Below are 115,343 nucleotides of genomic sequence, written 5' to 3'. Positions count from 1 at the left end.
CGCGCGTACCGTCGCTGTAATAACCAAATGTCACATAATAGAAAATTCCTCCTAAAATCAGGAAGAAAATCACAAGAAAGAGCCACTTACGCATAATCTTGTAAAAATTAGAGTGTTAAACAGATTAAAGGGCGAACTTCGTAAAAGTCGTTGGATTTTGCAAGAAGCACCTGTTTATGACCAAAAATTACTACTTTTGACCCCATCATAAGACAGCAAAAAAATAAAATAAAGTGGCTCTAATAAAATCAATCTCGGGTATTCGTGGTACGATTGGAGGTAAGACGGGAGATTCGCTTACGCCTATTGATGTTGTAAAGTTTGCAGCAGCTTTTGGAACTTGGCTCAAACGCTCTCAGCCCAGTAATTTACGCATTGTCATCGGTCGTGATGCACGCCTTTCGGGCGAAATGGTTTCTAAGCTTGTGGCCTCTACCCTTCAGGGTATTGGGTTTGAAGTAATCGACTTAGGACTTTCAACTACCCCGACGGTAGAAATTGCCGTACCGCTCGAAAGTGCCGCAGGGGGCATTATTCTCACGGCAAGCCACAATCCGATTCAATGGAATGCCCTCAAACTCCTCAACAGTGTGGGTGAATTTATTTCGGGTCAAGACGGGGCCGATGTACTCGCTTTGGCCGAAAGTGAAGATTTTGATTTTGTCGAAGTCCGTAAATTAGGAAGCTACCGAACAGATAACACTTATTTTCAGAAACACATTGCGTTGATTCTTGACTTGCCATTGGTCGATAAAGAGGCCATTGCCACGCAAGATTTCAAAATCGCAGTCGATGCCGTAAACTCAACGGGGGGGATTGCCGTACCAATGCTGTTAGAAGCTTTGGGCGTAAAAAAGGAAAACATCAAACTCATCAACTGCGAGCCTACGGGAAACTTTGCCCACAACCCTGAGCCTCTTCCCGAAAATTTAATCGAAATCAGCAGCGAGCTCAAACGCGGCCACTACGACCTCGGTATCGTTGTTGACCCCGACGTCGATCGTTTGGCTTTGATTTGTGAAGATGGTTCTCCCTTTGGTGAAGAATATACCCTCGTCGCCGTGGCCGACTATGTATTGAAGCATACCCTCGGAAATACGGTTTCTAACTTGTCATCTACGGGTGCGCTCCGTGACATTACGCTCAAGGCAGGAGCGCAGTATTTTGCCGCTGCGGTAGGGGAGGTGAATGTTGTAGAAATGATGAAAGCGCAAAATGCCGTCATCGGTGGCGAAGGCAACGGAGGAATTATTTATCCTGCTTTACACAGCGGCCGCGATGCCCTTGTTGGGATTGCGTTGTTCCTAACCCACTTGGCTAATTTCGGGAAATCAATTTCTATTCTTAGAAGTACATACCCCAATTATTTTATTTCTAAAAATAAAATCGAGCTCACACCTGACATCAACGTGGACAAGGTGCTTGAAAAAATTAGCCAGAAATACGCCAAAAATCCCGTTAATACCATCGATGGTGTAAAGATTGAATTTGACAAAGAGTGGGTTCACTTGCGCAAATCTAATACCGAGCCCATCATTCGGATTTATTCTGAATCCGAAACGGAATCTACGGCCAACCACCTTGCCAAAAAAATCATCAATGATATTAAGGAAGTCATTTCCAATCATTTATAAATCGACAATCTCATGAGTCGCGTTGCGTTCATTGCTCCTACTGCCTGTGTGATGGGCCAAGTAACCCTCGGCGAAGAGGCATCGGTTTGGTACGGCGCGGTGATTCGTGCCGATGTGGAAAAAATCAGCATCGGCGCCCGTAGCAACATCCAAGATACGGCCGTTCTTCACGCGGATTTTGGTTCTCCAACCATCATTGGTGAAGATGTCACGGTGGGGCACGGAGCGATTGTACACGGTGCCATTGTCGGCGATGGCTCGTTGATTGGGATGCGAGCAACGATTCTGAACAACGCCAAAATTGGAAAATTTTGCATCATCGGCGCCCATGCCCTTGTGACTGAGGGCATGGAAATACCTGATTTTTCGATGGTTGTAGGTACGCCAGGGAAAATCATCAAGCAACTTCCCGAAACCTATGCCAAAAAACTTCTTGAAAGTGCCGCTCACTACGTCGAAATGGCGTATAAACACGCAGAAGGCACGTTTCCACTAGTACACTAAACAACTGATACTTTATTTAATACCCTCTTTGCCAAACGTTTATTTCATTTGGCATTGTTTTTGATATACACTTTTTCGTTATACGCCTTACCTATCAAAGACGAATAAGTATGAAAAATAGTCTATTTTTTAAGTCGCTCAGAAGAAAATTACCCACAGCGGTTGCCGCTTTGGTTGCTCTGACGATATATAGTTGTCGCGACGCTTCTCAAGATCCCGTCGAACCTACTGCCAATTCAAAAGGAACCGAAACCTACAGTGCTGACGTAGCCACCAAGTGGGCCGAAATGGATTTGACACTTACGCAAAATAGCACTGGATTTACGCCACCTGTAGCCGCACGCGCCTTGGGGTATGCAGGAGTAGCCATGTACGAAGCTGTTGTGCCAGGTATCAAGGACAATCGTTCATTGGTCAAGCAATTAAATGGTTTAACAGACCTACCCGTCCCTGAAGCTAATCAAGAATACAACTGGGCAGCCAGCGCCAATGCAGCTCAAATTTATATGGCCAAAAACCTTTGGCCTACTGCCAACGAAGCTACCAAAAAGAAAATTGATTCGCTCGGCACAGTCATTCGTAATGAACTCATTACGGGTAGCAGTCAAGCCATTGTAGAGCGTTCGGAAGCATTTGGATACGCCATCGGAAAGGCCATTTTTGACTGGTCAAAAAGCGACGGTGGGCACGAAGGATTTACGCGCAATTTCCCCGCCACCTACAAAGTCCCTGTTTTTCCAGGGTCGTGGCAGCCAACCGAAAACGGACGCACCATCCCGATGCTACCGTATTGGGGACAAAACCGTACATTCATCGCGGCCAACGGACTATTAATACCCCCAGCGCCTCTGACAATTTCGACGCAGGTAAACTCGCCTTATTTCCAACAATACTACGACGTTTACAAGAAAAACATCAGCCTCACCCAAACCGAAAAAGAAATCTCAATCTGGTGGGCCGACGACCCAAGCGAGACATTTACGCCTCCCGGTCACTCATATAATATTGCAAAAATTGCGGTTAAAACGAGCAACGTTAAGTTAGACAAAGCCGCAGAAGCCTTTGCCCGCACGGGTATTGCTGTAGCCGACGCTTTTATCATTTGCTGGAAATGTAAATACGCGTTCAACAACGAACGTCCTTATACTTTTGTGCGCCGTGCTATCGACCCAAGTTGGGTGCCGTTCTGGCCAGCCCCACCGTTTCCTGGCTATGCCTCAGGCCATGCCACGCAGTCATCGGCTTCGGCTGTAGCATTAGAAGGTGTTTTCGGAACTTCCTTTGCCTTTGTGGATGACTCCCACGTGAAACGCGTAAAAGACACCAAACGAAACGTTGATTTTAAAGCCCGTAGTTTTAAATCGCTCCAAGAAGCCGCTTCTGAATCAGCCTATTCGCGCTTTCTTGGCGGTATTCATACCTTCCAAGACAACGACACTGGCCTGAAAGAAGGTAAAAAAGTAGGGCAATATATCAATGCCCTGGCTTGGAAAAAATAACGACCACTTACTATACAGTCTGTTCGCTCACCACGAAGGCAAATGTCCTTTTGGTGAGCGAAAGTTTTTTTAAGGGAATGGTTTTTTCTATTTTTGTCACCATTGGAACTATCTCCTTTCATTTTAAAGTAAATTTTTGGAAATCAACTCTTTACAAATTTAACTATGAAAGAGACTTGTTTACGATCAACTTTTAAAAACTTTAAAACAATTTTACAGTGAAAAACGGACTACTTATTTGGAATGCAGTTTTGACTTTGGCCGTCGTTTTTTTGGGATACCAACACTTCCAACATCACTCTTCGGGGGGAGATAGCAGCAGCACTCCTGATGCCGCAAAAGGCAAAAAAATCGTTTATGTGCAAGCTGATTCGCTTCTCAAAAACTATGATTATTACAAAGACTTTCAAAAAGAGTTTGAAAGTAAAGGCTTTCAGTTGGAAAACGACCTAGCTAACAAAGGACGCACGTTCCAAAATAAAGTGGCTTTCTTCCAACAACGTGCCCAACAAGGAGCTCTTTCGCAAGATCAAGCACAAGCAGCGCAAGCGCAGTTAGGTAAAGAAGAGCAAGACATTACCAAATACCGCGATGAGCAACTTCGTAAGTTGGAAGAAGAACGTTTGAAGAAAACAGAAGAGTTTTATACCAACATCTTCGATTACATCAAAAAATACAACAAAGAAAGTGGCTATGAGTTTGTATTGGGCTACAGCAAAGGTGGCGGTATTTTGTTTGCCGATGCCAGCCTTGACGTAACCAAGAAAATCGTAGAAGGACTTAACAAAGAATACAAAGAAAAAGACGCAGCTAAAGCTAAAAAATAAGCACGTCTTAGGCTTCAACAGCGGCAGCATTTCTTCATCGAAGTGCTGCCGCTTTTTGTTTATACAACAATTTTTGAGGGACAACTGCGTTAATTTTCAAACCATTTACCAATCTTCATTCACCTCTTCGTCGCTTCTTTATGACCCATTACGTTTACTTTTTTCTTAACCAACCCGTCTTAACACGAAATGAAAAAAGTAACCGTACTCCTGACTTTGGTAGGGCTTGCAAGCTGTCAGCGTGAAATTACATCAACGGCCCCCTCGGCTGATTGCCTCGTGACTGCTTCCGCCACCAGCGGCGATATTATTGATGGTGAATACATCATTACGCTCAAAGAGGTTTCCAGCACGTCCAGAACTACTGCCCGAATAGCCGCCGTTTCTGACCAACTGCGGCAGCAATACAACCTTTCCTCAAAAGCTATTCGTACCACCTTCAAAGGACACCGCGAAGGTTTTTTTGCCAGCCTCACCCCAACGGAACTTCATTCCCTCCAAACTGACCCTAGCATAGAGCTCGTTGAGCCCGACCGAAAAATCGGCTTATGTTCTTGTTTAGAAGTAGTAAGTTCGACCTCTGTTACTTGGAACGTCAGAAAAACAGGGTATGGCAATGGAGAGAACTTCCAAGACAAAACCGTCTGGGTCATTGATACGGGCGTTGACCTCGACCATCCTGACCTCAATATCGACACCCAACGCAGTCAATCGTTCATCAGCGGCATCACTACTGCCGAAGATAACAACGGCCATGGCACCCACGTAGCGGGTATTATTGGGGCAAAAAACAACACCTTAGGCGTAATGGGCGTTGCGTCGGGCGCCAAAATAGTGGCGCTCAAAGTACTAGACCAGTTAGGCGAAGGGCGACTGTCGAGCGTAATTTCGGCACTTTCTTACATCCGTCAAAATGGCAAGGCAGGCGACGTCGTCAATATGAGTTTGGGATTAGAGGGTATTTCAACCACCCTCGACCGTGAAGTGCAGGCTGCCGCAAATTTGGGAATTTTGTTTTCCATTGCCGCAGGAAACGACGCCAAGCTTGCCAGCGGTTTCTCGCCCGCGAGACTTAATCACAGCAATATTTTCACGGTATCAGCGGTAGATAGTACGGGACGTTTTGCGAGCTTTTCCAATTATGGCAACGACGCCGTGGATGTCGCCGCCTACGGGGTTCGTATTCTTTCCACCTATTCCAATGGCCGTTATGCCATTCTCTCGGGCACTTCCATGGCGGCACCGCACGTGGCGGGTTTACTTTTAATCAAAGGAGTAAATATCCCGACATCGGGTACGGCCACCAACGACCCCGACGGCACGGCTGACCCCATTGCCAGGGCGGGCAAAACGCAAGTGGCAGTAGCGGTGGTGGACAATTAATCTTCCAAGACGTTGGCGACGAAAGTGGCCTTGAGCAGCAGTAAGCCTAACAAAAAGGTAATCGCCCAGTTAAGGTAAATTCGGTAATAATCTTTGACTTCTTGGTAACGCCGATTTTTAACATTGACTCGTTCCAGTCGGTCAATTTGGCGAAACACTTGTGCAAGCGTGGTATTGTCGGTAGCTCGATAGAAATGGCCATTGGTGGTAGAAGAAATGGTTTTGAGCGTACCTTCGTCGGCTACCGAATGCACCAGCTTTGTTCCTACAGAATCGCGTACAGCTCTGCTAATAAATGGTTTACCAACGGCAATGGTATAAACCCGTATGCCAAAGGCTTTGGCAAGTTGCGCGGCGGTGGTCGGGTCAAGATTCCCTGCGGTGTTTTCGCCGTCGCTCAATAAAATAACAACTTTTGACTTCGCCAGACTTTCCCGCAATCGGTTGATACAAACCGCCAAAGCACTCCCCACGGCCGTTCCAGCCACCGTAATCATGCGGTGATCGACTTCCTCCAAAAAACCATAAATCAGTTCGTAGTCATTGGTAAGCGGACAAAGCGTAAATGCTTCTCCCGCAAACACCACCAACCCCACCCGGTCTTGTAAACGACCGCCAATAAACGATTTGGCAACGCTTTTGGCCGATGCCAAGCGGTTGGGGGGCAAGTCTTTTTCTAACATCGAATCCGAAATATCCAAAGCCAGCATGATGTCTATCACTTCGGCATCTCGTTCGGTCAAAGTGTTGATTAATTGTGGACGCGCAAGTGCTATCAGCAAACAACTTAGGGCAAGAAAACCCGTCAAAGGGAACAAATATCGCAGCGCCACCGACCAGCTTCTGGGCGCATCTTTATCGACAAATGTGATTCCCAGCCGCTGAACCGCCCCTGCATGAAACACATTTCGTAGCCAAAATGCCACGGGAATGGCCAAAATACCGTACAAATAGTACGGATGTGTCCACGAAAATGCGCGTAGTTTTGCCAACGTAAACCACTCCAAAGAAAGCCAGTCCCACATAATATATCCAAAGAAAGGGTTAGTCTTTCACTTCCTCGTAGTCCACATATTCACCGCCGTCGAAACGCGATGTGTCCGAATTTGAAGGTTTTTTCTCTACCCTAATCTCTCCCTCACGACGTTGTTGGGCCGTTGGGGTATTTTTACGTTGTTCTTTGACCAACTGACGCCCCACCAACAACCAAAACATAAAGCGGCGAAACGCGGGGACAAAAGCCACCAACATAATGAAGATGAGGATGATATTAAAAAGTATTTTCATTGCGCTATTTTTTTATTCATTCATGACAAAAACGCAGGAACAAGGATTAAATTGGCGATGTTCCTAGGAAACAAAACAACCAAAGCCAACAACCCCTTCCATTATGGCACTGTAAAATTAGCAAATCCTATCAAGACTATAATAAACTGGTAAAACACATTTCCTACTACAACATTTATGGCCGAAACACTTCATCTTCCGCAAACAACCGACCGCGCTCTTATTTATGAGCACCTTTATCCACAAATTGAAGCCCTTGTGGAAGGAGAAACTGACCTCATTGCCAACCTTGCCAATATTGCGGCAGCGCTCAAAGAAGCATTTCAATTTTTTTGGGTAGGGTTTTATATCTCTAAAAACGGGCAACTGGTACTTGGCCCTTTCCAAGGCCCGATTGCTTGCACCCGCATCCAGTATCATCGAGGCGTTTGTGGTGCTTGTTATACCCGCCGCGAAACCATCATTGTACCCAACGTAGAAGAATTCCCTGGGCACATTGCGTGCAGTTCGGCCTCAAAATCAGAAATTGTTTTACCCGTTTTTGATGTGAACGGCGAAGTAGCGATGGTGCTTGATGTTGACAGCGATCAACTCAATGATTTTTCAGAAGTGGACGCCAAAGGCTTGGAAAAAATCACCGCGCTGATTGGCCGCCTTATGGCCGCTGCTGTGGTTTAAGCTCTTTGATTTCAAACTGAAGCGAAAGCTCGTTCATGCACTTAAAATGTCCTTTGGGGCAACGTTTATTGCCAATTTTAGAGCACGGACGACAATCCAATTGGCGGTTTTCCAGAATCACAAAGTTGGTTTGGTAAGGATACATTCCAAACTCGGGTACGGTATTTCCCCAAATCGAATACACTTTTTTCTTGAAAGCCGCCGCCACGTGCATCAGACCTGTATCATGGCTAAAAACCAGTTTCGATTGCTGCACTAGCGACGCCGACTGGTTGAAATTGCATTTGCCGCACGCATTATAGACCCGTTCTTTTCCCAACGCCTGCTCAATCGCTTCTCCATTTTCGGCATCTTCTTTTCCCCCTAACAACACAATCGGATAATTAATTTTTTGACAGAGCTCAATCATCCGCACCAGCGGCAGTTTTTTGGTCTCGTGTTGCCCACCGATGGCGTAGGCGACATAGCCATTTTGGTGCGTGATAGGCAACCAATCGGGTTCAATGATGTCTTTGTAAGGAATAAAGTAATCAAGCCCTCGGTCATCGTTGACGACCCCCAACTTGCGAGTGGCATCAAGGTACCGATCGACAATGTGGACATTGGGCATGGCCTTCACCTTGAGGTTGACAAACAGCCATTTTTCCCAGTTTAACTTATTAAAACTATACGATTCGACTCCCAACGCCGTTTTTAATTGGAGGGTACGGAGGTTATTGTGCAAGTCGATGACCACATCAAACTTCTCTTGCCGCAGCTTCCCGATAAGCCCCCAAAGGCTTTCTTCTAGCACGTGAATTTTGTCAATGTAGGGATTATCGGCAATCAAAAACCGATACGAAGCCTTGGTTACGTAATGGAGTTCAATATCAGGACGTTGCGTTTTGAGGCATCGTACCACGGGCGTCGTCAGCACAATGTCACCAATGGAAGAAAACCGAATCACCAAGACTTTTAATGGCATGAACGTATAGGGTTCGTAGAAACTTGACTTTTACTACAAAACTAACTAATTTTACTAAAAAACAGCCTTCCGAATTATGTTAGATAAACTTTTTGACATCAAAAACGACCGCCGTTTGAGCGTCTATTTATACCGTACAGGTTTTGGTCTGTGGCTTCTTTACATTTTGTTGGGAGCAAGTTTTCTCCACGAATTTGTGGCGTACCGCATCCACTGCGCCGTCATGTGTGGATTTTTCATGATTTTTGGTCTCTCCGCGTCCATGTATTACGACTACTACCACCACCACCAAGAATTTGAACAAAAGAAGAAGTGGCTCATCATCAGCTATCTCATCTTGTTTGGACTGCTCTATTTCTTTGTTTTCAAAGACAAGGCTTTTTCGCTAAATCTGTTTTAAGCATTATTTCATCACGTTGGTGATTTCATTGAGTTTTTCGAGCTTATCCTGAAAATCGCCTTTGAGTTTATTTCTAATTTGTTGCAAGTTATCCAGCGTTGCTTGCAGCGAATCGGGCAAAATCTCTTCTAACACCTCTCGAAAGCGTTTGGCGAAGGTCGGCGATTTCCCATTGGTCGAAATCGCAATCTTTAAATCACCCTTTTTTACGACCGAACTCAAATAAAAATCACACAACTCGGGCGTATCGGCTACGTTGACCAAAGTTTTACGGGCTTTGCAATCCTGCTGTACTTGGTGATTGACTGTTTTGTCGTTGGTGCCGACAATCACAATATCGCGACCTTCCAAAAAATGCGGTTCGTAACGAGCATAAATCAATTCAACGCTGGGGTGCGAAGCCGCCAATTCTTTAATTTCTTCGCGGATTTCGGGGGCAATGAGCGTTACTTGCGTTTGGGGAGAATTGGCCAACACGGCCGTTAGTTTTTCCAACCCCACGTACCCACCACCTACGATGAGTACGTGAAGTTGTTCTAATTTCAAAAAAATAGGAAAAAGCGTATTCACGAGTTTGTTGTTTTAGGTTGCTCTTTTGAAACAACCTTTTCCTTTGATATTGTTCATTCGTTATTTAACTCTTGTCCAATTATCGGTGCGCCCGATGAGCGACACGCCAATAAACCCTCTTACGTCGAGCTGATTAGCACTTACCAATTTCATTTTACAACTGTACTCTTTTCCGTTTTCAGGGTCATATATCTTACCGCCTTCCCACACGTTGTTGCCATCATAAGCAAAGTTGTTCAAATTAATCATGCCCAAAATCGGGCGCGATTTCTTTGCGGCGTCTGGGTTATTTTTGTCCAACTTGGGTTTGCCCGTAGCTTCATCGTTGGGTTCTTTGAGCCAAATAATTTTACCAAAATACTTGTCACCTTGTTTATAGATTTGGACGTGCCCCTTTTTAGACCCCGTCAACCACGTTCCTAAACAAGCATCTGGATTTCCTTGTGCGAAGAGTTGAAGCGACAAAAATGTCATGAAAAGCACTACTTTTACTTTTTTCATTTCGAGTTTGGATTTTAGTTTGAATAACGAACGCAAGTTCTTCGGTTTTTATTACAGATACAACCACCGACTCAAAATATTGTTATACAAAGCTTTTGTAGTATTTTTTTATTTATGACTTCTGACATAAGCGCTATTTTTACCCAACTTGGGGGAGAATTTATTACGCCAGTTTCTGAATTGGCCGAAAAACTATCGTCGGTCAAAGCCTTTATTTTTGACTGGGACGGCGTCTTTAACGACGGCACCAAAAACGAACAAGGCAGCAGCAATTTTAGCGAAGTTGACTCCATGGGAACCAACCTCTTGCGTTTTGGCTGGTGGCTTTCGCAAACGTCTATGCCTTACACGGCGGTCATTTCGGGTGAGCGAAATTTGCTGTCGTTTCAGCTTGTGCAACGAGAACATTACCATGCTTGTTATTTTCGGATAAAACATAAAATCGAAGCACTCGAACATTTTATGAGCAGCCGAGGACTGAAAGCCAGCGAAGTAGCTTTCTTTTTTGACGATGCCCTCGACTTGTCCATCGCCGAGCAATGCGGCGTTCGGATTTTGATACGCCACAAAGGCAACCCACTTTTTCAGCAGTACGTCATCAAAAACAAGCTTGTTGATTATATTACAGCCCAAGACGGCGGAAATTTTGCTGTGCGCGAAGGTTGTGAGTTGATGCTTGGCTTACAGGGAGTTCACGACCAAACCATCGACGAACGGTTGCGGTTTTATCCTCATTACAACAATTACCTCACCGAGCGACAAGCCATTCAAAGTCAGTTTTTTACCCTTGTCAACGGCCAATTTGAACCCCAGTCCGTCTAACTTTCACAACGTTTTACCTAACTTTGTCAAAGTTTAGCACTCCGACAACGCGTAGCATGGATTTACAAAACAATAGACTCAAAACAGGAGATGGCGGGGTGATTGTCACCAGCGTCGAAGACTTGCTCAATTGGTCGCGACTTTCGTCGCTCTGGCCGATGGGATTTGGATTGGCCTGTTGTGCCATCGAAATGATGGCCTCGTACGCGTCCAACTACGACCTTGAGCGTTTCGGGATTTTTCCACGACCTTCGCCTCGCCAGTCGGACGTGATGATTGTGGCAGGAACCGTAACCTTCAAAATGGCCGACCGTATCCGACGCCTTTATGAGCAAATGCCAGAGCCTCGCTACGTGATTTCGATGGGAAGCTGCTCCAACTGCGGCGGGCCTTATTGGGAACACGGCTACCACGTTGTGAAAGGAGTAGATAGAATTATCCCCGTGGATGTCTATGTGCCAGGCTGCCCACCGCGCCCCGAGGCATTGATTGGTGGGTTTTTGAAATTACAGGAAAAAATTAGCAACGAACACCCGCTCGCACCTACGCTTTTGCTCGAAATAGAAAAAGAAAACGTGTAGCCTAATTGAGCCATCTCTCCATGATATTTTCAGAAATAACGCAGGTACTGACCGAACAATTTGGGATAGATTCGTTTTCGGTCGTCAACCAAAAAGCCAACCAACCCATTCTGCAAATTCAGGCAAACCAGTTGTTGGAGTTGTGTCAGTTTTTGGCCAACGACGAACGCCTGTTTTTTGATTACTTGGCTTGTATTACGGGCATCGACAATGGCCCTACGGCCAACACGATGGAAGTGATTTATCATTTGACGTCGATTCCGTACGAGCATAATTTAGCCATCAAAGTCATCGTTGAGCGCCCTGCTGATGGCACACCGCCCAAGGTCCCTTCGGTATCCTCCATTTGGCGAACGGCCGATTGGCACGAGCGGGAAACGTACGATTTGGTAGGAATTTTCTTTGAGAACCACCCCGACTTGCGGCGCATTCTACTTCCCAACGATTGGCATGGGCACCCGCTTCGGAAGGACTACCAAGCGCAAGAATTCTATCATGGCATAAAAGTAATTTATTGATTATCAAGGCTTAAAAAAAACTTCTTGACATATTCAAAAAAAATACTATCCTTCGCAACAATTTCCAGCCCAAAAACGTTGGATTTTCACGATTCGACTGGATAATTAACCTATTTTAGAACCAATAAAAGGAAGAGAGTATGTATTGGACATTGGAACTAGCCTCCTATTTAGAAGACGCGCCTTGGCCCGCTACAAAAGATGAACTAATTGACTTTGCTATTCGCACAGGAGCACCGTTAGAAGTAGTCGAAAACCTTCAAGAACTTGAAGACGATGGCCAACCCTACGAAAGTATCGAGGAGATTTGGCCAGATTACCCTACCAAAGACGACTTCTTCTTCAACGAAGACGAATACTGATCTATTTCTCTGTAGTCTTCAGTTAAAGAGCGACTTTGCTGACCCTCTCTTTTGCCTTGTTTTGATAAGGCCGAAGAGAGGGTTTCCCTTTTTTCTATACCATTTATCAAAAAAATATGAAACAATCAATCAATCCTCGTTTTACCACCCTCCTGTGCTTCATTCTTGTCCTTGCTTTGATTCGCATTATCAACGTAGCACAGCCTTCAGCCATCGCCAACTTCACGCCCATTGGAGCCATGGGGCTATTTGCGGGTGCTTATTTTTCGCAACGCGGGAAAGCCTTGTTTTTCCCTCTTCTGACGCTCTTTATCAGCGATATGGTCATCAATAACGTGATTTATGGCGGCCAATATGGTTTTATTTACGACGGCTGGTATTGGGTATATGGCATTTTTGCGTTGGTTGTCCTCCTTGGCAACGTACTTTTAAAAAAGGTAAGCCTCAAAAACATTGTCGTGGCCAGCATTGCGGCAGCCGTCACTCATTGGGTTTTATCTGATTTTACGGTCTGGTTAAGCGGCGGCACAGACATTCGCACGCAGCTCCCCCTCAGTCGCGACTGGGCTGGGCTACAACAAGCATTGGCACAAGGTTTTCCTTTCATGCGCAATTTCCTAGCAGGTACGCTTGCCTACAGTGCGCTTTTCTTTGGAAGCTTTGAATTACTCAAAGTTCGTTTTCCACAATTATCAGTGGTTAAATGAAGCACAAAACCCTCATGAACTGGTCGGGAGGCAAAGATTCTGCTTTGTCTCTTTATCACGTTTTGCAACAGCCCACCATGCAAGTAACGCAGCTATTGACGACCGTCAATGAGGCGTATGGGCGGGTGTCGATGCACGGTGTGCGAGCAGAACTTCTTGACCAACAAGCGCAGGCGATAGGGCTACCGCTCGTCAAGCTTCGGCTGCCCGAAACCGTTTCGATGGAAGAATACCACCACCTTATGGCTGAGACATTGACGCCTTTGGTAGCATCGGGCATCACGCATTCAGTCTTTGGTGATATTTTTTTGGAAGACCTTCGGCAACACCGCGAAGAACGATTGCGACCTCTGGGGTTAACGGGCGTTTTTCCCTTGTGGAAACGGGCTTCGCTCGAATTATTAGGTGAATTTTGGGCAAACGGTTTTCAAACTATCGTCGTGAGTATCAATGGCGATGTGCTCGACAAATCGTTTTGCGGACGGGTATTGGATGCCGATTTTGTCAAAGATTTACCTTCACACATCGACCCTTGCGGCGAAAATGGAGAGTTTCATACCTTTGTTTTTGACGCCCCTTATTTTTCAGAACCAATCCGTTTTCAAATCGAAGAAACGGTCGAAAAAACCTACCATTATACCACCGCCGAAGGCTCCGCCATCACGACTACTTATTTTTTTACCGACTTAGTTCCCCTAATGCCTATTCAGTAGCCAAGAAAAAACCTTATTTTTGTCTTCTGAAAAGTCTTATTTCACAAACAGACGAAGATTGTGCCAATAAAAAAGCCCACTACAGGAAAACTTTTGATTGCAGAACCCTTCTTAGGCGACTCCAATTTTGAGCGAAGTGTTGTGTTTATGTGCGAGCACAACGAGCAAGGTACGTTTGGGCTAGTTCTTAATCAAACCACCAATTTGAGCTTAAACGACGTTTTGCGCGAGCCCGTTGTCAACAACCTTCCGTTGTACTTAGGTGGCCCCGTCGAGCAAAACACCTTGCATTTTTTACACCAACTCCCGTTTATTGAAGACGCCATTCCTGTAGGCGGAAACTGTTTCTGGAGTGGTGATTTTGAACAAATTGTAAGCCTTCTCAACGTTGGCAAAATAACCGAGCAAGATATACGTTTTTTCATTGGGTATTCAGGCTGGTCGGGAGGACAACTGGAGGAAGAAATCAACCAAAATGCGTGGATTGTTGCCGATGCAGATCCATCATTTTTATTTGACACTCCTTCCGAACAGCTGTGGAGAGCAGTTTTGAGACGAATGGGAGGCGAGTATAGGGTCAAATCACATTATCCAACCGACCCTAGCTTGAATTAGAAGACTATTTAATAACTATCACAATGAATTTGAGACACAAATTATTACTTTTTTTCGCATTTTTAACCTTCGGTGCTTCAGCCCAAACGCTCTATCTTAAACCACATTTTGGGGTAAAGGCAGGCTTGAACATTGCGCGAAGTACCTATTCTCCAAACTTTATTTACAGCCTCAAACGCCAATCACACCCTAATTTGGGCGTATTTTTTCGTTATCGTACACCCGATAGAAAATGGGTTTTCCAGCCCGAAGTACAACTTTCTGTACGCGGTGGAACATTCAAGGGGGAGTTTCAGGTAGTTCGCAACAACTTTAACTACGGAAGTTTTGTGCCAACGGTAGGCTACACCATCACCGAAGGTCTTACGTTGGAAGTAGCCCCCGAAATCAGCTACTTGCTTCATAACCCAAACACGATTGTTCCCCTTCGTAAAAACGAATTTAGTTTAGGCTCTGGGCTTCGCTTTGATTTTATGGACATGGCCGAAGACTTTAGCCTCAACCTTCGCTATATACACGGTTTTACCAATATTTCGAGCACCAGCACGGAGTCACTCTACAATCGCACGTTGCAGGTATCGGTCATCTATAACTTCTACAAGAAAAAGTAAGGGTTCTCAATACCTCTCAAAATAAAAATTTGGTTTTTTAAAACACGATTGTACTTTTGTGACATGAATCCAAACGTAAAAAATACAAGCTGGTGGTGGCGTTCTTCTTTTCCGAGATGAACAGATAGCACTATGCTCACTTTTTTACCCAAAAAAGCCCGCTGTTCATCAAACAGCGGGCTTTTTATTTTTATGCACCTCAATCTCAAATGATACATGACAACCACCGACACTACCTTCAAAATCAGTACCCAAAGCAGAAAATTGCTAGGTGACATGCTTACGCCCGTGGGCGTTTATCTCAAACTTCGCGATAAGTTTCCTTACACTGTAATGCTCGAAAGTGCCGAGTATCACGGCATGGAACACGGCTTTAGCGTCATCGCTTGCGACCCCGTTGCTTCTTTTGTCATCGATGAAGACGTTGTTACTCAAGCTTTTCCTGATGGCAGCGAAGAAACGTTCCGCTTGCCTCGTCGCAAACAGGCCATGCAGACGTTGCATGATTTTATTCAACGCTTCGACGCTCCTAAAAACGAACACCCTTTCATCAACGGCGGCTTGTTTGGGCACATTACCTACGATTCGGTGGAGTATTTTGAAGACATTGAGATTCAAGACAAAACCCCTGACAATGCCATTCCGCAGATGGTGTATCGGGTGTATCGGTTTGTGATTGCCTTCAACCACTTCAAAGACGAAGTATATCTTTTTGAACACAATTATGGCGTAACGCGCGACGACGCGAATCATAGCAAGTCGATGGGTATGGACTTAGACTCGCTCGAAATGATTGTAAAAGCGCCTAAAATGGCTACTTTCCGCTTTAAAGCCCAAGAAAGTGAACAGAGCAACGTAACCGACCCCGAAATGGAGGGGATTATCCAACAGTGCATCAACCACTGCTTGCGCGGCGACGTTTTCCAGATTGTTCCTTCTCGCCGATTTAGCAAAAAATTTGAAGGTGACGAGTTCAACGTTTACCGTGCTTTGCGTTCGGTTAATCCCTCGCCTTACTTGTTTTTCTTTGACTTTGGCGGATACAAAGTATTTGGTTCATCACCCGAAAAACAAATCTTCATCAAAAATGGCCACGCCGAAATCCACCCCATTGCGGGTACTTTCCGCCGCACGGGCGACGACGAAAAAGACGCCGAACTGGCCCGTCAACTAGCCGCTGACCCCAAAGAAACGGCCGAGCACGTCATGCTCGTTGACCTTGCTCGCAACGACCTGAGCCGTAGCTGCGACGTGGTAAAAGTAGAAACCTACAAAGAAGCTCAGTTTTTCTCGCACGTCATTCACCTTGTTTCAAAAGTAACAGGCAAGATGAGTGAAGGGGTAAATCCGCTTCAGCTTGTGGCAGATACCTTCCCCGCAGGAACGCTTTCGGGCGCTCCCAAACACAACGCCATGACCATCATCAACCGCCTCGAACGTACCAATCGTAGCATTTATGGCGGCGCACTTGGGCATATTAGTTTCAACGGAGACTTCAATCACTGCATTACGATTCGTACATTTTTGAGTAAAAACAATACTTTGTTTTACCAAGCTGGCATGGGAGTTGTGGCCAAGTCAAATATTGCCTCTGAAATGCAAGAAGTGAATAACAAACTAGCCGCCTTGAGAAAGGCAATTGAGTTTGCTAATGAATTGTAAAAAAGCTTAATGTAACTTTTTTACAAAGTTTAACTATCTTTGTTTCATTTCTTACGTATATATTTTGTAGAATCAAAATAACAACGAGAATGTGTAACTGTTTACGATTTATGAGGGGTTTATTGGTTTTGTTGGCGGTACTTTGCACTCAACTTTCGTTTGGGCAGGGGTTTGTTGACCTAACGTCGGAATCAGAAACAACCAAATGGCTTCCCGACGGGTCATTGTCACAAACCTTTACGAACTTAGGTACACCTCCCGTAACCGTAACAGCCAACATTCAAGGATCAACCAACCGTTTTAATAACAACACCCCACGTAGTGACTCGCGGGGACTGTGGTTGAGTATGAATCTCGGAAGCCGTACGCAGGTCGTTACGATTTCTTTCACTTTTAGCGACCCCGTCACAAATTTATCGTTTGCATTATTGGGAATCGACCGCGAGTTGAGCTTTAGTAACTACCAAGATCGCGTGGCAATCGAAGCTTACGATGACAAAAACACGGGGGTTGTACCCACAATTACGTACAATCCCAGTACAGCTTATTTGTCCAACGGGACTGCCGCGCACATTAAAGTATTGTCTGGTTTCAATGCCGACCCCTTAGACACCACCCGCGCAACGGTCTCTTTTCGTAATAGCGGCGTAAAACGTTTTACACTCACTTATGGCAGTGGAAGTGACGCAAGAAATGGTGCACTTAGTACCCAAAGTATTTTCTTGTCAAGTCTATCGTGGTCAAATATTGTCCCTGTTCAATTGATGTATTTTCGGGGAAAAGCAGAAGCTGAACGCGTACGACTTTCGTGGGCAACGGCGCTCGAAATCAACAGTAGCCATTTTAACGTGGAGCGGAGTACCGATTTAAAAGAATTTGCTACGATTGGGAAACTTACCTCCGCAGGCGACTCTCGTCAATTGATTAATTACAGCTTTTTGGACGAAGCACCGCTCCCTGGCGTCAATTATTACCGACTCAAGCAGGTGGACAAAGACGGCACGTCGGACTATTCAAAAATTATCGCTGTTAGCCCTCAGGCCGAGGCAACGCAGTTTGTCATTTATCCCAACCCATCGGATGGCAGCAGTGTACGCCTACAGTTTGATAATCTTGAGCTTGACCGTTTGCGACTGATAACGATGTTGGGACAAGAAATTCCGTTTGATATTCAGGCAACTTCTAACAATAGCCTTACAATTAGGCCCCATAAAACCCTTGAGAATGGGCTTTATTTTATGACGTACCAAACGCCAGACCGAGGTCGTGTTTCTCAAAAATTATGGGTTACTCGCTAGCTAACATCTCGAAAGTTTTGAACTTTCGAGATGTTTTATTTCCCTCTTTTACATAAACTCCCGCTGAATTTCATCCTTGACAAACTTGAGCGCCAATGCCGTTGGGTTTCGGTTTTCTTGAACGATTTTTTCAAAGATTTTTTTCGACAAATCAATCGGCGCGGCGTCAGGTTTTACTTCTGCGGCGGCTTGGTTAATGAGCGTAATTACTTCTTGTTGTGCCGAACGCACATGCTCCCACGCATCGTGACTCATATAAACCTGTTGCGATAGGTTATGGTTAAATTCTTCTCGAACCTCGTGCAAAAGAATTTGTTGAAATTCAATGGCTTGCGTAGCTACTCCATTGGTACGAATGAGTAGATTGTTGGGCGTAATTCGCTCCAAAAACAAACACATTCGTTCGTATGCTTGCAAACGAATCGGCAACGCAATTTCTACGTTTTTACGCTGTAACTCTACTTCTTTTTCGGTCAATTGTTTTTTCAAAAATGCCGTTACAGTTAGGTACATAGCGTACAAAACAAGTGAGGAGGGAAGAATAATTTTCAATAAGTCGGTGACGATTTCCATTGATTTGTTGTTTGATTACCTACACAAGGTTTATTCCCGCAAAGAACGCAAAGTATCACCAAAATAGTGCGTCGGGTAGCGACAAACGTACAAAACAACATGACAAACGCTCAACCTATTCGGATTTCAGAGACGGCAAAACGCGAAATTATTGACACCCTTACGGCCAATAAAATACCTGACAGCTACGGTTTGCGCGTTGGAATGAAAGGTGGCGGGTGCGTTGGGCAGTTTTTGTTAGGATTTGATACGCCTACCGAACACGACCAAGTGTATGAAATTGACGCCATCAAAGTAATAATCGACAAACGTCACTTGATGTATGTCATAGGCACGGAAGTCGATTTTGAAGAAACTGACAATGGGGCAGGCTTTACGGTCGTAAAATAATTAGCTGACAGCGAGATAGTTATTAATACTTCTTGATAAAAGTAACTTTTGGCACGATTTTAGGGAGGGTTGTGGATAAACTCAAACCCTATCTTTAACGTTCGTGCAGCAAGTTAAACGACATATTTTTGCTTTTCTGGCCTTTGCTTCTTTTCTGTTGGCATTGCTATCGTTTTTTGTATTTGAAAGAGGCGCATTAGGAGCATCAGAGGAAAAATATTTTTCGACTGTAAAAGAACGCGTAAAACAAGAACTGGACCTCTCCCACAAAGAATTAGGAGAAATCATAACGATTGCCTCCCAAAACAGTTCTCGTCAATTCTCCGCCTTTCGTCGCCCAACCAAATACCCGTATTACGTATTCCAAAATGGGAAACTGGTGTTTTGGTCCGACTATCGTTTTATTCCCGAATACGAATCCATTCGTAAAATTGCCCAAACCCAGCTAGTTACCTTTGAACAAGGGAAGTTTCTGGTCAGTCGGCGGCAGTTAGTTCAGAATGACACCCGCCTTGATGTCGTTTCGGTGATTAATTTATACAGCCACTATAAAAACAAAAACAACTACTTTCAGTCGGGCTACAACACCGAGCTATTTTCGATTGACCCTCAGCAGATTTCGACGCGTTTGGGCCCTATTTACAGCAACGTCCTCGACAACAACACCCATTTCCTTTTCTCAATTACTCCTCCAAAGTTTGAGACCTATAACCAAACGACTCCCGTCAATACCATTATTTGGGGTGCATTGTGTATTTTCTTTTTGGGAATTTACGTCATCCGTTGGATACTTCGATGGAGCCGCGAGCGTCATTATGAGCGTGCTTTTGTTTTGCTTGCCCTGTATTTGATGCTCTTACGGCTTGGAATGCTGTATTTTGGGGTTCCGTTTGTATTTTACGAGAACGATATTTTTAACCCTAAATTTTACGCGTCATCACCCATTGCTCCGTCCTTGGGCGACTTGCTGCTGAACTCCATCGTCGTTTTTGTATTGGTGTTGTATTTGGCAGATTTTTATTTTCGTTCCAAAATTTACTCAAGTTTACTTCGTGTTTCGGGCGTTCCCAAAGTACTGCTTTCTGGGCTATTTGTCATTCTTAGCTTTGGGGTCTTTTACGGATGTTTTTCTGAACTACAGAACATCTACGAAAAATCGCAGTTTACCCTCGACATCACCTTGAGCATTTCATTCTCAATCCTCAAGATTGTCTGCATTGCCATATTTATCTGTATTTCAAGCATTTATTTCCTTGGAACACATTTATTTGTCAGCTTATTTATTCGCTTCAATCCGAAAAATCGCGTTCAAGGAACGCTCATTTTTTTGTTGAGTTGTGGCGTATTTGTACTGCTTTTGTGGCTTTTTGGCGGCCAGCTTATCTGGGTTTTATGGATTCACGCCGTTTATTTTATTGTACTTTATTTCTCGCGGTTTCCTCGTATTCTCTATTCGTTTCGGTATCGAACCACCATTTATTATTTTACGGGGGCATTCTTCTGGGCGTTGGTGACTACCTACGTCGTTTATACCGAAGAAGACCGCAAAGACATCACAAACAAGAAGGAATTTGGCCAAAAAATCATCGCAGAAAACGACCCTTTTGGCGAGTTTTTGCTCGACCGCGCCAAAGATGCCATCAGTAAAGATGTGGACATTCAGGAAACATTTATCAGTGATACTATTCTCTCCCGCGAACGCATTCAGCAAAAAGTAAAAAGTATTCACTTAGATAAATATTTCGACAAATACGACATTGAAGTGCTTTCGTTCAAAGCCGACGGACAGCCGCTTGATAATACGTTCGATGCCCTTAACTTCGATGATTACACCCACCCGTATCGACAAGTGAAGTACCAGACCAATTATCCTTCCTTGTTTTTTATCAATGACCTTGTCAATAACTTCAAAAAACAATACCTCAGCCTGATTGATATTCGGCAAGATTCGCTCTTGCTAGGATGGGTCGTGCTCAACCTAAATCCGCGCGAAGACCAACCTAAGAATGTGTATCCAGAGTTATTGATGGACAAAAAGTTTGTTCCAACTCCCGAAACACGACAATATAGTTACGCTATTTATGACGCCCAAAAAGAGCTTATGTACAGCTCGGGCAGCTACAATTATGACCGTAAAATGCCCCTTACGGTGCTAGATGATTCCACACTTTTTGATACGGGCCTCCTTTTGTACGATTACAAACACGTAGGAAGTAGAGACAAAAACAAGCGCTATGTGGTGGTGTCGTCAAAGTCGTATCCATTCAAAAGCCTGACTTCCAATTTTTCGTTTTTGTACTTGGTATTGGTGCTGTACGTCATCTGTATTATTGCCGTTTATGCACTCAAATATGGCTTCAGACGGCTGAAAATCAGTTATACGACCAAAATCCAAATCTTATTAAATGTAGCCTTTTTCTTGCCGCTTATTTTGATTGTTTTGATTACGTTGAGTGTCATTAGTACCAATTATTTCAACAACCAAGAAAGCTCGTACCTTTCCAGCACCAAAAACATTGCTACCAACTTTGTTCAATACTTGGAAGAGCACCAACGTGGCGGACGTAGCCAAGATGCTTTGAAGGAAGAATTGGAAAAAATTGCCCGTGATGCCAACGTGGACATCAATTTCTTTTCAAACGACGGTACGTTGTACATGACCACCAAACCGCTCATTTACGAAAGTAAGCTATTGTCCAAGTGGATTAACCCTGACGCCTACATTCACCTTATCCAAGACCGCGAAAACGAGGTTTTGCTGGACGAATCGTTGGGTAAAAAACAATACCGTACGGCCTACGTGACCGTACGAGCAAGTAGCAATAGTAAACCGTTGGGGGTACTTAGCATTCCTCATTTTGATTCAAAACCCGAGTTAGACCGCCAAATTATTGAGGTTATTTCGACGATTTTGAGCGTTTTTGCCATTATGTTTTTGGTGTTTTTGGTGCTATCCTACTGGGCATCTAACCTTTTGACGATACCGCTCCGAATCATGACGCAGAAGTTTCGTCGCATCAACCTACACCAACTCAACGAACCCGTGGATTGGAAATCAGACGACGAAATCGGGACGTTGGTGAAGTCGTACAACGATATGCTCAAAAAACTCAGCGAAAGCAAAGAAGAATTGGCCAAAAACGAAAAACAATCGGCTTGGCGTGAAATGGCCAAGCAAGTAGCGCACGAAATTAAGAACCCACTGACACCAATGAAGTTGACGATTCAGCAACTTCAGCGAACGATGTTGCGTGATTTGCCGCCCAATATGCCCCAAAGCGAGCGAATTCGGCGGACGTTTGAGTCTCTCATTGACCAAATCGACAACATCAGTGACATTGCGACGTCGTTCTCCGATTTTGCCAAAATGCCCCTGCCCAAAAACGAGTTATTCGAGATTTCGTCGGTGCTCAACAAAGCCGCCGATTTGTATTCTGACGACCCAAAAATTACCCTAAAAAGGGATATTCGAGTACAACGGGTCAATGTCATGGGCGATCGACAGCTCATTGGTCGTATCATTACGAACCTCATCATCAACGGCATTCAGTCCGTGCCCGAAGGGCGCCGTCCTGAGATTTCGCTACGACTCCGTACCGACGAAGGCAACGTCTATATTGAAGTTCAGGACAACGGGAACGGGATTCCCGAACCCATTCGTCCGAAGGTATTTTTACCCAACTTTAGCACCAAACAAGGCGGCTCTGGCCTCGGTTTGGCCATTGCCAAACGAGGCGTAGAACACGCTGGAGGGAATATTTGGTTTGAAACCGAAGATGGAGTCGGCACCTCCTTTTTCTTATCGCTTCCGCTCACGCACAGTCCGCTGCTGTCGGAAGTAAAATAATCATTTATTTTTTGCGAGTATCAAGGCCGTAGCCCTTCAAAATACCCCTTGCCAAGGCTGTTTTGTGTACTTCATCGGCACCGTCGTAGATACGTGCTGCTCGCTCGTGGGCGTACCAGTACGACAATAGCACATCGCTGGTCATGCCCAACCCGCCGTGGGTTTGAATGGCGCGATCAATCACGCGAAGCATCATGTTGGCCGTAAAAAACTTAATCATCGAAATTTCGTCCCGAACCGCCGCTGCTCCGCGCTCATCAATGTGCTTGGCCGTGCGCAATACGAGCAAACGCGCGGCGTCGATTTCGGCTCTGCTTTCGGCGATAAATCCTTGGATGAATTGTTTTTCACCCAAAAAAACGCCCTCTTCCATTTCCCGACTAGCAGCGTAACGACACATGAGGTCAAAACTCCGCTCGGCAATCCCGATAAAACGCATACAGTGGTGAATACGTCCTGGCCCAAGGCGTTCTTGCGCCAACAAAAAGCCAGCTCCTTCAGCGCCAATGAGGTTTGACTGGGGAACACGAACGTTTTCGTAGAGCATCTCCGCGTGGCTTGCCCAGCTATCGCCCGCGTGACCCATGATGGGGATGTTGCGAACCAGTTTTACCCCAAGGGTATCCATCGGAACGATGATTTGGCTGGCTCGTTTGTGCGGAGCCGCTTCTGGGTTGGTAACGGCCATCACCACGGCAAAGGCCGCACCATCGGCACTGCTGGTAAACCATTTGTGGCCATTAATCACGTAATCATCCCCGTCTTTGACGGCTGTCGTGCCCATACGCGTAGGATTTGACCCTGCAAATTCGGGCTCCGTCATGCTAAAACAGCTACGAATATCGCCGTCCATCAATGGCTTTAAATACTGATCTTTCAAGTGCGTGGGAGCGTATTTGTGCATCAGTTCGGTGTTGCCAATGTCAGGCGCTTGGGTATTGAACACAAAATGCCCAAAAGGCGAACTAGCCAGCACTTCGCTGATTTGCCCAAATTCGCAGAGTGTGAGGTTTAGCCCGCCGTCTTCTTCGGGCAAGTGCAGCCCCCACAAACCTGCTTTTTTGACCAACTGACGTTTTTGCTGAAGAATCGGCTCAACGTGCGAAAAGTCATGGGCAAGGTATTCGGGGGTTTCGAGTGGATATAACTCACTCTCAATGAAGGCTTTGATTTTCGGAAGGAGCTCCTTAATGCGCTCAGTAACAAAAAGTGATTCCATAAAGTATAGATTTAAGCAAATATAAAGTATTTAGACTACTAACTTTGTCAAAGTCCCAAACTTTGACAAAGTTCATGATTACACTCCAAAACGCTTTTGTTCGTCGCTACGACACCGTTGTTTTATCCGACCTTTCCGTCACCATTCAAACGGGTGAACAATGGGCCATCATCGGAGAAAATGGAAGTGGGAAATCCACATTATTAGAGGTTTTGGCGGGAAAATGGCCGATTTGGCGCGGAAAATTGACCCACGATTACGGCGATGTGCTGCTCTCAAAAGTGGCAGAACTGGTTCCGTCTGATTACTCATTCAATCGCATTATCAGATCCGCTGCACAGTATTACCAGCAGCGTTTTCATAGCCACGAAGCAGAAGTTGCGCCGACCGTTCGTGAAGTGCTGACCAACCAACTCAAGCCCGTAGGAACCGTTGACGACCATTCGGTGGTACTTCCTCCAAACTCGGTCAGCGAAGCCGATTTACTTGCCACTTGCCAGTTGCTTTCCATCGACCACCTGCTCGACCGCCATTTTGTAACTTTGTCCAACGGCGAAACTCGGCGGATGCTTTTGGCGCGGTCGTTGCTCAAAAAACCGCAATTATTATTGTTAGATAACCCATTTTCGGGCTTGGACGTCCATTCGCGCGAGGTACTAAGAAACGCCCTTGCGCACCTCAAAGAAGCAGGTGTGACCATTGTGTTGGTTACTTCCTCGGTCGAAATTCCCCAAAGCGTCACCCACGTGGTACGATTGAAAGAAGGGAGAATTATTTCGGAAGAAGAATCGCTTTCGGAGACCGACAAAGCTACGTTTCAGCCCCGCGAAGTAGTCCCGATTGCTCCGACGTATAATTTTTCATTGGCGGTCAACTTGCGTAATATTACCATTACCTACAGTGGAAAAAAAGTGCTCAATAACGTCAATTGGCAAATCAAAAAAGGGGAGAAGTGGGCGCTGGTTGGGCCTAATGGTTCAGGAAAATCGACGCTGTTGAGTATTCTAACCGCCGATAATCCTCAACGTTTTGCCAATGACTACGACCTGTTTGACTTAAAACGAGGCGGGCCGTCGATGTGGGACGTAAAAAACAAAATTGGACACGTTTCGCCCGAACTGCATTTGTATTTCCCCCAAGAAACAACCGTTTTTAAAACCATTGCTTCGGGCTTTTTTGACGCTACGGGGGTTTATTTCCGAAAATTAACAGAAGACCAAGTACAACAAACCCACGCCGTTGCCGAATGGCTCAACGTGGGTTCGCTGCTTGATAAATTATTTAAAAACCTCTCTAAAGGCCAGCAACGCCTCGTTTTATTGGCCAGAGCGTTGGTGAAACATCCACCGCTGCTGATTTTAGACGAACCCTGCCAAGGGCTAGATTTTGCCGCCGTAGAGCATTTTAAGGAGGTTGTCAACGCCGTTTGTGATTCGCAAGAGCAAACACTCATTTACGTTTCTCATTATCCTTACGAAATCCCGAGCTGCGTTACCCAAACCCTCCGCCTTTCCGAAGGCGTTGTCTGCTAAAGGCTAATTTCCGTCTTTGGGTTTTGCTTTTTTGGCGTCAATCACCTCGGTAAACGTACTAACTGCCGCCGCACCAAAAAAGCCCAATGCCTTGCGTCCCGTTGGATTGGTATTTTTTACGTTACTGTAAATATTGGACGGAGCCGTTGCAAAAAGTCCCTGATTGCTCGACTCAGTTCGTACTTGATTTAAGAAATAATATCCTTCCAACGGAATGCTGTAAAGCTCTACTTTGACCGTGTCTTTTTCTTTGTAAAACTCGGGGGAAATGGCTCGACGAATGGGCAAAATAAAGCGCAAACCGTCGCTGTTGGCTCCTGGACTAAACGCGGCATCGTAAGCAATTGTGATTTCCGTCGTTTTATTAAAATACTTGCCGTTTTTGTAGCTTTTTATCCAGTAGCAGTCACCTGATCCCGTTGGGTCACGGGCAAAAAACTCCGCCGTATAACCTTCTTGAGGTGCATCATCCGCTGGAGCAATGGGTAATTTGTCAAAGAAATAGGTCAGTGAGTCGATTTTAGGAACCCGATTAAGCTTACTTACTGCCGTATATTCTTCGGTTCCCATTTTGATGCGCAACGTGTAGGTTCGTCCTACCCGCCCAATGGTGTCGCTGGCCGCAACTGGCTTCCAAACGTAGTTTCCATCTTTTTTTAGGTCAACAAAAGAAAACACCCCTCCTTTATCGTCGGTAACGGTCACAGTCGCATTGAGGACTGGTTTTGCTAGGCTATTATCAAAATACCCCGCCGATTCGGTCAGGCGAATGGTTTGGCTGGTTTGTTGGTTTGTCACCCAACCATCTACTACCAATTGCGGAGGGCCTGATTTTACGTCTAAGTCAACCACGTCTTGGCAGCTAGTAAGAGTGGTTACGGCCAATAAAACACCCGCCGCGTAGGTCAAAAAAGTAGGAATGTTATTTATTTTCTTCATGGCGATTAAAATTTAAAGTTGTACGTAATGGCAGGAACCACCGAGCCAATCACCGCGTAGCGAACGGCTTCCGTCTTGAGGTTATTATCCTCATTTTGACGCACATACATTGAGAAAGGGTTACGACGGTTATAAACGTTATAGATACTCAACACCCACTCTCCTTGGCCCTTTCCAAACAGTTTTTTCTTCGATTTGAGCGTTGCTCCTAAGTCGAGGCGGTGGTACGAAGGAATCCGAGCCGCATTTCGGCTATTGTCCACATTTTGTGGCAACGTCCAACCTCCCCATTCAAAGCGGTTAGTAGGGAAAGTCGCAGGCGTACCCGTATTGAAGGCAAAATTGGCCGAGAAGCTCAAACGGTCGTTGAGTTGATACAACACCACCGTTGAGAGATTATGGGTCTTGTCAAAGCGTGCTGGAAACCAGTTGTCGTTGTTGATACCTTCGATTTTACGTTCGGTACGAGCCAGCGTATAACTCACCCAACCTGTCAGCTTTCCGCGATTTTTTTTGACGTACACTTCCGCTCCGTACGCTCGCCCATTGCCAAAAAGTAAGTCTCCTTCTAAATAACTGTTTAAGAGTAGTTCAGAGTTTGCAACGTAGTCAATTTGGTTTTGAAGCTTTTTGTAATACACCTCCAATGACGCCTCGTACATATTTTCTTGGAAGTTTTGAAACCAGCCTAACGCCACTTGGTCGGCTATTTGAGGCTTGATAATTTTTGAACTCAGCGTCCACACATCCAAAGGTGAACTAGCTGCTGTGTTTGACAATAAGTGCAAATACTGAGCCGTTCGGTTGTAACTCGCTTTGATAGAAGTGGAAGGATTTAACTCTATTTTGGTCGAAAAGCGCGGCTCCCAATTACCATACGTATTTATCACGCCCGATTCGTATTTTTTCTCCGAAACGGGGAGTTTTCGATCCCCTTTGACCACTTCCAAAAACTCATACGCCGTCCCTGGGCCTAAATTTCGGAAATACGAATACCGAATTCCGTACTGAAACGACAACCAATCGGTTATTTTTTGGTCATTTCCGATGTACAAAGACGATTCGTCGGCATAACGTGGGTCTAAGCTAATATTTCGTTCTTCTCCGCTCGAAATCGCCGTCGCTGTGCCTGGTTTGGTGCTATAATTGATGTACTGTCCACCGAAAGTAACGGTATTGTTGGGCGTGAGGTAATACGTAAAATCGGGCTTCATACTCCAGGTCGTGATGCTCGAATTCCACTTAAACTTATCGCCGCTTTTGTTCTTATTGTTGCGGTCCGATTCTAAACCATAGTCATAATCCGAATAGAATGCGGTGGCATTCATAAACAGTTTGTTATTAAAAACGTGGTTCCAACGGACGGTAGCCGTTCTATTTCCCCACTCAAAACCAAAATCCGCCCCAAATACATCGCGCCCGAAGTAGCCTGAAGCGAAGACCGTATTTTTGTCATCAATGCGATAATTGGCTTTGGCCGTAAGGTCATAGAAATAAAAGCGAGAATTTTTTAAATCGCCATTCAGAAATGGCTTGGCCAACACGTCGATGTAAGAGCGTCGGCCTGCTACAATGAAAGACCCTTTGCTTTTGGCAAAAGGCTGTTCGTAGCTCAAGCGGGAGAAAATCGTCCCAATTCCTCCGTTGATTTCGCGTTTTTTGGCATTTCCTTCTTTCAAACGTACGTCTAAAATCGACGAAATACGACCGCCGTACTGCGCGGGAATCCCTCCTTTGACGAGTTTTACGTCTTTGACCGCATCAGGATTAAAGACCGAGAAAAACCCAAATAAGTGCGAAGCATTGAAAACAGGCGCTTCGTCGAGCAGGACTAAGTTTTGGTCAATATTTCCTCCCCTGACGTTGAACCCGCTTGCACCTTCACCCACGCTCGTCACGCCAGGGAGCAATTGAATACTCCTAACCAAATCAACTTCCCCGAGCAAGGCTGGCATTTGGCGAATGGTTTTCATTTCCACCTTGTTGACCGACATCTCAATGTTCTTGACGTTCTCGTCTTCTTTGGTGGTTTTGACAATGACTTCTTGCAGTTTCACACTTTCGTCCTTGAGTTCGATACTGAGCTTTAAATCGTCAGTAAGCGTCACTTTTTTCTCTACTTTTTCGTAGCCAATGTAATTGAAAACCAATGTGTAAGAGACACCCGTCGGCAGGTTTAAGGCATAATAGCCGTAGTCGTTGGTCACGGTTCCGTTCCCTATTTCCCGAACATACACCGATACCCCAATCAGACTTTCGCCATTGGAGGCATCTTTGATGTACCCACTAATCGTTCGTTTTTCTTGGCTGTACGCCCACGTGGCCATCCCAAGCCACAACAAAATACTAAAGATATGTTTCATAGCTGACAATAAGTGGCAAGCCACCGTTACTTGTTAATGGATAAAGAAGAAGTTTACATTTGTACTTTTTCGTTATAAAAACGAGGTAAACCTACGTTTTTGTTTAAAAAAATAAGACTAAATTGGGACAAAGTGCCAAAAAAGTGGCGTGAACGGGAAGAATACTCCCACCAACAAGAAAGGCGCTGTGGGTACAGCGCCTTTCTTGTTAGGTATGTCTAATAGCTTATTTTATCAATCTACCACTACTTCATCCATTGAAATCGTGGTTGGGCGACCTGCCTCTGGATGACCTGCGGGGGCATTTCCTGCATTTTTAGCCCGAACCCGAATGTACCGCGCCCGTGCCGTTTTGAAGTCGGCAACTACTGGCAAAATTTGCCATCCGCCTTCTAGCTGATAGTTGACAGGTTGGGACAACGCTTCTTTGAAACTTTCGCCGTCGCGCGAGAGGCCAATTTCCACCGAAGTAGGAGGGAAGATGTTGTACAAAATCAATTTTAAGAAATTGGCCGACACTTTGGTCACGGGTTTTACCTCGCCCAAATCAATCGTAATTTCCAAATCTTTGCCCGAAATCTGTACCCATTCCGCGCTGTTTTGAGGGCTTTGAGCCACCTGCCCATCGGTCAATTTCTTTTTATCAGGGTCAGCCCAGTCGGCAGGAGCATTGGCGTATTTGTAGGGTTTTCCTTTGGCACGATGCACAAAGAATTTTTCCTCAAAAGTAGCGCCAGCGGTCGTAATGGCCTTGATGGTCGTGATTTTATCCAATGTAATCGGCATGGTGTATTCCGTGGAGCTGGTCGTAGGCTGATTGCCATCGGTGGTGTAGTAGGTTTTGCTATCCGAGTCCAATTTATCCAAACGCACCTGTAACTGCCCTTGGTTATTGAACTGCGTCACCGCCCGAACGTCCAAAATACGTTTTGAATAATTGACTTTGAGGTAGTCTAATCGTTTTAAATGTTCTTTCAAACGCATCGCAAAATCCTCAAAATTTTTGACTCCTGAAGGCATCCAAGCCGATTCCGCAATGGCCGTAGCTCTCGGAAATGTCATGTATTCTACTTGCTCAGGAGTAGGCACATATTCCGTCCAGAGGTTTCCTTGTACCCCCAAAATGTATTTTTTTGACACTTCATCAAAGCCATCGGCGGGGTCATAACCATATACTTTTTCAATGGGCAAATACCCACCAATCGCCAAAGGTTCTTTGGCAGGGTTGCCTTGGTAATAGTCGAGGTAATAGTAGGTTGTCGGCGTCATGATGACGTTGTGCTTTTGTTTAGCCGCTTCTATCCCACCTGACGTGCCTCGCCAGCTCATGACGGTTGCGTTGGGAGCGACGCCACCTTCCAAAATCTCGTCCCAGCCAATAATGCTTTTCTTTTTGGAGTTGACAAACTTCTCAATCCGCTTGATGAAGTAGCTTTGCAGCTCGTGTTCGTCTTTCAATCCCTGTTTTTTTATCAATTCTTGGCAAAAGGTACTCTGTTTCCAAGCGTCTTTGGGGCATTCGTCACCGCCAATGTGTATATACTTGCTAGGGAAAAGCGCCATTACTTCCGTCAGCACGTCCTGCAAAAAGGTGAAGGTTGTCTCCGTAGGGCAAAACACGTCGTACATCACCCCCCATTTTGTGCCCACTTGGTAGTTTTTTGAAGGCTCGCAACCTAGCTCTGGATAAGCCGCCAACGCCGCCGTTGCGTGACCTGGCAGCTCGATTTCAGGAATAATGGTCACGTATTTTGCCTGCGCATACTTTACAATGTCCTTTATTTCGGCCTGGGTATAAAACCCTCCGTACTCTTTTCCGTCGTATTTCTGAGGGTAATTTTCTGAATAATGCCCTACCAGCGTTTCTTTGCGTTTTGAGCCCACTTGTGTGAGTTTAGGGTACTTCTTTATCTCAATGCGCCAGCCTTGGTCATCGGTCAAATGCCAGTGCAATACGTTCATTTTATGGAGTGCCAAAAGGTCGATGTATTTTTTGATGAACGAGGCAGGCATAAAATGACGCGCTACGTCGAGCATCAGCCCACGGTGGACAAAACGGGGTTTGTCTTGGATTTGGCACACGGGCATCGTCCAAGCGACGTTTTCAACGGGGGTAGGGCTAAAAACGGCGGTTGGCAACAGCTGAAGAATGGTTTGTAGGCCGTAAAAAGCTCCTTGTGGCGTCGCCGACTCAAGTATTACGCGTTCTTTTCCTACCAATAATTTATACCCTTCGTTTCCTAAGCCCAGGGCCTTGTTCAAGCGAATAAAAATCGTGTTGGTCGCAGTAGGAGGGGCGGCAGGTGCAACTGCCAAATTCAATTTAGAGGCTGTTTTAAGCGTATTAGCCAGCGACTGTGCAATGGGTTTCAACAACACATCTTTGGCCGTCACAATGATTTTGGTTTGTCCATTGACCACAAATTTCCCATCTCCACCGTTGAATTGCGCAGGAAATGGCACCAAGTTGTAGCTATTGTCTTGAGCACAGAGTGAAGTACAAGTAAGAAAAGCGAGAGAGAAAACAAAAAGTAATTTCTTCATACGTAAATAATCGTCGTTTGGGTGACAAAGGAAGTAAAAAACGGTAGCAATCGAAAAATTAGTGTGTAAGCGGCCGAAAACAAAAACGCCCCAACCGAAGTCGGGGCGTTTTCTTCTATAAACTCACGGGGAAACCTGTTAGTTTGCTAATTCACGTTTGCTACGACGCGAGCTGCTGCGCTCACGTGATTCGGTCACGGTTTCGAGTTCTTCTTTCGAACCAATGATGTTTTTCTGGTAGCGACGTACACCCGTTCCTGCTGGAATAAGGTGACCTACAATTACGTTTTCTTTCAAGCCATCGAGCGTATCGCGTTTTCCGCGTACCGCCGCTTCGCTCAACACTTTGGTCGTCTCTTGGAAAGACGCGGCAGAGATAAAGCTTTCAGTACCCAACGACGCTTGCGTAATACCCATCAAAGTTGGTTGTGCAACGGCTGCTTTCGCATCACGTGCCACGACCAAACGTTGGTCACGACGCTTGAGGGTAGAGTTTTCGTCACGCAAACGGCGCGCAGAAATCAACATACCTGGCTTCACGTTTTCAGAATCGCCCGAATCCTCTACCACTTTCATGTCAAGAACACGGTCGTTTTCTTCGCGGAACGTCCACTTATCTACTGGTTGCATTTCCAAGAAGTTGGTATCTCCAGCTTCCATGATTTCAACTTTCTGCATCATTTGGCGTACAATACATTCAATGTGCTTATCGTTGATTTTCACCCCTTGGAGACGGTAAACTTCCTGAATTTCGTTCACCAAGTACTCTTGTACCGCCGTTGGCCCTTTGATCGACAAGATGTCGCTTGGCGTAATGGCACCATCAGAAAGTGGTTCACCCGCTTTCACGTAGTCACCATCTTGCACCAAGATGTGTTTCGACAAAGGCACAAGGTATTTTTTACGGGTACCGTCTTTCGACTCGATGTTGATTTCACGGTTACCGCGTTTTACAATTCCGTAGATAACCACCCCGTCGATTTCAGAAACTACCGCTGGGTTAGATGGGTTACGTGCTTCAAACAATTCCGTTACCCGTGGCAAACCACCCGTAATGTCACGCGTTTTACCGAGTGTACGTGGCAATTTCGCCAAAGGCTGACCTGCTTTTACATTTGAACCATCTTTAATTACCAAACGCGCACCTACAGGCAAGTTATAAATCTTCTCATCGGCGTCGGTCAAGAGTGGGCTCTTACCTTTTACCAAGATACCTGGGTTTTTGGTACGGTCACGTGTTTCGATGATTACCATTTCTTGGAAGCCCGATTGTTCGTCGATTTCTTCGCGGAAAGTGATACCTTCTTCGATTGATTCGTATTGAGCAGAACCGTTAAATTCTGACAAGATTACGGCGTTGTAAGGATCCCAGTTACAAAGTTCGTGGCCTTTGGTAACGCGCTCACCTTCTTTCACAAGCAATGTCGCTCCGTAAGGAACGTTATTACCAATCAATACCTGTCCGTTTGACTCGCTGACGATGCGAATTTCACCCGAACGACCCATTACAATCGTTACTGGATTTCCTTCGGCATCCGTTGACTCTACGGTACGCATATCTTCAAACTCAATCTTACCTTCAAATTTCGCTCTGATGTTGGCTTCTACTGCGATGTTTTGCGCAGTACCCCCAACGTGGAACGTACGAAGTGTCAGCTGCGTACCTGGCTCACCGATTGACTGTGAGGCAATAACCCCCACCGACTCACCGATTTCGGCCATGCGCCCCGACGCCAAGTTACGTCCGTAGCATTTTGAACAAACCCCACTGCGGGTTTCGCAAGTCAATACTGAGCGGATTTCTACGGTTTCGATGCTAGTTTCGTCGATACGAGCCGCGATTTCTTCCGTGATTTCTTGGCCTGATGCCAAAATTAACTCACCCGAAAGTGGGTCCATTACATCGTGTACAGAAACCCGTCCCAAAATACGCTCAGACAATGGCTCAACGATGTCCTCGTTGTCTTTCAGTGCTGAAATCTCGATACCGCGCAATGTTCCACAGTCAACTTCGTTCACAACCACGTCCTGAGCTACGTCGTGCAAACGACGTGTCAAGTAACCCGCATCGGCTGTTTTCAAGGCCGTATCGGCCAAACCTTTACGCGCACCGTGGGTAGAGATAAAGTACTCAAGTACGTCGAGACCTTCCTTAAAGTTTGAAAGGATTGGGTTTTCGATGATTTCTCCAACGCCCCCAGCAAGGTTTTTCTGAGGTTTCGCCATCAAACCACGCATACCTCCCAACTGACGTACCTGCTCGCGAGAACCACGGGCTCCCGAGTGCATCATCATATAAACGGAGTTGAAGCCTTGTTGGTCGTTCTCCAATTGGGTCAAAAGCGTATTGGCCAATTTCGTGTTGGTACGTGTCCAAACGTCGATAATTTGGTTATAACGCTCGTTTTCAGTGATAAGACCCATCATGAAGTTGTCCATCACACCTTGAACTTCTTCTTTCGCTCCTTCGATGAGTTGCCATTTCACATCTGGGATTTTAATATCTCCCAAACCGATTGACAAACCACCTTTGAAGGCTGTTTGGAAACCAAGTTGCTTGATGTCGTCCAAGAATTGCGCACAACGTGCATTACCCGCAATCTTGAAGACGTGTCCAATGATTTGTTGAAGTTTCTTCTTCGTCAACAATTCATTGATATATCCTACGGATTCAGGAACGCACTGGTTGAACAATAGACGTCCTGCAACCGTATCAATCAATTTTTTCTCAAGCGAACCATCCTCGTTACGAACTGTCACACGGCACTTGATATTTGCGTGTTTAGACACTTTTCCTTCGTTGAGGGCGATGATTACTTCTTCAGCCCCGTAGAATGTCATTCCTTCTCCAGCGATAGGTATTTCAGGGGTCGATTTACGTCCTTTTGTTACGTAATAAAGACCCAATACCATGTCTTGTGAAGGTACGGTAATTGGCGCTCCGTTGGCAGGGTTCAAGATGTTGTGCGATGACAACATCAACAACGATGCTTCCAAAATAGCCTCTTGACCTAGTGGTACGTGTACCGCCATCTGGTCACCGTCAAAGTCGGCGTTGAAGGCCGTACATACTAATGGGTGCAACTGAATCGCTTTTCCTTCAATCAACTTAGGTTGGAAGGCTTGGATACCCAAACGGTGAAGGGTAGGAGCACGGTTAAGCAATACAGGGTGGCCTTTCAATACGTTTTCCAAGATGTCCCAAACAACAGGATCTTTGCGGTCAACGATTTTCTTGGCTGATTTTACTGTCTTAACAATACCACGCTCAATCAGCTTGCGAATAATAAACGGCTTAAACAACTCTGCCGCCATGTCTTTGGGAAGACCACACTCGTGAAGTTTGAGTTCTGGACCTACCACAATTACCGAACGACCTGAGTAGTCAACCCGCTTACCGAGCAAGTTCTGACGGAAACGACCTTGCTTTCCTTTCAACATATCTGAAAGTGATTTCAAGGCACGGTTACCTTCCGAGCGTACCGCGTTTACTTTACGGCTGTTGTCGAATAGCGAGTCAACCGCTTCTTGCAACATCCGTTTTTCGTTACGCAAAATTACTTCTGGCGCTTTGATTTCAATCAGACGCTTCAAACGGTTGTTACGAATGATTACACGACGGTAGAGGTCGTTAAGGTCAGACGTAGCAAAACGTCCACCGTCCAAAGGCACAAGCGGACGAAGTTCTGGTGGAATCACTGGCACCATCCGAATCACCATCCATTCTGGGCGGTTTTCGATGCGTGTATTGGCGTCACGAAGTGCTTCAACAACTTTCAAACGCTTCAACGCTTCTGCTTTACGCTGTTGCGAAGTATCGTTTGCGGCATTGTGGCGCAACTCGTACGAAAGTTCGTCTAATTGCGTACGTGACAACAACAACTCTAATCCTTCAGCCCCCATCTTAGCGATGAATTTGTTCGGGTCTGTATCTGGAAGAAGTTGATTTTCACGTGGAAGACGATCCATAATATCCAAGTATTCATCTTCAGTCAAGAAGTCCATTTTATTGACTCCATCTTCTGCTTTCACACCTGGTTGAACTACTACGTAACGTTCGTAGTAGATGATTTGGTCCAATTTCTTGGTTGACAAGCCTAACAAATAACCAATTTTGTTAGGTAAGCTACGGAAGTACCAAATGTGAGCAACAGGCACCACCAATTCGATGTGTCCCATACGTTCACGACGTACTTTTTTCTCCGTTACTTCCACCCCACAACGGTCACAGATAATGCCCTTATAACGAATACGCTTATATTTACCACAGTGGCATTCCCAGTCTTTTACGGGACCGAAGATACGCTCGCAGAAAAGTCCACCCATTTCAGGCTTATAGGTCCGATAGTTGATGGTTTCGGGTTGCGTTACTTCACCGTATGAGCTTTCCAGAATAGACTCTGGCGAAGCCAAACTGATGGTAATCCGCGAAAAGTCACTATTGATTTTCTTGTTTTTCTTGAATGACATTTTCGATATGATTTGTGTGAAATTTTTGTTTAAAGTTTAGAGTTTACTATCTCAAGTTTAGGGTTGTATTACCAACCGCAAATCCAAAACAGTAAACCCCAAACATTGATTAGTCCATCGTAATTTCGAGGGCAAGACCGCGTAATTCGTGAATCAATACGTTGAATGATTCTGGAATATTTGGCTTCGGAAGGTTTTCACCTTTTACGATTGCCTCGTACGCTTTTGCCCGTCCAATTACGTCATCGGACTTCACTGTCAAAATCTCTTGAAGGATGTGAGAAGCTCCAAACGCCTCAAGCGCCCAAACCTCCATCTCTCCGAAACGCTGTCCACCAAACTGTGCCTTACCACCCAATGGTTGCTGCGTAATAAGTGAGTATGGTCCGATCGAACGAGCGTGCATTTTGTCATCCACCAAGTGACCCAGTTTAAGCATGTACATGATACCTACTGTAACTGCTTGGTCAAATTTATCACCCGATTGCCCATCATAAAGTGGTGTACGTCCAAACGAAGGAATTCCTGCTTCGTTCAATTCAGAAACTACTTGGTCTTCAGTAGCACCATCAAAGATTGGCGTTGCGTATTTACGGCCTAATTTACGACCTGCCCATGCCAAGATGGTTTCGTAAATCTGACCGATGTTCATACGCGAAGGTACCCCTAGAGGGTTCAATACGATGTCCATTGGTGTTCCATCGGCCAAGAAAGGCATGTCTTCATCGCGAACGATTTTGGCCACAACCCCTTTGTTACCGTGGCGACCCGCCATTTTATCACCCACTTTGAGTTTACGTTTTTTAGCGATATATACTTTCGCCAATTTCACGATACCCGCAGGTAATTCGTCTCCAACTTCCAACGTAAAGCGGTCACGTTTGAAACGTCCCGAAATCTCGTTGCGGCGTTTTTGATAGTTTTTCACCATCTCAAACAACAGCTTGTTGGTCGTTGGGTCGTCCGTCCAGCCTTCGATGATTAAGTCACCCAAAAGGTTTACTTCTTCTGGAACAACGTAGCCACCTTCGTCACGGTACGGGTTTTTGTCTGGGAAGATATTGTTGATGATGTTCACGCGGCTAAATTTCACGCCTTTACTCATGATTTCTTCGCCAAACTTGTGCTTCACTCCAGCACCCGTTTTACCATCAAGCAATTCTGCCATTTTGTCGATAAGAACTTCACGGAGTTTGCTCAAGTCGCGTCCGTAGCTCTTCATCAACACTTTCAACTCGTCTTTTTGTTTTACGCGCTCATCGCGGCCTGGACGAGAGAAAAGTTTTGTATCTACAACTACCCCTTTCATCGATGGAGGTGCTTTGCGTGAAGCATCCTTCACATCACCTGCTTTATCTCCAAAGATAGCACGGAGAAGTTTTTCTTCTGGTGTAGGATCTGATTCACCTTTTGGCGTAATCTTACCAATCAAAATATCTCCTTCTTTTACTTCCGTTCCTACGCGAACGATACCGTTTTCGTCGAGATTTTTAACAGCCTCCTCACTTACGTTCGGAATTTCCGCTGTCAACTCTTCCTCACCGCGTTTGGTATCACGTACTTCAAGGTCGTACTCTTCGATGTGGATTGAAGTAAAAATATCTTCGCGTACTACACGCTCAGAAATTACAATCGCATCCTCAAAGTTATACCCTTGCCAAGGCATGAAGGCTACGAGGAGGTTACGTCCAAGTGCCAATTCACCACCTTCAGTCGCATATCCTTCGCTCAAGATTTGCCCTTTTTCTACCGGTTGGCCTTTCAAAACCATCGGTTTAAGGTTGATACAAGTATCTTGGTTAGTACGACGGAACTTAATCAAATCATACGTTACGATGTCGCTATCGAAGCTTACCAAACGCTGCTCGTACGAACGCTCATAACGAATAACAATCTTGGTTGCATCTACAAACTCAACTACCCCGTTTCCTTCGGCTACCACCAAAGCACGTGAGTCGCGAGCTACGCGGCCTTCCAAACCTGTCCCTACGATTGGCGCCTGTGGGCGGAGCAATGGCACCGCCTGACGTTGCATGTTTGAACCCATCAAGGCACGGTTGGCGTCATCGTGCTCCAAGAACGGAATCATCGAAGCCGCTACCGATACAATCTGGTTTGCTGCAATATCCATCAAAGACACCTGCGCAGGCTCTACCATTGGGAAGTCACCTTCAAAACGTGTCTTGATTTTATCAACCAAGAAGGTTCCGTTATCGTCCACCGACGCATTGGCTTGGGCGATGTATTTAGAATCTTCTTCTTCTGCGGTCAAATACACAAGTTCATTCGACAACTTACCATCGTTAATAACGCGGTAAGGTGTTTCGATGAAGCCCATGCTGTTGGTTTTTGCATAAACGCAAAGCGAAGAAATCAAACCGATGTTTGGTCCTTCAGGAGTTTCAATCGTACAAAGACGTCCGTAGTGCGTGTAGTGAACGTCACGAACCTCGAAACCTGCACGCTCGCGGCTCAAACCACCTGGCCCAAGTGCTGACATACGACGCTTGTGCGTGATTTCAGCCAGTGGGTTGGTTTGGTCCATGAACTGCGAAAGCTGGTTGGTTCCAAAGAACGAGTTGATTACCGACGACAACGTACGTGCATTAATCAAGTCGATTGGTTTGAAGTCTTCGTTATCACGAACGTTCATACGTTCTTTGATGGTACGCGACATACGTGCCAAACCAACCCCAAATTGTGCCCATAATTGCTCACCTACCGTACGAACACGGCGGTTTGACAAGTGGTCGATATCATCGACTACGGCTTTGGCATTGATAAGACCAATCAGGTATTTTACAATGGAAACGATGTCTTGCGTCGTTAGTACTTTCGTTGACATCGCAATATCCAATTGCAATTTTTTATTGACACGGTAGCGACCTACATCACCCAAGTCATAACGCTTATCCGAGAAGAACAAGCTCTGAATTACTTCACGAGCAGTTTGTTCGTCGGGAGCTTCGGCGTTACGCAATTGGCGGTAGATTTGCTCAACAGCTTCTTTTTCTGAGTTAGAGCTGTCTTTTTGCAACGTGTTATAAATGATATTATAATCGGCCATGTTCATGTCCTCACGGTGCATAATAATTGATTTCTGCCCCGAATCAAGGATCACGTCTAAGTCACCGGCCGTGATAAGAGAGTCACGCTCAAGCAACACTTCGTTACGGCTGATTGATACTACTTCACCAGTATCTTCATCCACGAAGTCTTCTGTCCAAGTACGTAGTACCCGCGCAGCTAGGCGGCGGCCTACGGCTTTTTTCAAGCTGGCAGAAGTAGCAGGGATTTCTTCTGAAAGTTCGAACAAATCAAGGATTTCTTTGTCTGAACCGAAGCCAATCGCCCGTAGAAGGGTAGTCACAGGGAACTTTTTCTTACGGTCGATGTACGCATACATTACGTTGTTTACGTCCGTAGAAAATTCAATCCAAGACCCTTTAAAAGGAATAATCCGTGCCGAGTACAATTTAGTACCGTTGGTGTGCTTACTCATTGAGAAAAACACCCCTGGCGAACGGTGTAGCTGAGAAACGATAACGCGTTCAGCTCCATTAATTACAAAAGAGCCTTTTTCAGTCATGTACGGGATAGCTCCCAAGAACACTTCTTGCTCAATTGTTTCAAAATCTTCGTTATCAGCGTCATTACATTTTAGGCGTAGTTTTGCCTTCAATGGCACCGAATACGTAAGTCCACGTGAAATACACTCATTAACAGAGTATTTAGGTGGATCTAGGGCATAATCAACGAATTCAAGGACAAAGTTTTCACGTGAATCAGAGATTGGAAAATTCTCTTGGAATACTTTGTACAACCCTTCTTTGTGACGTTCTTCGGCTGCGGTATCTAAATTAACGAATTCGCGATACGAGCGAAGCTGTACGTCAAGGAAGTCCGGATAATCAATAACAGGTTTAATCCGGGCAAAACTTCTACGTGGAGTTTGTTTGGTTACCAAGGCTTTACAAGTTTTTGGTGGATAAGAACCAGGCGACGTTCTAAGGATACTGAACGCGAGGACTCAAATAGTTAGTTTGCAAAAAACTTAGCTTGCCTCGTAGATTTTAGAATTTCGCCCCTGTGCATCGCCCCTACGAGTAGCGAAGTGTTTCAGGCAGAAACTCATTAAAGAAGAAACGCTATTGTAGTTAGATGTCAGATTAACTGTATTATTTCTGATTTTTGACTAACTGTTGCTGTTTTCAATAGCCAAAACAGCGGTACTTACTTAAACAGGAAAAGACCTGACACAAGGTCAGGCCTATTTCCGTTTGTTTTTAGGAGCGCCAAGCGCAGAAATTACTTGATTTCTACTTCAGCACCAGCTTCTTCCAATTGCTTTTTCAAAGCTTCTGCTTCGTCTTTAGCAATACCTTCTTTCAATGGTTTTGGAGCGCCGTCAACCAATTCTTTAGCTTCTTTCAAGCCAAGACCTGTCAAGTCTTTTACAAGTTTAACAACTTGCAATTTAGCAGCACCGCCTGATTTCAAGATTACATCAAAAGCTGTTTTTTCTTCTACAACTGGAGCTGCATCACCACCACCACCTGCTGCTACCATTACTGGAGCTGCTGCTGCTGGTTCGATACCGTACTCATCTTTCAAGATTGCAGCAAGTTCATTTACTTCCTTTACTGTAAGATTAACAAGCTGTTCTGCGAATGCTTTCAAATCTGCCATTTTATTGTAATGTTAAAATTTGTTACGAGTTTTTTTGAATTTGAAAATTTGTGAACTTGAAGCAGTGAAATTAATATCTGAATAATTTTCAATGCTTCAAATTTAGTACTTGAATTACCCTTCGCGTTCTGAAAGGGTTTTGAGGATACCAGCCAATTTGCCGCCTCCGCTTTGCAATGCCGATACGACATTTTTCGCAGGAGATTGCAACAAGCCAACGATTTCCCCGATTAATTCTTGTCTTGATTTCAGGGTCAAGAGCGTATCTAATTGATTTTCGCCAATGAAAAGGCTATACTCAACCGAAGCACCTTTAAGCTTCAATTTGTCGTTGCCTGATTCTTTACGAAATTCTTTGATCAATTTAGCAGCTACTTTGCCTGACTCTTGGTGAAACATGATGCCAGAGAAACCAGTCAAAACGCTTTCGTTGAATGGTGTATAATCTGTATCTAGTGTTTCAAGTGCCTTTGCAATCAGCGTGTTTTTAACAACACGATACTCTACTCCTTGGTTAAAACACTTACGGCGTAAGTTATTTGTTTCTCCAACTGTCATGCCTGCGGCATCAACAATATAGAAGTAAGGAATCGCCTTGAACTTGTCGCTGAGTTCCTCTATGATAACGGCTTTTTCTTCGCGTGTCATAATTATATTCCTGCAATCGTGCTTTTATCGATGATGACACCTGGACTCATTGTGCTTGAGAGGTGTACGCTTTTTACGTAAGTACCTTTAGCCGAAGAAGGTTTAAGCCTCATTAAAGTCGCAATCAACTCTTGAGCATTTTGGGCAATTTTATCAGGACCAAAAGATACACGGCCGATACTAGCGTGGATAATACCAAACTTGTCAACCTTGAAATCAATTTTACCTGCTTTTACCTCTTTTACTGCTTTACCAACTTCCAACGTTACCGTACCTGACTTAGGGTTAGGCATCAAGCCACGAGGACCTAAGATTTTACCCAAACGGCCAATTTTGGCCATTACAGTTGGCATTGTAATGATTACGTCCACATCAGTCCATCCTTTTTCGATTTTCTGAATAAACTCATCCAACCCAACGAAGTCAGCACCAGCTTCTTTTGCTTCGGCTTCTTTATCAGGCGAACAAAGTACCAATACACGTACTTCACGACCTGTACCGTGTGGTAAAGCCACCACGCCACGAACCATTTGGTCTGCTTTGCGGGGGTCAACACCCAAACGCACATCAATATCTACCGAAGCATCAAACTTCGTGTAGGTGATGTCTTTCAGAATTTCTGCAGCTTTCTCGAACGAGTACTCGATTTTAGCATCGTATTTCGCTAAAGCTTCTTTTCTTTTTTTAGTCAACTTTGCCATTGTTCAAAATGTCTTTACGTCCGCTTCGTGATTAGTTATCCCAAGGGGCTTTACCTGATACTGTAATCCCCATACTACGTGCTGTACCTGCAATCATTTTCATTGCGGATTCTATCGTAAAGCAGTTCAAATCTGGCATCTTTGTTTCAGCAATCGTTTTCACTTGATCCCAGCTAACTGAACCCACTTTCTTACGGTTAGGTTGAGCTGAACCAAGTTTAATTTTTGCAGCCTCCAAAAGCAAGATAGGTGCTGGTGGAGTTTTGATAACAAATTCAAATGATTTGTCTTTGTAGTACGTAATTACAACGGGTAAGATTACACCCATTTTGTCCTGCGTACGACCGTTAAATTGCTTGCAGAACTCCATGATGTTCAAACCCTTAGAACCAAGTGCTGGTCCAATTGGGGGGGAAGGATTGGCTTGGCCACCTTTCACTTGCAGTTTGACGTAACCTGCTACTTCTTTCGCCATCGTTTTAAAACGTTTAAATTGGCGTTACCGGTTCGGACGTACGGCTGATAGACAACATGGAAGCTTTTTGTCTCGTACTCCCGGCAACATTCTGAAAAATCAGCTCTCTTTTTCGACTTGTGCGTAACCCAACTCCACGGGCGTACTACGCCCGAATATTTTCACGACGACATTAAGCTTCTTCTTGTCGTCAAAAATTTCTTCTACTGTTCCGATAAAGCCACTGAAAGGTCCGTCGGTAATTTTAACACTCTCGCCTTTTAAGAAACTTACTTTTGGCGCTTCAACTTCTTCTACCGCATCTTCGACCTTACCTAAAATCCGATTGATTTCCGACTGACGCAACGGAACTGGTATTTTTGAGTTACCACTGGTATTTCCCAAAAAGCCCAATACACCTGGCATTGTCGTAATAAGGTGATGTGTTTCTCCTTTTGCCAAATCGGCCGAAATGATGATGTACCCAGGGAAAAAGTTCTTCTCGCGGATGCGTTTCTTACCGTTACGCATTTCGACAATTTTTTCCGTTGGAATTAAAATTTCGGGAATAGCTTCTTGAAGGCCTTGTCTGACGATTTCATTTTCAAGATAAGATTTAATCTTTTTTTCTTGACCAGACACAGCCCGGATAACGTACCAATTCAGATTACTCATACCTGCTCAACGTTTGGATAACCGGGGCAAAACCCTAGAATGACTGATAAATGAAATTGAGAGCGTTCTCAAATAGGAAGTCCATGAGACCTACCACTGCCGCAAAAATAAGCGAGCCGAGGAGTACAAGTGTTGTACTAGATTGAAGGTCATTAAGCTTGGGCCAAGTGACATTGTGCCGAACCTCGTCCCATGAGGCTTTAAAAAATTCTACAATTGAGTTCATTTTGCGCAAAAGTTGCACGGGCACCAGGACTCGAACCCAGACCGAAGGTTTTGGAGACCTTAGTTCTACCTTTAAACTATGCCCGTGTATATAATACTTCTTGAAATCGGACTGCAAAAGTATGAAACATTTTTTTCAATTGCAACCTTTTACAAAAAAAATCATTTGCGCGATAAAATTTGTTTCACTAAAACCAAACTTAGAAGCGTCAAAATTCCGCCCATTGCAAACGGAGCACCTGGAAAAATAACGGGGGCAGCCGTGGTGGTAAAATAAGCAAACAAACTCGTCATCATCACTGGCCCCACAACGGCCGTTAAACTCATCAAACTCGTAAGCGCTCCTCTGAGCTCTCCTTGCTCATTGGCAGGCACCTCATTTGACATAATGGCTTGAAGCGCAGGTGTGGCAATTCCTCCTAATGCGGCTAAAATGGTAATGGCAAACAGCATCCAACCTTGGTTGGCGAAGGCGTACATAAAAAAGCTGATACCGTAGGCGCTTAACCCCCAATAAATGGATTTTGTGTTGCCCAAACGGGGGATAATCGTACGGGTTAAACCACCTTGTACAAGAGCAGCCATTACGCCTACAAATGCCAGTGAATATCCGACCCATTTTTCGTCCCAGCCAAATCTTTCCATGGTAAAGTAAGTCCATGTACTCTGCGTGGCATAACCTGCGATATAAATCAACACCAGTGGAATAACCAAACCAAAAATAACAGGGTACTTTTTTAAATGGCGCAATGAACCCACAGGATTAGCCCGCTTCCAATCAAACGGACGGCGGTTTTCGGGAAGCAGTGATTCTGGAAGTACAAAATACCCATATACCCAATTTAAAAGTGCCAAGCCCGCCGACACAAAAAACGGAACACGGGCGCCATACTGACCAAGAAGCCCTCCAAGCATGGGACCGATGATAAATCCTAAGCCGAAAGCTGCGCCAATCAATCCAAAATTTTGGGCTCTTTTTTCAGGTGGGCTCACATCCGCAATGTACGCGCCTGCTGTGGTAAAACTTGCCCCCAAAACGCCAGCAATGAGACGTCCTACAAACAACCATCCTATACTCGGGGCAAAACCCAAGAAGATATAATCTATTCCAAATCCAAAAAGAGAGGCTAATAACACAGGCCGACGCCCGTATTGGTCGCTTAAACCACCCAAAATTGGAGAAAATATAAACTGCATTACCGAATACGCAAACGTGAGCCAACCTCCGTATAAAGAGGCTTGGGATAAATCACCATGAATGAGCTCGGTAATCAATTTAGGAAATACGGGAATAATTATCCCAATACCTGTTACGTCAATCAGTAACGTTATAAAGATAAATAAAAGGGCAGAGTTGCGTTTTTCAGCCATATAAAGGGGACAACAAAGGTACAAAAGTAGCAAAAAATCAGGAGATTGGCACTTGCGCCGACGCATGAGTTCCTTTTCCGTTGGATTCAATCTGCCACGTGCCTCTGAGCGACGAAATTCTTTCTTGAATATTTCCTAAACCTTTTCCTTGGTGATTGTAATCTTGCATTCCTACTCCATCATCCTCAATGTCAAGGTGTAAGTGATTGTCTTGTTCATAAAGACGAACCACCGCTTCTTTCGCTCTTGAATGCTTGATAATGTTATTAATCAACTCCAATGAAATGCTGTATAGCTCAAATTCAACTTGTTTATCGTATTTTTTATCGAGGTTTATCTCGGTTTTAAATCGAGTTCTATTATTTCGGTTAAGCTTTTCTGTCAGTTTCTCCACGCTTATTGCTAACCCATCGGCTTCTAAATTTTCGGGCACGAGGTTATGACTCAAAAACCGCACCCGCTGCTGTGCCTCATTGGTCATTTCGACCAACGACTCATACACGTGTTGTTCCTGCTCCGTCAGGCTCTCGGAGTTGATTGATGCTAATGTCCAACGAATCGCAGAGAGCGTCCCGCCTAAGGAATCATGCAAATCAGCAGCAACCCGCTTGCGTTCAATGGTTTGTCCTTTGATTTGGGCTTTTGAAATTTCTTCATTTTGGGTTTGTAACGTATGAATAAGCTCTTTTTGGGATTGTTCGCGTTCCTCGCGCGTTCGGCGATAATCATCCGCCAATGCCCACATAAAAAAGACCATTTCAAACATACTTCCAATGTGCATGGCGTTAATGACAAACAGATTAGGTTTTAAGTAAGCCAAAGTCCAAAGCAAAACAACTATTACCCCAATAAAATAAGAAAGCGTTCCGAAAAGGTAATAAATCGCCGAAGGATTGCCTCGTCGATAACTCACAATGCAGGAAATAGAAACCAAACAGAAAAAAACAATGATGATAGCGCACGAATAAACGTTGGGGCTAATAAGTCCTTCAAAAAAGAAAATCCAAATACTTAGCACTACCGATGCAATCGCATCTATTCGCATCAGCTTGTAAAGGGTAGGGGCTAATACGCGCAAGTGAAGCGCATGGGCATAAAACAACACCCCTAAAAAGTTGCTAATAACGACCGCAATCACAATGCTATAGCCTTTCATCCAGACGTGGTTTGGCCACAATAGCTGGTCGATGATACCGTATCCTCCTACAACGGCCACCAATAAGTATCCCATTAAAAAGAGGAGATAAAGCAAGAAGTTGCGCTCTTTGGTTACCAATAAAAATACCAATTGCACGACAATCATGCAAATTACAAACCCTAAATGCCCGCTCCAAAACCAGAGTTCATCGAGGTAGGTCTCGTAAAAATGATATGTTTCGGCAACTCTAAACTGGATTTTTTTGGCGTCTCCTGTACGTAACTTAATATAGACAGAATACAACACATGGGGAGCAAGCTCTAAAGGAATGGCACACTGATGCACATTGATATTTCGCTGATAGCCTGGGATAGCTTCTTTTAAGGTCTGGTGATTAACTTCCCCCGTTTGTTCATTAAAAACAAACACATCAAGCTCTTCCACCATAGGATAATCATTTGAAATTACCCAATGAATCTGTCGATCTGTTTGTTTTTTTACCTTGAAACGCAGCCAAACATCTTGGTCGTTAAAACCTAAATCAGCAGAAATGCCTAGAGGTTGCTTGAAGAAAAAAGAGGAATCTTTTCGTAGCTGTTGAACTGTCAGTTTTTGAGAAGTATCGGCAAGATACTCAAGCGCAGGATGCTTCCATAGCTCTGTATCTACCATTTTATCAGTAAGATATAATACAGGAACTTGTGCACGAACTTTAATCGTACACATCCACCCTAATAGTATCCCAACAACAACTAGCCTTAATGGTATCATTTGACCCGAGAAAACGAACGCCAATGTACTCAGTTAATCACAAAATAAAAAGGGAAGCCCTTACGAGCTTCCCTTTTTTATAGTTTGGTGTATCCCTTTGAATTAAAGGATTTCAGTTACCTGACCAGCACCTACCGTACGTCCACCTTCACGAATCGCGAAACGAAGACCTTTTTCCATTGCAATTGAGTTGATAAGCTCAACAGTGATTGTCAAGTTATCACCAGGCATAACCATCTCAACGCCAGCTGGCAAAGTGATGATACCTGTTACGTCAGTTGTACGGAAATAGAACTGCGGACGGTAGTTGTTAAAGAATGGTGTGTGACGACCACCTTCTTCTTTTGACAAGATATAAACCTCAGCTTTGAATTTGTCGTGAGGCTTAACCGAACCTGGCTTACAGATAACCATACCACGACGGATATCTGATTTTTCAATACCACGGAGGAGCAAACCTACGTTGTCACCAGCTTCACCACGGTCAAGGATTTTACGGAACATTTCAACCCCAGTCACAGTTGACTTAAGGTTTTCAGCTCCCATACCCAAGATTTCTACAGGCTCACCAGAGTTGATGATACCACGCTCGATACGGCCTGTTGCTACAGTACCACGACCAGTGATCGTGAACACGTCTTCAACTGGCATCAAGAATGGCTTATCTGTATCACGAGCAGGAGTTGGGATAAAGCTATCCACAGCTTCCATCAAGGCGTCGATAGTAGCAACCCATTTCGCATCACCGTTCAAACCACCAAGCGCTGAACCTTGAATAACTGGAATGTTATCGCCGTCGAATTCGTAGAATGACAACAATTCACGGATTTCCATTTCAACAAGTTCCAACAACTCTGGATCGTCAACCATGTCAACTTTGTTCATGAAAACGACCAACTGAGGTACACCTACCTGACGAGCAAGAAGGATGTGCTCACGAGTTTGTGGCATTGGACCGTCAGTAGCAGCTACTACAAGGATGGCACCGTCCATTTGGGCAGCACCAGTTACCATGTTTTTCACGTAGTCGGCGTGACCTGGACAGTCAACGTGAGCATAGTGACGGTTTACTGTTTGATATTCTACGTGCGCAGTGTTGATAGTGATACCGCGCTCTTTTTCTTCTGGAGCGGAGTCAATCGACGAGAAATCTTTCTTTTCTGCCAAACCTTTTTCTGAAAGAACTTTGGTGATAGCAGCAGTCAAAGTAGTTTTACCGTGGTCAACGTGACCGATTGTACCTACGTTTACGTGAGGTTTACTCCGGTCGAATTGTTCTTTTGCCATTGTTTTATTAACTAAAATTTGGTTTTGTATTAATTATGGATTTACAGAGAAAACTTGAGTGTCCAGAGTTTTACGGTAAATGACGACCATAGCTATCACTACTACCGCGAAAAGAACTCCTAATTGTTAACTATTTTTTCTGCCAGAGCCGTTACGGGGATTTGAACCCCGGGCCTCTTCCTTACCAAGGAAGTGCTCTACCCCTGAGCTATAACGGCTTTTCAACAAAAAAGTTAATCGCTATTCGTTAACAGTTATTTGTAGTTAAAACTTCCAATTAACAATTAACAAGTAACAATTAACTTGCTATGGAGCGACAAAATCCTATGAGGTAAATGTTTGCAACTTTTCAAGTTACGACTCCATTTTGAGCGGGAGACGGGGCTCGAACCCGCCACCTGAAGCTTGGAAGGCTACCGCTCTACCAAATGAGCTACTCCCGCTGATATTCTTATGTAAAAAGGTGGGGGCGGATGGATTCGAACCACCGAAGACGTACGTCAGCAGATTTACAGTCTGCCCCATTTGGCCACTCTGGTACACCCCCTTCTTATTTTCAAAAAACTTCCAAAAGACTTTGTTGTCGTTTTTGGAGTCGCAAATGTATGCCGTTTTTAATTCAGTTCAAACTTTTAGGCAAAAAAAAACAAACTTTTTTTTCAAGAAAAATAATTACGGTGCTTCTAAACCATCTTCACAAGCACCGTAATTGCCTAATTGTTAGCACTATAAACGAATACCAAAACTAATCATTCGTGCGGCAGGTCCTTTGTTAGTTTGAAACAGTTCACCTAAGTCATACTGCATAAAAAGGTCAGGAAAATGGCGAATACCCAACTCGGCACCGAACCCATATCGAAAGTTATTAAGGTAGTAGTTGGAGTGAATTCGCTCCGAACGTCCTTTTCTAGTCTCTTGGGTTTTAGTGTAGCTGTCGAGCCGATAGCCTGCATACATCCCAGCGCTAAAGTACGAAATTGGGCCTCGGTGAATCGCCAGCGTTGGCATCAAAGATAGGTTGATGTAAGCCGCCGTGAGTTTGGACTTATGTAGGTCTTTTGAGGCCGTAGGAAAGCTAATGGCATTGGCATCTTTACGGACGGTATTGTTTCCGTCAAACATCAAATTGTACCACGCGACATCTACGCCCAAATCAAGCCCCAGTGAAGCATCTTTTCCTCGGCTGATGGCCGCGCCTCTTACCCAGCTTAAGCTTACAAATCGCGAACCCCAAGGTAATAAATCATAATCTTCCTTGTTGTAAGCAAGCGGCGTATTTTGGGCGTAGGTGTTCAGTCCGACGAGTACATCAAAGCCATTTCGAGGACTTTTATAACGTCGGGTTACGCTTCTCGTGATTTTACCATCGTCGTGACTAGACGACGCATCATTGTCTTTTTCGTACTTTTCTTCCTTCTTTTCTGTCGAAGAACTAGAAGGTGAGTCGTTAATGGAAATTTTAATCTCACCATCCTTACGGCTAACCACTAACACCGTGTCTTTTAAATACTTACGACCATTTTGTTCATTAATATAAATGTAGGTTTCCTTACCACTAGAATCAAGTGTAGCTCCCAAATCGCGGATGATTTTGTTAAGATCATACTGTTTTAAGTTACGAATTTCGGACTTGTCTTTGGCTTGAACGATGAGTCGGGTATTGTTCCCAAACTGAACAATGAGCGTATCTCCCTGAACGGTGTACTTTTCGGCGTAGGCTGCAATGCTAGTCACTACGGTTAAAACGATGGCTGTTATTACATTTTTCATGGCTATATTAATTATTGAAGTTGTCATTACGGTCTGATATTATTACTGGGTTATTTACCTATTGCTTTGGCAACGAGCTTGTTTGGATGAAAACCGACCTCATCCCAATCGACTTTTTCCCCGTTTTTGGCATTTTTAAGCTGTTGCCATACTTTCGCCATTCTTGTCGATTTACGAGGTTGGTTTAATAAATCGGTCTCAGAAGACGGTACACTAACTGATGAGTTGGTTTCTACTTCCTTGGATGCCACTAATGCTTCCTTTGATTGGGTATTTTCTTTCAACGCAGGCAATTGAAGAACTACCGTTTTTTCTACTGGTTTTGCTACCTCCGCTACGGCGTTTGTCAACGTTGTTGATTTCACAGCATCCTCTACTTTCACCGAATGTTGAGACTCGGCAGTAGGGGTAGTCACCACCTGCGCAATCTGCGACTCTTGTATCGGCGACAGCTGCTCTAACTTTGTTTCTTCCCGCATTTTCACTGGGGCTTTTGCTACCGCTTTCGGCACCGTTGGCGCTACCGTTGTTTTATTTGTTGCTTGAGGCATAACTTCATTGCTGGCCAATGCCTGAGGGAGCGCTGTCGTTATCGGTGACGATTCGATTACTTTAGTTGGAGGCGCTGTTGCTTTTTTAGCTGTCGTCCCTGATAAAGCAACTGTTGTATCACTGGGTTGGCTCATCAGCCACCAGCCGCCGCCTGCCATAAGCAATAAGCTCACGCCAGCCGCTGCCAGCCAAGGGCCTTGCTGCCACCAGCCTATTCGGCGCTCTTTGGTTTGTAACCTTTGTTGAAACTTTTGAAAAGCTTCATCGCGAGGGGTTATTTCAGCGTCGCGAAGTTTGCGCGAGAACAACTCATCAACCGGATGCTTTTTCATATTTTTAGTGTTTTAAGCTTTCCATTTTAAACCTTCTACTTCAGAAACCATTTGTTGCAACAAAGCCCTTGCACGATGCAATTGAGACTTTGAGGTACTTTCATTTATCCCTAACTGTTCGGCAATCTCAGCGTGAGAATACCCTTCAATGGCATACAAGTTGAAAACCGTCCGATAGCCAGTAGGCAACTTTGCCAAGATGGCCATCAAATCTTCCACTTCTAGGTTGTTTTCAATACCTTCAAAGTGAACCTGCTGGTGTACTTCGGGGGCATCAATGTCGATTTCGATGTGGCGCCGCGTCCGTAAGCGCATCAAGGCTTCATTGGTAATAAGGCGCCTCATCCATCCCTCAAAACTCCCTTCTCCTTTGTATTGGTCAATTCGTTCAAAAACCTTCATAAATCCCTCTATCATTACATCCTCAGCTTCCATCTGATCAGTCAGGTAACGTACACAAACTGCCAACATTCGAGCGGAGTACTTCTCGTAGAAATACCGCTGCGCCTTGGGATCGCCTTTTTGTAAGGCTCTGACCAGTTGGCCCTCGTTTGTGAATAGTTGTAATATTTTCACCATGTTTAGGCTGTTTCAATGGGTAGATGCAAAAAACAAATAGAAAGGTTGCACGGGGTTTGAAAATTTTTTTTGGGTTACAACCGTTATTACCTCAACAGCGTCATAGTCCTAGTTTTTACCAAAAAAATCTACTGCTATGACAAGAGCCTTAAGCCCTGAAACAAACATGAAATCGTCTTCTTTTTTCCAAAGCATAATGGTCATTGCGGCCACGCTTTTTTTACTTTGGGCAGCCTTGGGTTGCACCTCTTCGAGTAATGCTGATGAAGTGACTCCCATCGGTATCCCATCGAAGTTTTCTAACCAAACCAACGAATTTGCTTTTGAGTTTTTCAAAACATTAAACAACGAAACCGCTCAAAAAAGCAAAAACGTTTTTGTATCTCCCTTGAGCTTGCACACCGCCCTCGGGATGCTCCTCAACGGCGCCAATGGCAAAACCGCCGACGAAATCCAGCAAACACTCAAACTTAGCGGAATCTCGACAGCCGAAGCCAACGAAGTGTATCAGAAATTGATGGAAGCTCTTCCGCAAGCCGACCCTAAAGTTACACTTGGTCTGGCCAATTCGGTATGGTATCGGAATACGTTCCAGCCAGAAACGAATTTCCTAAATACCATGAAATCGTGGTTCAAGGCTGACGTCACTTCTTACACTGGGAGTGATGCTTCTCCTCTCAACCAATGGGCAAGCGACAAAACCAACGGAAAGATAAAAAAAGTACTGGACAACATCGAACCCCAAATGGTGATGTTTTTGATGAATGCGCTCTATTTTAAGGGTGATTGGAAAACCAGCTTTGCTGAAAAATTAACATCTGACTACCCATTCCAACTGACCGATACCCAAACGAAAAACGTGAAAATGATGTTTTTGGAAGATAATGTCAGGGTTGGGACTCGCGCTACTTACTTTGCTTATGAACTTCCCTATGGCAACGGCCAATATACCATGACGGTGATTGTCCCTAAAGATGGCAATCAAGTCGCTAATTTGATTGCCAATTTTTCGGCCAACGAATGGTCACAGTTACAAGAATCAATGAAAGAGGTTCCAAAAGCTAAGATTGGATTACCCAAGTTTACTTTAGAATACGAAGTAAAGCTAAACAGTGTTCTTCAAACCATGGGAATGCCAACGGCTTTTATCCCTGGTGTTGCTGATTTGACCAAAATTAGTTCTAAGGGTGGCTTAAACGTCGGATTTGTGAAACAAAACACCTTCGTAGCCGTCGATGAAAAAGGAACGGAAGCCGCAGCCGTTACGACCATTGGCGTTGAATTAACTTCGGCAGGGCCTAACAATTACTACCACGCCGACCGCCCGTTTATGTTTGTCATCAGTGAAAAAACGTCTAATACCGTTTTGTTTATGGGCAAAATGCTTGATCCTTCTTAATCCTGAATAGACGATAGTCAGACCAGCCAAAGCGCACAGTCTGACTATCGTCTGGCTGTGCGCTTTGGAACAAACAGTACGGCATCTGCGACAACGATTCCATCCGCATTTTGGTTGGTTATTTCGACAAAATTTCCGTTCCCTTTGACCAACGAAAAACTCCCTACTCGAATCCAGTCACTCACTTGTTCGCGGGTCGAAATGACCAGTTCTTGCTCTTGATTCCCTGCTTTTACTTTTAACTTTGTTTTACTTGCTTTGGACTGATTTTGGGCATCGCCCGGGTTGCCTCCGCCCCCCGTTGGGTTAGGGTTATAGATGTATAGTTCGTATTCTCCATTTTGGGAAATTTCGGGCGTAAACCGAACTGATTTTGCTGTTTTTCCAAGGGAGTTATCGGTCAACTGCGTTGCGGCATACTTACTTCCCGTTTTCAGGGTTTGCCAATCGCCTACTACTTGGATATTTGTAGGAGTAACATCGTTATCCAATAAAATTTCGGGTTGACTACCATCCACGAGCGGATTGGTTTTTAGCGTTCTTTGAAGTGTTTCAATGTCTATTTCTTGAATAGCTTTTTTACTGTTGATAGCCTGAACTGCCGCCATCGCCGCCGCTTGCCCAAGTGCCATAAAAACAGGTTCCATCCGAATAGAACCGTAGGCAATGTGCGTCGCCGATAAGCATACGGGGACAAACAAGTTTTGGCATTCTGCCTTGCGAGGAATCAATGACCGATAGTTAATCGGGTAGGGGGGAAAACCACCCACTTGTACATCGCCCTCGTTGCGAACCTCCATTTTTCCCGTGGCGGGGTTTTTGAAAAGTATCCGCTGACAGTTGTGCGAATCCATGGTGTAGGCCGCCATTCCAACGCCATCTTTTACTATTTCTCGGCCTTCACAATTATGCTGCGTCATCACGTATTCTCCCACCATTCGGCGCGCTTCTCGGACGTAGATTTGGTGCGAAAAGTGGTTATTGTCAAGGTACTCATCTTTTGGGTATCCCCATTCGAGCATTTGTTGACGCAAATGTTGGGGCATTCTGGGGTCGTGGCCTACGAAATACAAAAAGCCCTTGGTGTAGTCTTCGTGCTCTTTGATGATTTTTTTTCGAGTTTGGTAATCAGCTTCGGCAAACGAATGATTCATGCCAATCATATCCGTTGAAAAACCTCCTTTGTTGTTAATATCCGTCTTTGAATTGGGCATATCAGCAATGTGCAATACCCCCCAATTGATGTGCGCTGGTTTCTCAACTGCCACTTGGCGCAACAACAATTCATACTTCGTTGAGTCATAGCGCGCTGGCTTGGTAATTGGGATTCGATTGGCAGGGTCTTTGGTCAAACATAACCGAAAATTATAGGCTTGCAATAGCTTATCACCCGAACCCGTTTGGGCTAATGCTGCCGTAGAAATTCCCCACAGCAACCCGCTTGAAGAATCGCTAGGAGTTTTGTACGGGTCAATGCCTTCGGGGAATTGGTGTTTGTCGTGCATTTGTACCCCATTCCACGTTTCGTTGTATTGGCTATTGGCTTCACGACCAACGATATAACTAACTCCAGCTTGGGCCATCAAATCGCCTTCATAGGTGCAGTCGATAAACATTTTAGCTTTGACGAGACGAACTTTTTCACCTTTTGATTCGGAAGCGGTTACTTCAATGGACTGAATTTTTTCTCCTTGTTTTTGAACCTTTACCAAACGATGTTCGAGCCAAACAGGTACGTTAGCGCTTTTGATGTAGTCATTAAATAATTGCTCGGCAACGTGTGGCTCAAACGTCCATTGTTCAAATTTGCCGTAATGCTGGCCAATGCGACGGTAAAAATCACGGGCTACGCCCATAATCGCGTACTTATTTCCAATATCGGTTTGGCCCAATCCACCCGAACTAAGGCCGCCCAAATGCCGACTAGGCTCAATCAAAAGGACTTTTTTTCCTGATTTGGCCGCAGTATAAGCGGCAATGACGCCCGCCGAAGTTCCGCCATATACACAGACATCTACCTCTTGCGCATGGCTTTGATACGCACACTGAATAAGAACGCTAAGTAAGACCAGTAGGTGTTTTTTCATTCGTTTGTTGGATTTATGGGCAAAAGATAGTGAACTTTGAAACTAGAAAATTACTTATCTATTTTAAAACTATAAAAAGGAGTTTTATGAAACGATTACTTGCCGCTTTTTGTGTTTTGACGGCCTTGGGGGCAAACGCCCAACGAGCAGAGTGGGGATTAAAGGCGGGATTACAGATTTCGCAGCTCAGAGGAGATGATTTTCTTGGGCGTCGGGTCACGTCAAGCTCGGCCACACCCGAAACCATAACCACCCAAGGAAGTAGCAAAGCAGGCTACGTAGTAGGTGCGTATGTACGCAGCACAGAAAATGTTTTTCTACAAGCCGAAGCTTTGCTTTCTGTTAAAGGAGGTGAAATAGAATCGACAGGAAGCACGAATAAAACTTCCATTCAATATGGGCAGTTGGATATTCCGCTTTCGTTAGGCTACAAACATAAACGTTTGGAATTTACGGGTGGACCGCTCATTTCGTTGCAATTGTTTGACGACAGTAACCTCAAAAATTTCTTGTCGCAATATTCTTCGACGCCCCTTACGTTTTCGCCCTATCGCACCTATGCGTTTGGCTACCATGCAGGGGTCGCGCTCAATCTGAACAAACTTTCGATTGGCGTACGTTATTTGGCCAGCATTCAAGGCGTAAGCGATATGTACATTGCATATGCTGTGCCTGGCGAAGCACAATTGCGAGATAGTCGTTTTCAACAACGCTTCAGCGGCTTGCAACTCACAGCTTCTTACCGACTGACCAGATAAGACGGTAGTTCTTCTACCTTCAACCAGCGCCCCACTATTTTTTTGTCTCGGTCGAGCAGATAGATGGTGGGGTATTCTATGACCCCCAGCTTATAAAACTCAATTGAGCGAGCTGCATCTCTGACGTTGACAAAATTTTCAGTTTGAAATTGATTGATAAATGCCTTCCATTGTGCCTCGTTGGGGTCGAGTGTAATGGCTACCACCTTCATTTTATTGGCGTATTGTTTGGCCATTGTCACCAACGCTGGCGTAGCCTCTCGGCAATGTGTACAGCCTGGGTCATAGAAAAACAATAAAGTGTAATCGCTGTGTATATCTTCCCAATGCAACGCCTTTCCGTCCACCATCGAGAGAGGTATTTTAGGAAATGTGTTTCCGATAGCAACGTTGGCCTTTATGAATTTTAGTTCTTTTAATCGCTGTAAAGTACTCGCATCCCACAATTTTGTATCGTTTTCCACATAGTTATCCACAATTTGTTCGAAAAGCTGGTCAAAATCTGGATTAGATGTTAATTCAACCCTTTGGGCAAGCCCACCGATGATGTATTTGCGGAGTTCGGTTGTTCCTTTGGTTTTCTGAATAAGACCCTCTATTAACTTGCGGCGGTGCTCTTTTTCAAATTGAGGAAGCGCTTTCAAAAATCGGTCAAAGCGTGCAGGAACAGTGGAGGTATAGACCATTCGTTCGTCGAAAAGAAAAGCGTTATCAAAAAAATGCTCCCACGCGTAGTTTCTCAAATACAGAGAATCTTTGGCCGATAATTTCTGAACGGGCAAAATGGGTAAGTTAGGTTCTTGGTAACTTTTCAAAAAACGTGTACTCAAGTAGGTAGGGTGTTTTTGATAAAGTGAATCGACAAAATCCTTCACTTGTTGATTGAGTTCTTGAAAACGATTTTTCCAGCGCGGATCCGAGTCTTCTTTTACCCCCATACGCTGACGCTCCGCCAATGCCGATTGGTAGCGCCGCCGTAGTTCTCGTTGGTAATCAAAAAACAGGGTATTTTCGGGGGAGTTTTTAAAACGAATACTGGCAATCAGGTCTTTATAATCGGCTTCAAAGAAAAACTGTTGTGTCCCCGTCACAAAAATATCTAGCCCTCGACCTAACCCCACAATCCGACAAACACCTTCGGGAATGGCATCGGTCTGCCAAACTACACGGCCGTCGGCGCCCAAAATAGCAGTATCTACGGGCATTTGTTGTCCTGCAAAATACTGCGCCAAAATCAGCCGCATGGGTTTTATATTGGCAATTTTAGCTTCTATTCGTAGTTTTTTTTGAGCAAAAGAAGGTTTCCAACTTGCCAAAATGACAATACAAGCACAAAGAATCCAACGGTTATTCGGCATATTTTTGAGTTTTGACAAATGAAGGCAAATGTTGTGCCATAAAAAAAGCAGTAAACAACTGGTCGATGAAAACCTTCTGTTTACTGCTTTGATGAGTTATCCCTTTAGACCTTCCAAGTTTTTGAAACTTGGAAGGTCTAGCCAATATTAGTCATTCTTGGCGCCGCCTTGCTGACCTGCTTTAGGTGGTTGCGCTTGTTGAGCTTCACGCATTGGGTTGCTGCCACCACGTTGAAAACCTCCGCCTTTGAACATTTGGAAACGCGTTGGTTGCGCTGGTTGACGTGGGAAGCTGTTGCTTTCTTCGTCGATGTCCGCAATCTCACGATATGGATCCAATGTCCACTGAACCACTTTTTTCTTCGTCGTTACTACTTTCGACACTTGTTGGTCGTTCAAACGCCAGATTTCCGCTGGGAAGCGAGCTACCGAATCAGTGCCGTCCTCAAATTGCATCTTCACAATCACGGGCATCGGCAAACCACCTTTGTTCTTCACTTTTAAGGTATAGAAATTCATACCTGATTCGACCAACTTACGCTCGTCGGGTGTTAAACTTGCCAAGTACGTTTCGTATTTCTTCTTGTCAGCGTCCGTTACTTTGTAAGGGTCGTACGAGTTGTAGAAATCTTTCATGTCAGGATTTTTCTCTACCACCGATTCTTTGATGAAGTCTTTATCACGCTGACGAGCCACGGTATTACGCTTGTCTTCAGCTTCTTTTTTAGCGCTTGATTTTGTAATTTCTGGATTTTGCGTGTCGAGGGCAAACCATTCTACTTCCACCAAATCTTGGTCAACGGGCTCAACACCGTAGAACCAACCTTTCCAAAACCAATCCAAGTCCACGCCCGACGCATCTTCCATCGTACGGAAGAAATCAGCGGGAGTTGGGTTTTTAAATGCCCAACGACGTGCGTATTCTTTAAACGCATAATCAAACAATTCACGCCCCATGACGGTTTCGCGCAAGATATTCAAGCCCGTCGCAGGTTTGGCGTAAGCGTTAGGCCCGTACTGCATGATGTTGTCTGAGCTCGTCATGATGGGTACCAAATTTTCGGTTCCTTGCTTCATGTAATCAGTAATGTACTGAGGCTCACCACGACGCGTTGGGTAGTCTTTGTCCCATTCTTTTTCGGTCAAGTACTGCACGAATGTATTCAAGCCTTCGTCCATCCATCCCCACTGACGCTCGTCAGAGTTGACAATCATTGGGAAAAAGTTGTGGCCTACTTCGTGAATAATTACCCCAATCATTCCGTATTTAATTCCTTCCGAATAGGTTCCATCGGGCTCAGGGCGTCCACCGTTGAACGAAATCATCGGATACTCCATCCCACCGCCGCTCGCGTGGCACGAGTACGCTACTGGATAAGGATAATCAATCGTATATTTTGAGTATGACTTAATCGTATGCGCCACCACCATCGTCGAGTATTTACCCCAAAGCGGGTTTCCTTCTTTTGAGTAAAGCGACATACACATTACTTTCTTGCCCGCTTGGTCGATTTGCATCGCATCCCAAATAAACTTACGGCTCGTAGAAAACGCAAAGTCACGAACGTTATCCGCTTTAAATACCCACGTTTTCTTACCCGTTGGCTTGCCTTTTTCTGCTTTTTCGGCTTCCTCTTGGCTCACAATCAACACAGGGCGCGTAGCTGATTTAGCCTGCTCCAACCGCTTTTGTTGCTCCGAAGTCAAGACCTGAGCAGCGTTTTGCAATTCTCCCGTTGCTCCTACGATGTGGTCGTTAGGCACTGTCAAAGCCACTTTGTAGTTTCCAAATGTCAAGGTAAATTCCCCTTGGCCCAAAAACTGCTTGTGTTGCCAGCCGTTTACGTCATCATAAACGCACATACGCGGAAACCAGTGCGCAATGAAGTAGTTAGAGTTTCCATCTTTTGGAAAAAATTCATACCCTGCACGACCGTAGTATTCGTTGATGAAGTAGTTCCAATCCACCGAAAACGCGTATGATTGGCCTGTTTTAATACTCGCAGGCAACTCAATGCGCATCATGGTGTTGTTGATGGTATATGCCAACGGCTTACCCGTTTTTGCATCCTTCACCGCCGTAATTTTAAAATCATATTCTTTATCACCCGCCACCGTCGTACGTACCGAGCTTGGCGCATTTAGTCCACGCACAGCGTTTGACGACATTTGCGGCTGAATGCTATTGTGCTGCGAAAGGGCATTGATCGACCCTTTGGCAAACAAATTTTGGTCAAGTTGTAACCACACAAACTTCAACTCATCGGGTGAGTAGTTGTGGTACGTAATGGTTTCGGTTCCTGTGATTTTGCGTTGTTCATCGTCCAATTCGGCTTTGATGTCATAATCGGCGCGTTGTTGCCAAAAGTCTTTTCCAGGTGCTCCCGAAGCCGTACGTGTCGTATTTGGGGTGGGGAGTTGAGCGCCTAATTGCTCAAAACGTGAATTGGCATGGTAGTTGGCCGCAGGGGGTTGGGCAAATAATAAGCCCGTACTGAGCATAAGCCAGTAAAAAATAAACTGTTTTCTCATTGGTACTTGGTTGTTAGTTGAATAGTAAAAATAAGGTAAATCACTCAAAATTAGGTCAAGGCATAGACGCGTAGGGGCTTTTTTGCGACATTATTCCACTGGAAGTCCCATAAGGGTACGAAATAGCTCATTGTTAAGAATCAGCGACAAGGCCATTCCCGCTACAATCCCCGAAATCAAGTGATTCCATGTGAGGCGTTTTAACTTAATGATTTCGACAAACAAAGAGGCAATTCCCAATGCAATAGCCACAATGACCAATTGTCCCAACTCTAAGCCTAGATTAAACGAAAACAAGGGCATGATAATGCTCTCTTGCTCACCCAACAAGCTTCGCAAATAGTTGGAAAATCCCATGCCGTGAATTAAGCCAAAACAAGCCGCGAAGATGTACCGCAGTTTGGGGGATTTTGGTTCGCCGAGGCTATTATCTGAGAAATTGGATACCGCTGTGGCAAAAATGGTGATGGGAATGAGAAACTCAATGATGTCGGAACGGTACGTAATCAGCTTTAACGTTGCCAATGCCAACGTTACCGAGTGGCCTAGCGTAAAGGCCGTAATCAGCACCAGTACTTTTTTCCAATCGCGAAAAGCGTAAATGGCGCACAAAGCCACTACAAACAAAATGTGGTCGTAACCGTTGGGGTCGGTGATGTGGTCAAACCCCAATCCAAGGTAAATTTGGAAATCAGACATGAAGAAAATGGTTGGTTAGGTGTTGATAAAGAAACTGAATAAAAGGCTAATCGGGCTACGGTGCTAGAACATAAACTCCGTCCACATTTCGACCATATCCTTCATAATCAAGGCCATAGCCAAGCACAAAACGATTTTCTATTTCAAAAGCAGCGTACTTAACACTTAGTGGCGTTTTGAGGGCTTTGGGTTTGAACAACATAGTTGCTACTTGAATCGACTCGGGGCGCTGGGCCGAAAGTTGAAAGAGAAGCTTGTTCATCGTAAGTCCCGTATCGACAATATCCTCGACGATAATCACGTGACGGTCGCGAATGGGTTCTTTCAATCCCAATACTTCCGTTACTTCACCCGTCGATTGGGTTTTTGAATACGACGATACACGTACGAAGGTAATCTCACACGGAATCGTCACACTTTTCATCAGCTCGGCGGCAAACATAAAAGCTCCGTTGAGGACGACCACAAAAAGAGGGTTCTTGTCTCGGTAATCTTCGTTAATTTCGCGCCCCAACTCCGCAATTCGCTCTTCGAGTGGTTGTTTTTCGATAAATGGAACAAACTTTTTGTCTTTGACCGTCAGCATGATAAAAAAATATTAAAAAAAACTTAAAAAATGGCAACTTTGATAAACTGTAACGAGAAGTTGTACGTTAATATCCACAGCAAATATAATAGACCATGAAAAAGAACATCTTAAAATATTGGATATTCGGTATCATTGGATGGGTACTTTTGGGTACTACTACCGCCAATGCCCAACTTTATGCTTCCTCCGACTTTGATGGCAAGTACGATATGTTGCTGTCGAACCCAGGCGTACAAATCGAAGCTACTGAGGCCATTAACAAACTTTATAACTTCAAATTTGCCGAAGCAGACGCCGAGTTTCGTTGGTTGCGCTACCGCTATCCGTACCATCCCATGCCTTATTTTTTGATGGGGTTGGCAGAGTGGTGGAAAATCGTCCCTAATACCGAAGACACTCGCTACGACGACCGCTGTTTGGCGTTGATGGATACTTGCATTACGTTGGCCGAAAAACTGTACGATGCGCGCGAAAACAAAATCGAACCTTCGTTTTTCTTAGCCGCCGCGTATGCCTTCAAAGGGCGGATTCACTCAGAACGGAAACACTGGTCACGGGCTACTTTCGCGGGGAAGAATGCCTTGAAATACATGGAAAAATGTGAAGGGAAAAGCGATCTAAGCCCAGAATTATTGTTTGGCGATGGGTTGTTCAATTACTTTGCGCAATGGATTCCTGATAACTATCCGCTGCTAAAACCTATCCTTTGGCTTTTCCCCAAAGGCAATAAACAACTTGGTATTCAGCAACTTGAAAAAGTAGGAAACAACGCCTTTTACACCCGAACGGAAGCACGGTATTTCTTACTACAGATTTACAGCTACGAAAATCAATACGCCAAAGCGTATGATTTAGCAAAATACTCGTGGGAAACTTATCCTGACAACCCCTATTTTGAACGCTATTATCTCCGCTCGGCTTTTGTACGGGGAAACACCGCCGAGGCAGAAAAATCCGCCAACAGTATTTTGTCCAAAATCGACAAAGGCATGGCAGGCTACGAAGCTGTAAGTGGGCGAAATGCAGCTTACGTTTTGGCATATTACTACAACAACTATCACCGCGATATTCCAAAAGCCAAGGAGTATTACTTGCAGGCTGTCAACTATTCAATTCAAGCCAAAGCGTTTACGTCGGGCTATTATTTGTCGTCGTTGATTGCCTTGGGCAAAATGTCGGAAACTGAAAAAGACTACGAAGCAGCGAGAGAATATTACAAAACAGTGATAGACCGAGGGGAGAAGAAATCAAGCCAAGTCAAAGAAGCCAAAGACGCCATTAGTCAACTCAACAAATCACGTCGGGAAGAACGAAGAAAGCGGAGGGATTAAGATAGACAGTAAGTGGCGTCAGAGACGCCGTACCATATCGTCCCGACTGGATGTCGGGACGAGCTAATTCTAAAGAATCACCAGTCCTTCACGGCGGTAGCCTAAAAACTGCGGTGCATCAGCAGGCAAGTCAGTCACCAAATAATCAATATCCGATAACTCACACACTTGAAGTTTTTGGGTACTTCCCAGTTTTTCGCTGATGGTCACCACGGCGCTTCGCTTAGACGCCTTTATCATGGATTTTTTCACCTGAACCGCCTCTAAATCTGTATCCGTAATACATTCGGTATCAATGGCATTGGTACCCATGATGCACAAATCTGCCTTGATTTCATTGAGACGGCTAATGACTTCGCCTCCCACGCTAATCTGCGAATTTTTAACCAGCGTTCCCCCCAAAAATATCACGTCAATCGTCGGGTGATCGCACAACTGAAGGGCGGTTGTCAGGCTTATGGTAAAAAAAGTAGCTTTTAAATCGACAGGAAGTAGGCGCGCCAGTTCCCGTACGGTCGTTCCACCACCTAGAATAACAAACATTCCGTCTTCGATAAGGGTCGCGGCTTTTTGCGCAATGACCGTTTTTTCCGATAAAGCATAAGTCGTACTCGGTGCATAATCGTAATGGTACGATTTTGACAAGGCCCCACCATGAACCTTCACCAGTTCGCCCGCCTCCGCCAGTTCATTAAGGTCACGGCGGATAGTATCCTCCGAAACGTTCAACATCAATCCCAAATCGGCAGACAATATCCGATTGTGAAGATTGATTTGTTTCATAATGAATGCCTGTCGTTCTCGCTTTAGCATTTGGGTTTGAATTGGGTGCATAATGGTTCAAAAAAATATAAAATCAAATCCGCAAAAAGTTGCAATAAAATTAGAGACATTTTTTGATTCAGCTCAAATTTTCGCCAAAATCTTAATTTTTTTTCATTTTATTCTACTGATACAAATATTTTTCACCAAACAAATGACGGAGTTTGCTGTTTTTATTGTTTATTTATTGCGGTTTTATGCCGATTTTAAAAATAAACCTTTAATTAATAACTTATGCTTCACAACAATTACGGCCAAATCATTCAGAACCGTTTTCGTTCTGAACTCATGCGGACGATTGTGGCAATTGTAGCGATTTGTTTTTCGCTAAATGGATGGGCCCAATCGTACGCCGTCAAAGGAAAAGTAACTGACAACAATGGTCAGCCTATCCCTGGAGCTACGGTACAAGTAGCAGGAACTTCGCTCGGAACGACTGCCAATGTAGAAGGAGATTTTTCGCTTAATGTAAGTGGTAATGTAAAAATTACGTTCAGCGCGGTAGGCTACAGCACAGTGACACGGGAGGTTTCTTCGAGCCAATCTATCGTCAATGTTTCGCTTCGAGAAGACCAAATGAACCTCGACGAAGTTGTCGTGACGGGTTCTACCATTCGGGCCGAGCGCCGACAACTCGGTAACGCAATTACGACGATTAAGGCGGATAACCTCGAAAAAACAGGCTCACCCAACCTTGTAAGCGCCCTGCAAGGGAAAATCCCAGGCGCACAAATCACCCAAAACTCAGGCGACCCCGCAGGAGGAATTACGGTACGTTTGCGCGGGGTGAAATCCATCCAAGGAAGTTCTGACCCGCTGTATGTCATTGACGGTGTAATTATTAACAACGAAACATCACCTGCTTCTCAGTTGGCACTTTCGCTCGGCAACCAAGCGCCAAGTACTGCGCTCGGTACCAACCGTTTGGCCGATATTAACCCCAGCGACATTGAGTCTTTAAACGTTATCAACGGTGCTGCTGCTGCCGCTCAATACGGTTCGCGGGCTGCCAACGGGGTAGTGATTATCACCACCAAGCGTGGAAAGTCGGGGGCGCCAAAAATCAACTTTACCACGAGCTTTTCTTCCAATGAGCTTCGCAAAGGTGTTTTCATTTCTACCTTGGGTAAACAATTTGGTTTCAAAGACTTACGCCTTCACACCATTGGCGTAATTAGTGCTGCACAAAGCGCCGCCAACCCTACCATGACGACCACGGGCATCGTTCGCGACGGAGCCACTTCTTTGTTGGCCTCTAACTTGGTGGACGTAACGCGTTACAACTATTTTGATCAAATTTTCCGTACAGGTTTTGGCAACGACAATACGCTTTCGATTTCGGGCGGAACGGATCGTACGCAGTATTTTGTGTCGGCATCTTACATGAAAAACGAAGGCATTGTCAAGGGCGTCGATTTTCGTCGGGCGAGTTTACGGGCGCGCGTTGACCAACGTCTTAACAATTGGGCAAAACTATCGGCGGGCTTGAATTATTCAAATAGCTTTTCCAACGAAAAAGCCAACGGAAACGTGTTTTATAGCCCGATAAACTCGGTAACTATCACCAACAACATCTACGACATTACCCAGCGCGACGCCGCAGGTAACTTGTTGGCGGTTGAGCCTACCCGCGTCAACCCGCTCACGACCGTAGAAACCATGAAATTTACGCAAGCCGTCAGCCGTACTATCGCTGATGCTCAGTTGAACCTTACGCCTGTCAAAGGTCTTGGCATCGACTGGGTTGTTGGGGTGGACACTTACGGGCAGTTGGGTAAAAACTACATTCCGCCGTATCCTTACCAAGCCGTGGCTGGTCTTCCTGCCGAGCGTTATCCTGATGGTTTTGCGGCCAACGCCAACAACAACGTGACGCAGTTTAACAGCGACATCAACGCTACCTACGAAACCGAACTTAGCAGTTCTCTCAAATTAAACGCCGCTGCTGGTTTCAACTACCAGTTCTACCAGTCGGATTTTACCCGTGCCAGTGGTTTGAACACCGCGCCTTTCATCGAAACCGTCAGCGGAACTGCTAGTACGACCGTCACGGCAGGTTATGGCCTCGACCGTTACAATTTGAGTGGATTTTTTGTACAGGCGACCTTGGGTTACAAAAACTTAGCCTTCGTTACGGCTGCCGTTCGCCGCGACCGTTCGTCGAAGTTTTCTCCGAGCGAAACCAACCAGACTTATCCTAAATTGAGCGGTAGTTTGGTCGTTTCTGACCTTGAGTTTTGGAAAAATAGCAATTTGGCCAACGTTTGGGATGGCTTCAAACTTCGGGCGTCGTACGGACAAGCGGGTAACTTGACAGGAATTGGAAGTTACAGCCGTTTTTGGCAGTTTAGCCCAGTGCCTTTTCTTGGCAAAAACACCATCATTCCTGGCGCTACATTGGCCAACCCTCGCGTACGTCCTGAACGCATGGACGAAATCGAAGTGGGTGCCGACCTTTCGTTCTTGAAAAGCCGACTCAATTTGGGAATTTCGGTCTATAACCAACAAATCAAAGACTTGGTAGTGAACCGTGAATTAGCTCCTTCAACGGGTGGAACGGGTATTGTGAACAACGTAGGAACGATGGAAAACAAAGGTTTTGAGATTAGCCTCAACGCATTAGCAGTGAAGAAAAAAGATTTCTCAGCCGATTTCACCGTTCTTTACAACCAAAACCGCAACAAAGTATTGGATATTGACCAAGGAAACCCATTGATTTCAACACTTACCATTGGCAACTCGGCGGGCGCTCCTGTTTTCTTGATTGAAGGCCAACCTGCCAGCGTATTCTACGGTTTCCCCTATGCTCGTAATACCGACGGAAGTTTGTTGTTGACCAAACAAAATCTTCCACAACGCGAAATGGGTACTCAAAACACGACAGATCCAACGCAATATACCGTTAGCCGTGCCGCCGACGGACAACCTTCGGGGGCATTTGTTCGTACAGTGATTGGTAATCCAAACCCCAAATGGACAGGCTCCTTCAGTGGTAATTTGACGTACAAAAAACTTGGTTTACGTTTCTTGTTGGATGCGGTTCAAGGTTTCCAAGTGTTCAATGCCGACAAGCGTACGCGCAACAACGTGGGAATTGGCGACATTGCCGAAGCAGAAATGTTGGGAACTTTACCTCGTGGTTACGTATTTTCGTTGGTCAACATCGAAGAATACCGCGTTGACGAAGGAGGCTTTACCAAATTGCGCGAATTAGCCCTTACGTATCAGCTTCCTAAATTCAGGGGAATCAGTAATTGGAGTGTATCGCTCGTGGGTCGTAACTTGATTTCGTGGGATAAATACAACGGTTTTGACCCCGAAACAAACGCAGGTAACAACAGCGACATTTTGCGCGGGGTGGACTTCGGAAACGTCCCTATTCCACGTACTTACCAGCTCCAGTTGAATTTATCTTTCTAACGCGAAACCTGTACTTCAATGAAAAAGACGATATTATATACACTTTTGGTGGGAACGATGCTGACGGCCACTTCCTGCGACCAAGAATACCTCAACCCGAGTGCCGCCAGCGAAACCCAAGTAACGACCGACATCAACGGGCTCATTACGCTCTGCAATGGTCTCCAATACCGCTACTCAAGCACCCGTGCGGGGGTTCTTTACACGGCCATTACGGCAAGTGGACTTTCTACCAAAGAACTCACGGTATTGAACGCAGGAAATGGAGATGAAGAGCAACTTCGGATTGGAGGAGCAAACGTCACTCCCAACAACGGTATTTTGCGCAACCTTTGGGCGCAAAATCAATTGGTAAAAGCCAATGCAGATCTTGTTTTAAAAAGCGTAGCTACGGTATCTGGTGATGCTGGCACAAAAAGTGGCATTACGGCCTACGCTTCTATTTTTAGGGCATTGGCGTTGGGAACTATCGCTCAATTTTGGGAAAAACTCCCTATTTCCACAGGCGATAATGCAGTGTTTGTCACGCGTGATGAAGCTTTGAAAGAAGCCATTCGCACGCTCGAAACCGCCGCTACTACGCTTACTGCTACGCCCGTTTCTTCTACTTTCACTTTACGTATTGTCGCAGGGGTAGATTTAGCCAATACCATTCAAGCGTTGATTGCGCGCTATAGCCTCATGGTAGGCGACAATGCCAAAGCTTTAGCCGCAGCGAACAAAGTAGATTTGACCAAAAAATCATCGTTTAACTTTGACGATGCGACTCAGAATCCCATGTTCTTCAACACTTTCGGAAACCGTAACGTTACAGAACCTGTTAACGCCACGCTAGGTTTACCCGAAGCACTTCGCCCCGTTGCCGCCGACAAGCGCTTGGCATTTTACTTGTCAAATCCAACGGGAGTCGCCAGTGGAGGTATTAACTTAGGTCGCGCCAGTTTTTTTACCGCCAACAATGCCGCGATTCCTGTTTATTTACCAGGTGAAATTCAGCTAATCAAGGCCGAAGCAAGTGCACGTACCAACGATTTGGTAGGCGCAACGACCGCTTTAAACGCCGTTTTAACCAAAACGACCGATGCGTGGGGCATAGGAGCGGGGCTTCCTGCTTACTCGGGTGCCAATACCGCCGATGCGCTCCTGACCGAAATCTACCGTCAACGTTGCATAGAGTTGTTTTTGTCGGGATTAAAATTGGAAGATAGCCGTCGTTTTAATCGTTTGGCTCCCGTTGCGGGCAATGCCGCTTCGCAAGTAGAGCGCACCCGCACGTTTTATCCGTATCCGTTGATTGAGAAAGATAATAACCGCGCCAATACGCCTGCTGATCCTGCTATTTAGGACGAATCACAGATTTTTAGATTCGTCGGGTTGTGAGCAACCCTCTACACAGAAAAGCCCTGACTCATCATCAGGGCTTTTTTGTGCTATAACGGCTAACTACTCCATTACTGCAACATCAAATAGGCTTTGATAAACTCATCCAAGTCACCGTCCATTACTCCCTGAACATCAGAGGTTTCCACACCCGTTCGGACGTCTTTTACCAATTTGTAAGGGTGCATGACGTAGTTACGAATTTGAGAACCCCACTCAATTTTCTTTTTGGAAGCTTCCACTTCGGCGCGGGCCGCGTTTCGTTTTTCTACCTCAATTTGGTACAATTTCGATTTCAACAAACGCATGGCCAAATCGCGGTTGAGGTGCTGACTCCGCTCTTGCTGGCACTCAATCATCAAGCCCGAAGGTCTGTGACGAAGCCGAACGGCTGTTTCCACTTTATTAACGTTTTGTCCACCAGCTCCTCCCGAACGGTACGTATCCCATTCAATATCGGCAGGGTTTACTTCGATTTCGATGCTATCGTCAATCAACGGATACGCATACACCGAAGCAAATGATGTGTGGCGGCGGGCGTTGGAGTCGAACGGCGAAATACGCACCAAACGGTGTACTCCGTTTTCCGATTGCAAATAACCATAGGCTTGCGGCCCATCTATCTGAATCGACGCCGACTTAATCCCTGCCCCGTCTCCCTCTTGGTAGTCTATTTGGGTTACTTTATAGCCGTGTTTTTCGGCCCAGCGTACGTACATCCGGTACAGCATATCCGCCCAATCTTGGCTTTCAGTACCACCTGCCCCCGAGTTAATTTCGAGGACTGCATTGAGCTGATCTTCTTCGTTAGAGAGCATTTTTTTGAGCTCGACCTCTTCCAACACCTTCAATAAGGCTTGATATTCGGCTTCAACCTCCGTTTCGGTGGCTTCGCCTAGCTCAAAAAATTCTTGAAGTGTTTCCAAGTCGCCAAGGCGTTCTTCTACCGATTCATATCCTTCGGTCCATCCTTTCAAGCCCCGAACCTCCTTCATGGTTTGTTCGGCCTTGGTATTGTCGTTCCAAAATTCAGGTTGGTTCTGAATTTGTTGTAATTCTGTTAATCGTTCTTTCTTAGTATCGTAGTCAAAGATACCCCCTCAAAGCCGAAACGCGGGCTTTCAAGTCTTTCAACTGTTCTGTGGTCATCGAATATTTATTTCAATTTATTATTTCTTCACGATAACCCCATCCGCTACAAACGTCAATTCGCGCTTGGCTTCAGTGATTTTCGCAATTTCTTCCTTACTTTTTCCTGCATCCTCAGCATAGTGTTGCAATTCAGCAACCGAAGTTGTCTTCATTTTGGCTTCGCCGTCAATCACGACAGTTTTGCCCGCAATGTCTTTGGGGACAAAAAAACCATAGTCTTTGAACGACACACGCATGGTTTGTCCGTCGGCAGTTTTCACTTTCATCCAGCAGCCTTTTGCTTGGCACACCGACTCCACCGTACCAGTTACTTTGGTCGTCATTTTTTCTTTGCTTCCCATTTTCTTAGGAAGTTCAGTCGCCGCTACGGCTCCTTTATCGCTGATTTTTTCGCCAAAATAGCTATCACTTTGCGCAAATGCTCCCAAAGCAAATGCGGCAAACAAGGTTGTTAAGAGTACTTTTTTCATGGTAATTCTAGTCGATAAAATAATTGATGAAATGACAAATTTTCTTCAAAACTATACAATTTTTGGTGATGTTGGTTAAAAAATCCCTTCAAAAAAGTCTATATCTTTCTCTGCCTTAGGAATTTTGTAACCTTTCAAAAACTCTTTTAAAACCAACTGACTTCCAAACGCTTTTACATCATTTTTAATACTGGCAGCCTCACTTTTAAATTCTCTAATGTCCTGCTCAAGCGATAGACGGAGTCGGTGAATATTGCTCACAATGTAGTCAGGTTTACCGCTCATTTGAGCAACCTTCGAAATCATAGTTTCTAGCTCATAACTCAGTTCTTCAGCCTGTTCGCGTAGGAGTTTATTGTAATTTTTCAGGTGGCTTTCGGCCATATTTTCAATGTGATTTTGGTCGATTCGATCAAACTCCAACTGCAAACGCAACAGCCCCAATAAATCATTTTTTTCGTATGCTTCCGTAACGCGGTGCATGATTTGAGTTTTGCGTTCGCGTTCGTCGGCATCGGGCTCACGATCTGGGTGAAAAGCTTTGACCAAATCCATGTAAATTGTCCGCACTGATTTGGTAATATTGCGAGCTTCCAACTCTTTCTTTTCTTCTTTTTCTTGCTGCTTTTTACTTTTCGGACGTTTGGCTTTTCGTTCTTCAGCTTGGCGTTGCTCTTGCTCAAACTCGTCTTGTTTTTCAGCGATTTTTTTGTCCATCAGCTCCTGAAGCTTTTCAGGATTTGTTATATCAATGTCTTCATCGATTTCAATGCCAAACATTGAAAAAACCCCCTTTAGCTGTTCGGCCGCTAGTTCGTTGACTTGCTCGTTTTCTTCTTCGTACGATGTCTCGTTGTATTTATCGTAAATCGGAATCAACTCCTCCATGCCGCCGTATTCAATCACATCGTGCGCAAGTTCACAAATGAGGAACGTGAGTTTTTTCTGTTCTCTTTTTTTGAAATAACCAGAATCGTGCGCGCGGTCAAAACACTTCACCAACTCTGCTTTCTGGACATAATATTCTTTCCGAACGGGGGTCAGTGCCACGTGAAGACGTTGGTTTACTTCATCGACTCCAGCACGATACTCGGCAATCTCTTGTTCCAGCTTTTCTATCTTTTTGATGAGTCGGTTAAACTCCTTCTGAACTTTTGATTGTTCGGTTTTCTCTTTAGTGATTTGAATAATCTTTGCCATCAGTCAAGGGAAGAATGAGGTAAATTTTTAACGACTCAAACTGTTAGGGTGTTGTTTACGAAGCACCAACGAAATCAATAAAATAGGCATTACGACGAGCATCAACGTAAACCGAAACTCATCAAAAATGAAACTTGAAGGCTCAAGTTTATCTATGTCGGCCAGTTTTTGTTGAAAACTTTCATTGCCCCATACTTTTATCGCTTCCGCTTTGTTGACCAACAACGATTGGCGTAAAATACCTTGGTAGTGGGTCAATGCTTTTGGGGAAAAGTAAAAATACAGGCTCGATAAATAGCCACACACCAACGCACCCGTAATCCACACTACGTAGCCAATCGAGATTCCTTCCCACATGTGTAGGTAGCCTTGCCCGACCTTCTTACGGTAATACCAAGTGGCAGCAGCAATGATAATGGTAAAAAAACCGACGTCGAGCGCTCGGCTTGTGCTTGAGAATTTTTCTAGGCTCTGAACGAGCAAAAAGAACAAAAAGCAAACCACGCCTGCAATTATTCCAAAGAATAACGGGAGCTTGAGCAATGGCTTATTAAAGAAGTTAATCACACTTTTCATAGGTTATCCACAAAGTTATCCACATTTTTCCACCAATCCTTGGTTGATAACATAGACGGTTTTGCCTTTAAATTGAGTACCAAAAAACGGCGAATTCTTTGATTTAGAACGAGTTTCCTTAAAAATCCATTCCAAATCGGGGTTAAAAATGGTAAAATTGGCTACGTTGGCTTCCGAAATCGCTACTGAAGGCAAACGTAGAATAGCACGGGGCTGATGGGTAAGTTTTCCTATCAGTTGATCCAGCGGTACTTGGGTATTGTAGGTGTTGAGTACTGCAAAAGCCGTTTCTAACCCGATAATTCCAAATTCGGCCAAATCAAACTCCAAATTCTTAGACTCTTCATCTTGGGGATTATGATCCGACACCACAGCGTCGATGGTGCCGTCGGCCAATCCTTCCCAAATCGCTTCGATATCCGATTGTGCTCTAAAAGGTGGGTTGACCTTGTAATTCGTGTCAAAATTCAGCAAGGCCGAATCGTCAAACGCAATTTGGTGCGCTGCCACGTCACAAGACACGGGATAGCCCTTGGCTTTCGCCGCCCGAATCAGTCCCACCGTAGTCGCCGTCGAAATCGTCGAGAAGTGTAAGAGGGGAGCTTCACTTTTAATGCCCATGTATTCGAGCATTTTTAGGTCGCGCATGACCATAAGTTCTTCCGCAATGGTGGGAATCCCCCTCATTCCGAGCAACGTACTCACTTCACCTTCGTTCATTTGCCCAAACACGGTCAAATCGTAATCTTCGGGGCGATTCATCAACACTCGGTCAACCTGTTGCAAATATTGTAACGATTTCAACAGAATATGCGTGTTGTAAATAGGGTGCGAACCATCCGAAAAAGCCACCGCCCCCGCGTGCGACAGGTCAATCATTTCGGTGAAATCTTTCCCTTCACAGCTTTTTGTAACCGCACCAATCGGGTGAACATTCACCACTTGTCCCAAAGCCCTGTGTTTGACGTACACAAGGGTATCTTTCGAGTCGAGGGCAGGTTTGGCGTTGGGTAATACTGCAATGTCAGTGAAGCCACCTACAGCTGCGGCTGCACAAGCCGAGCGCAAGTCTTCTTTTTGCTCATACCCTGGGTCATACGCATGAACGCGCATATCCACCCAACCAGGTGAAATATGCCAATTTTCGCCTTCAAGTACTTGGGCATTGGCCGCCTCAATGTGGTCAGCAATCTGAGATATTTGGCCATTTTCTACCAAAATATCTTTTATTTGCCCATTGTAAGGCGAGTGAGTATCAGTAATTTTTACAGAACGAATCAGTAACATTTTTTTATCAACTTTCTTGGCTCCCCGTTGGGAATAGGGCTAAAAAAAAGCCCCTTTCGGAGCTTGTTCTTATTCGCCAATCAATTCTTTATAGGCTTCTACAGAGAGTAAGTCATCGGTTGAGCCAGTTATTTTAACACGAATCATCCAACCTTCACCGTAAGGATCAGAGTTGACCAAATCTGGATCAGCTTCCAAAGCTGCATTAAATTCAAGAATTTCTCCTGAAACGGGCAAATAAAGGTCAGAAACGGTTTTTACGGCTTCTACTGTTCCAAATAATTCACCTTCATTGATGGTTTCGCCAACGGTGTTAATGTCAACATAAACAATATCACCCAATTCTCTTTGGGCAAAATCAGTAATACCTACAACGGCAGTACCGTCGCTTTCAAGGCGAATCCACTCGTGGTCTTTGGTGTACTTAAGCTCTGCTGGAAATGTCATGGTTTGTTGAGGCTTTTCGTTTTGGCTGCTAAATTAGGGGATTCACCCCTTAAATCAAAAACCAATCTTAATAAGCCCCCAATGAAGCATGTCCAAAAATGACTTTGAGTTGCAAAACAAGAGAATAGCCTACTCCTTGTCTTTGGTAGTATGGGTAATAAATTTCCTTTCTAATGAAACAATTATACGCTGTACTATTCGGGCTTTTTTCGTGTGCCGCCCTTGGCCAAACGCCTTTGCGCCGCGCCGAAAGTTATTTCGGCTTGCATTTTGATTTTCATGCGACTTTGCAAGACACTCTCATCGGTAAAACCCTCACCGACAAGATGATAGATTCACTTTTAACAAAAGTGAAGCCCGATTTTATTCAAGTAGATTGCAAGGGGCACTCAGGGGTTACGAGTTATCCAACCAAGGTAGGAAACCCTCCCAAGCGGGTCGAAAAAGATATTTTAAAACTCTTTCGAGAAGTTACCCTACGTCGAGGCGTAGCGTTATACGTTCATTACTCAGGTGTGTGGGACGACGAAGCTGTTAAATACCATCCCAATTGGTCGCGGATTGATTCAGAAGGCAAACCAGACCGCCAAAAAGCCTCGCTCTGGAGCGCTTACGCCGATAGTTTACTCATTCCACAGTTGAAAGAAATTAGCGATTATGGCGTCAACGGCGTATGGGTCGATGGCGACTGCTGGGCAACCAATCCCGATTATTGCCAAGCTGCGATCGACGAATTTCGGTTTATCACAGGCATCCAAGACATTCCCCGAAAAAAAACCGACCCTCATTACGACAAGTGGTTGGAATTTCACCGCGATGCCTTTCGTCGGTACGTCCGCAAATATACCGATGCCCTCCACGCTTACAACCCTCGTTTTCAGGTAGCAAGCAATTGGTCTTTTTCGGCCATGATGCCCGAAAAGGTCGATATAAACGTCGATTTTTTATCGGGCGATACCGAACCCCTCAACGGAGCCAACCAATCGGCTTTTCAGGCGCGTTGTTTGGCACCTCAGGGCAAACCATGGGACTTGATGTCGTGGAGTTTTGGGTACGGATGGGAAGACCAAGTAAAATCACCCAAAAACGCCATTCAACTTTCGCAGGAAGCCGCCCAAGTGATTTCAATGGGAGGTGGTTTTCAAGCCTACTGGACCCAAGAACGCGACGGAAGTTTGCCTACTTTTTCGTACCAAACCATGAGCGACTTGGCGAAGTTTTGCCGCCAACGGCAGCCTTTTACCCAGCAAACCAAGCCCATCCCGCAAGTAGCCTTGCTTTACTCCAATGTGGGGTACAAAAGTCAGCTAACGACCGTTTACAACACTGGCGATGGCAAACAGCAACCCATGATTGGCACCCTCAATGCGCTATTGTACAGCCAATTGCCCACCGAAATTTTGCAAGAACATCACCTCCGTGGTCGTACGCAAGCCTATCCGCTTATCGTCATTCCTGAATGGAAAAAAATCGACGAAACCCTCAAAGATGAGTTAATCGAGTACGTGCGCCAAGGCGGAAATTTGCTCGTTATTGGCAGTGAAACCGTCAAATTGTTTGAAGTTCCATTAGGCGTTCGTCTTGGTGCTTCCACCCAAACCATTTCCAATTGGGGATTTGGCCAACTTCTGACGGGTACCAAAGCTACGTTTCGGCCTTTTGAACCACTTTCGGGTACTCAGACGTTTGGTCAATGGTTTTCGGGAGGCGACCTCCGTTTTGGGGAAGGCCCTGTTGCTTCCATCACTTCTTTTGGAAAGGGGAAAATCGCGGGCATTTATTTTAATTTTGGAGAACAACATTTTAAGCGCGAAACCTACGTCGGAAGAGACTTTTTAGGTACATTGGCCAAACAATTGTTTCAACCCCAAGTAACCGTGAGTGGCTCAAAGTACGTGAATGTGGCACTCAACCAAAAACAAGGAACTACTTACGTAAACCTCATCAATATGGCAGGAAACCATGCCAACAAAGCCATCCATGCCAGTGACGAAATTCCTTCGTTATCAAACTTAAAAATAACCGTAAAAGCGCCCGTTCGCCCCAAACAAGTCATGCTTCAACCTGAAAATAAGCCGATTCCGTTTGCGTATAAAAACGGAGAAATTACCTTTACCATAAGCAAATTAGACATTCACTCCATCGTCGCCATCAAACCATGATTTTGTTACAAGCTTCTTCCGATTGGGCCGCCTTTATTGGACGTTTTCACCCTGTATTGGTACACTTACCCATTGGATTTTTACTCCTAGCGGGGCTGCTCGAACTGGGACGCTTGACCAATAAGGTAGAAGTAAAAGACTCGACGATTTCGTTTATTTTGTTTTGGTCAGCCATTGGAGCTACGGCATCGTGCATTGCGGGCTATTTGTTGTCTTTGGGAGGAGGTTATGAAACCGAACTGCTCGAAGAACACAAATGGCAAGGGATTTGGGTGGCCGTTGCTTCGTGGATTGCGTGGGTTTCTAAGACCGATTTGTTGTTTCAAAATTTCAAATTGGGTGGGCTTTTGTACCTTCCTGCCTTGGCAATAGGCGGTCTTTTTACAATGGTCGCAGGGCATCATGGCGGTTCTCTTACGCACGGGGAGGGCTATCTCACCCAAGAAACACCCGAACCCTTTCGGGCGTGGGCGGGCATGGAACCCAAAACTGAAAAAAGGAGCGATGAAATTAAGCCCATTGCCGACGTCAACAATGCCTTGGTTTATCAAGACATCGTCAACCCTATTCTAAAAACAAGGTGTGTTCAGTGCCACAACGCAAAAAAATCCAAGGGCGATTTGCGAATGGATGAAATAGAATTATTGAAAAAAGGGGGAGAAAATGGTCCCGCTTTTATTGCAGGAAAATCCGAAGAAAGTGAACTCATTAAGCGCTGTTTGCTCCCACTAGAAGACGAAAATCACATGCCACCCAAAGGAAAAACCCAACTTTCGGAAGGGCAAGTGGCTATTTTATCTTGGTGGATTGACCAAGGAGCGCCCGTGGACAAAAAAGTGGCAGAACTCAAAACAACCGATGCCGTTAAACCCGCGTTGGCAGCCCTCAGCAAACCACAGTCTGCCGAAGGTAGCGCATCTACTTCTAGCCAAAAAGATGAATTAGCCTCTCTTAATGTCTCCGCTCCCAATGCCAACGACATCGAAGCCCTCAAAAAAGTAGGCGTTTTGGCTACTCCCATTGCCACAGGCAGCCATTTGTTAGACATCAACGCCGTCAATGCTAGTACCCTAACAGATAGCCAACTTGCACTTTTGGAACCTCTTAGCGAACAAATCGTTTGGTTAAAACTAAACAATACTCGTATCACCGACCAAGCTGCAAGCATCCTCAGCCAACTCAAAAATTTACAAAAATTACATCTTGAAAATACAGCTATTTCAGACGCTTTACTCCAAAAAATCAAGGACTTACCTCGTCTAACGTACCTCAATTTAGTGGGTACAAAAATCACCGGCCAAGGACTTAAAGAACTCGCAGCTGCTAAAAAATTGACCAGCCTTCACCTTTGGAAAACCAACGTAACTGAAGCAGGCGTGAGCGCTTTGAAACAAGCCAATGCTGCTTTAGAAATCACCACAGGTATTACCGAGCAACAAATTGCTGAGTTTGTCAAGGTGGGTCAAAGCGCTCCCAAACCCGAGGAAGTCAAGAAAAAATAATTATTCGTTTAAAATTGCCACAACACGCGCGGGGGCGGCCGATGCCCCCACAATTTTAAGCGGAAATACACACACTTTAAAGCCCGTTGGCGGCAATGCGCCTAGGTTGACCAGTTGTTCGATGTGACAGTATTCCTTTTCTCGTCCCACTAGGTGCGCTTGCCAAAACAAATCACGATTGCCCGATTCTTTCGCTTTTTGAATCATGTAGCGCATGGGTAAATCCCAACCCCATTGGTCAATACCCATTACTTTGATTCCTTGGTCAATAAGCCATTCGGTCGCCTCTTTGCTCATACCCGTTCCTACGTCCGCAAATTGCTTTGTTCCATTGAATTTATCGCGCCCTGTTTGGATGAGTACAATCATACCTGCCTGCAAAGAAATATCTTTCGTAGTTAGATATTCTTGTATATCCTGCAATGTAATGATATCAAAATCTGCTTTGTGAGTCATATCAATAACCACGCCGTCGCCGTAGCACCATTCCAATGGTATTTCATCAATGGTTTTGGCAGGCTGTCCAGCCACAGTTGGGTAATAATGCCAAGGCGCATCAAGGTGCGTGGTCGCGTGAACTCCCATATGTTTAATAGTGTCATCTGCCCAGCCGACAAAATCCTTGGGGAACAGTCGGAAAGGTAAACCGAGAAAGCGAATCAGCCACCGAGCGGCTTTATGAGGTTTATGTTTAATTTTTACCCGCATAAACCAAGGGTCTTCGGCATTAAAGCGAATTGGTTTGGAAAGGTCTATAATTCGTGGCATATCAGTGAGAAACGTGTTTTTTTCGGGTTCGATATTAAGCATATTTAAGGTTTTTTTTAAAGATTAGTCGTTTTTATTTCTTTGCAATTTCCTATAAAAAAGCCTTAATTTGGGTTGAGTTTTCATTCTTTGCTTTACCTCTTACATTTTTATTGATGAACCCCCAAGATTCGTTCAGAATCGTCGTCTTAGGTGGCGGCGAAAGTGGCGTTGGCGCGGCCTTATTGGCTCAAGCCAAAGGTTTTGACGTATTTTTATCGGATAAGGGCTCCCTTACCGAGGAATATCGGGGTATTCTAGCTGCAAATAATATACCATTTGAAGAAGGCAAACATACCGAAACTATTATTCTTTCGGCAAAAGAAGTGATAAAAAGTCCAGGTATTCCTGACAAAGTGCCGTTGATTAAAAAATTATATGAACAAGGCACACCCGTTATTTCTGAAATTGAGTTTGCATCACGTTATACAAAAGCGAAAAAAATTGCGATTACGGGCAGCAATGGTAAAACAACAACGACTTTATTGATTTATCACCTTCTTAAATCAGCAGGCATCAATGTTGGATTAGCTGGAAATATCGGTGAGAGTTTCGCCAAACAAGTCATCGACGATACCTTCGACTGGTTTGTGCTCGAACTTAGCAGCTTTCAGTTGGACAATATGTACGAGTTCAAAGCTGATGTCGCGGTTTTACTCAACATTACGCCCGATCATCTCGACCGTTACGAATATACTTTCCAAAAGTACGTCGATTCCAAATTTCGTTTATTACAAAATCTCCAAGCAAGCGACGATTTTATTTATTTCATTGACAACGAACCTATTGCCCTCGAACTTGGCAAGAAATCATTCAATGTCAACCACTTACCTATTTCTTTCTTGAAAAAAGAAAAGAATGGCGGTTTTTTTCAGGAAGGAATTTTGCATCTCACTCGCAATACACGTACTTTTGATATAAACGCAAACGAGTTGCCCATCAAAGGACCTCACAATGCTATAAACGCGATGGCCGCAACCTTGGCGTCTATGGCAGTAGGATTGACCGATGAGCAAATCAAGAATGGATTGCTGACATTCCAAAATGCGGCCCACCGCTTGGAACCCGTAGCCGAAATCAACGGAATCAGTTTCGTTAATGATTCGAAAGCCACCAACGTCGATTCCGTTTTTTATGCGTTAAATAGCTTTGATACCCCTATAATTTGGATAGCTGGCGGACTTGACAAAGGCAACGATTATACCCAAATCGAACCTTTGGTACGCCAAAAAGTAAAAGCCCTTATCTGTCTGGGCAAAGATAACAGCAAACTTCTCTCGTTTTTCGCTTCTATTGTCCCCGTAGTCATTGAGACACAGGACGTTAAAGAAGCGGTACAGTACGCGCTGTCGTTTGGTCAACCAAATGACGTCGCCCTTCTATCTCCAGCATGCGCTAGTTTTGATTTGTTCAACAACTACGAAGACCGTGGTGAACAGTTCAAAGCGACTGTACGAAGTTTTATTTCCTAACTCACATTTAGAAAGATGAACAAGAACGAGATGAACACGGGGACGATTCGCCCTTCTACATTAGAGCATTGGGACAATATCAAAAATTGGTTGAGTAGAAACCTCAAAGGCGACGTCGTCATTTGGGTCATTGTTGCCATTTTGTCGCTTGTGAGCTTATTGATTGTTTACAGCGCTACGGGTACACTCGCGTATCAACGTGGAGGTGGTTATCCAGAGGCATTTTTATTCAAACACATTTTTTATACCAGCATGGGGCTGTTTGTGATGTGGTGGGTTCACCGCGTCAATTACACCTACTTTTCTCGTCTTTCACGAGCGGCACTTCTCATTTCTATTCCTTTGTTGATTTTAGTAAAAGTAGCAGGGGTTACCATCAACGGCGCGACGCGTTGGTTGGCCATTCCTGGGACAGGTTTTACTGTTCAGCCAGCCGATTTTGCCCGTTTAGCCCTTATTGCGAACCTCGCTGCGATGCTCGCCAAACGCCAGCGCGTTGAATACAGTTGGCAGGTATTTGGTAAAATGATTTTGTGGGTAGGCATTATTTGTTTTTTCATCGCCCTTACCAGTACCTCTACCGCCGTATTGCTTGGACTATCTTGTTTTTTAATGTTCTATATCGGACGAGTTCCTGGTAAATACCTAATGGCTATGATTGTTGCCATCGGCCTCACTGGTGGACTCGGACTTGTGGCTGGTCAACGACTTGAAACAGCGATTGGACGTATTGAGCGTTTCCTCGACAATGACGAATACCAAGCAAAACAAGGGTTTATTGCCATTGCCAACGGCGGAACTTTCGGCCAAGGACTTGGCAACAGTCACCAGCGCAATTACCTTACCCAAGCTTATTCCGATTTTATTTATGCCATTATCATCGAAGAATATGGTCTTGTCGGAGGGGTTTTTATCATGTTTCTCTACGCAATTTTACTTGTGAGGGGCGTCCAAAATATTGGAGGTACCAATCGAGCCTTCGGCGGGCTATTGTCCGCAGGGCTCACATTAAGTATTGGTTTACAAGCATTTACTAATATGGCTGTCGCTGTAGGGGCTTTCCCAGTTACTGGCCAACCACTACCTCTTCTCAGTATGGGAGGAACATCTGTATTCTTTACCTGTATCTCGGTCGGAATCATCCTCAGTGTAAGCAGAGGTGAAACAGACGAAAGTACTATTTAAGAAAACCTATGAAGAAAGTAATCATAAGCGGAGGAGGTACTGGAGGGCATATTTACCCTGCCATCGCCATTGCCAATTCCTTAAAAGCCATTGATCCTTCCATTCAGATTTTGTTTGTGGGAGCATTGGGGAAAATGGAGATGGAAAAAGTACCCAAAGCAGGTTATGAAATCATTGGCCTGCCTATTTCGGGGATAAAACGTGAGCTTTCGGCCGATAATCTTTCGTTTCCTTTCAAACTAACGCGTAGTTTGTTGAAAGCCAGAAGCATTATCAAAAGCTTTCAGCCCGACATTGCCATTGGCGTGGGAGGCTTTGCCAGTGGGCCATTGTTAATGGTTGCTTCCTTGATGGGCATTCCGACGCTTATTCAGGAACAAAATTCATACGCAGGAATTACCAATAAACTCTTGGCAAAACGTGCCAAAGCCATTTGTGTAGCGTACCCCAACATGGAGGCTTTTTTTCCAAAAAATAAGCTCAAACTAACAGGCAATCCCGTCAGGAACGACATAGTAAATAGTACCAATAAACGCGAATTAGCCTATGAGCGTTTTGGGTTGCAACCTAACCACAAGACATTACTCGTCATTGGTGGGAGTTTGGGAGCAAAAACCATCAATGAAAGCATCGAAGCTGGCCTGAAAATGATTATAGATTCGGGCTACCAAGTGCTTTGGCAAACAGGCAAGCCTTATGCAGAACGTGCAAAAGCGGCAGTAGAGGCTCTAAAAACGCCCTATGCTCGGGCTTTTGATTTTATCTATGAAATGGACTTGGCCTATGCCCTTGCCGACGTAGTGGTATCTAGGGCTGGCGCATTGTCGGTATCTGAGTTATGTTTGGTTGAAAAACCAGCTATTTTGGTTCCTTTCCCTTACGCATCCGAAGACCATCAAACCAAAAATGCGATGAGCTTGGTAGAACAAAACGCGGCACTTTTGGTGAAGGACAAAAACGCCAAAGACGAACTTGTTCAAACCACGTTGCGGTTGTTACAGGATGTCGATAAACAACAAGAATTAAGTAAAAACATCAAAAAACTAGCGAAACCTAACGCGGCAAAAGAAATTGCAGAAACCGTACTAAGTCTGATTTAAGATGAATATTCAACATTTCAAATATATCTACTTTCTTGGCATCGGAGGCATTGGGATGAGTGCATTGGCGCGTTGGTTCAACATCAACGGCTTTGCAGTAGCTGGCTATGACCGCACTGCGACTGCCCTCACCGACACCTTGGAAAAAGAAGGAATTTCGGTTCATTTCGACGACGATATTGCGCACATTTCTGCGGATTTTTTGAAGGACCCCGCTCAAACATTGGTCGTATTTACCCCTGCTATCCCAGCCGATCATTCGGAGTATAATTATTTTAAACAGCATGGGTTTATCCTTCAAAAGCGTTCTCAGGTTTTGGGTTTAATCGCGGGTGGAATGTTTACGATTGGGGTAGCGGGAACCCACGGAAAAACGACGACCTCTTCCATGACAGCGCATATTTTGCGGCATTCGGGCATCAATTGTGCCGCTTTTTTGGGTGGAATCACGCAAAATTATGGTACCAATATGTTGCTAAATGAACCAACAGATGAATTAAAAAATGTACCATGTGTTGTCGAAGCCGACGAATTTGATCGGTCTTTTTTGACCCTTTTTCCCGAAATTGCGATAGTTACCTCCACTGATGCCGACCATTTAGATATTTATGGCACTCACGACTCGGTACTCGCTTCATTTTCGGCTTACGTAAGTCAGATAAAACCCCAAGGGCGCTTGTTTATGCGCAAAGGGCTACAATTAGCCGAAAAGACCCAAGCCAAGGTTTTTGAGTATTCTATCGACGAAGGCGACTACCACGCCGAAAACGTGCGTATCGAAAATGCTTGTTTCCTCTTTGATGCTGTCCATCCAAACGGAATCATCAAAGACCTAACGCTCAAAGTTCCTGGTTTTCACAACGTTGAAAATGCCATTGCTGCCATCGCCGTAGGTTTGGAAATAGGTCTTTCGGACGACCAAATTCGTGCAGCCATCGCGTCGTTTGGCGGTGTAAAACGCCGTTTTGAATATTATCTTAAAACCGACACCAAAGTCTTAATTGATGACTATGCCCATCACCCAGCAGAGGTAAAAGCATTTTTGACATCAGCCAAGGCGCTTTATCCAGATCGGCACGTAACGGCTATTTTTCAACCACACTTATTTAGCCGTACGCGTGATTTTGCCGACGAATTTGCCGAAAGTTTATCGTTGGCAGACCGTGTTATCTTATTGGATATTTATCCCGCTCGGGAGCTACCAATCGAAGGGGTAAGTTCCGATTTAATATTCCAAAAGATAACATGTGACAAAGTACAATGTTTGAAGTCGGAGTTAATAGATGTACTTAAACAACAAAGATGTGATGTTGTAACAACCATTGGGGCAGGGGATATTGATCGGTACATTTTACCCATCAAAGACGTGTTGCAAACAACTTAACGACCATGAAACGCTGGATTTGGATCATTTTAGGGGTATTAGTAGTTGGCTCATTATTTTTTTACGTTGAGTATCAACAAAATAACAAACGATGTAAAAGTGTCGTGGTGAAGCTCGATAACAAAGCAGAGTATCCATTTTTTAGCGAACAAGACATCAAAGACCTACTCACAGTGAAAGGAGTTGATGTAGTTGAGGGGATGAATTTTTCGGATATTAACTTTAAAGGGCTCGAAAAAAGAGTCTTAAAAAACCGTTTGATAAAAAAATGTGATGTTTTTCGGGATTTATCTGGAAATTTGGTCGTAGCAATCGAACAACAACGCCCCATCGGACGAATAATGGGTAGCTTTAACGAAGCAACTCAGCCAATAACGGCCGAATCTGGGGGGTACTTAACGGAATCTGGGGATATTATTCCTCTTTCTGGACGATTCGCCGCTCGTACGGTTATTCTTTCGGGAGATTTTTTTAAAAATACCAAAGCCATCAAATCTCCCAAAGGAGAACAGCTGATAGATTTTTTAAAACAGCTACAGCAAAATTCTTTTTGGAAGTCTCAAGTGACCGAAGTCATTGTGGCAGAAGACGGAGAACTAACATTAACCCCCCAAGTGGGACAACACCAAATTGATTTTGGTTTTCCAGAGGACGCAGACGTCAAATTTGAGAAGTTAAAGGTCTTTTACAAAACCATCCTCCCCATCAGTGGTTGGGAAAAATACCGTCGAGTAAGTGTAAAATTTAAAAATCAGATAGTGTGTGAATAATCCTTTTCTATTCATCACCAACCTATCAATAATACATATCATAAGTTTTTATTAAAGCCTTAGCACATCATGTCAGAACACGAAATTTATTTAGGAATAGACATTGGTAGCACCAAAGTAGCTGCGGTTTTAGCAAAACCAAAAAAGCTAAGTAACCATACGATGCTTCAGGTGATAGGGATGGGCTCAGCCCGCAATGAAGGTGTTCACCGTGGGAACATCAATAACCCCATCAAAACCAAAGAAGCCATTCGTCAAGCGCTTGAAATGGCAGCAAAAAAAGCGGATCGCATTGATTTGTTATCTCATAACCTATTCGCCTCTGTCAATGTAAGTGGGACACACTTAGCAACAACATCGGAAACAGGCTCAGTGGCCTGCCATGCCGTTGGTGTGCAAGGAAGAGATGTGAAATCATTGTTTGAAACCATGCAGCAAACGTTTGATTCTGACACAAATCAAATCATTCACTTGCTTCCTCTCAAGTTTTCGGTTGGAGAACAGCACGAAATTATTGACCCTGTTGGGCATACTGGACTTAAATTAAGTGGTGATTTTAAAATCATTACCGCAAAAAAATCGGCGTTGCACCAAATCAAAGATTCGCTACAAAAAGCGAACCTTTCGGTCAATGAAGAAGATGGTTTTTCAGCTTCTCCACTGGCTTCTGGCTTGGCTATTCTTTCCGAAGATCACAAAAGCCTAGGGGTTGTACTGGTTGATATTGGCGGCGGAACCACCGACATTGCCATTTATCATGATGGGTTATTATGTCATACTGTGGTGTTGCCTTTTGGGGGTAATCATATCACGAACGATATTCGCGAGGGTTGTCATCTTACCCACGAAAGCGCTGAAGAAGCCAAAATTTTCCTAGGTGAAACCGACCCAAAAAACTGCTCACTAAACACCTTGTTGGTGATTCCAACTGCCGAAGGTATTCCGCCCATTGAAATTGTGGCCCGCAATGTCGTCTTGATTGCCCGGGCGCGATTGCGTGAAATCGCGGCTTTGGTACTGTCTGAAATCAAAAAAGCAGGATATGAGCACAAATTACGTGCAGGTATCATCTTGACGGGAGGAACGTCAAAAATTAAGGGGATTGAGAGCATTTTTCGGGAAATCACAGGAATGTACGTTCAGATTGGCACGCCCAAGAACCTCGAGCGAAGCAATAGCGCACTCGATTCGCTTATCACCGACCCGTCTTACACAACAGCCTTAGGTTTGGCCTGGTCTAGTGTAAAACCACTCGATAAACGAATCGAAAAAACAACGGCTACCCCTGAGCCAGAGCAAAAAAAACCAAGCAGCAGTTGGTCTATCCCTGGTTTTCGTAAAAGCACGTCTCAGGAATCAACCATCAAAGAAATTAGTACCTTTATTTGGAAAGGTCTTACCCAAGATGACATCAAAGGACACGACGATTATTAATAAAGGCCAAAATATCCCTACCTAGTTTGTTTATTTTTAAGAAAATATGGTTTTTGCACGAAAAAACGTTTTTGAGCACGACTACGAGTTTGTTATGGAAGAGTCAACCCACTTAGACGATGCCCCTATCATCAAGGTAATTGGTGTAGGAGGGGGAGGTAGCAATGCCGTCAACCACATGTATAAAAAAGGCATCAAAGATGTGGTGTTTGTGGTATGTAATACCGACAAGCAGGCGTTGATGCGTAGTCCTATCAATAACAAAATTCAATTGGGAGCCGATAGCCTCAAAGGCTTAGGGGCAGGAACGGACTCTTCTACTGGCCGCAGTGCTGCTGAAGAAAGTATTGAATATATTCGTCAATTGATGCAACCTCCTACCCAAATGGTATTTATTACTGCTGGTATGGGGGGAGGAACAGGAACTGGTGCTGCTCCTGTCATTGCAAAGGTTGCCAAAGAAATGGGGATGTTAACTGTTGCGGTTGTGACAGCTCCCTATAGCCACGAAGGCCGTATTAAGAAAAATCAAGCCATTGATGGTATCAATGCCCTCAAAGAGCATTGCGACACGGTGCTGGTCATTCTCAACGACGAATTGGCTAAACTATACGGAAAATTACCGATTCTTCGTGCTTATGAGCACGCTGATAACGTCCTTTCAAACGCTGTAAAAAGTATTGCAGAAATTATCACCGTCCACGGAAGTGTCAACTCCGATTTTATGGACGTCAAAAAAGTACTTCAAGGTGCAGGTACGTCTGTGATGAGTTCGGCGGTTTCATCGGGCGAGCATCGGGCTGAATTGGCGATTGAGGCGGCGCTTAACTCACCGCTTCTCAACAACCGCGATATTCGTGGTGCCAAACGTATCCTTGTGACGCTTGCTTCAAGTACGCAAGAAGAACACATGGCCACGCTTGATGAGCAAATGATTATCACTGATTACATCGAAGGACTCATCGGAGACGAAGCAGATATGTGTAAAGTGGGTATTATTTTTGATGATGCCCTTGGTGATCAGTTGTTGGTGACAGTCATTGCGGCGGGTTTTGAAGACTCTCACTTGCCGTTTAATTATGACACAAGTGTAAAGCAGCGAAAAGAGCCAGTTCAACTACCATCGGTTTCTGACACCCTCCAAAGAAACAACACTTTGCCACCTACACCTGCTCCAGAGCGGAAAGCAGAGTATAATCCTAGACAATCGACTGCTACCACTAGCAATTCGCCAATTTCCGTTTCTCCGCAAAAACCAGAGGTAACTGAGGCAAAAATTGAGGTAACAAAACCTGTACAAGAACCGCCAAAAGTAGAAGTACCACCGCCTCCAAAACCTGTTTTTGAGGAGCCAGTGACACCGCCACAAACTCCAGTTGAAAAAACACCCGAGGAACCACAAGAAGACCCAGAGATTTTACGCCGTCTTGTACACGATATTTCGTACGGAAAATATTCGGAGAAAGAACTCGACAAACCTGCCTTCTTGCGTCAAAACGTGGTTTTATTCCAGAAACCAAATTCACCTGGCGATGTGTTTATCCAAATTCTTTTAGACAAGCACAAAAGATAAGATGACAGGAATTGATTCCATTCAAAAAGATTTATACTCCCTAGGCAGCCCCGAAAAGGCTGCCTTTCTTTCGCGCTTTTTTAAAACAGGAAAAGGCCAATATGGAGAAGGAGATTTGTTTTTAGGCATTACCATGCCCGAAATACGGTCTGTGGTTGCAAAATATTCCTACCTGACTATTCGAGAATGGCAAGCGCTACTTATTAGCCCTTACCACGAAATTAGAATGGCCTCTTTGATTGGCTTAATGAAGCATTTTCAAAAATCAAAAAAAGACCCCGCTGCTCAGAAGCAAATTTTTGATTTCTACCTTACGCACCTTGATTACATCAACAATTGGGATTTGGTAGATGTCACCTGCCGCGATATTGTTGGCGCTTACTTACTAAAACAAGACCGCAGCATTCTGGATGACTTGGCGCAACGCCCTCATCTTTGGGCGCAACGCGTGGCAATGGTCTCTACTTGGTATTTTATCAAACACAATCAATTTAGTGACACCTTGCGTATCGCAGAACTTCTATTGACTCATTCTCACGACCTTATCCACAAAGCAGTTGGGTGGATGTTGCGCGAGGTAGGAAAACGTGATGAACTCGTCTTGGAAGAGTTTTTAGACACCCATACCAAACAAATGCCTCGAACCGCATTACGGTACGCCATTGAACGTTTTCCTGAGTCAAAACGCAAGTATTATCTATCACTTTGACACATAGATTGATTTCTTATGTATCTTTGGCGCGGCCTTTAAAAGGCTCAAAACGCTATTGAGTTTGATTATCAGCGTCTTATCTAAACTCAAAGTACACAAATCAAAACTCGAATCTAACTCATGTCTTGGTTTACTAGAAAAGAAAGGGGCATCCAGACGCCCACCGAAATGAAACGCGAAGCTCCTGATGGGCTTTGGTATCAGTGCCCTAGCTGCAAGCATGTTATGCACACTCGCGAACATAAAGTCAATGCTTATACGTGCGTAAAATGTAATTATCACGAAAAAATTGGTTCGGAAGCATATTTCTCTGTTCTTTTTGACAATGCAGAATACACCGAACTTGATGCCAATATGCTATCGGGAGATCCTCTCAGTTTTGAAGATACAAAGAAGTATCCCGATCGTATTCGTGACACCGTAAAGAAAACAGGACTAAAAGATGCCGTCCGTACCGCTTATGGTAAAATGGATGAACTCGACATTGTTGTAAGTTGCATGGATTTCAACTTTATTGGTGGGTCTATGGGCTCGGTAGTAGGAGAGAAGATAGCCAGAGGAATTGACCACGCATTGCAAAATAAAATGCCGTTTTTGATGATTTCTCGCTCTGGTGGCGCACGAATGATGGAAGCAGGCTATTCGTTAATGCAAATGGCTAAAACTTCGGCCAAACTTGCACTCTTGTCGGAAGCAAGAATTCCGTATATATCTTTACTTACGGATCCCACCACTGGTGGTGTTACGGCATCCTATGCTATGTTAGGTGATTTTAATATTGCCGAACCTGGCGCACTTATTGGGTTTGCAGGACCGCGTGTTATTCGCGAAACCATTGGTAAAGACCTACCCAAAGGTTTTCAAAGTGCAGAATTTGTCTTAGAACATGGCTTCCTAGATTTTATCGTCGATCGCAAAGACTTAAAAGATAAGCTTGCGAGTTTACTACGAATGCTTCAATAAATTCCCACTTTCTGGAAAGCATCATACTTTCCAGAAAGTTTTTTTATTCACTATGCGTCTTGTATCCCACCCTGTCTTATGTAATTACTATGTGACGTATCGCTGTAACGCCGCTTGTAGTTTTTGTGACATTTGGGAGCGACCTTCTCCGTACATAACCCTCGATGAAGCCAAAGCCAATCTGGCTGCCCTAAAGCGGTTAGGGGTGAAAGTTGTTGATTTCACAGGGGGCGAACCATTATTACATCGTCAGCTTGACGAGCTGCTAAAGGAATGTAAACGGCTGGGGCTTTTGACTACCATTACGACCAACTGTTTGCTTTACCCTAAATATGCCAATCGCCTTCGGGGGTTTGTTGACATGCTTCATTTTTCTCTTGATTCTCCTGAGCGAGAAGAACATGATTTATCCAGAGGAGTAAAATGTTTCGACAAAGTCATGGAATCTATCCAACTCGCGAAGTCGTTGGGAGAGCGTCCAGACATACTTTTTACCGTTTTTGAGTCGAATATTCACCAGATAGAAAAGGTTTGGCAAGAAATATGCAAACCTCACGGCCTTGTACTTATCCTAAATCCCGTCTTTGAGTATAACAAAGTGGGCTCCCAGCTCTCTCCAGCGGCATTACAGCAGCTTAGGCAGTGGGGAAAAAAAAGCAATGTCTATCTCAATGATGCCTTCATTCAGTTACGTCTTGATGGCGGAAACCACACAGATTCCCCCATTTGCCTTGCAGGTAGTACCACCATCGTCATTTCACCTGAAAACAAACTAGTATTACCCTGTTATCATTTAGGGCTGAAAGAATTTGCGATTGAGAATAATTTATATGAGCTATACCTCTCAGACGAAGTTCAAAAGCTAATCGCACTAGAAGGCCGTCTTCCAGCTTGCGAGGGTTGTGCCATCAATTGTTACATGCAACCATCATTTGCCGTGACCATCAATAAATATTGGTGGAAAGCGCTTCCAAGTACCCTCAAATACAACAGAATAAAAGGGACGTGGAAACAACTCTTTTGATACTTCCCTTATTCTTCCTTAATTTTGCCTTGTGTTATTAGAAGCTAACTCATTAATTTAGAGGACGTAAGACCACTTTTACTCTACTTTTTTAGTGTTTTAGCATCCCATTTTAGACATCCAATTTCGTCCAAGTGTCTAGGAAAACCAGCCATTCCAGCAATAAAATACCCTGGTTTTCAGTAATTTACAGGCAAAATCCGTTTATTATCGGGCATATTTTAGTAGAACTACGACCAATATTCAATCCTCCCAATGATTCAATTTTTCAACGAAGACGTGGATTTTAAAATTCCTAATCCGCGTAAAACAAAGACGTGGCTCAAAGACATCATTGAGTCCGAAGGGTTTGAACTGAACCAATTAAATTACATTTTTTGTTCTGACGAATACTTACTCAGCGTAAATCAGCAATACCTTAATCATGATTTTTATACAGATATTATCACTTTTGATAATTCAGAAGAAATAGAAGGGATTGTCGAAGGGGATATTTTTATCAGCATCGACCGGGTAAAAGAGAATGCCGAACAATTATCAAAAACTTTTAAAGAAGAATTGTTAAGGGTACTTGCTCATGGTGTTCTTCATTTAGTGGGATATGACGACCACGAAGATGAAGATGAATTAGTAATGAGACAAAAGGAAGATACATACATTGCTACCTTTCCGAAGTCATAAATGTGGTTCTTCACAAAAATGTTTCATGTGAAACATTTTTAAATTTTCCACAAAACAGCACATTTTCACGACATTTGATTAATTAAACAAAAACTTTATGTTTCCAGAATACGACGTGATTGTAGTAGGAGCGGGGCACGCAGGTTGTGAGGCGGCGGCAGCGGCGGCAAACATGGGCTCCCACGTTTTACTCATCACAATGAATATGCACACGATTGCCCAGATGTCGTGTAACCCAGCAATGGGCGGCGTCGCAAAAGGGCAAATTGTACGAGAAATTGATGCACTCGGAGGACAGTCAGGAATCATTAGTGATAAAACAATGATTCAATTCCGAATGTTGAATCGCTCAAAAGGTCCCGCAATGTGGTCGCCTAGGTGCCAAAGTGACCGAATGCGTTTTGCAGAAGAATGGCGAATGACATTGGAACAAACCACAAACGTGGATATTTGGCAAGACACAGCGAAAGAAATTATTGTAAAAGATAACAGAGCTGTTGGAGTAAAAACTTCACTCGGTGTGGAAATTACCGCCAAGTCAGTGGTGCTAACCAACGGCACATTCTTAAACGGATTAATCCATATTGGTGAAAAACAATTTGGAGGAGGTAGGGTAGGGGAGAAGGCTGCTACTGGAATAACCGAACAACTTATCCAATTGGGATTCGAGGCTGGGCGAATGAAAACAGGGACGCCACCTCGCATAGACGGTCGTTCACTAGACTATACAAAGATGGAAGAACAGCCAGGTGATGAAATCCCAAGCAAGTTTTCTTACACAGAAACGCCACCACTTACCCACCAAAGAAGCTGCTGGATTACCTATACCAATGAAAAAGTACACGACGTTTTAAAAACTGGCTTCGATAAATCGCCCATGTTCACGGGGCGAATTAAAGGGCTTGGGCCCCGTTATTGTCCGTCAGTAGAAGACAAAATCAATCGTTTTGCGGACAAAGATAGCCACCAAATTTTTGTAGAACCCGAAGGCTGGTCAACCGTAGAAATGTATATCAACGGTTTTTCAACATCACTTCCAGAGGATATTCAATACAAAGCAATTCGACTTATACCAGGTTTTGAAAACGCAAAAATGTTCCGACCAGGGTACGCCATTGAGTATGATTATTTCCCACCAACCCAGCTAAAACTCACCCTAGAAACTCACTTGGTTGGTAATTTATTCTTTGCAGGTCAAATCAACGGAACGACAGGGTACGAGGAAGCAGCTTGCCAAGGACTCATTGCAGGAATCAATGCGCACCAAAATGCGCACGAATTAGATGCTTTTATTTTAAAAAGATCCGAAGCATATATTGGCGTATTGATTGATGACCTCGTAAACAAAGGGACGGAAGAACCTTATCGAATGTTTACTTCTAGGGCAGAGTACCGTACTTTACTCCGCCAAGACAATGCCGATATTCGACTCACGGCATTAGGGTATAAAATAGGATTGGCCAGTGAAGAACGCTTAGTACGTGTACAAGAAAAAATTGCCAATACAGACGTAATTTTAGAAGAACTTCAAAAAGTAAAAGTGACGCCCAATGAAGTAAATCCGATTTTGGCAGAGATAGGTACGTCCCCAATTCGAGAAAAACAACCCCTGTATCAATTGTTAAAACGGCCTGATGTAGAAATCGAAGACATCAAAATACTCAGTGAAACGTTCGCCACATTTTTAAATGGTTTTAACGAAGAGTCAGCAGAACAGGCCATGATAAAAGTAAAATACGAAAGCTACATTGAGAAGGAAAGATTAATGGTCGAAAAAATGAACAAGCTGGAAGACCTCGAAATCATTCCTAATTTCGATTATGACAAAGTCCCTGCACTTTCTTTTGAAGGACGACATAAGCTAAAAACCATTCGACCGCACACCTTGGGGCAAGCCTCCAGAATCAGCGGAGTTAGCCCTTCGGATGTTTCGGTTTTATTAATCCACATAGGACGCTAATTTTTTTATTGATTACCAAAAGAAAAGGGGAACTTTGAAAGTTCCCTTTTCTTTTGGTAGAAAGTCATCAAACAATAAACTCATTTTAAAAGATGTTAATTTGCAAGGGCTAACAAAAGCCCTTTTTATTTTTGTTAAAAATTTCGCCCAACACATGAGTTCCTTCAACATAAAACAGTTAGTAAATACACTTTGCATTTACAGTCTGCTGACTGCTGCTTTTTACTTATTACTACTGGGTTGCTCCCAACCCATTTCTCCAACGGGAGGAAAACGAGATACAATTCCGCCAAAGTTGATAAAGAGTATTCCTGAAAATAAGCAAACCAACTACAAAGGAAAAATCATTGAACTTGAATTTGACGAGTACATCGTAGCTGAGAATCTACAGCAAAAATTATTGATTACACCCGACCCAGGCGAGTATGAGTACAAAGCAAAACCAACGAGCGTTCGTCTTGTATTTAAGAAATCACTGGATTCAGCCAAGACATATTCGTTTTCATTTGGCGATGCAATCAAAGATTTTAGCGAAAAAAATCCTGCCAAAAATTTACGACTTGTATTTAGTACAGGCATTGGAATCGACTCTGCACTCGTTAGGGGAGAGGTGAAAGACGTGCTTACCAACAAGCCCATGATTGATGTCTTGGTTGGACTATACCCACATTCGGATACGCTCAATATCGAAAAAATGAAGCCCATGTATTTTACACGGTCGGATAGTTCGGGTAGGTTTAGCATCGAAAATATTCAGTCCAACCTCTATCGTCTTGTGGCTTTCGATGATAAAAACCGTTCATTTACCTACAATTTGAAGACGGAGAGAATCACTTATTTAAGGGATAGCCTCGTAATCAAAGATTCTACGCAATTCTCAGGCGCTTCCCTCAAGCTGTTTTTTGCCAATACTACCCCCGCAAAAGTGAAGGGAACCATCCCAAGAACCAATTATTATTCTATCAATTACGACAAGGGGTTTGTGGATTATAAGGTAAAGTTTGATAATCCAAACGACACTATTCCCTACCTACAGAACGGCCCAAGCGAGTTAAAATTCTTCAATACCAAGAATAGGAAAGACACATTAGTGGCAAAAATTATGATTAGAGACTCGGTAGGAATTATGTTTGAACACGTTCAAAAAATCAAATTTCGAGAAGCCCGCAACGCAGGGAAAAATAGTGATAGCAATAAAGAACCGTTTGATATGAAAGCCAGTCACCAGGACAATGACCCTATCGAACCTCGATTATTTACCTTAAAGCTCACATTCAATAAACCCTTAGCAGAAGCTAGGTTGAACCAAATTCAGTTGGTAAGTGATAGTCTCAAAACCGAACAACTACTTTCTAGCGATTATACATGGGAAAATAATAAAACCATCCTCACCCTTACACACCAAATTTCAGCCCGTAAGTTGTTGAAGGTTGTCCTTCCCAAAAGCACTTTTTTTAGTGTTGAAAACGACACCATTCCAGAACGGATATTTAAACTTCCCATCATGGATGAAGAAGACTATGGAATGTTAGAAGGAGAAATTAAAGGAGCCAAGCAACCTTTTATTATAGAGTTATTGGACGAGAAATTTGAGGTCGTCAAAACATCCACCAAACCATCATTCCAATTCAGTTACTTAAAGCCAGCCCTATATAATATTCGAATCATCGTAGATGAAAATCAGAATGGGAAATGGGATGCAGGCGATTTTAAAACCCGAAAATTGGCCGAACCCATTCTTTTTTATCCTGATACCATCAAAGTCAAGAAAAATTTTGTCTTGAGTGGCATAGATATAGACTTATCCACAAAATAATTCACAATTCACATACGGTGTGGAAAAGCTAATGCGCCAAGAGGCGCATTTTTTGTACATACTCAAAATAAGCGTAGGTAGGTTTTAATCTGTGAAACGTCATTTTCACAAAAAAGAACATTTGGCGGAAAAAATGTTAACAACATTGTGGATAACTGTTTTCATTCACACAATTTAGTGGATAACCCGGGGATAAGGGTGTCGATAACCTTTTTGAATTGTGGAGAATTATTTGTCCACATCCACTGTGTGGGAATCTACACAGGTTTTGCACATCATTTCAAGGTGTTTTTCACACTGAATTTTGTGGACAAATAATCATCCACATCGTTGATAAGACTATCCACAATCCACGACAAAATGTGAACAATTGTTTATTTGCTTGAAAAACAGTAATTTCAGTTGTGGAAAAAAATAAAAACAAGTGGATAACCTTATATTTTATTCACAATAGCGTTTTAGAATAAAGTGGAAAACTTGTGAATAGTTTTGTTTTCCACTTATCCCCGGCCTTAATTAACTTTAATAGTTTTAAAAATTAATATTTATTGTTTTTATAATGGGAAAAGAAAAAGTGTGTATAACCCCAAATCGGGTGTGGATACTACTCGTGGGGCTAGGCTTGTTGTTAATGACCAGTGTGGCTTATGCCCAAAGCGATGCTGACTTAGCGGATGCCTATTTTCAAAAAGGAGAGTGTGATAAAGTCGTGGCGCTTTATCAAAAAATATTACGCAAAGACTTCAACAAGATTTATCTGAGAAGGTATGTCAGCTGTTCTATTAAATTGAAGGATTTTGAAGAAGCTGAAAAGTTTTTCAAACGCCAGCAAAAATCGGACGCTCGGTTTGGCTATTTATATACGCTCTATTGGGGAAGAATGCTCGAACAAACGGGACAGATGCCCCAAGCAATGCAGAAATATGACGAAAGCCTAGCACAAGTGCCTTCTAAGGACATCAATGCGTATAAAGAACTCTCTGATGAGTTTCGGGAAATAGACAACACAGAAGCGGCGATAGGGGCTCTACTGAAGGGCCGTGCTGCGGCGGGCAACGAAACTATTTTCAAAATGGAGCTGGCGTCATTGTATGCCCAAACGGGAAAGACCGAACAAATGATTGAAGAATTGCTGAGTCTTGGGCTGGCCATTCAAAACAAAGAAGTGATTCAAAACTATTTGCAGGATTTTCTCAAAGAAGAAAAAGACCAAGCGAAATTTGAGAAGGTATTGTATGAAAAAATCCAGCGGCATCCCAATGAAACTTTCTATGCTGAAATGCTGATTTGGTTTTTTTCCCAGAAAAAACAATTCGGAAAAGCATTCATCCAAGAAAGAGCGCTAGATAGAAGACTCAAATACAACGGAACAAAAGTTTTTGACCTAGGAAACTTGGCGTTGCAAAACAAAGATTACAACGCAGCAATTCAATCATTCGATTATCTGATCAAAGAATACCCACAGGGGCAGTTGTATCCCTATGCACGCCGTATGGTGATTGTGGCCAGAGAAGAACAAGTGAAGAATACGTTTCCGATTGAAAAACCAAGTGTGCGTAAACTGATTGATGATTATCGAAAATTATTATCGGAGTTGGGACAAAACAACCGCACCTTGGAAGCAATGCGCAGCATGGCCAATCTTTACGCGTTTTACATGGATGACAAAGACTCGGCCATTGTGGTACTTCAAGACGCCGTTAAAATTGGACGTGCTGAAAGTGATTTTATCGACAAATGTAAATTAGACTTGGGTGATATTTATTTGTTGAAAAATGAACCTTGGGAATCCACATTGCTGTACTCGCAAGTGGAAAAGTCACAAAAAGAAACCCCACTAGGGTATGAGGCCAAACTTAGAAATGCACGACAATTTTATTATACGGGTGATTTTGAATTATCGAAAGCCTTGCTGGACATCCTGAAAATGGCTACATCGCGAGAGATTGCCAACGACGCTGGCTCATTGAGTCTATTAATTCAAGATAATACGGGTTTAGATACGTCAGAAGACGCGATGAAGGAATATGCGTCGATTGACCTGCTTTTGTATCAGAATCAACCAGAGCTTGCGCTAGGGCGCTTAGACGAGATGTTGAAAAAATACAAAGACCATACACTCGCCGATGAAATTTTGTGGCTTAAAGCAAAAACCTACGCCAAAATGGGGGATAATGTAAAAGCAGTGGAAAACTTACAAGTAATTGTGGATAAGTATGCAATGGACATTCTTGGCGATGATGCACTTTACATGATGGCCGATTTGTACCAAAATCGACTCAAGGACAAAGACAAATCAATGGAATTGTATCAAAAATTGCTTGAAAAGTATCCAGCGAGTATTTACGCGGCTAATGCACGAAAACGATTTAGACAATTGCGGGGGGACAACCTTTAATAATCAACAGTTATCCACAATAATGCGTACAAACGTGAATAAGTTAGGGAAAATAAATAGTTTGTTAATCGTGGTTTTATGGCTGAGTTTGTCGGCTTGCTATACCTCAAAAATATACGTAGTCCGACACGCCGAGCGGCTCGATCAAAGTGCAGATACACCGTTGTCTAGCGCGGGCTTACAACGGGCGCAGGCATTGGCAGATAGCTTAAAAAACAAAAACATTGACCGAATTTTTGGAACAAAATACCAACGAAACCGACAGACGGCACAAGTACTTTGTGATGTTACAGGAAAAAGTTACGAGGTGTATGAACCACATCCGACCGAAGTGATTGTAAAAACTGTAGAAAAAATAGGCAAGCAAAATGTAGTAATTGTAGGCCACAGTGACACGGTATTAGAAATTGTCAGGGGATTTGGCGTAACACCTACAAAAACAAAAATAGAATCGTCGGATTACGATAATTTGTTTGTGATTACGATTAAAAAAAGGGTAGGAGGTAGTCGAAAAACTCTGGAAGAAAAAACATACGGGGCACAGACGTTGCCATAACGTCCCCGAATCCGTCCACCGTAGAAAAACAAAAAAGTGCAACAGATTGATGACCAACTTGTTGCACTTTTATTTTGTAGCGGGAACAGGACTCGAACCTGTGACCTCCGGGTTATGAGCCCGACGAGCTACCAACTGCTCTATCCCGCGATATAATGGGACTGCAAAGGTAAGAGCTATTTTCAAAAAAACAACTATCTTTGCAAAAAAAATATTTTTTTTATCGACACCTAGCCCCTCTGGCATACGTAGAGGGGCTAGGTGTATTAATACGAAAACAATGATTATTGAAGATAAAGAGGTGTATAACAATCCCAACCATCGGGCAGGGTTTATTAGTATTGTTGGAAAACCTAACGTAGGAAAATCGACGCTAATGAACGTTTTGGTCGGAGAAAAGCTTTCTATTATTACGTCAAAAGCGCAAACAACCCGACACCGTATCATGGGGATTTTGAATGGAGTTCACGAAGAAACCGAATTTCAGTTGGTTTATTCGGATACCCCAGGCATCATAAAACCCCAATACAAACTTCATGAATCAATGATGGAGTTTGTGAAAGGCTCGTTGGAAGATGCTGACATCGTTTTGTTTGTCACTGATATTTTTGAAAAACACGACGAAAGTGAAGTACTAGAACAACTTTCAAGAACGGAAGGCGCCCTAATTTTAGTCATCAATAAGATTGACTTAGCTACGGAAGAACAAGTTCAAGAAAAAATAGCCTATTGGAAAGAAAAGCTATTTACGGCAGCTATCGTGACGCTATCGGCTTTGCAGCAGGAAGGTATTGATAAGCTGTTTACGGCCATCATGGAGTATTTGCCGATACACCCACCGTATTTCCCAAAAGATGAGCTTACCGACAAGCCAGAACGCTTTTTTGCCTCGGAAATCATTCGAGAAAAAGTGTTTTTGAACTACAAAAAAGAAATTCCCTACAGTACGGAGGTAATGATTGAGGAGTTTAAGGAGAAAAAGGAAATCATCGTGATTCGGGCGGTAATTTTGGTGGAACGTGCTAGTCAAAAAGGAATCATCATCGGCGACAAAGGCGCCATGTTAAAAAAGATAGGAACCCAAGCGCGGGAGGATATGGAACAGTTTTTTGGTAAAAAGGTGTTCTTAGAACAATACGTAAAAGTAGAACCCGACTGGCGAAACAAAATTCAACGCTTGAAACAGTTTGGATACGATAACTAAGGGAAAAAGGCTGTAGGCACATCTCAAGCGAATGTGCGAAAGGGGGTATAGTTTGACCCGAGCCTTGATTACCAACATTTTACACTTTTTTCAATGTCAAATATAGTAGCAATAGTAGGACGCCCAAACGTGGGCAAATCAACGCTGTTTAACAGGTTGATTCAACAACGGCAAGCCATCATGGATGACCAAAGTGGGGTGACCCGCGACCGTCATTACGGCAATTCATTTTGGACAGAACAGTATTTTACAGTTATTGATACTGGTGGATACGTAGTGGGTTCGGAAGATGTCTTTGAAGGTGCCATTCGTGAACAAGTTGAAATCGCAATGGACGAAGCCGACGTGATTTTGTTTATGGTTGATAGCATGACAGGGCTAACTGACCTAGACAAAGAGTTTGCAAATGTGGTACGTAAGTCGAAAAAGCCAGTGTATCTGGTTGTTAATAAGGCCGAAACCCGTGACCGTGAAATGGCTGCTGCCGAATTTTACGAACTGGGTCTTGGAGAGCCTTACGCTGTTTCGTCGCAAACAGGTTTTGGAACGGGCGATTTGCTCGACCAAGTGGTGAAAAATTTCAAAAACGCAGGGATTGAAGATCCTGATGCAGGCATTCCTAAAATCTCAATCCTTGGCCGCCCCAATGTAGGAAAATCGTCGTTTTTGAATGTTCTAACGGGCAAAGAGCGAAGTATTGTGACCGACATTGCTGGAACTACCCGTGATGCCATCAACACGCGTTATAAAGCCTACGGTAAAGATTTTATCTTGATTGACACGGCAGGTATTCGTCGCAAATCACGGGTGAAAGAGGCCATTGAGTTTTATTCAACGCTGCGTTCGGTGAAAGCCATGGAAGATTCGGACGTCGTGCTTGTGATGTTAGATGCTTCGCGTGGTTTAGAAGCCCAAGATCTTCATATTATTGGAATGGCACACAAAGCCAAAAAAGGCATTGTGGTGATGGTCAATAAGTGGGATTTGATGGAGAAAGACTCAAAAACAGCAGACAAACTCCGTAAAGAGATGATTGAACGATTGGCGCCGATGGATTACATGCCCATCATTTTTGCGTCAGTTCATGAAAAGCAGCGGATTTTCCAGGTGATGGAAAAGGTGATGGAGGTCTATGAAAACAAAACGAAGAAAATCACGACTTCTAAGTTGAATGAAGTAATGCAAGCGGAGATTGAGCGTTATCCGCCACCAGCACATCGTGGTAAGCACATCAAAATCAAGTACATGATTCAATTGCCAACGCCGTCACCAACCTTTGTTTTCTTCACAAATCACCCGAAATACATCAAAGAATCGTATATCCGATATTTGGAAAATAGAATGCGCGAAAACTTTGATTTTGAGGGAGTTCCGATTACAATATTCTTCCGTGATAAATAAGGTTTAGTCCATGGTCGATAGTCAACAGTTTGTAGGTATAAATGCAATACCATCGACTGTGGACTATCGACCGTTGACTATCAACCAGCAATTACTTCACAATCTTCAGTTCTTTTACCAAATCAGAACCGCCTAATTTTTCGATGCACCAAAGCACGTAGCGGATGTCAACGTTGATACAACGTTTGAATTTTTGGTCGAAGACAATATCTCCCGACATCGCTTCCCAGTTGCCGTCAAAAGCCAAACCTATCAATTCGCCTTTGGCATTGAGCACTGGGCTACCCGAGTTACCACCCGTAATGTCATTGTTGGTAATAAAACCGACACTTACTTCGCCATCTTTATCGGAGTATTGACCAAAGTCTTTGGCTTTATATAAGTCAAGAAACTTCTGTGGTAAATCAAATTCGTCGTCTTTGGGTTTGTACTTTTCAATAACCCCCGAAATTGTCGTGCGGTATTTGTAGTGAACGCCGTCGCGTGGGTCATAGTCTTGCACATTCCCGTAGCTCACACGCAAGGTACTATTGGCATCAGGGTATTGAACCAAAGCGGGATTCATTTCGCCAAGGCCCTTGATGTAAGTTCGTGCTAGGCGCTTATCAACTTCTTGAAAATCAGTACTGTACTTTGCGTATTTTGCAACGTAGTTTCTCTGAAAATCAGAAAAATACTTAAACGCCCAGTCATTGGTCAATTTTTCGTAATTGGGGTTTTCTAAGAACTGAGTAAAACGGCCTTTGTCACTAAAGATGCTCGTGAGGTAAAGCTCTTGGGCAAATTTTTTGAACGACTCCTCAGGAGTTCCTGCCGAAAATTTCGATAAAATCTCCCCAACGATGGCAGGATGTTGGTCTTTTGGAATATCGTTGTAGAAAGCAAGGAGTGTTTGGGCGACAATTTTCTGGTCAGAAGGTAAATTAAACGACTTGAAAAAAGTCTCCCCTGCTGTTTTTAAGCGCTCAGAAGCAGCTTTTGTTGTGGCGGCTTCTTTAAATCTATTGGCACTCATAACCGCTGGAAGAGCGATGTTGACCAAATGAGCCCCAAAAATCCCTTGAGAAAGATAGACGGAGTGAGTCGAATAGGGTTCGTAAGCGACATACGCTTTTTGCCATTCCTCAAAAATGCTTTCGTACTCGGCTTTGCCTTTTGCCCATTCTTTAAATTGGTTTTCAAGGGCTACTTTTTGGTCATACACTTTGAGGTGAACAAGCTGTTCAGTTTGACCAATATAATATTTCCAATAGTTGGCGATGCTCGCGTATTCAGAAGCCAAAGCGAGTTTGGTAGCTACATCTTTGTCCATTTCTTCTTTCCACGCTTCCAGACGAATCCCACGATTTTTGACAATGCCTTGGTTTACTTTATCAATCGCCAATTTGATTCCCATGGATGTTTCGTAGCGGTTGGTACGTCCTGGAAATCCAAAAACCATCGCAAAATCCCCAGGTTTGATACCTTTCAGAGAAATAGGTAAGAATTTTTTGGGACGGTACGGAACGTTGTCTTTGGAGTAATCGGCTCCTTTGTTGTCTTTGTTGGCATAAATACGAAATACCGAGAAATCGCCCGTATGGCGAGGCCAAACCCAGTTATCGGTATCACCCCCGTATTTTCCGATGCTTTGCGGGGGAGTTCCTACCAAACGAATGTCGGAGAACTTTTCAAAAACAAACAGATAATAGGCATTCCCTTTGGCAAACTCGCGTACGGAAGCGTTGTAATTGGTACCTTCGGTAGCTTTTTTGGAAAGTTCATTACCCAATTGGTTGACTTTGGCGGCGCGGGCTTTTTCGTTAAGACCTGCCAATTGAGGGAGAACTTTGTCGGTCACATCCTCCATCCGTACCAATATGTCGATGTAAAGGTCTTTGATGGGGCGTTCTTCATTATTTGTTTTTGCCCAAAAACCGTTGTCGAGAATGTTGTCTTGTGGGGTGGAGTTTGTCGCGATGGCATCGTAGCCGCAGTGGTGATTGGTAAACAAAAGACCTTGGTCAGAGACGATTTCGCCCGTACAGAACCCACCACCCATGCGAACGATGGCATCTTTTAAGCTGGCATTATTGACGTTATAAATCTCTTTTGCGGAGAGTTTAAAGCCTTGTTTTTTCATTTGGGCTTCATTTTTTCCAATCAAAAGCGGAAGCCACATCCCTTCGTCGGAGGGATTCCCAGCCCATGCCAGCGAGCTTGCCAACAAGGCACACAGGGTTGTTTTAAGTTTATTCATGGTTTGCTAAAAACAGAAATGTAATAAAAAGTAACTATTGGTTGAACGTAGATTTTTCTGATTGTCGGAAAGGAAAATACTACTTCTAAAGCAGGATTCCCAGCAAAATGCCACCAAAAACAATCATGTAAGGGGGCGTTTTGGTGAAGTAAAGTAAACAAATTGTGAGCAGAATACTAAAAATACCCGTAGAAGTGGTGGCAGTTGCCATAAACATCCGAATAACCGCCGCAATGGTTAGCCCAACACTGGCGGCATTGAGTCCTTCAAGTGAAGCCCTTACACCTCGGTATTTTTTTAATTCGTTCCAAAAACGATACACAAAGAAAATTAAAAACGTACCTGGGAGAAAAATACCAAAACTTGCAGCCGTACTGCCAATGAGTTGCCCAAAAACGCCATCGTTACGCATGGAAAGCGCGCCAATGTAAGACGCAATCGAGAAAACGGGTCCAGGGACAATCTGAGCCAAGGCCATACCCGTCAAAAACTCTTGCTCTGAGAGCCATTGTTTAAACTCAACAAACTCGGTGTAAAGCATGGGGTTAAGTACCTGCCCGCCGCCAAATACCAAACTACCATTTCGGTAAAAGTTTTCAAACAAACGAATCGGGAGCCAGTTGGTGATTTTCCCAAGAATGGCCGCCGTGATGAGCACGCCAAGCCAAAGAAAGAAGTTTGCCCATTCGATGCGAATAGGCGTTTTGTCTAATTTTTGGAGTCGTTGGTATTGAAAAGATGTGATGACACCGCCTAAAATCACGACAATGGGTGTCATGTAGGGCGAGGGAAAAATGTACGATACGAGCGCAGAAATCCCCAATATGGCCCAATGTAGCTGATTATGGATGACTTTTGCCCCAATCGAATAGCCGCCATACGCTAGAAAACCAATGGCCATTGGCTCTACAAAACGCATGAACGACAATGAAATGTGGTGCTGCTGGAGGTAAGAAATACCCAACGCTGCCAACGTCATGACGATAACCGCAGGCAACGACCAAACCAAAACGGTAAGATAGGCAAGGGTAGGACCTCCGATTTTAAAGCCCAATGCCGTGATGGTTTGGGTAGAAGTAGGGCCAGGAAGTACTTGGCAAAGTGCTTGTAATTCAAGAAGTTCGGCTTCGGTAATGTAGCGTCTTTTTTGAACAAAACGCTCCAAAAACATCACCAAATGCACTTGTGGGCCTCCAAAACACGTCAACGCAAGAACAAGAACATCTTTGAGAAAGATGAGGTAGCGAATTTGCCTAACGTGTGAGTGTAAAACTGATTCCGACAAGTGATTAGGAGGGCTTAGTCTCCTCACTGCCTTCCGAAAAAGCAGTGAGGAGGCGGGTGATTAGGCTTTTTTCAATCCAAGCTCGATGAGGCGTTCGTTTAGAAATTCCCCTGCGGTCATGTCAACGTACAGTTTAGGATGTTCGGCCGTAACGCAACTGCTCAAACAAGTCAAGTTCATTTCGGCACGTGGGTGCATAAAAAATGGAATTGAGTACCGCGACGTATTCATCTTTTCACGTGGAGGATTGATTACGCGGTGAATCGTTGACTTGAGTTTGTGGTTGGTGAGGCGGTCGAGCATATCGCCTACATTGATGATGATTTGGTCGGGAGAAGGGGTAGCGGCAATCCAAGCCCCGTCGCGACGGAGTACTTCTAATCCTTCGGCACTGGCACCCATCAACAACGTAATAAGGTTGATGTCGCCGTGGGCAGCAGCCCGAACAGCTCCTTCTGGTACGGTCTCGGGGTCGAGTGGAAAATAATGCAAAGCGCGCAGAATACTATCTCCGTTACGCACTTTGTCTTCAAAATAATCTTCGTCCAAATCAAGATACAGGGCAATGGCGCGAAGAAGGGTTTTACCCGTATTTTCAAATGTGTTGAAAACCAGTGTTGTGTATTCTTCAAAATTGGGTACTTCTTCGGGGAAAACATTGGACGGCATTTCGCCTTCGGGAGTAGGTTGTCCTACGTGGTAAAACTCCTTTAAATCAGCTACTTTAAACCCTTTCGCTTTTTCACGTCCTTTGCTGACGTAGCCACGCTGACCGTTGAGTTCAAGAAACTCGTATTTGTATTTTACTTCGTCTGGTTGTTTAAAAAATGCCTGAACTGTTTCATAAAGTTTCACCCGAATGTCTTCCGTCAGGCCGTGGTTAGAAATGGCTACAAAGCCAATATTATTAAAAGCAGATCCTAAATCTTGGACAAATTTGGCTTTGCGCTCAGGATTGCCCGATGTAAAATCGGATAAGTCTAAAGACGGGATTTCGTCTAAAAGAGCAATTTCTGACATGATAGTTGATGATTTGGAATAAAAGAAAATATCCGCTACTGGTCAAATAGCGGATATCCCAACAATTTGGGATTCATTTCTACAAAGTTTGAAAAAACAATCGGTTTATTCAAACATCAAATAAATAGTAACGGTATGAGACGTCAGGCGACGAATACCATTGCTCGCTGTATTGAGGTCGTTGCTACGGAATAAGTTAAGAATCCCGTGCGAAAATCGAATTTCAGGAGAAAATTTTGTGTAGGCCAAGAATTGCTCAAGTCCAAAACCGTAGTCCACTGTTAAATCCGAACCACGGGTGTTTAAAAAATCCGAACCTTGGCGAAGACGCTTCCGAACGTTGGTTTCAAAGCCAAACGTCATACCCCCAAGCATGTACATGCGGGTGTTCATTCGACGTTGGGATTTGTATTTGAACAAGACAGGAATTTCAATCCAAGTAGCTTCACGCAGCTCATTTCGCGTACTTCCCTTGGCATATTCGTATTGAACACGGCGGTCGTAGAGTGATACCGAGGGCGTCGTACGAATATCCCAACTGTCATTGAGATAGCCATTTACCACAAATCCCATGCGAAAACCTGCGGTAGCAGGCGCCGTAATGCGATTGAGGGTATCTTGGGTCAAAAACGTATTGCTATGCACGATTCCAAAACGGGTGACGGGCAGGGCAAACAAAAAGCCGTAATGTACGGGCTTGTCGTCGTAGTGTTCTAAATGTTTACGGTAATAGCTTGACGTTTGGGCGTTTGCCGAAAACAAGATTGCTTGCCCAAGGAGCAACGCGCCAACAATTACTTTTTGCCAACGTAAATGGAGCAAATTCCGAAAGTGAGTGGTATGCATTTCGTGTTTTTAAAGCCTGCCTGTTCGTAAACTTTCAAAAAGTCGTTTCCATCAGGAAACGCCTGTACCGATTCGGGCAAATAGGTGTAGGCCGAGGCATCTTTGGAAACCATTCGTCCGATAACTGGTAAAATGTAACGAAAGTAAAAGTTGTATAATTGTTTGAAAGGGAAAGTTTTCGGTTTTGAAAACTCCAAAACAACGCAAGTTCCGCCTGGTTTGGTCACACGGCACATTTCGGTGAGGCCCGCTAATAGGTTTTCAAAGTTACGAACTCCGAAAGAAGCAATGACCGCATCAAACGAATTGGTTTCGAGCATGAGGTTGGTCGAGTCGCCACTGCGAAGCTCAATCACGTTTTCCTTGCCCATTTTTTTGATTTTCTCACGACCCACAGCCAACATCCCCTCCGAAATATCGACCCCAATGATTTTGGTTGGATTGAGCTTGAGGGCCTCAATGGCAAAGTCGCCCGTGCCCGTGGCAATGTCCAAAATCGTTTGAGGTTTTTCGGGTTGAAGAAGTTTAATGGCACGTTTGCGCCAGTAAAAATCAATTCCTGCACTCAGGAAGTGGTTTAAAAAATCATACTTTGCCGATACGTTGTCAAACATTTCAGCAATTTGCTCACGCTTAGAGGCGTCTTTATCTTTATAGGGAACTACAGCCATATCAATATCAATAAAAAGTTCACAAAGGTACGAACGACATTTGTGAAACGCTTTGTAGGACTAAAGAGTTTTGTGTAAAATTGTTCACCGTATCGAAATACTTAGCTAGCATGATAGAAAAAATCGAAGAAATTCGGGATTATTTGTACAAATACCTCGAAGCCCGCCTGGATTTATTTAAAACCGAAGCCCAAGAGCAGATTGAAAACATTGTTATTCAAATCATCTATTTGGTGGTTTTGTTATTGCTAGTTTCGCTAACGGGCATTTTTGTTTTTATAATGTTGGCTGTTTTACTCAACGAATGGCTCGATAGCCGCTATTGGGGTTTTGCCATTGTGTTTGGACTCCTTTTTATAAAAACGATTGTTTGGATTCGGGCAGGAGGTTGGGTCAACAACATTGTTCGTCGGCTTTTATACCATATTTTTAAGAAGAACTAAGCTGGTTTTATTTTGATCACCCGAGCAGGATTTCCGCGTACAATGGCGTTGTCAGGAATGTTTTTGGTAATGACACTTCCCGCGGCAATCATACAGTTTTTTCCAATGGTTAAGTTAGGAGCGATGACCGTACCAGCGCCAATCAACGTCGCTTCACCTACCCGAACGTTGCCGCACAAGGTGGCTTTGGGTGCAATGTGTACAAAGTCGCCAATAACACAGTCGTGGTCGATAGAGGCAGAGGTGTTGACAATCACGTGCTTACCAATGACAGCGTCGGCTTGAATCACCGTGTTGTGAAAAATAACAGTCCCTTCATTCCATACCACCGATTCGTCGATGATAGCCGTCGGATGGGCTATCTTTCCGAAATTGTGTTGGATGGTTGAAGCTACTTTTTTTCGTATGGCATTGTAGCCTATAGAAATAATGAGGGGAAGAGAAGGCGACTGCTGGGCACTATACTTTCCAACGACAGGAATTTCCCAAAGTTCGTTTTTCGATAAATCATCATCAAAAATGGCGTTGATTTCTACATTTTGGGCCCGCAAACAACTGATGATTACCTTGGCATGACCACTTGCACCGTATAAAAGCATAGTCGTTGGAGTTAGTTGTTTCCCGTAAATTTTTCCATGGTCGTTGTTTGCGAAGCATTTATTCCTTCCGATTGAACCACTTTCATGGCCGTTAGCCATAAAATCTTCAGGTCAAGAAAGAAGGAAATATTTTCTACGTACCAAACATCATACTCAAATTTTTGCTGCCACGAAATCGCGTTGCGCCCGTTGACTTGCGCCCAGCCCGTAATGCCAGGTTTGACCTCATGTCGGCGCCGTTGACGGGTATTGTACAGCGGTAAGTATTCCACCAGTAACGGACGAGGACCCACCAGCGACATATCGCCCTTCAATACATTGATAAGCTGAGGCAGTTCATCTAGCGACGTTTTTCGTACCCATTTCCCTACCGCTGTCAGGCGCTCGTGGTCGGGCAACAGTTCGCCCTGTTTGTTTTTGCGGTCGTTCATGGTTTTGAACTTCCAAATCCTGAAAATTTGCCCACGAAGACCAGGCCGCAGTTGAAAAAAGAAAGGTTTTCCGTCGTTATAAAAGTATAACAATCCGCTTACTAACAGTGTAATAGGCAAAGTAAGGAGCAGTAAAATACCAGCAATGGTTTTATCAATCAGCGGTTTGAAAAATTGTGGGTACATGCGGCAAAGTTACTGATTCGTTAGCGGCTACCAAACGCCGATAAAGCATAAGTTTTGCGTGCCATACGTCTTCAGGAACAAACCGTTTACGCACGCGGAGCTGGGCGGCTTGCCCATGTTGGTGGATGAGCTGTGGGTTTTGGAGGTAAGCAATCATTTTCGCTGCAAGGTCTTGAGCGGAGTGGGGCGCGCAAAATGTGCCCGTATGGTTATCGTCAATGGCATCTTTCAAGCCCGTGACGTTGCTCACTACTGCGGGTTTGCCCATGGCAGCAGCTTCTAGGACAACATTCCCAAGTCCTTCGCGGTAACTGGGCAATACCAAAAAATCAATCAGTGCATACACCGAATTAATGTCAGATTGGTGGTTTAGGCATACAATAGAAGAATCACTTTTTAATTGTGAAAGCAGCCGCTGGGAAATAGGCTGTCGGTCATCACAGTCACCCACCATCACAAGTTTAGCGGCAGGAGTCACTTGTTTTACCCATTGCCAGGCGTCGTACAATTCTTGAATACCTTTGTCGGGTGTGAGCCTTCCTACAAATCCGACGATGGGCTGATCAGGATTAAGATTCCACTTTTTTCGTAAATTTTCTACTTTTTGGACGTCGATAAAAGCAGGGTTAAATTTCTGTTTGGCATCTATGCCATTGCAGCTGCCGTGGTGCATAACCGAAACTTTCTGCGCAGAAACCAACCGTTTTTGGATGGCACTTTGCCGCAGTGAAGGACTTACCGCGATGACGTGGGTAGCTAACGCACACGTCATTTTTTCTATTCCCCAATAAAGTATTTTCCAAGGCAAGCTGGCCGTTTCGAGTGGAAGCCCGTGCATTTCATACACGCGAACAGGTACACGGGCGAACGCCGCAGCCATCATGCTCAGAAAGGAAGCCTTGGGGGTGTTGCCGTGAACCAAGGTAGGACGATGCTTACGGAAATAAGCGTAGAGCATTTTTACATTTGAGAGCGAATTGAGAATGTCTTTGTTGCGGGTAAAAGGAATGGCAAAAGTAGTGAGACGATTCTTTTGACCAAACTCCTTCAAAAGCCCATCATGTTCTGAGGAAAGAACGTGCAGATTATACTGGTTTATATTCCAAAACGATGATTGGTTTTCTAAGAAACAAAGCGAAATGGGCACTGTAAATGTCTGTATTACCTTCATAATGAGTCACTTTTTAAAACCTTGGTGACTTTAAAATAGGTAATTAATGCAAGAGGTTTCGCAAAAAATCTAGAAAAATTTTAACAAAAAATACAGATATACCTAAGAATAATTCAACAAAATGCCGTTTTTTTAGATAATATTTTACCAAAACGATTAACCAACTCAAGCGAGTTTGAAAATTTTGGTAGAAAATATTTTTAAAGGTATATTCTAGCAAAGGAGTTGAAAGATTTGAGTACGTGCTCGAAGAAGATGCTCTCAGGAGAAGTTCTTGGTCTTCATTTCGGGTAAAATCTTGATAAGGCCATTTTTTAAACCATGCGGTATGTCCACACCAAGTAGGATGAGCGATTGAAATTGTTTTGAGCCAAGGTTTAGAAACTATACCCGAATGTGAAGTAGAAAATATACGCTTTCCAATTATTTCGCCAGTGGGGCTAACTAAGTAAATGGCGGTGCCTACGAGGTCAATTTCGGGGTGCTTTTCCAAAAAATGAACTTGTTGTTCTAATCGCTCGGGCAACGAAAAATCGTCGGCGTCCATTCGTGCAATGTATGGCGTATCGGCGAGCTCCACCCCTTGATTAAGTCGCTCGACGATGCCTTTGTGAAGTCCATCACTGATTACTGTAATCCGAGAATCTTGAAATGAATGAGCAATTTCCAAGGTAGCGTCGGTTGAGCCATCATCAATCACTAACAATTTCCAATGCGGATGGGTCTGGTGTAGAATCGACTCTACTGCCCTTGCGAGGGTAGTTTCACCGTTAAAAACAGGCAAGATGATAGTTACTTGAGTTACGGACATAACTACTATATTTCTCGCCGTTTTTCTAAAAAAGCAGTAAAAATACGCCGTACTAAATCTACGTTTCGACCTAACTCTCCTAGTTCAGGATACACCTTTGCGTATGCTTTTGGTGAATGAAACTTGTATTTTCTGAAAAAATCTTTTCCCATCACCTCAAAATAATACGTAGTTCCGTCTAGTAACATGGTCAATTTTGGAGGTTTATTCGAAATTACTTGTACTTCGCCATCTTGTATCTCAATCCGAGTCGTTTGTTTAAAAGAACGATAGACATTGTATAACGAATCCGTAATAATGGATTGGTCGCGGCTTGATAAGACAGCGTTGGCAATCAGTTCATTAAAAAAAGTGGTTTCTTTTAAACTTACTTTAAAATCAACCGTAGAACGCAGAAATCCCTCTTTGGTGTGAAAAAGAGTGCGTTTTTCAAGGAATAGTTTTTTTCGTTTCTGGGTAATGATGTACAATTCTTCGGCTTCCCCAATGGCCAGTGAAAGGTTAACCCAGAACCTTACTTGGTAGGAGTTTCGTGGTAATCTAGGCTTGTTCAAACGTAATTGCTTGGTAAGTCCTTCGAAATAAGGCAAAAACTCCTGCCCAATGACTTGGTTTGACAGTAAAAGGAGCAAAAAAATAACTCGACGTAGATTTTTCATGATGTTTATAATGAGAAATCTACGTCTGAATCACGCCTACATTGAATGGCTTCTGAATGGGTGCATGGTTGGCTGCTTCGATACCCGCCGAAATAATTCGCCGCGTGTCTAAGGGATGAACAATACCGTCGGTCCATAAATGTGCAGCTGCATAATACGGCGAAAGCTGTTCGTTGTAGCGGTTGGTGATGTCGGATAAAAGCTCTTTTTCAACTTCGGGGTCAATCGTCTGACCTTTAGCTTTAAGCGTAGCCACTTGGATTTGGAGCAACGTTTTGGCCGCCGAAGCCCCACTCATGACGGCCAATTGGGCCGTTGGCCACGCATAAATTAGACGTGGGTCGTAGGCTTTGCCGCACATGGCATAATTGCCCGCGCCGTAAGAATTTCCGATAATAAACGTGAATTTGGGCACCACCGAGTTGGCTACGGCATTCACCATCTTAGCGCCGTCTTTGATAATCCCTCCTTGCTCCGAACGACTGCCTACCATGAAACCCGTCACATCGTGCAGAAACACCAGCGGAATCTTCTTTTGGTTGCAATTCATGATAAAACGGGCAGCTTTGTCGGCCGAGTCGGAGTAAATCACGCCGCCCATTTGCATTTCGTTACCGCTTCCACTTCCTTTTTTTGCTTTGACCATTTTGCGCTGATTGGCGACAATCCCGACCGACCAGCCGTCAATCCGAGCATAACCGCAAAGCAAGGTTTGGCCGTACAATTGTTTATATTCTTCAAACTCAGAATTATCCACAATTCGCTCAATGATTTCCCGCATATCGTAGGGTTTGTTGCGGTCGGCGGGGAGCAAATCAAAAATTTCGTCGGGGTTTTTCTTCGGAGTGGCGGGAGCAATGCGGTCAAAACCAGCTTCTGGCGAGTGTCCAAGTCGGTCAAAAATTCGTTTGATAGCGTCCAAACACGAAGGGTCGTCAGGATATTTATTGTCGGTAACGCCCGAAATTTCACAGTGCGTGGAGGCACCTCCCAAGGTTTCGGCATCTACGTCTTCACCGATGGAGGCTTTGACCAAATAAGGCCCCGCCAAAAATATCGAACCCGTCCCTTCCACAATCAGCGCTTCGTCCGACATGATAGGCAAGTAAGCCCCACCCGCCACACAACTCCCCATAATGGCTGCTACTTGGAGCAAACCCATGGAAGACATCACGGCGTTGTTCCTAAAAATACGTCCAAAGTGCTCTTTATCAGCAAATACATCTGCCTGAAGGGGTAGGTAAATCCCCGCACTATCGACGAGGTAAATAATAGGAAGTTGGTTTTCGATGGCAATCTCTTGCGCTCGTAAGTTCTTTTTGGCCGTAATCGGAAACCAAGCGCCTGCCTTCACGGTGGCATCGTTGGCCACAATCACGCATTGCCGCCCCGATACTTTCCCGATACCAATCACCACCCCGCCCGATGGACAACCACCTTCCTCGGGATACATACCTTCGCCCACAAAAGCCCCCACTTCCACAAAATCGTTGGGAACATCTACTAAATAGTCGATGCGCTCGCGGGCGGTCAGTTTTCCCTTGGCTTTGTGTTTTTCGATGTTTTTAAGTCCACCGCCTAATTTTACTTTTTCGTAACGACGGTTCAATTCGTCTAAAAGCTGTTGATGAAATTCACGGTTAGTCATATTGACCTGATTTAGGGAATGAATGATGTCACAAAATGCACCTTTTTAGGGAAGTTTCCCCAATAAATTTAGTAAAAGGTGCGCTGAATTGTAAGATGCTACCTGTTTAAAATTTTCGATGCTGTCGCGCGCTTTGCTGTCGGCTTTGTCGCTCATGCTTCTGATAACCAAACAAGGCACTTTTTGTTGCCAGCAAATTTGAGCCACGGCCGCTCCCTCCATTTCGGTGGCATCCGCCCCAAATTTTCGACGAAGTTCGTTGGCCTTGTTTTCAGAAGTAACGAGCAAATCGCCCGTGACAATGGTTCCTGTCAAAATTTTTGGTGAACGATGATTCGTGCCCAATGTTTGAAAATCGGTGCGCTTGGCTGCTTCTTGAGCAGTTGTTAATAAAATAGAGTCAGCCAAAAAATACAATGGATTGAGTTGTTTCGTCATCGGGTTGCGGGTACTTCGGGTGAATGTACTGTCGTTGGTCGCTTGGCCATAATCGTATTGGAGCGTTTGTTTGCCAATCACAATATCTCCTGCCTCCAAATCGGGGTGTAAACCTCCCGCAATTCCCGTAAAAATCAACTGTTTAGGACGAAATTCGTTGAGGAGAAAAGCCACAGCCATGGAGGCATTTACTTTTCCAATCCCGGTTTTGAGGATAACGACCTTTTGTTTCCCAATTTTCCCCGTATAAAAAGGAATGCCATGAATAATTTTTGTCTTGGAATGTTGTAATGAACGTTGCAGTAACTCGATTTCTTCGTCCATTGCTCCTACGAGTGCGATGGTCGAGGTAGGCGAGTAAACTTGAGAAAAAAGCAGGGGAATATTGCCCAATAGAAAGATAAATAGTAGTTTCCAGCGCAAAAAATACATAAAAAAGATAGTTGAAGATGGGAATAAATGCTTATTTGATGCAAAATTGCAGAAAAACCTATCGCTGATTCCGCTATTTTTGTAATTCCTTGTAATAACCCACTCTAATACACAATGAAAGATACTGCCGAAAGAAAGCGTATTCATGCGCGTGCCGACAACAAAGGCTGGAAAAAATGGGGGCCTTACTTGGCTGAACGCCAATGGGGAACTGTTCGCGAAGATTATAGTTACTGGGGCGATTCGTGGGGATTCATCTCACACGAACTTTCTCGTTCGTACGCGTATCGTTGGGGTGAAGATGGTATCGGTGGTATTTCGGACAATAAAGGCCATGTCTGTTTGGCTTTTTCGTTTTGGAATCACCATGACCCCATCATCAAAGAACGTTTGTTTGGCCTAACAGGACCCGAAGGAAACCACGGGGAAGATGTGAAGGAACTGTACTATTATCTCGATAGTACACCTACGCACTCGTACATGAAATTGCTTTATAAATACCCGCAGCAAGCATTTCCTTATGCCAAACTATCGGAAGAAAACCGCAAACGAAATCGCCTTCAACCCGAGTATGAAATCTTGGATACGGGTGTTTTTAATGATAATCGCTACTTTGATATATATATAGAGTACGCCAAAGCCGATGAAAACGACTTGTTGGTAAAAATTACGGCACATAACCGCTATACCAAAGAAGCGCCATTGACTATATTGCCTACACTCTGGTTTCGCAACACATGGTCGTGGGGATACGAGCAGTTTAATTACAAGCCTATCCTGAATGGTATTGCCAATCGCCAGATTGACTTAAACCACCGCTTACTAGGGAAGTATAAGTTCTATTTGGACGGGGCTGATGAGTTGATTTTCTGTGAAAACGAAACCAACACAGAAAAGATGTTTGGAAAACCCAATACCATCCCTTACACCAAAGATGGTATCAATAATTATATTGTTACGGGGAAAAAGCAGTACATCAATCGAAATCAAATTGGTTCGAAAGCGGCGGGGCATTATAAAAAAATAGTACCCGCTGGCGGAAGCGTAGAAATTCGCCTTCGCTTTTCAAATCAAACCCACTTGACGAACGCGTTTGAGGATTTCGACGAAATTTTTGAACAACGCAAAGCCGAAGCCGACGAGTTTTACGACGACTTGCAAAAAAATGTTACTGACCCTGAACTTCGTACTGTGCAGCGTCAAGCCTTTGCGGGAATGTTGTGGAACAAACAGTTCTTTTATTATAATGTAAACGAATGGCTCAAAGGTGATCCTAAGATGCCGTTCGAGTTCAAAGGAAGAGCCTATCCGCGTAACCTTACGTGGAAACACATGTACACGGCCAATATCTTGTCGATGCCCGACAAATGGGAATATCCTTGGTTTGCAGCTTGGGACTTGGCATTTCATACCGTTACCTTGGCTCGACTTGATCCTTATTTTGCCAAACGACAACTAGCGGTAGTCCTTCGGGAGTATTACATGCACCCCAATGGTCAGTTGCCTGCTTACGAATGGAACTTCTCGGACGTAAACCCGCCCGTACACGCGTGGGCGACTTGGAAAGTTTATGAAATTGACCGCGAAATGAACGGACAAGGAGATGTGGCCTTCCTAGAACGGGTTTTTCACAAACTATTGCTCAACTTCACGTGGTGGGTCAACCGTAAAGATGCCGAAGGAAACAACGTTTTCTCAGGCGGTTTCTTAGGGCTTGATAACATTGGGGTATTTGATAGAAGTGCCGAACTACCAACGGGTGGGTATTTGGAACAAGCCGATGGAACTGGCTGGATGGCCATGTACACGCTGAATATGCTTCGAATCGCCTGCGAAATTTCGTTGGTTCGACCTGCCTACCAAGATATGGCGTCGAAGTTTTTTGAACACTTCTTGCACATTGCGGCTGCTATGAAATCGTTGGGAGGTGATAAAATTAGCCTTTGGGACGAAGAAGATCAGTTCTATTATGATGTACTTCATACCCCCGACAAAAAGGGAATGTTGTTAAAAGTACGGTCGATGGTAGGATTGATTCCATTGTTTGCCGTCGAGATTTTGGACGACGATTTGCTCGAAAAACTGCCCGACTTTAAAAGAAGGGTAGAGTGGGTACTTACCAATCGCCCCGATTTGGCGTCGTTGGTGTCTCGTTGGCACGAACCAGGCAAAGGGGAATCACACTTATTGGCTTTGCTTCGCGGTCACCGAATGAAGATGTTGCTCAAACGAATGTTTGACGAAACAGAATTTTTGTCCGACTATGGCATTCGTGCTTTGTCGAAATTCCACGAAAAACATCCGTATGAGTTTTACGTAAATGGGGAAGTACTTCGCGTAAAATATACTCCTGCCGAATCTGAAAGTAGCATTTTCGGTGGAAACTCTAACTGGCGTGGCCCTATTTGGTTCCCGCTTAACTTCCTAATCGTCGATTCACTGTTGAAGTTCTATAACTACTACGGCGACGACTATGAGATTGAATACCCTACCAATTCGGGCAATGTTATGACTGTTCGCGAAGCAGCGATGTGCGTAGCAGAGCGACTGATTAATATTTTCCGTAGAGATGCAAACGGTAACATTCCAGTTTATACTTCATCGAAGTTGTTCCAAGAAGATGAACACTTCAAAGATTTGTACTTATTCTATGAATACTTTAATGGAGATAACGGAGATGGGCTTGGGGCATCCCACCAGATGGGCTGGACGGGGTTAGTCGCTGATTTGATAGAAATTACTTCTGTTCATAAACAGAAAATGAGCGAATTATCAGCTCATTAATTCATTGTTGAACCAATGCTTTGGTCAAGGTGGGGAACAAAATAGGCACAACCGCAGTTTTGTTAACCGTATCATTGACCAAAGCATTTATTATTTATACGTATGTCACTTGTAGAAGATTTCAATAGCTATCGGACTAAAATGAACGACCGCATCATGTCGTCCGATAATCTTATTATTAAGCGTCTCTTCAATTTGGATACAAATTGTTATTCAGAAGGGCAGCTCAATGAAGCAACCAAAGAAATGTTAGGGCTTGCGTGTTCGATGGTACTTCGGTGTGACGATTGTGTAAAATACCATTTAGGGAAATGTAAAGAATTGGGCGTAACCGAACCACAAATTCAAGAAGTGTTTTCAATCGCCACGCTCATCGGTGGCTCAATCGTGATTCCACACCTACGTCGTGCCGTAGAGTATTGGGACGAACTTTCTAAATAGTGCTTATATATATAAAGGATATGATAGAGGTAAACGAACAACTGGAACAGAACTGGGAAAAATTATTGGACACGCTCCAGTCAATGGTAGGTAAAAGACCAGAAGATTTGAACAGCGTGTTATTTTTAATAGGAGTTCAAGAGCTGGGGAAAGGGCCTTTGCACTTTACAAAAGAACAAAAACAGGATTTAATGCACATTGCTACCTGTAAAGTTCTCAGTTTATCGGGCTTTTATACACTCGAAGGACTCGATAAAGATGGTTGGCCGCACTGGAAATTGAACGAAAAACTGCCTCGTATCTCATTAATTAGCCAAGAAAACGTTTTGCGTGAGCACGTTTTGCGTTATTTTGGTGAGGAACTGGGTATTTTTTTGTAGCTATAAGTGAGTGGTTGATAGGTAATTGCGAATTATTTTTAAA

The 115,343-nt window shown here is 44.2% G+C and carries 98 protein-coding genes and 5 tRNA genes (1 of these 103 running past the window's edge); 48 read left to right on the top strand and 55 right to left on the bottom strand.

Features of this window, described 5'->3' with window-relative positions; all coding sequences use genetic code 11:
• A protein-coding gene (locus K339_RS0103760) for a DUF8785 domain-containing protein (protein WP_028522420.1) crosses the window boundary here: on the bottom strand, positions 1-94 show its beginning. The gene continues 356 nt to the left of window position 1, outside the view; only the first 94 of its 450 coding nucleotides appear in the window; it begins with the start codon at positions 92-94; the stop codon falls past the left edge of the window.
• A 139-nt stretch (positions 95-233) separates the two neighbouring features.
• Here K339_RS0103760 and glmM point away from each other — a divergent pair, with 139 nt between their 5' ends.
• From glmM to K339_RS0103730, 5 genes are all read left to right on the top strand, one after another.
• Positions 234-1,634 carry a phosphoglucosamine mutase gene (glmM, locus tag K339_RS0103755; RefSeq protein ID WP_028522419.1) on the top strand — a complete coding sequence of 467 codons (1,401 nt, stop codon included), beginning with the start codon at positions 234-236 and terminating at the stop codon, positions 1,632-1,634.
• A 12-nt stretch (positions 1,635-1,646) separates the two neighbouring features.
• Complete coding sequence (locus K339_RS0103750; protein ID WP_037299150.1) at positions 1,647-2,138, top strand: gamma carbonic anhydrase family protein; 492 nt, start codon at positions 1,647-1,649, stop codon at positions 2,136-2,138.
• Between the two features lie 110 nt (positions 2,139-2,248).
• Complete coding sequence (locus K339_RS0103745; protein ID WP_028522417.1) at positions 2,249-3,637, top strand: vanadium-dependent haloperoxidase; 1,389 nt, start codon at positions 2,249-2,251, stop codon at positions 3,635-3,637.
• 218 nt (positions 3,638-3,855) lie between these two features.
• On the top strand, positions 3,856-4,464 hold the full coding sequence (locus K339_RS0103735; RefSeq protein ID WP_028522416.1) for an OmpH/Skp family outer membrane protein: 609 nt from the start codon (positions 3,856-3,858) through the stop codon (positions 4,462-4,464).
• Positions 4,465-4,653: 189 nt separating this feature from the next.
• Entirely contained in the window at positions 4,654-5,847 is a 1,194-nt protein-coding gene (locus tag K339_RS0103730; RefSeq protein WP_028522415.1) for a S8 family serine peptidase, read from the top strand.
• Here the strand turns inward: K339_RS0103730 and K339_RS0103725 are convergent.
• Together K339_RS0103725 and K339_RS0103720 are read right to left on the bottom strand one after the other, a co-directional pair.
• Positions 5,844-6,872 carry a VWA domain-containing protein gene (locus K339_RS0103725; protein WP_028522414.1) on the bottom strand — a complete coding sequence of 343 codons (1,029 nt, stop codon included), beginning with the start codon at positions 6,870-6,872 and terminating at the stop codon, positions 5,844-5,846. The two genes, K339_RS0103730 and K339_RS0103725, sit on opposite strands and share 4 nt — an antisense overlap.
• A 19-nt stretch (positions 6,873-6,891) precedes the next feature.
• Positions 6,892-7,134 carry a hypothetical protein gene (locus K339_RS0103720; protein ID WP_037299148.1) on the bottom strand — a complete coding sequence of 81 codons (243 nt, stop codon included), beginning with the start codon at positions 7,132-7,134 and terminating at the stop codon, positions 6,892-6,894.
• Positions 7,135-7,311: 177 nt separating this feature from the next.
• Here K339_RS0103720 and msrC point away from each other — a divergent pair, with 177 nt between their 5' ends.
• Positions 7,312-7,812: a free L-methionine (R)-S-oxide reductase MsrC gene (gene msrC / locus K339_RS0103715; protein ID WP_028522412.1), complete on the top strand. Its 501-nt coding sequence runs from the start codon at positions 7,312-7,314 to the stop codon at positions 7,810-7,812.
• Here msrC and K339_RS0103710 read toward each other — a convergent pair.
• Entirely contained in the window at positions 7,790-8,776 is a 987-nt protein-coding gene (locus K339_RS0103710; protein WP_028522411.1) for a glycosyltransferase family 9 protein, read from the bottom strand. The genes msrC and K339_RS0103710 overlap by 23 nt on opposite strands.
• 76 nt (positions 8,777-8,852) lie before the next feature.
• Here K339_RS0103710 and K339_RS0103705 point away from each other — a divergent pair, with 76 nt between their 5' ends.
• Positions 8,853-9,176, top strand: a complete 324-nt coding sequence (locus tag K339_RS0103705; protein ID WP_028522410.1) for a hypothetical protein — start codon at positions 8,853-8,855, stop codon at positions 9,174-9,176.
• 3 nt (positions 9,177-9,179) lie between these two features.
• On the opposite strand, the gene K339_RS0103700 is transcribed toward K339_RS0103705, so the two are convergent.
• Together K339_RS0103700 and K339_RS0103695 are read right to left on the bottom strand one after the other, a co-directional pair.
• The gene (locus tag K339_RS0103700) at positions 9,180-9,746 is read right to left on the bottom strand and encodes a precorrin-2 dehydrogenase/sirohydrochlorin ferrochelatase family protein (protein WP_028522409.1); all 567 of its coding nucleotides are present in this window, start codon (positions 9,744-9,746) and stop codon (positions 9,180-9,182) included.
• Positions 9,747-9,806: 60 nt separating this feature from the next.
• The gene (locus K339_RS0103695) at positions 9,807-10,247 is read right to left on the bottom strand and encodes a DUF2147 domain-containing protein (RefSeq protein WP_028522408.1); all 441 of its coding nucleotides are present in this window, start codon (positions 10,245-10,247) and stop codon (positions 9,807-9,809) included.
• Between the two features lie 114 nt (positions 10,248-10,361).
• Here K339_RS0103695 and K339_RS0103690 point away from each other — a divergent pair, with 114 nt between their 5' ends.
• From K339_RS0103690 to K339_RS0103640, 10 genes are all read left to right on the top strand, one after another.
• Complete coding sequence (locus K339_RS0103690; RefSeq protein WP_028522407.1) at positions 10,362-11,069, top strand: phosphatase; 708 nt, start codon at positions 10,362-10,364, stop codon at positions 11,067-11,069.
• A gap of 56 nt (positions 11,070-11,125) precedes the next feature.
• Complete coding sequence (gene nuoB / locus K339_RS0103685) at positions 11,126-11,650, top strand: NADH-quinone oxidoreductase subunit NuoB (RefSeq protein WP_028522406.1); 525 nt, start codon at positions 11,126-11,128, stop codon at positions 11,648-11,650.
• Positions 11,651-11,670: 20 nt separating this feature from the next.
• A complete protein-coding gene (locus K339_RS0103680; protein WP_028522405.1) occupies positions 11,671-12,168 on the top strand; it encodes an NADH-quinone oxidoreductase subunit C in 498 nt (165 codons plus the stop codon).
• A 140-nt stretch (positions 12,169-12,308) separates the two neighbouring features.
• On the top strand, positions 12,309-12,530 hold the full coding sequence (locus K339_RS0103675; protein ID WP_013927448.1) for a DUF2795 domain-containing protein: 222 nt from the start codon (positions 12,309-12,311) through the stop codon (positions 12,528-12,530).
• Positions 12,531-12,646: 116 nt separating this feature from the next.
• Positions 12,647-13,237, top strand: a complete 591-nt coding sequence (locus K339_RS0103670) for a DUF6580 family putative transport protein (protein WP_028522404.1) — start codon at positions 12,647-12,649, stop codon at positions 13,235-13,237.
• Positions 13,234-13,950, top strand: coding sequence for a Dph6-related ATP pyrophosphatase (locus K339_RS0103665; RefSeq protein ID WP_037299144.1), 717 nt, complete (start codon positions 13,234-13,236; stop codon positions 13,948-13,950). Before K339_RS0103670 ends, K339_RS0103665 begins: the two co-directional genes overlap by 4 nt.
• A gap of 60 nt (positions 13,951-14,010) precedes the next feature.
• The gene (locus K339_RS0103660; RefSeq protein WP_028522402.1) at positions 14,011-14,565 is read left to right on the top strand and encodes a YqgE/AlgH family protein; all 555 of its coding nucleotides are present in this window, start codon (positions 14,011-14,013) and stop codon (positions 14,563-14,565) included.
• A gap of 23 nt (positions 14,566-14,588) precedes the next feature.
• Positions 14,589-15,176 (top strand): outer membrane beta-barrel protein, encoded by a 588-nt coding sequence (locus K339_RS0103655; RefSeq protein WP_028522401.1) that lies wholly within the window; start codon positions 14,589-14,591, stop codon positions 15,174-15,176.
• A 216-nt stretch (positions 15,177-15,392) separates the two neighbouring features.
• Complete coding sequence (locus tag K339_RS0103645) at positions 15,393-16,838, top strand: anthranilate synthase component I family protein (RefSeq protein WP_028522399.1); 1,446 nt, start codon at positions 15,393-15,395, stop codon at positions 16,836-16,838.
• 110 nt (positions 16,839-16,948) lie between these two features.
• Positions 16,949-18,136 (top strand): T9SS type A sorting domain-containing protein, encoded by a 1,188-nt coding sequence (locus K339_RS0103640; protein ID WP_028522398.1) that lies wholly within the window; start codon positions 16,949-16,951, stop codon positions 18,134-18,136.
• A 48-nt stretch (positions 18,137-18,184) separates the two neighbouring features.
• Here K339_RS0103640 and K339_RS0103635 read toward each other — a convergent pair whose 3' ends face one another.
• Positions 18,185-18,709 (bottom strand): DUF7935 family protein, encoded by a 525-nt coding sequence (locus K339_RS0103635; protein WP_028522397.1) that lies wholly within the window; start codon positions 18,707-18,709, stop codon positions 18,185-18,187.
• Positions 18,710-18,808: 99 nt separating this feature from the next.
• Here K339_RS0103635 and K339_RS0103630 point away from each other — a divergent pair, with 99 nt between their 5' ends.
• A complete protein-coding gene (locus K339_RS0103630; protein WP_028522396.1) occupies positions 18,809-19,099 on the top strand; it encodes a HesB/IscA family protein in 291 nt (96 codons plus the stop codon).
• A gap of 103 nt (positions 19,100-19,202) precedes the next feature.
• Positions 19,203-22,946 (top strand): MFS domain-containing histidine kinase, encoded by a 3,744-nt coding sequence (locus tag K339_RS0103625; protein WP_028522395.1) that lies wholly within the window; start codon positions 19,203-19,205, stop codon positions 22,944-22,946.
• Between the two features lie 4 nt (positions 22,947-22,950).
• On the opposite strand, the gene K339_RS0103620 is transcribed toward K339_RS0103625, so the two are convergent.
• Positions 22,951-24,165, bottom strand: a complete 1,215-nt coding sequence (locus K339_RS0103620) for an acyl-CoA dehydrogenase family protein (protein WP_028522394.1) — start codon at positions 24,163-24,165, stop codon at positions 22,951-22,953.
• A 74-nt stretch (positions 24,166-24,239) separates the two neighbouring features.
• Here K339_RS0103620 and K339_RS0103615 point away from each other — a divergent pair, with 74 nt between their 5' ends.
• Positions 24,240-25,697, top strand: a complete 1,458-nt coding sequence (locus K339_RS0103615; RefSeq protein WP_028522393.1) for an ATP-binding cassette domain-containing protein — start codon at positions 24,240-24,242, stop codon at positions 25,695-25,697.
• A gap of 3 nt (positions 25,698-25,700) precedes the next feature.
• On the opposite strand, the gene K339_RS0103610 is transcribed toward K339_RS0103615, so the two are convergent.
• The 21 genes from K339_RS0103610 to K339_RS0103510 all read right to left on the bottom strand — a co-directional run bounded on the left by K339_RS0103610 (position 25,701) and on the right by K339_RS0103510 (position 51,205).
• Positions 25,701-26,636 (bottom strand): DUF4249 domain-containing protein, encoded by a 936-nt coding sequence (locus tag K339_RS0103610; RefSeq protein ID WP_028522392.1) that lies wholly within the window; start codon positions 26,634-26,636, stop codon positions 25,701-25,703.
• 5 nt (positions 26,637-26,641) lie between these two features.
• On the bottom strand, positions 26,642-28,999 hold the full coding sequence (locus tag K339_RS0103605) for a TonB-dependent receptor (protein WP_028522391.1): 2,358 nt from the start codon (positions 28,997-28,999) through the stop codon (positions 26,642-26,644).
• Positions 29,000-29,233: 234 nt separating this feature from the next.
• On the bottom strand, positions 29,234-31,543 hold the full coding sequence (locus K339_RS0103600; RefSeq protein WP_028522390.1) for a glycoside hydrolase family 20 protein: 2,310 nt from the start codon (positions 31,541-31,543) through the stop codon (positions 29,234-29,236).
• Between the two features lie 138 nt (positions 31,544-31,681).
• On the bottom strand, positions 31,682-36,013 hold the full coding sequence (gene rpoC / locus K339_RS0103595) for a DNA-directed RNA polymerase subunit beta' (RefSeq protein WP_028522389.1): 4,332 nt from the start codon (positions 36,011-36,013) through the stop codon (positions 31,682-31,684).
• Positions 36,014-36,122: 109 nt separating this feature from the next.
• Positions 36,123-39,980 (bottom strand): DNA-directed RNA polymerase subunit beta, encoded by a 3,858-nt coding sequence (gene rpoB / locus K339_RS0103590; protein WP_028522388.1) that lies wholly within the window; start codon positions 39,978-39,980, stop codon positions 36,123-36,125.
• Between the two features lie 341 nt (positions 39,981-40,321).
• The gene (gene rplL / locus K339_RS0103585; protein WP_028522387.1) at positions 40,322-40,702 is read right to left on the bottom strand and encodes a 50S ribosomal protein L7/L12; all 381 of its coding nucleotides are present in this window, start codon (positions 40,700-40,702) and stop codon (positions 40,322-40,324) included.
• Positions 40,703-40,816: 114 nt separating this feature from the next.
• On the bottom strand, positions 40,817-41,350 hold the full coding sequence (rplJ, locus tag K339_RS0103580; protein ID WP_028522386.1) for a 50S ribosomal protein L10: 534 nt from the start codon (positions 41,348-41,350) through the stop codon (positions 40,817-40,819).
• Between the two features lie 2 nt (positions 41,351-41,352).
• On the bottom strand, positions 41,353-42,051 hold the full coding sequence (gene rplA, locus K339_RS0103575) for a 50S ribosomal protein L1 (protein ID WP_028522385.1): 699 nt from the start codon (positions 42,049-42,051) through the stop codon (positions 41,353-41,355).
• A gap of 31 nt (positions 42,052-42,082) precedes the next feature.
• On the bottom strand, positions 42,083-42,526 hold the full coding sequence (gene rplK / locus K339_RS0103570) for a 50S ribosomal protein L11 (RefSeq protein ID WP_028522384.1): 444 nt from the start codon (positions 42,524-42,526) through the stop codon (positions 42,083-42,085).
• A gap of 99 nt (positions 42,527-42,625) precedes the next feature.
• A complete protein-coding gene (gene nusG, locus K339_RS0103565; RefSeq protein ID WP_028522383.1) occupies positions 42,626-43,180 on the bottom strand; it encodes a transcription termination/antitermination protein NusG in 555 nt (184 codons plus the stop codon).
• A 34-nt stretch (positions 43,181-43,214) separates the two neighbouring features.
• On the bottom strand, positions 43,215-43,406 hold the full coding sequence (secE, locus tag K339_RS0103560; protein ID WP_028522382.1) for a preprotein translocase subunit SecE: 192 nt from the start codon (positions 43,404-43,406) through the stop codon (positions 43,215-43,217).
• 15 nt (positions 43,407-43,421) lie between these two features.
• Positions 43,422-43,492: transfer RNA gene (locus K339_RS0103555), tRNA-Trp, on the bottom strand.
• Positions 43,493-43,567: 75 nt separating this feature from the next.
• Positions 43,568-44,776, bottom strand: a complete 1,209-nt coding sequence (locus K339_RS0103550) for a TCR/Tet family MFS transporter (protein WP_028522381.1) — start codon at positions 44,774-44,776, stop codon at positions 43,568-43,570.
• Between the two features lie 37 nt (positions 44,777-44,813).
• Positions 44,814-46,586: a sensor histidine kinase gene (locus K339_RS35715; RefSeq protein WP_169731809.1), complete on the bottom strand. Its 1,773-nt coding sequence runs from the start codon at positions 46,584-46,586 to the stop codon at positions 44,814-44,816.
• A 201-nt stretch (positions 46,587-46,787) separates the two neighbouring features.
• Positions 46,788-47,972, bottom strand: coding sequence for an elongation factor Tu (tuf, locus tag K339_RS0103540; RefSeq protein WP_028522379.1), 1,185 nt, complete (start codon positions 47,970-47,972; stop codon positions 46,788-46,790).
• Between the two features lie 146 nt (positions 47,973-48,118).
• Positions 48,119-48,190: transfer RNA gene (locus K339_RS0103535), tRNA-Thr, on the bottom strand.
• A gap of 152 nt (positions 48,191-48,342) precedes the next feature.
• A tRNA-Gly gene (locus K339_RS0103530) sits at positions 48,343-48,415 on the bottom strand.
• Between the two features lie 21 nt (positions 48,416-48,436).
• Positions 48,437-48,519, bottom strand: a tRNA-Tyr gene (locus K339_RS0103525).
• Positions 48,520-48,698: 179 nt separating this feature from the next.
• The gene (locus K339_RS0103520; RefSeq protein ID WP_028522378.1) at positions 48,699-49,742 is read right to left on the bottom strand and encodes an outer membrane beta-barrel protein; all 1,044 of its coding nucleotides are present in this window, start codon (positions 49,740-49,742) and stop codon (positions 48,699-48,701) included.
• A 50-nt stretch (positions 49,743-49,792) separates the two neighbouring features.
• Positions 49,793-50,626 (bottom strand): hypothetical protein, encoded by an 834-nt coding sequence (locus K339_RS0103515; RefSeq protein ID WP_028522377.1) that lies wholly within the window; start codon positions 50,624-50,626, stop codon positions 49,793-49,795.
• A gap of 12 nt (positions 50,627-50,638) precedes the next feature.
• Positions 50,639-51,205, bottom strand: a complete 567-nt coding sequence (locus tag K339_RS0103510; protein WP_028522376.1) for an RNA polymerase sigma factor — start codon at positions 51,203-51,205, stop codon at positions 50,639-50,641.
• A gap of 136 nt (positions 51,206-51,341) precedes the next feature.
• On the opposite strand from K339_RS0103510, the gene K339_RS0103505 reads away from it, so the two are divergent.
• Positions 51,342-52,604 carry a serpin family protein gene (locus K339_RS0103505; RefSeq protein WP_229598689.1) on the top strand — a complete coding sequence of 421 codons (1,263 nt, stop codon included), beginning with the start codon at positions 51,342-51,344 and terminating at the stop codon, positions 52,602-52,604.
• A 44-nt stretch (positions 52,605-52,648) separates the two neighbouring features.
• Here K339_RS0103505 and K339_RS0103500 read toward each other — a convergent pair whose 3' ends face one another.
• Positions 52,649-54,691: an FAD-dependent oxidoreductase gene (locus tag K339_RS0103500; RefSeq protein ID WP_028522374.1), complete on the bottom strand. Its 2,043-nt coding sequence runs from the start codon at positions 54,689-54,691 to the stop codon at positions 52,649-52,651.
• Positions 54,692-54,777: 86 nt separating this feature from the next.
• Between K339_RS0103500 and K339_RS0103495 the strand changes: the two genes are divergently transcribed.
• A complete protein-coding gene (locus K339_RS0103495) occupies positions 54,778-55,449 on the top strand; it encodes an outer membrane beta-barrel protein (RefSeq protein WP_028522373.1) in 672 nt (223 codons plus the stop codon).
• On the opposite strand, the gene K339_RS0103490 is transcribed toward K339_RS0103495, so the two are convergent.
• The 4 genes from K339_RS0103490 to hpt all read right to left on the bottom strand — a co-directional run bounded on the left by K339_RS0103490 (position 55,431) and on the right by hpt (position 60,624).
• Positions 55,431-56,807, bottom strand: coding sequence for a TlpA family protein disulfide reductase (locus K339_RS0103490; RefSeq protein WP_157607462.1), 1,377 nt, complete (start codon positions 56,805-56,807; stop codon positions 55,431-55,433). The two genes, K339_RS0103495 and K339_RS0103490, sit on opposite strands and share 19 nt — an antisense overlap.
• 147 nt (positions 56,808-56,954) lie before the next feature.
• The gene (locus K339_RS0103485; RefSeq protein ID WP_028522371.1) at positions 56,955-59,339 is read right to left on the bottom strand and encodes a M1 family metallopeptidase; all 2,385 of its coding nucleotides are present in this window, start codon (positions 59,337-59,339) and stop codon (positions 56,955-56,957) included.
• Between the two features lie 90 nt (positions 59,340-59,429).
• On the bottom strand, positions 59,430-60,038 hold the full coding sequence (locus K339_RS0103480) for a HupE/UreJ family protein (protein ID WP_028522370.1): 609 nt from the start codon (positions 60,036-60,038) through the stop codon (positions 59,430-59,432).
• Between the two features lie 55 nt (positions 60,039-60,093).
• Positions 60,094-60,624, bottom strand: a complete 531-nt coding sequence (gene hpt, locus K339_RS0103475; RefSeq protein ID WP_028522369.1) for a hypoxanthine phosphoribosyltransferase — start codon at positions 60,622-60,624, stop codon at positions 60,094-60,096.
• A 95-nt stretch (positions 60,625-60,719) separates the two neighbouring features.
• Here hpt and K339_RS0103470 point away from each other — a divergent pair, with 95 nt between their 5' ends.
• The gene (locus K339_RS0103470; RefSeq protein WP_028522368.1) at positions 60,720-61,958 is read left to right on the top strand and encodes a tetratricopeptide repeat protein; all 1,239 of its coding nucleotides are present in this window, start codon (positions 60,720-60,722) and stop codon (positions 61,956-61,958) included.
• A 69-nt stretch (positions 61,959-62,027) separates the two neighbouring features.
• Here K339_RS0103470 and K339_RS0103465 read toward each other — a convergent pair whose 3' ends face one another.
• The gene (locus K339_RS0103465; RefSeq protein WP_037299170.1) at positions 62,028-62,771 is read right to left on the bottom strand and encodes a DeoR/GlpR family DNA-binding transcription regulator; all 744 of its coding nucleotides are present in this window, start codon (positions 62,769-62,771) and stop codon (positions 62,028-62,030) included.
• 243 nt (positions 62,772-63,014) lie between these two features.
• Between K339_RS0103465 and K339_RS0103460 the strand changes: the two genes are divergently transcribed.
• Both K339_RS0103460 and K339_RS0103455 read left to right on the top strand, forming a co-directional pair.
• Positions 63,015-66,200, top strand: coding sequence for a SusC/RagA family TonB-linked outer membrane protein (locus tag K339_RS0103460; protein WP_028522366.1), 3,186 nt, complete (start codon positions 63,015-63,017; stop codon positions 66,198-66,200).
• A gap of 18 nt (positions 66,201-66,218) precedes the next feature.
• Entirely contained in the window at positions 66,219-67,544 is a 1,326-nt protein-coding gene (locus K339_RS0103455; protein ID WP_028522365.1) for a RagB/SusD family nutrient uptake outer membrane protein, read from the top strand.
• A gap of 107 nt (positions 67,545-67,651) precedes the next feature.
• Here the strand turns inward: K339_RS0103455 and prfB are convergent.
• The 6 genes from prfB to gcvH form a co-directional block, all read right to left on the bottom strand.
• Positions 67,652-68,729, bottom strand: a protein-coding gene (gene prfB / locus K339_RS0103450) for a peptide chain release factor 2 (RefSeq protein ID WP_157607461.1) whose coding sequence is annotated in 2 segments (ribosomal slippage) — positions 67,652-68,668 and positions 68,670-68,729 — 1,077 coding nt in all. Because the reading frame shifts where the segments join, the coding sequence is not laid out codon by codon here.
• A 20-nt stretch (positions 68,730-68,749) separates the two neighbouring features.
• Positions 68,750-69,202, bottom strand: a complete 453-nt coding sequence (locus K339_RS0103445; protein WP_028522363.1) for a DUF4920 domain-containing protein — start codon at positions 69,200-69,202, stop codon at positions 68,750-68,752.
• 75 nt (positions 69,203-69,277) lie between these two features.
• Complete coding sequence (locus tag K339_RS0103435; protein ID WP_028522362.1) at positions 69,278-70,402, bottom strand: hypothetical protein; 1,125 nt, start codon at positions 70,400-70,402, stop codon at positions 69,278-69,280.
• Between the two features lie 27 nt (positions 70,403-70,429).
• On the bottom strand, positions 70,430-70,978 hold the full coding sequence (locus K339_RS0103430) for a DUF4199 domain-containing protein (protein ID WP_028522361.1): 549 nt from the start codon (positions 70,976-70,978) through the stop codon (positions 70,430-70,432).
• A gap of 15 nt (positions 70,979-70,993) precedes the next feature.
• On the bottom strand, positions 70,994-72,265 hold the full coding sequence (locus tag K339_RS0103425) for a dihydroorotase (protein WP_028522360.1): 1,272 nt from the start codon (positions 72,263-72,265) through the stop codon (positions 70,994-70,996).
• A gap of 69 nt (positions 72,266-72,334) precedes the next feature.
• Entirely contained in the window at positions 72,335-72,712 is a 378-nt protein-coding gene (gene gcvH / locus K339_RS0103420) for a glycine cleavage system protein GcvH (protein ID WP_028522359.1), read from the bottom strand.
• A 173-nt stretch (positions 72,713-72,885) separates the two neighbouring features.
• On the opposite strand from gcvH, the gene K339_RS0103415 reads away from it, so the two are divergent.
• Together K339_RS0103415 and K339_RS0103410 are read left to right on the top strand one after the other, a co-directional pair.
• Positions 72,886-74,874, top strand: a complete 1,989-nt coding sequence (locus K339_RS0103415; protein WP_028522358.1) for an alpha-amylase family protein — start codon at positions 72,886-72,888, stop codon at positions 74,872-74,874.
• A complete protein-coding gene (locus tag K339_RS0103410; protein ID WP_028522357.1) occupies positions 74,871-76,376 on the top strand; it encodes a c-type cytochrome domain-containing protein in 1,506 nt (501 codons plus the stop codon). Before K339_RS0103415 ends, K339_RS0103410 begins: the two co-directional genes overlap by 4 nt.
• Here K339_RS0103410 and K339_RS0103405 read toward each other — a convergent pair whose 3' ends face one another.
• Positions 76,377-77,186 (bottom strand): cyclase family protein, encoded by an 810-nt coding sequence (locus K339_RS0103405; protein ID WP_229598688.1) that lies wholly within the window; start codon positions 77,184-77,186, stop codon positions 76,377-76,379.
• 113 nt (positions 77,187-77,299) lie between these two features.
• On the opposite strand from K339_RS0103405, the gene murD reads away from it, so the two are divergent.
• From murD to K339_RS0103330, 15 genes are all read left to right on the top strand, one after another.
• Positions 77,300-78,655 (top strand): UDP-N-acetylmuramoyl-L-alanine--D-glutamate ligase, encoded by a 1,356-nt coding sequence (gene murD, locus K339_RS0103400; protein ID WP_028522355.1) that lies wholly within the window; start codon positions 77,300-77,302, stop codon positions 78,653-78,655.
• A gap of 15 nt (positions 78,656-78,670) precedes the next feature.
• Positions 78,671-79,840, top strand: a complete 1,170-nt coding sequence (locus K339_RS0103395; RefSeq protein WP_084332096.1) for an FtsW/RodA/SpoVE family cell cycle protein — start codon at positions 78,671-78,673, stop codon at positions 79,838-79,840.
• Between the two features lie 8 nt (positions 79,841-79,848).
• On the top strand, positions 79,849-80,940 hold the full coding sequence (murG, locus tag K339_RS0103390; protein ID WP_028522353.1) for an undecaprenyldiphospho-muramoylpentapeptide beta-N-acetylglucosaminyltransferase: 1,092 nt from the start codon (positions 79,849-79,851) through the stop codon (positions 80,938-80,940).
• Between the two features lies 1 nt (position 80,941).
• The gene (murC, locus tag K339_RS0103385) at positions 80,942-82,324 is read left to right on the top strand and encodes a UDP-N-acetylmuramate--L-alanine ligase (RefSeq protein ID WP_028522352.1); all 1,383 of its coding nucleotides are present in this window, start codon (positions 80,942-80,944) and stop codon (positions 82,322-82,324) included.
• A gap of 5 nt (positions 82,325-82,329) precedes the next feature.
• Positions 82,330-83,094, top strand: a complete 765-nt coding sequence (locus tag K339_RS0103380; RefSeq protein ID WP_028522351.1) for a cell division protein FtsQ/DivIB — start codon at positions 82,330-82,332, stop codon at positions 83,092-83,094.
• Positions 83,095-83,163: 69 nt separating this feature from the next.
• Positions 83,164-84,528: a cell division protein FtsA gene (gene ftsA / locus K339_RS32465; RefSeq protein WP_051397785.1), complete on the top strand. Its 1,365-nt coding sequence runs from the start codon at positions 83,164-83,166 to the stop codon at positions 84,526-84,528.
• 46 nt (positions 84,529-84,574) lie between these two features.
• Positions 84,575-86,101: a cell division protein FtsZ gene (gene ftsZ, locus K339_RS32460; RefSeq protein WP_051397784.1), complete on the top strand. Its 1,527-nt coding sequence runs from the start codon at positions 84,575-84,577 to the stop codon at positions 86,099-86,101.
• 1 nt (position 86,102) lies between these two features.
• Positions 86,103-86,810, top strand: a complete 708-nt coding sequence (locus K339_RS0103365; protein ID WP_028522350.1) for a DNA alkylation repair protein — start codon at positions 86,103-86,105, stop codon at positions 86,808-86,810.
• 123 nt (positions 86,811-86,933) lie between these two features.
• The gene (gene accD, locus K339_RS0103360; protein ID WP_028522349.1) at positions 86,934-87,776 is read left to right on the top strand and encodes an acetyl-CoA carboxylase, carboxyltransferase subunit beta; all 843 of its coding nucleotides are present in this window, start codon (positions 86,934-86,936) and stop codon (positions 87,774-87,776) included.
• Between the two features lie 52 nt (positions 87,777-87,828).
• Positions 87,829-88,800 (top strand): radical SAM protein, encoded by a 972-nt coding sequence (locus K339_RS0103355; RefSeq protein WP_028522348.1) that lies wholly within the window; start codon positions 87,829-87,831, stop codon positions 88,798-88,800.
• A 255-nt stretch (positions 88,801-89,055) separates the two neighbouring features.
• Complete coding sequence (ybeY, locus tag K339_RS0103350; RefSeq protein WP_028522347.1) at positions 89,056-89,481, top strand: rRNA maturation RNase YbeY; 426 nt, start codon at positions 89,056-89,058, stop codon at positions 89,479-89,481.
• Positions 89,482-89,578: 97 nt separating this feature from the next.
• Complete coding sequence (gene mnmG / locus K339_RS0103345; RefSeq protein WP_028522346.1) at positions 89,579-91,441, top strand: tRNA uridine-5-carboxymethylaminomethyl(34) synthesis enzyme MnmG; 1,863 nt, start codon at positions 89,579-89,581, stop codon at positions 91,439-91,441.
• Positions 91,442-91,595: 154 nt separating this feature from the next.
• Positions 91,596-93,257: an Ig-like domain-containing domain gene (locus K339_RS0103340; protein WP_157607460.1), complete on the top strand. Its 1,662-nt coding sequence runs from the start codon at positions 91,596-91,598 to the stop codon at positions 93,255-93,257.
• Positions 93,258-93,852: 595 nt separating this feature from the next.
• Entirely contained in the window at positions 93,853-95,655 is a 1,803-nt protein-coding gene (locus tag K339_RS0103335) for a tetratricopeptide repeat protein (protein ID WP_229598687.1), read from the top strand.
• Between the two features lie 22 nt (positions 95,656-95,677).
• Positions 95,678-96,211, top strand: coding sequence for a histidine phosphatase family protein (locus tag K339_RS0103330; protein ID WP_051397781.1), 534 nt, complete (start codon positions 95,678-95,680; stop codon positions 96,209-96,211).
• 77 nt (positions 96,212-96,288) lie between these two features.
• Here the strand turns inward: K339_RS0103330 and K339_RS0103325 are convergent.
• Positions 96,289-96,361, bottom strand: a tRNA-Met gene (locus tag K339_RS0103325).
• A 130-nt stretch (positions 96,362-96,491) separates the two neighbouring features.
• Between K339_RS0103325 and era the strand changes: the two genes are divergently transcribed.
• A complete protein-coding gene (era, locus tag K339_RS0103320; protein ID WP_037299138.1) occupies positions 96,492-97,415 on the top strand; it encodes a GTPase Era in 924 nt (307 codons plus the stop codon).
• A 93-nt stretch (positions 97,416-97,508) separates the two neighbouring features.
• Positions 97,509-98,816, top strand: a complete 1,308-nt coding sequence (gene der / locus K339_RS0103315; protein ID WP_028522341.1) for a ribosome biogenesis GTPase Der — start codon at positions 97,509-97,511, stop codon at positions 98,814-98,816.
• 91 nt (positions 98,817-98,907) lie between these two features.
• Here the strand turns inward: der and K339_RS0103310 are convergent, their stop codons facing one another.
• The 5 genes from K339_RS0103310 to ubiE form a co-directional block, all read right to left on the bottom strand.
• A complete protein-coding gene (locus K339_RS0103310; protein WP_028522340.1) occupies positions 98,908-101,055 on the bottom strand; it encodes a S46 family peptidase in 2,148 nt (715 codons plus the stop codon).
• An 85-nt stretch (positions 101,056-101,140) separates the two neighbouring features.
• A complete protein-coding gene (chrA, locus tag K339_RS0103305; RefSeq protein ID WP_028522339.1) occupies positions 101,141-102,340 on the bottom strand; it encodes a chromate efflux transporter in 1,200 nt (399 codons plus the stop codon).
• A 60-nt stretch (positions 102,341-102,400) separates the two neighbouring features.
• Entirely contained in the window at positions 102,401-103,360 is a 960-nt protein-coding gene (locus tag K339_RS0103300; protein ID WP_028522338.1) for an isopenicillin N synthase family dioxygenase, read from the bottom strand.
• A gap of 105 nt (positions 103,361-103,465) precedes the next feature.
• Positions 103,466-104,206 carry a type IX secretion/gliding motility protein PorT/SprT gene (gene porT / locus K339_RS0103295; protein WP_028522337.1) on the bottom strand — a complete coding sequence of 247 codons (741 nt, stop codon included), beginning with the start codon at positions 104,204-104,206 and terminating at the stop codon, positions 103,466-103,468.
• Positions 104,155-104,877, bottom strand: a complete 723-nt coding sequence (gene ubiE, locus K339_RS0103290; protein WP_028522336.1) for a bifunctional demethylmenaquinone methyltransferase/2-methoxy-6-polyprenyl-1,4-benzoquinol methylase UbiE — start codon at positions 104,875-104,877, stop codon at positions 104,155-104,157. Before ubiE ends, porT begins: the two co-directional genes overlap by 52 nt.
• Positions 104,878-104,987: 110 nt before the next feature.
• Here ubiE and K339_RS32455 point away from each other — a divergent pair, with 110 nt between their 5' ends.
• A complete protein-coding gene (locus K339_RS32455) occupies positions 104,988-105,320 on the top strand; it encodes a phage holin family protein (protein ID WP_037299135.1) in 333 nt (110 codons plus the stop codon).
• On the opposite strand, the gene K339_RS0103280 is transcribed toward K339_RS32455, so the two are convergent.
• Genes K339_RS0103280 through K339_RS0103250 form a run of 7 tightly spaced genes read right to left on the bottom strand, consistent with a single transcriptional unit; the run spans position 105,317 to position 111,695 of the window.
• Positions 105,317-105,919: an acetyltransferase gene (locus K339_RS0103280; protein ID WP_028522335.1), complete on the bottom strand. Its 603-nt coding sequence runs from the start codon at positions 105,917-105,919 to the stop codon at positions 105,317-105,319. The two genes, K339_RS32455 and K339_RS0103280, sit on opposite strands and share 4 nt — an antisense overlap.
• Before the next feature lie 11 nt (positions 105,920-105,930).
• On the bottom strand, positions 105,931-106,536 hold the full coding sequence (locus K339_RS0103275) for a sugar transferase (RefSeq protein WP_028522334.1): 606 nt from the start codon (positions 106,534-106,536) through the stop codon (positions 105,931-105,933).
• The gene (locus tag K339_RS0103270; RefSeq protein ID WP_028522333.1) at positions 106,505-107,707 is read right to left on the bottom strand and encodes a glycosyltransferase family 4 protein; all 1,203 of its coding nucleotides are present in this window, start codon (positions 107,705-107,707) and stop codon (positions 106,505-106,507) included. Before K339_RS0103270 ends, K339_RS0103275 begins: the two co-directional genes overlap by 32 nt.
• A 43-nt stretch (positions 107,708-107,750) precedes the next feature.
• The gene (locus K339_RS35710) at positions 107,751-108,518 is read right to left on the bottom strand and encodes a glycosyltransferase family 2 protein (protein ID WP_051397779.1); all 768 of its coding nucleotides are present in this window, start codon (positions 108,516-108,518) and stop codon (positions 107,751-107,753) included.
• 5 nt (positions 108,519-108,523) lie between these two features.
• Positions 108,524-109,177 carry a hypothetical protein gene (locus K339_RS0103260; RefSeq protein WP_028522332.1) on the bottom strand — a complete coding sequence of 218 codons (654 nt, stop codon included), beginning with the start codon at positions 109,175-109,177 and terminating at the stop codon, positions 108,524-108,526.
• Between the two features lie 19 nt (positions 109,178-109,196).
• Positions 109,197-110,825, bottom strand: a complete 1,629-nt coding sequence (locus K339_RS0103255; RefSeq protein WP_028522331.1) for an acyl-CoA carboxylase subunit beta — start codon at positions 110,823-110,825, stop codon at positions 109,197-109,199.
• A 45-nt stretch (positions 110,826-110,870) separates the two neighbouring features.
• A complete protein-coding gene (locus K339_RS0103250; protein WP_051397778.1) occupies positions 110,871-111,695 on the bottom strand; it encodes a 5'-methylthioadenosine/adenosylhomocysteine nucleosidase in 825 nt (274 codons plus the stop codon).
• Between the two features lie 114 nt (positions 111,696-111,809).
• On the opposite strand from K339_RS0103250, the gene K339_RS0103245 reads away from it, so the two are divergent.
• The 3 genes from K339_RS0103245 (at position 111,810) to K339_RS0103235 (ending at position 115,300) form a co-directional block, all read left to right on the top strand.
• Positions 111,810-114,479 carry an MGH1-like glycoside hydrolase domain-containing protein gene (locus K339_RS0103245; protein WP_028522329.1) on the top strand — a complete coding sequence of 890 codons (2,670 nt, stop codon included), beginning with the start codon at positions 111,810-111,812 and terminating at the stop codon, positions 114,477-114,479.
• Positions 114,480-114,581: 102 nt separating this feature from the next.
• Positions 114,582-114,920: a carboxymuconolactone decarboxylase family protein gene (locus K339_RS0103240; protein ID WP_028522328.1), complete on the top strand. Its 339-nt coding sequence runs from the start codon at positions 114,582-114,584 to the stop codon at positions 114,918-114,920.
• A 20-nt stretch (positions 114,921-114,940) separates the two neighbouring features.
• Entirely contained in the window at positions 114,941-115,300 is a 360-nt protein-coding gene (locus K339_RS0103235) for a hypothetical protein (RefSeq protein ID WP_028522327.1), read from the top strand.
• Positions 115,301-115,343: the final 43 nt, after the last annotated feature.

The organism is Runella limosa DSM 17973 (assembly GCF_000482465.1).
Classification (GTDB): Bacteria; Bacteroidota; Bacteroidia; order Cytophagales; family Spirosomataceae; genus Runella; species Runella limosa.
Note: the sequence above shows the minus strand (reverse complement) of the source record. Positions and strands in the feature narration are given on the sequence as shown.

Bases quoted from the DNA above. Each gene is read 5' to 3' on its own strand.
- rplL (WP_028522387.1), bottom strand. From the start codon at position 40,702: ATGGCAGATTTGAAAGCATTCGCAGAACAGCTTGTTAATCTTACAGTA.
- K339_RS0103380 (WP_028522351.1), top strand. From the start codon at position 82,330: ATGAAACGCTGGATTTGGATCATTTTAGGGGTATTAGTAGTTGGCTCA.
- K339_RS0103600 (WP_028522390.1), bottom strand. From the start codon at position 31,543: ATGAAGAAATTACTTTTTGTTTTCTCTCTCGCTTTTCTTACTTGTACT.
- K339_RS0103415 (WP_028522358.1), top strand. From the start codon at position 72,886: ATGAAACAATTATACGCTGTACTATTCGGGCTTTTTTCGTGTGCCGCC.
- K339_RS0103270 (WP_028522333.1), bottom strand. From the start codon at position 107,707: ATGAAGGTAATACAGACATTTACAGTGCCCATTTCGCTTTGTTTCTTA.
- K339_RS0103435 (WP_028522362.1), bottom strand. From the start codon at position 70,402: ATGGCAAAGATTATTCAAATCACTAAAGAGAAAACCGAACAATCAAAA.
- rpoC (WP_028522389.1), bottom strand. From the start codon at position 36,013: ATGTCATTCAAGAAAAACAAGAAAATCAATAGTGACTTTTCGCGGATT.
- K339_RS0103260 (WP_028522332.1), bottom strand. From the start codon at position 109,177: ATGAAAAATCTACGTCGAGTTATTTTTTTGCTCCTTTTACTGTCAAAC.
- msrC (WP_028522412.1), top strand. From the start codon at position 7,312: ATGGCCGAAACACTTCATCTTCCGCAAACAACCGACCGCGCTCTTATT.
- K339_RS0103410 (WP_028522357.1), top strand. From the start codon at position 74,871: ATGATTTTGTTACAAGCTTCTTCCGATTGGGCCGCCTTTATTGGACGT.
- K339_RS32455 (WP_037299135.1), top strand. From the start codon at position 104,988: ATGATAGAAAAAATCGAAGAAATTCGGGATTATTTGTACAAATACCTC.
- K339_RS0103690 (WP_028522407.1), top strand. From the start codon at position 10,362: ATGACTTCTGACATAAGCGCTATTTTTACCCAACTTGGGGGAGAATTT.
- K339_RS0103665 (WP_037299144.1), top strand. From the start codon at position 13,234: ATGAAGCACAAAACCCTCATGAACTGGTCGGGAGGCAAAGATTCTGCT.
- K339_RS0103635 (WP_028522397.1), bottom strand. From the start codon at position 18,709: ATGGAAATCGTCACCGACTTATTGAAAATTATTCTTCCCTCCTCACTT.
- K339_RS0103480 (WP_028522370.1), bottom strand. From the start codon at position 60,038: ATGTCTGATTTCCAAATTTACCTTGGATTGGGGTTTGACCACATCACC.
- K339_RS0103640 (WP_028522398.1), top strand. From the start codon at position 16,949: ATGAGGGGTTTATTGGTTTTGTTGGCGGTACTTTGCACTCAACTTTCG.
- K339_RS0103730 (WP_028522415.1), top strand. From the start codon at position 4,654: ATGAAAAAAGTAACCGTACTCCTGACTTTGGTAGGGCTTGCAAGCTGT.
- K339_RS0103620 (WP_028522394.1), bottom strand. From the start codon at position 24,165: ATGGAATCACTTTTTGTTACTGAGCGCATTAAGGAGCTCCTTCCGAAA.
- K339_RS0103340 (WP_157607460.1), top strand. From the start codon at position 91,596: ATGAGTTCCTTCAACATAAAACAGTTAGTAAATACACTTTGCATTTAC.
- K339_RS0103675 (WP_013927448.1), top strand. From the start codon at position 12,309: ATGTATTGGACATTGGAACTAGCCTCCTATTTAGAAGACGCGCCTTGG.
- murC (WP_028522352.1), top strand. From the start codon at position 80,942: ATGAATATTCAACATTTCAAATATATCTACTTTCTTGGCATCGGAGGC.
- K339_RS0103460 (WP_028522366.1), top strand. From the start codon at position 63,015: ATGCTTCACAACAATTACGGCCAAATCATTCAGAACCGTTTTCGTTCT.
- K339_RS0103725 (WP_028522414.1), bottom strand. From the start codon at position 6,872: ATGTGGGACTGGCTTTCTTTGGAGTGGTTTACGTTGGCAAAACTACGC.
- K339_RS0103670 (WP_028522404.1), top strand. From the start codon at position 12,647: ATGAAACAATCAATCAATCCTCGTTTTACCACCCTCCTGTGCTTCATT.
- nusG (WP_028522383.1), bottom strand. From the start codon at position 43,180: ATGAGTAATCTGAATTGGTACGTTATCCGGGCTGTGTCTGGTCAAGAA.
- K339_RS0103455 (WP_028522365.1), top strand. From the start codon at position 66,219: ATGAAAAAGACGATATTATATACACTTTTGGTGGGAACGATGCTGACG.
- K339_RS0103445 (WP_028522363.1), bottom strand. From the start codon at position 69,202: ATGAAAAAAGTACTCTTAACAACCTTGTTTGCCGCATTTGCTTTGGGA.
- K339_RS0103520 (WP_028522378.1), bottom strand. From the start codon at position 49,742: ATGAAAAATGTAATAACAGCCATCGTTTTAACCGTAGTGACTAGCATT.
- murD (WP_028522355.1), top strand. From the start codon at position 77,300: ATGAACCCCCAAGATTCGTTCAGAATCGTCGTCTTAGGTGGCGGCGAA.
- K339_RS0103425 (WP_028522360.1), bottom strand. From the start codon at position 72,265: ATGTTACTGATTCGTTCTGTAAAAATTACTGATACTCACTCGCCTTAC.
- K339_RS0103710 (WP_028522411.1), bottom strand. From the start codon at position 8,776: ATGCCATTAAAAGTCTTGGTGATTCGGTTTTCTTCCATTGGTGACATT.
- K339_RS0103490 (WP_157607462.1), bottom strand. From the start codon at position 56,807: ATGCCGAATAACCGTTGGATTCTTTGTGCTTGTATTGTCATTTTGGCA.
- murG (WP_028522353.1), top strand. From the start codon at position 79,849: ATGAAGAAAGTAATCATAAGCGGAGGAGGTACTGGAGGGCATATTTAC.
- K339_RS0103550 (WP_028522381.1), bottom strand. From the start codon at position 44,776: ATGGCTGAAAAACGCAACTCTGCCCTTTTATTTATCTTTATAACGTTA.
- K339_RS0103275 (WP_028522334.1), bottom strand. From the start codon at position 106,536: ATGTACCCACAATTTTTCAAACCGCTGATTGATAAAACCATTGCTGGT.
- K339_RS0103395 (WP_084332096.1), top strand. From the start codon at position 78,671: ATGAACAAGAACGAGATGAACACGGGGACGATTCGCCCTTCTACATTA.
- tuf (WP_028522379.1), bottom strand. From the start codon at position 47,972: ATGGCAAAAGAACAATTCGACCGGAGTAAACCTCACGTAAACGTAGGT.
- hpt (WP_028522369.1), bottom strand. From the start codon at position 60,624: ATGCTGACGGTCAAAGACAAAAAGTTTGTTCCATTTATCGAAAAACAA.
- K339_RS0103745 (WP_028522417.1), top strand. From the start codon at position 2,249: ATGAAAAATAGTCTATTTTTTAAGTCGCTCAGAAGAAAATTACCCACA.
- K339_RS0103655 (WP_028522401.1), top strand. From the start codon at position 14,589: ATGAATTTGAGACACAAATTATTACTTTTTTTCGCATTTTTAACCTTC.
- accD (WP_028522349.1), top strand. From the start codon at position 86,934: ATGTCTTGGTTTACTAGAAAAGAAAGGGGCATCCAGACGCCCACCGAA.
- K339_RS0103300 (WP_028522338.1), bottom strand. From the start codon at position 103,360: ATGTCAGAAATTGCTCTTTTAGACGAAATCCCGTCTTTAGACTTATCC.
- secE (WP_028522382.1), bottom strand. From the start codon at position 43,406: ATGAACTCAATTGTAGAATTTTTTAAAGCCTCATGGGACGAGGTTCGG.
- K339_RS0103505 (WP_229598689.1), top strand. From the start codon at position 51,342: ATGACAAGAGCCTTAAGCCCTGAAACAAACATGAAATCGTCTTCTTTT.
- ybeY (WP_028522347.1), top strand. From the start codon at position 89,056: ATGATTCAATTTTTCAACGAAGACGTGGATTTTAAAATTCCTAATCCG.
- K339_RS0103485 (WP_028522371.1), bottom strand. From the start codon at position 59,339: ATGAGAAAACAGTTTATTTTTTACTGGCTTATGCTCAGTACGGGCTTA.
- K339_RS0103235 (WP_028522327.1), top strand. From the start codon at position 114,941: ATGATAGAGGTAAACGAACAACTGGAACAGAACTGGGAAAAATTATTG.
- K339_RS0103430 (WP_028522361.1), bottom strand. From the start codon at position 70,978: ATGAAAAGTGTGATTAACTTCTTTAATAAGCCATTGCTCAAGCTCCCG.
- K339_RS0103720 (WP_037299148.1), bottom strand. From the start codon at position 7,134: ATGAAAATACTTTTTAATATCATCCTCATCTTCATTATGTTGGTGGCT.
- K339_RS0103610 (WP_028522392.1), bottom strand. From the start codon at position 26,636: ATGAAGAAAATAAATAACATTCCTACTTTTTTGACCTACGCGGCGGGT.
- K339_RS0103615 (WP_028522393.1), top strand. From the start codon at position 24,240: ATGATTACACTCCAAAACGCTTTTGTTCGTCGCTACGACACCGTTGTT.
- ubiE (WP_028522336.1), bottom strand. From the start codon at position 104,877: ATGGCTGTAGTTCCCTATAAAGATAAAGACGCCTCTAAGCGTGAGCAA.
- K339_RS35710 (WP_051397779.1), bottom strand. From the start codon at position 108,518: ATGTCCGTAACTCAAGTAACTATCATCTTGCCTGTTTTTAACGGTGAA.
- K339_RS0103695 (WP_028522408.1), bottom strand. From the start codon at position 10,247: ATGAAAAAAGTAAAAGTAGTGCTTTTCATGACATTTTTGTCGCTTCAA.
- K339_RS0103495 (WP_028522373.1), top strand. From the start codon at position 54,778: ATGAAACGATTACTTGCCGCTTTTTGTGTTTTGACGGCCTTGGGGGCA.
- era (WP_037299138.1), top strand. From the start codon at position 96,492: ATGATTATTGAAGATAAAGAGGTGTATAACAATCCCAACCATCGGGCA.
- K339_RS35715 (WP_169731809.1), bottom strand. From the start codon at position 46,586: ATGGTAGATACAGAGCTATGGAAGCATCCTGCGCTTGAGTATCTTGCC.
- K339_RS0103750 (WP_037299150.1), top strand. From the start codon at position 1,647: ATGAGTCGCGTTGCGTTCATTGCTCCTACTGCCTGTGTGATGGGCCAA.
- K339_RS0103330 (WP_051397781.1), top strand. From the start codon at position 95,678: ATGCGTACAAACGTGAATAAGTTAGGGAAAATAAATAGTTTGTTAATC.
- mnmG (WP_028522346.1), top strand. From the start codon at position 89,579: ATGTTTCCAGAATACGACGTGATTGTAGTAGGAGCGGGGCACGCAGGT.
- K339_RS0103365 (WP_028522350.1), top strand. From the start codon at position 86,103: ATGACAGGAATTGATTCCATTCAAAAAGATTTATACTCCCTAGGCAGC.
- porT (WP_028522337.1), bottom strand. From the start codon at position 104,206: ATGCATACCACTCACTTTCGGAATTTGCTCCATTTACGTTGGCAAAAA.
- K339_RS0103515 (WP_028522377.1), bottom strand. From the start codon at position 50,626: ATGAAAAAGCATCCGGTTGATGAGTTGTTCTCGCGCAAACTTCGCGAC.
- K339_RS0103470 (WP_028522368.1), top strand. From the start codon at position 60,720: ATGAAAAAGAACATCTTAAAATATTGGATATTCGGTATCATTGGATGG.
- K339_RS0103630 (WP_028522396.1), top strand. From the start codon at position 18,809: ATGACAAACGCTCAACCTATTCGGATTTCAGAGACGGCAAAACGCGAA.
- K339_RS0103500 (WP_028522374.1), bottom strand. From the start codon at position 54,691: ATGAAAAAACACCTACTGGTCTTACTTAGCGTTCTTATTCAGTGTGCG.
- der (WP_028522341.1), top strand. From the start codon at position 97,509: ATGTCAAATATAGTAGCAATAGTAGGACGCCCAAACGTGGGCAAATCA.
- K339_RS0103245 (WP_028522329.1), top strand. From the start codon at position 111,810: ATGAAAGATACTGCCGAAAGAAAGCGTATTCATGCGCGTGCCGACAAC.
- rplK (WP_028522384.1), bottom strand. From the start codon at position 42,526: ATGGCGAAAGAAGTAGCAGGTTACGTCAAACTGCAAGTGAAAGGTGGC.
- gcvH (WP_028522359.1), bottom strand. From the start codon at position 72,712: ATGACATTTCCAGCAGAGCTTAAGTACACCAAAGACCACGAGTGGATT.
- K339_RS0103405 (WP_229598688.1), bottom strand. From the start codon at position 77,186: ATGCTTAATATCGAACCCGAAAAAAACACGTTTCTCACTGATATGCCA.
- rplJ (WP_028522386.1), bottom strand. From the start codon at position 41,350: ATGACACGCGAAGAAAAAGCCGTTATCATAGAGGAACTCAGCGACAAG.
- nuoB (WP_028522406.1), top strand. From the start codon at position 11,126: ATGGATTTACAAAACAATAGACTCAAAACAGGAGATGGCGGGGTGATT.
- rplA (WP_028522385.1), bottom strand. From the start codon at position 42,051: ATGGCAAAGTTGACTAAAAAAAGAAAAGAAGCTTTAGCGAAATACGAT.
- K339_RS0103355 (WP_028522348.1), top strand. From the start codon at position 87,829: ATGCGTCTTGTATCCCACCCTGTCTTATGTAATTACTATGTGACGTAT.
- K339_RS0103605 (WP_028522391.1), bottom strand. From the start codon at position 28,999: ATGAAACATATCTTTAGTATTTTGTTGTGGCTTGGGATGGCCACGTGG.
- K339_RS0103255 (WP_028522331.1), bottom strand. From the start codon at position 110,825: ATGACTAACCGTGAATTTCATCAACAGCTTTTAGACGAATTGAACCGT.
- ftsZ (WP_051397784.1), top strand. From the start codon at position 84,575: ATGGTTTTTGCACGAAAAAACGTTTTTGAGCACGACTACGAGTTTGTT.
- K339_RS0103280 (WP_028522335.1), bottom strand. From the start codon at position 105,919: ATGCTTTTATACGGTGCAAGTGGTCATGCCAAGGTAATCATCAGTTGT.
- K339_RS0103465 (WP_037299170.1), bottom strand. From the start codon at position 62,771: ATGCTAAAGCGAGAACGACAGGCATTCATTATGAAACAAATCAATCTT.
- K339_RS0103510 (WP_028522376.1), bottom strand. From the start codon at position 51,205: ATGGTGAAAATATTACAACTATTCACAAACGAGGGCCAACTGGTCAGA.
- K339_RS0103645 (WP_028522399.1), top strand. From the start codon at position 15,393: ATGACAACCACCGACACTACCTTCAAAATCAGTACCCAAAGCAGAAAA.
- K339_RS0103310 (WP_028522340.1), bottom strand. From the start codon at position 101,055: ATGAATAAACTTAAAACAACCCTGTGTGCCTTGTTGGCAAGCTCGCTG.
- K339_RS0103680 (WP_028522405.1), top strand. From the start codon at position 11,671: ATGATATTTTCAGAAATAACGCAGGTACTGACCGAACAATTTGGGATA.
- K339_RS0103240 (WP_028522328.1), top strand. From the start codon at position 114,582: ATGTCACTTGTAGAAGATTTCAATAGCTATCGGACTAAAATGAACGAC.
- K339_RS0103705 (WP_028522410.1), top strand. From the start codon at position 8,853: ATGTTAGATAAACTTTTTGACATCAAAAACGACCGCCGTTTGAGCGTC.
- ftsA (WP_051397785.1), top strand. From the start codon at position 83,164: ATGTCAGAACACGAAATTTATTTAGGAATAGACATTGGTAGCACCAAA.
- K339_RS0103250 (WP_051397778.1), bottom strand. From the start codon at position 111,695: ATGTATTTTTTGCGCTGGAAACTACTATTTATCTTTCTATTGGGCAAT.